Here is a 113,382-nt window from a genome sequence, read left to right on the forward strand (position 1 = left end):
ATCGAGATGGCGGTGATCGGATCGGCCAGCAGGCTGCCGGGGAACATCAGCTTGGCGCCGTTCTTGTGCACTTCCATGGCCTTGTTGACCAGGGTTTCATAGGAGAAACCGAACTTGCTCATGGCCAGCAGCATCACCAGGGTGCCGCCCGCAAGCAGCATGCAGGCCTTGATGATCTGCACCCAGGTGGTGGCGATCATGCCGCCGACGGTGACGTAGACCATCATCAGGGCCCCCACCACCAGCACGGCGGTGGTGTATTCCAGGCCGAACAGCAGCTTGATCAGCTGGCCGGCGCCCACCATCTGGGCGATCAGGTAGAAGCACACCACGATCAGGGACGACACGGCGGCCATGGTGCGCACCTTGCCCTGGTCGAGCCGGTACGAGGTGATGTCGGCGAAGGTGAAGCGGCCCAGGTTGCGCAGGCGCTCTGCCATCAGGAACAGGATCAGGGGCCAGCCGACGAAGAAGGCGGTCATGTACACGTAGCCGTCGAAGCCCTGGGCGTAGACCATGGCGGTCAGACCGAGCAGGGTGGCTGCGGACATGTAGTCACCGGCGATCGCCAGGCCGTTCTGGAAGCCGGTGATGCCGCCGCCGGCAGTGTAGAAGTCGGCCGCCGACTTGGTGCGGTTGGCCGCCCAGTAGGTGATGCCCAGGGTCATCAGCACGAAGACGAAGAACATGCCGATGGCGTGAAGATTGAGCGGCTGCTTCTCGGTCACCGCCTCGACGGCGGGACCGGCCACGGCCAGGCCGCTGGCGATACAGGAGCCGAGCAGCAGGGAGAGGCGGGAGAAAAGTCGGGTCATGGTCACTGCTCCTGGGCCTTGCGGACGATGTCCGAGGTCATCTCGTCGAATTCGCCGTTGGCGCGCTTCACGTAGATCGCGGTCAGCACCCAGAACAGCACGAAGATGGCAAAGCCCCCGGCCATGCCCACGGTCACCACCGAATCGGCGGACAGCCGCGCGCCGAGCAATTCCGGCGTGAAGGCCACCAGCATGATGAAGCCGTAGAAAAGGACAAAAACCACTGCCGACAGCAGCCAGGCAAAACGGCTGCGGCTGGCGACCAGCTGATGGAACTGCGGATTGTTGCGGATACGTTCGTAGACCTGCGTGGTCATGACGTCACCTCCCCTGTTATTGCGTCTGATAAATGCGATGCTGCACCGCACTTATAACATATACAAGAGTTGCCGTGCACACATAATTATTGATTTCGTAATCAATGTCGCAAAAACACAACGGCCGCTATTCCAGCTGTAGGGAACGAATCCTGTAGTTACAGGGCGCAAATAAATCAAAAAGTAATTTGTTTTACCTATCGTAAATTTTATGCACCGCAGCGATTCCGGAGGTTCGGCACCCCGGCAGGGCTCCTGTTCCGTCACGGCGACAGCGGTGGCCAAGCCTTACCACCCGTCCCCGCGCCATGGCCCGTCCGATCCGCCCCGCGGCGGTCCGCCACGTCCCTCAGCTGGTGGCGCCCTGCGCCCTTCCCCCCCGTGACGGAAAGCGGCCCAGCCGTGCGCGAGGCAGGACTGGGCCACAAGATGCCCGGAGGCGGGCAGACAAAAAGAAACGTCCTGGGCAGCAGGGCAGCCAAGGACGTCCGGAGGAGCATAAAAGCCCCCAGCGGGGGCCGTTTTTCAGGCGCTGGGCCGCCAGGGCACCCTTGCCCTGGGTCTTCCGCCGCTGCTTCTTCATCGGCATGAGCGCCCATCTGGCCTGGCGCGGCTGATCATGGCCGGTGGACGGAGCGACGGCTCCCAGGATGCCCTGGAGTGCGCCGCCGCCCTCCTCGATGAGGTGCAGCCCCGCCTGATCGCCCTGGAGGCCCTGGCCGCCCTGATAGCGGACGCCGGCAACGCGGAGGAGGTCCGATCCCCGCCTCTTACTCTGCTTTACGTCAGCCGCGGGCTGGCCGAAAAAGCCGACGCCGCCCGGGCGCTGATCGGCACGCGGGCGGCGTCGCAGGAGTAGCAGCCGGACGCGCCGGCGGGGCTCAACTCGTCAGCAGGCTGTGCAGCATCTTGGTGGCGAGCAGGGCGAGGAAGCCACCGAAGGCGCGCTTCAACTGCTTCACCGGCAGCTTGTGGGCCAGCTTGGCCCCCAGGGGTGCCACCAGCACACTCATGGCGACGATGCCGATCAGGGCCGGCAGGTAGATGTAGCCGAGATGGCCCGCCGGCAGGTTGTGGTCGTCGGCACCGGCAACGATGTAGCCGATCATACCGGCCAGGGCGATGGGAAAGCCCAGGGCCGACGAGGTGCCCACCGCCTGGTGGATGGCCACGTTGCAGAAGAGCATGAAGGGAATCGACAGGAAGCCGCCGCCGGCCGCCACCAGGCTGGAGACGATGCCGATGCCGGTGCCCACCAGGAACAGGCCGACGCGGCCGGGCAGCTGGCGGTGGGGCTTCGGCTTGAAGTCCAGCATCATCTGGGCCGAGGCGTAATAAACGATCACGGTGAACGCCATGACCAGGGGCCGGGTCGGCACCAGGCCGGACAACAGGGAGCCGCCGAAGGTGCCGAGCACCAGGCCCGGGGCCAGGGTGGTGACGATGTCCCAGCGCACCGCGCCGTGCTTGTGGTGGGCGCGCATGCTGGAAATGGAGGTGAACACGATGGTAGCCATGGAGGTGCCCAGGGCCAGGTGCATGACGTGCTCCGCCGGGAAGCCCTGGGCCTGGAACAGCATGAACAGGATCGGCACCAGGGTCAGGCCGCCGCCGACGCCGAACAGGCCGGCGATGAAGCCGGCAAAAATGCCGAGGAGGGGATAGCTCAACAGCCACCAGTCCATGACGGGTCCTTTGGTATTGGGGATACGTTAGTCGTTGGTTTTATGCGTATGGAGCCGGGCGCTGGGCTCCCTGGCCGCTCCTTCGAGGCATCGATAGCGGCGCGGGCAGGGCCAGAAAAGGAAACGGCGCGGTGAAATCGCCTTGCAGCGATCCAGCGCGCCGTGCCCAGTCTTACAGGCCCCCGCAGATGTCGTTTCGGCCGGCATCTCGAACCCGGAGGTTCAGAGTGGTCGCTTACCGACCGGCGTCTGGTACGTCGCAAGGACGCGCACTTTGCCGGCACTGGATGGGCAACCTAAGCCCATACTTGGTTCAGAGAATGTATGGCCGTCGCGGGCACCGCAGGGGACACCCGGCGGAGGTTAGAACAGGGAGTCGGACCGAGGGGCTGTCGCTTCGCTGGAAGCGTCTGCCTTGCCCCGGAGCGCCTCATCCAGTTTGGCCTCCATGGCGCCGATTCTACGCTGAAAGTCAGGGGTGTCAAAACCCTCTTGAGCCTCTGCCGCCGGGGCATCTCCCGCCTGGGGGGCGGAGGCGGAACGACGTAGGGCGAGCAGGTCGTGGGCCAGGTTGAGGGCCGCCATCACCGCCACCCGCTCGGCACCGCCGGAACGGGTGCGGGCGGTGATTTGCTTGACCTGCTCATCCACCAGGGCGACCGCCGCCAGCAGTGCCTCGCGCTCCTCGGGAGGACAGGCGACCCGGTATTCCCGGCCGAGGAGTTGCACGTCGAGAAAATTGGACTCGGCGCTCATGGTCGTAGACCTTTGCAGGAAAGTTCGAAGGGAGGGAGAAAAAAAGAAGGGCCGGGCAGGGCGGCGGGGCCGTTACTTGTCTTCGGGCACCCGGGCGAGCAGCGTCTCCACCCTGCTCCGGGCGGCCGCCATGCGGGCCGTCAAATCGGCGTTGCGCGCTTCCGCCGCCGCCAGCTGGGCCTTGAGGGCGGCGTTTTCGCCGCGCAGGGCCTGACACAGGCCGACCACTTGGTCGACCTTGCTTTCGAGGGTGGCGAGCTGGTTCTCCATGGCGCGCACTATAGAGGCGCAAACTCTTCCCGGTCAAGGAGTAAGCGCCGGATTTGAAGGTGTTTTGTGGATTATCGCCTCCCGTTCCCGCCTTGCCCCTACGGCCGTCACCGGGGTATCCTCCGCCCCTCGCCGTTGCCCGGTTCCAGGTCGCTCACCGACCCCTGCCGGCGCATTCGGCCCCTTGCCAGGTGCTGCGCGCGACCCCATCGCCGCGGTTAAACGGGAAACAGGTGCGCACGACTCCCCGAGTCCGCCAGGCCTGTGCTGCCCCCGCAACGGTAAGCGAGTAGGTGCCCCCTCATGCCACTGGGCTTATGCCTGGGAAGGCGGGACGCCACCCCGGAGATTCCTCCGGTCTCGCAAGCCCGGATACCGGCCTGTCAGGGACACAAGCGGAAGTGCTGCGGGAGGCGGCATGGCGTGTGGACTCCCCGGCGCCGCCGCCTTGTCCCCGCCTGACATCTCCCCGGTACTGCATCAGAACCGGCCACAGCCTGCGGGGACGCTCGCGGTGGCACAAGGGAGTCCCTCCATGTCCAGCACCATCCTGCGGGCCGCCGTTTGCGCCCTGCCCGCCTGTTTGCTCCTGCCTGCATCCCATCTCCGCGCCGAAGAAGTCATGGCGCCGGTGGTCGTCACCGCCACCCGCTTCGCCGACCCGGATCCGCGCATTCCGGCCAACATCAGCGTCATCACCCGGGACGACATCCGCACCACGCCGGCCCTCAACCTGCCCGATTTGCTGGCCACCCGGGCCGGCGTCAACGTCAGCCCCATGTATGGCCCCCTGGGCATCGATGCGACGGTGGATATCGGTGGTTTCGGCGTCACAGCCACCAGCAACACCCTGATCCTGGTCGACGGCCAACGTCTCAATCCCATCGACTCAGCCAACCTGATCTGGGCCGCACTCCCGCTAGAAAGTATCGAGCGCATCGAAATCATGCGCGGCTCCGGCACCGTGCTGTACGGTGACCGGGCAACCAGCGGGGTGATCAACATCATCACCGACAAGTCGGGGAAACCCCGCGCTTCCGCAACCGCCACCGTCGGCAGCTACGGCTATCGGGGACTGGATGCCAGCGTTGCCACCGGCAACGAGCACGCCTACTTCAACCTGTTCGCCCGCTACGCCGACAGCGACGGCTACCGGCGCAACAACTGGCAGAACCAGCAGGCCGCCAGCGGCCGGGCCGGCCTCAAGCTGGAGCGGGGCGAAGTCTTCACTGACTACGCCGTCTACAAGGAAGCCTCCGGCCTGCCAGGAGCCTTGACCCAGCCTCAGTTCCAGGCCAATCCGCGCAACGCATCGACGCTCTTCGACAACCAGTGGAAAGAAGGCTATCGCCTACGCCCGGGCATAACCTATGCCCTCACTGACACCGTGACTGTCGAGGGCGAAATTGCCAGTGAGCACCAGGATGTAAAAAGTACGTTCGTGGACTACGGTGGCGCCAGCAATCGGGTGCGCGACACCCTAGCCTTCACCCCCCGGCTGCGCTGGAGCCACGGCCTGGGCTCCCTGGCCAGTGTGACGGTGGCCGGCCTGGATCACTACGACGGCACCGTATCTGCGACCAACCGGGGATCGGCCAACCAGTGGGCGCACCAGACCAGTACCGCCTACTACCTGCAAAACGTCACGAACCTGACCCAGCAGCTGAGCCTGACCATGGGAGGACGTAGCCAGAGCATGAGCCAATCGGCCAATCAGGCTGAATTTGGGCTCCAATCTGCCATGGCGGGCCGGTCCAATCGCACCCGCAACGCTTACGACATCGGCCTGGCCTACGCTCAGGACGCCTGGCGGGTGTACGGCAAGACCGGTACCACGTTCCGCTTTGCCAACATCGACGAATTGTTCGGCAACCCCTTTGGCACCACTCCGTTCTTCGCCGGCAACATCCACCCCCAGCACGGCACCATCCAGGAGGTGGGCGGCAGCCTGAAACTAGGCGCCTGGAGCACCAAGCTGTCCTTCTCCCGCCTCGATCTGACCGATGAAATCGGCTACGACCCGAGCAACTACACCAACACCAACTTCAAGCCTACCCGGCGTGACAGCGCCAACTTTGAACTCGAGTGGAAAGCCAGCGACCGCTGGAACAACCGCTTCACCTACACCTACCTGGACGCCACTTTCCGCAGCGGCGCCAACGCCGGCAAGACCGTGCCCCTGGCCCCCCGGGACCAGGCGACGCTGCAGAGCACCTGGAAGGGGGGAGCCTGGGGCACCTATTCGCTGGCGGCGCGCTACGTCGGCAACCGTCGTCTGGACGGCGACTTTGCCAACCAGCAAAGCTGGCTGGCCGGGTACTTCACCGCCGACTTGCAGGGGTCCTGGACGGTGCAGAAGGTGACACTGACCGCCAAGCTGCTCAACGCCCTGGACAAGAAGTACTCGCCCTACGCTTACTTTCAAGCCTACGACAGCACCATTAACTACTACCCCGCCGACGGCCGTACCGCCTACGTCTCGGCCCGCTACGACTTCTAAGACCGCTTCATGAGCCGCCCCACCCCAACCTCCCTGGCCGCCCTCTCCTCCCTTGGCCTGGCGGCCGGATGCGCCATCGGCCCGATCGCCCCGGTCTGGGCCGATGAAGCCGAGCTGGCTCCGGTCACCGTCACCGCCTCCCGGGCGCCGGTGCGCCTCGACCATGCCACCGGGCAGATCGAAGTCGTCACCCGGGAAGAGATCGAGGCGCGCAACCCCGGCCGCCTGACCGACATCCTCAACCTGCTGCCCGGGGTGTTCACCTCTCCGGGCAAGGGGATGCTGCAACCGAGCCCGGGGTTCGCCCTGCGCGGCATGCCCGACGACCGTCGCACCCTGGTGCTGGTGGACGGCCTGCCCCTCAACGACGGCTATTCCGGCAGTTCCAGCCTGGGCGGCCTGTCGCCGGACCTGGTGGATCAGGCCGAGGTGCTCTACGGGCCGATGTCGTCCCTGTACGGCGGCAACGCCATGGGCGGGGTGATCAACTTCGTCACGCGCATGCCGACCAAGACCGAGTTCAAGCTGCGCGCCGGTTACGGCAACCCCTTCGAGGCCGGCAAGGCCCCGGAAGGCGTGCGGAAGGTTTTCGGCTCCGCCGGAACCCGGCTGGACAACGGGCTATCCCTGCTGATCACCGCCAACTGGGCCGCCACCGACGGCTACAAGAGCGACTGGGTGACCTCCACCGCCAACACCAACGGCGCCCGCTACATGACCGGCAAGGACGGCAAGCCCGGCTACCTCTACGGCAAGAAGGGCGACAACACCTGGGACGAGGACGGTGCCGCGATAAAGCTGGAGCAGCGCCTCTCCGACGGCAGCCGTTGGCGGCTGGGCTGGCAGCGCCAACGCTACGACTACGGCTACGACCGCAGCCCGGAAACCTATCTGCGTAAGCCGGGCGGCCTACCGGACTACGGTTCCACCCCATCCCTGTTTGCCGGCGGAAACGGTGGTTTTGAACGCAATCTCTTCCACGCAGGCTTCGACACCGACCTGGGCATCGGCCGCCTCAACGTGCTGGCGAGCTACAACAACGTGGTCAGCAACTACTACGTGACGCCCACGGGCAACGTCAGCGGCGGCGCGGGACGCATCTCAGACTCCCCCGCGCAGAGCGCCTCCCTGGACGCCTACTGGACGGCCCCCCTGGGCCGGCACGTCCTGACCACCGGCGTCGCCCTGCGCCGTGACGACGCCGACAACAAGGACTACAGCCTGTCCAACTGGACCAACCCGGGCAGCAAGACCAGCCTCTATGCCCAAGCCTCGGGGCGCACCACCCTGATCGCCGCCTACGCCCAGGACGAGTGGAGCATCACCGACCGGCTCACCGCCCAGCTCGGCGCCCGCTACGACTATTGGAAGAACGAGGACGGCAGCATCCGTACTCCGGGCTGGCCGGCGGCCAGCCAGATCAACGCGGATTACGCCAGCCGCTCCGCCTCGGCCCTGAGCCCCAAGGCCGGCCTGGCCTTCAAGGCCAGCGACAGCCTCAGCCTGCGCGCCTCGGCCGGTTCGGCCTTCCGCGCCCCGAGCATCTACGACCTGTACCGCACCACCCGGGTCACCTACAACATCATGGCCAACCCCGAGCTCAAACCGGAAAAGGTGCGCACCTGGGAAGTGGGCGCCGACTGGAAGCCCTGGCAAGGGGGCGAGGCCAAGCTGACCTACTTCGAGAACGACCTGCGCGACCTGGTCTACGTGCGCGGCTCCTCCGGCACGCGCTACCGGGACAACCTGGAGCGGGCCGAAAGCCGCGGCGTCACCGTCTCCCTGGCGCAGCGCTTCTCCGTCGCCGGCTTCGACAGCCGGGCCTTCGCCAGCGTCACCTACACCGACAGCGCGGTGAAGGAAAACAGCCACGCGCCGGCCTCGGTTGGCAAGCAGCTGACCTTCCTGCCCAAGAAGCAGGCCACGGTAGGCCTCGAAACCCGGCGCGGGGCCTGGACCCTGGCCACCTCGGGGCGCTACGCCAGCAAGCAGTACGCCACCGACGACAACAGCGATGTCGCCACCAACGTCTATGGCGTTTACGATGCGTACTTTGTCGTCGATGCCAAGGTCGCCTACCGCATCGACCGCAACGTGTCGGTGTCGCTGGCTATCGACAACCTGACCAACCGCGACTACTTCTCCCTCTACCCGGCAACCGGCCGCAGCTGGTTCGCCGCCGTGGCCCTGGATTATTGAGCCAGCGCCGCCCTCCCGCCGACCTGCCATGCCCACCCGCCGCCGCGCCCTGCTCGCCCTCGCCTGCCTGCTTCTACTCGCCCTCGCCAGCTTCGCCCTGGCCCTGGGCCTGGGCAGTGTGGCGGTGGATGGCCGGGACGTGCTGGCGGCACTGAGCGGCAGCGACTCCCCCGGGGCCGAGATCGTGCGCGCCCTGCGCCTGCCCCGGGCCATCGCCGGGTTTGCCTGCGGCGGGCTGCTCGCCCTGGCCGGAGCGCTGATGCAGGTACTGCTGCGCAACCCCCTGGCCGACCCTTACGTGCTGGGCATTTCCGGCGGTGCCGGGGTCGGGGCGCTGACCGCCATCCTGCTCGGCCTGTCGGTGCTCGGCCTGACCAGCTTTGCCTTCTGCGGCGCCATGGGCGCCATGCTGCTGGTCTTCGGCCTGGCCCGGGGTGACGGCAGCTGGACCCAGACCCGGCTGCTGCTCACCGGGGTGATCGTCGCCGCCGGCTGCGGCGCCCTCGTGGCCCTGATGCTCACCATCGCGCCCGAATCCAAGCTGCGCGGCATGCTCTTCTGGCTGATGGGCGATCTCTCCCAGGCCGCCCATCCCTGGCTGCCGGCCCTCGCCCTGGGCGTCTGCCTGGCGGCGGCCCTGCCCTTCGCCCGGGAGCTCAACCTGCTCGCCCGGGGCCTGCTCCAGGCCCAGGCCATGGGGGTGTCGGTGCCCGTGGTGCGGCGCCTGATCTACGCCGTGGCCTCCCTGGCCACCGCCGTGGCGGTGACCTCGGCCGGTTCCATCGGCTTCGTCGGCCTGGTGGTGCCCCACCTGGCCCGCCTCGCCCTGGGCAACGACCAGCGCCTGCTGCTGCCGGCCTCGGTACTGGCCGGCGGCAGCCTGCTGGTGCTGGCCGATACCGCCGCCCGCACCATGGTGGCGCCGCTGCAATTGCCGGTGGGGGTCCTCACCGCCCTGATTGGCGTGCCGGTCTTCCTCTTCCTGCTGACGAGGCAACCGAAATGAGCGCCCCCCTGCTGGAAACCCGGGGCCTGACGGTGACCGTGGGCGAGCACACCGTGACCCGGGATCTCGACCTGCGCCTGGCCCGCGGCGAACGGCTGGCCATTCTCGGCCGCAACGGTGCCGGCAAATCCACCCTGCTGGCCACCCTGGCCGGGCTGCGCCCCGCCGCCGGCGGCGAAGTCCGTCTCGACGACCGCCCCTACCCGGCCCTGAGCGCCCGGGAGGCCGCCCTGCGGCGTGGCTGGTTGGCCCAGACCGCCCCCGACCCGTTCGCCACCACCGTGCTGGAAACGGCCCTGACCGGCCGTCACCCCCACCTGGGCCGCTGGGAGTGGGAGTCCGCCGCCGATGCGACCCTGGCCCGGGCCGCCCTGGCCAAGGTCGGCCTGGGCGGTTTCGACCAGCGCCAGGTGGCGACCCTCTCCGGCGGCGAGCGCCAGCGCCTCGGCCTGGCCACCCTGCTCACCCAGGCGCCGTCCCTGTACCTGCTCGACGAACCCCTCGCCCACCTGGACCTCAACCACCAGATCGCCAGCCTGGAACTGCTCGCCCGCCAGGCCGAAGCGGGGGCCGGGGTGGTGATGGTGCTGCACGACCCGGGCCTGGCCGCGCGCTACTGCGACCGGGCCCTGCTGGTGTTCGGCGACGGCACCGTGACGCAAGGCCCCTGCGACCAGGTGCTGACCGCCCGCACCCTGTCCTGCCTGTACGGCTACCCGCTCAAGGAGCTGGCCGACGGCGGCCGACGCTGGTTCGTGCCGGCCTGACGCCCGTTCAACCACCACTCCAGAGCGGCACCAGCCGCCATCGCCTCCCCGAAGGACCCCCATGAGCGACACCCAGACGCCCCCCTCCGCCGATTCCATTGCTTCCATCGGTTCCATCGATTCCACCGACGCCGGCCGGGACGCCCGCCACATCGCCCGCATGCAGCGCAAGAAGGACGTGGTGGATGCCAAGATCGCCGCTGCCCAGGACGAGCGCGGCGTGCTGGTGGTCAACACCGGCAACGGCAAGGGCAAGTCCTCCGCCGCCTTCGGCGTGGTCGCCCGGGCCCTCGGCCACGACTTCTCGGTGGCAGTGGTGCAGTTCGTCAAGAGCCGTTCCGACACCGGCGAAGAGGGCTTCTACCGCAAGGTCGCCGACCTCTGCCCCGGCCAGCTCACCTGGCACGTGATGGGCGAGGGCTTCACCTGGGAAACCCAGGACCCGGCCCGGGACGCCAAGGCCGCCCAGGCCGCCTGGACCCTGGCGCGCCAGTACCTGCGCGACCCCGGCGTGGACCTGGTGGTGCTCGACGAACTGACCTACGCCTTCAAGTACGGCTGGCTGGCCCTGGACGAGGTGCTCGCCGACCTGGCCGCCCGCCCGGCCCTGCAGCACGTGGTGATCACCGGCCGGGCCGCGCCCGAAGGGCTGGTGGCCGCTGCCGACACGGTCACCGAGATGACCCTGGTCAAGCATGCCTTCAAGGCCGGGGTGAAGGCCATGCCCGGCGTGGAGTTCTGACCCGGCCGGGCCCCGGCGCGCGGCCCATGGCGCGGGATCGCCGGCCGTCCCGGCGCCCCGACGTGCGCTCCCCATGGCCGCATACGGATCACCCCCCATCGCCAAACCCTAGCAGGGACGGGCATCTTCACGATGCATGTCCGAATAACAAGGCCTGGCGCGGCTCTCCAGCCATGTCCTTTGTAGAGCCACTATCCATGCGGGTTTCCAGCCACCCACTTTCGCTTTCGCCATGACCGCCCCCCTTTCCGTCCCCGCCCTGTTGATCGCCGCCCCCGCCTCGGGCCAGGGCAAGACCACCATCACCGCCGCCCTGGCCCGGCTGCACGCCCGCCAGGGCCGCCGGGTGCGGGTGTTCAAGTGCGGCCCGGACTTCCTCGATCCCCAGATCCACCAGGTGGCCAGCGGCGCCCCCTGCGAGAACATCGACTTCCGCATGTGCGGCGAGGCCGACGCCCGCTGGCGCCTGGCCCGGGCCGCCCGGGAGGCGGACCTGATCCTGGTCGAAGGGGTGATGGGCCTGCACGACGGCGAGCCCTCCGCCGCCGAGCTGGCCCGGCGCCTCGGCCTGCCGGTGCTGCTGGTGCTGGACGCCGCCGCCATGGCCGGGTCCTTCGGCGCCGTGGCCTGGGGGCTCAAGCACTACCGGGCCGACCAGGGCGGCGGCGCGCCGATTTCCGCCGTGCTGGCCAACCGGGTCGGCAGCGCCTACCACGGCGAACTGTGCCGCAAGACCCTGCCCGAAGACATCGCCTGGGTCGGCGCCCTGCCCCGGGACGCCGAAATGGCCCTGCCGGAGCGCCACCTGGGCCTCTTGCCGGCCGCCGAGATCGCCGGGCTGGACACCTGCCTGGAACGCCTCGCCGACCTGCTCGCTGACACCCCGGCGGCCGACCTGCCGCCGCCGGTGGCCATTGCCGACGCCCCTCCGCCCGCGGTGCCGCCGCTGCTGGCCGGACGCACCATCGCGGTGGCCGCCGATGCCGCCTTCTGCTTCGCCTACCCGGCCAACCGGGAATGCCTGATGGCCCTGGGCGCCACCCTGGTGGACTTCTCCCCCCTGCACGACGCCGCCCTGCCCCCCTGCGACGCGGTGTGGCTGCCCGGCGGCTACCCGGAACTGCACGGCCCGGCGCTCACCACCAACCGGGCCATGGCCGCGGCGCTTTCCACCCACGTCGGCGCGGGCAAGCCGCTCCTGGCCGAATGCGGCGGGATGATGGCCTGCTTCGAGCAAATCGTGACGGTGGACGGCGAACGCCACCAAGGCTTCGCCCTGCTGCCCGGCGAGAGCGCCATGCAGCGCAAGCTCTCCGCCCTGGGCATGCAGCAGGCCGAGCTGCCGGAAGGCCGCCTCACCGGCCACACCTTCCACTACTCGCGCAGCACCACGCCCCTGACACCGCTCACCCAGGCCGAGCGCCCCGACGGGCGCCCGGGGGAGCCGGTGTACCGGGTCGGCAGCCTGACCGCCTCGTACGTGCACTGGTATTTCCCGGCCAACCCGGCGGCGGTGGCCCGGCTGCTCGGCGCCTGAGGCGAAATCGCCGACAGCCCCACCAGCAGCCCGCACGGCCAACCCCGGGCAATTCCATTGGCATCGACAGAAACCACAGGTTTGCCATTCCCGGGTGCGGCAAGTACCCTTTAGGGTTCGCTTGGACTCTTCGCCAACCAGAACACATTGGAGAACGTATGCGCTTCCTGCCCAAAACCCTTGCCCTCGTGAGCGCCCTGGCCTGTGCCGGGCTGGCCCAGGCCGCCGACATCAAGATCGGCGTGGCCGCCGCCCTGACCGGCGGTGCCGCCCAGTACGGCGTTTCGATCCGCAACGGCTTCCAGCTGGCCGCCGAGGAGATCAACGCCAAGGGTGGCATCAACGGCAACAAGATCCAGCTCGTCATCGAAGACGAGCAGGGCAAGAAGGAAGAAGGCATCAACGTCTTCAAGAAGCTGATTTTTCAGGACAAGGTGCTGATGGTCTTCGGCCCCACCCTGTCCAACTCCATGTTCGCCGCCGGCCCCGTGGCCAACGCCGCCAAGACCGTGGTGTTCGGCACCTCCGTCACCGCCAACGGCATCACCGACATCGGTCCCTACGTGTTCCGCAACTCGGTGATGGAATCCGACGTGCTGCCGGTGACGGTGGCCACCGCCACCAAGCACTACAAGCTGAAGAAAGTCGCCGTCATCTACGGTAACGACGACGCCTTCACCAAGAGCGGCTACGACGTCTTCAAGAAGGTGCTGGAAGACCAGAAGCTGCCGGTCACCACCACCGAGACCTACGTCAAGGGCGATGTGGACTTCAAGGCCCAGCTGACCAAGATCAAGGGCTCCAACCCGGATGCCGTGGTCTGCTCCTGCCTGGCCGAAGAAGCCGCCAACATCATGCTGCAGGCCCGGGGCCTGGGCATCAAGGTGCCGTTCATCGGCGGCAACGGCTTCAATTCGCCCAAGCTGTTCGAGATTTCCAAGCTGGCCGGTGAAGGCACCTTCGTCGGCAGCCCCTGGTCCAACACCAACCCGGCGCCCGCCAACAAGGCCTTCGTTGCTTCCTACGTGAAGAAGTACAACGCCGAGCCCAACCAGTTCGCCGCCCAGGCCTTCGACGCCCTGCACGTGGCCGCCGCCGCCCTGCAGGAAGTGAAGCTCTCCGGCGACGTTAACACCGACCGCGAGGCCCTCAAGAACGCCCTGCCCAAGGCCACCATCAACGGCGCCACCGGCCCCTTCAAGTTCCGCGCCGCCGTCACCAAGACCGGCAAGCCCGGCGGCTGGGATGCGGACCAGAAGCCTTTCATCTATGTGGTCAAGGGAGGCAAGTTCACCGCCTTCGACGGGAAGTAAGCGACTGTCCGCGTAAGCCCGTCTTACCCATCAATGCGGGGCCGATGAAAATCAGCCCCGCATTGCATTTGCAACTGGAATTTCCCCATGCTTGAACAACAACTCCTCAACGCCCTGACGCTCGGCAGCGTCTACGCGTTGTTCGCCCTGGGTTTCACCCTGGTGTTCGGCGTGCTGGCGGTGATCAACCTCTCCCACGGAGCGGTGTTCATGGTCGGCAGCTACGCCGCCCTGGCCATGGTCAGCCACCTCAACGCCCCCCTGTGGGCCGCCCTGCTCGGCGCCATGGTGGTCAGCGGCACCGTCGGCCTGCTGGTGGACGTGCTAGTACTCAAGCCCCTGCGCGCCCGCAACGCCCCCCACCTGATTCCCATGATCGCCACCATCGGCGTCGGCATCATGCTGACCAGTGCCGCCCAGGGCCTGTTCGGCGCCGAGGTGCTGCGCTTCCCCGAGGACGTCATGCCCGCCGGCGAATTCATGGTCGGCGACGTGCATGTGCGGGCCCTAGAAATCGCCATCGTCGCCATCGCCTTCCTGCTCATGGCGGTGCTGTTCACCATCCTCAAGCGCACCCAGCTGGGCCGCGCCCTGCGGGCCATCGCCGAATCGCCCAAGGCCGCCTACCTGCTGGGCATCAACGTGGAAGGCCTGTTCCACATCACCTCCTTCGTCGCCGCCGCCCTGGGCGGTATCGCCGGGGTGCTGATCGGCCTCAACTTCAACGCCATCACCCCCTTCATGGGTCAGCCCATGCTGCACAAGGGCATCGCCGTGATCATCCTCGGCGGTATGGGCGACATCCGCGGCGCCCTGATCGGCGGCCTGTTCCTCGGCTTTGCCGAGGTCATCAGCAAGGCCTACCTGTCCAGCCAGATGGGCGATGCCGTGGCCTTCGGCCTGCTCTTCCTGATCCTGCTGGTCCGCCCCTCCGGCCTCTTCGGTCGCAAATTGGAGAGAAAAGCCTGATGGAATGGTTTAACGACTTCTGGTCCACCTACAGCACCCTGGTGTTCTCGGTGGGCGTCCACGCCCTGTTGGCCCTGTCCATCTGGCTGACCCTGTCCTGCGGCCTGCTATCCCTGGCCAACGCCGCCTTCATGGGCGTCGGCGCCTACGTATCGGCCCTGCTCACCCTGCATCTGGACTGGTCCTTCCCCGCCGTACTGCTCGCCGGCGGCGTCGCCCCGACCCTGGTGGCCCTGATCATCGGCGCCCCGGTACTGCGCCTGTCCGGCGTGTATCTGGCCATGGCCACCCTGGCCTTCGGCGAGGTGGTGCGCATCACCGTGCTCAACCTGGAGATCACCGGCGGCCCCGAGGGCCTCAACGGCATTCCCCTGGCTACCGAAGGCTGGCATATCGCCCTGATCTTGGCGGTGACCGTCTACGGTCTGGCCCGGCTGCGCCGCTCCAAGGTGGGCCGCGCCTTCGAGTCGATCAAGGAAGACGAGGTGGCCGCCCGCCTGATGGGCATCAACGTGGACCGCTACAAGCTGTTGGCCTTCGCCCTCGGCGCCTTCATCGCCGGTGTGGCCGGGGCCCTCAACGCCCACTTCACCTTCTTCATCAGCCCCCGGGAATACGGCTTCGAGAACGCCGTGGACATCCTCACCATGGCGGTGCTGGGCGGCACTTCCAGCCTCATCGGCCCCATGCTGGGTTCCTCCATCCTCACCCTGTTGCCGGAACTGCTGCGCTCCCTGCAGGACTTCCGTTCCCTGGTGAACGGCGCCGTGTTGGTGCTGGTGGTGCTGTTCCTGCCCAAGGGTCTGTGGGAATCCCGCCGCATCAAGGCCTTCTTCAAGCGTCTCAAGGGAGGTGAGGCATGAACGCCCCCCAGCAACCCAATCTGCTGTCGATCCGCAACGTCGGCAAGCACTTCGGCGGCCTGCACGTGCTGCAGGACGTCAGCTTCGAAGTGCCCGCCGGCAGCATCTACGGCCTGATCGGCCCCAACGGCGCCGGCAAGACCACGGTGTTCAACCTCATCACCGGCCTGCTCACTCCCAGCGCCGGCCAGATCGACTTCCAGGGCCAGTCCCTGATCGGCCTGGAGCCCCACCGCATCACCCACCAGGGCATCGCCCGCACCTTCCAGAACATCCGCATCTTCAAGGAGATGGATCTGCTGGAAAACGTCATGGTGGGCATGCACGACCACCTGGACTACGGCGGTTTCGGTCTGTTCTTCAACAGCCCGGCCTGCCGCGCTGCCGAGAAGAAGGCCCGGGAACGGGCCCTGGAGCTGCTCTCCTGGGTGGGCCTGGACCACAAGGCCGACATGCTGGCCGACAACCTTTCCTACGGCGACCAGCGCAAGCTGGAATTCGCCCGGGCCCTGGCCACCGAGCCCAAGCTGCTGCTGCTCGACGAGCCGGTGGCGGGGATGAACCCCTCGGAAAAGACCATCCTGATGGAAGAGATCAACAACATCCGCAACCGGGGCTACGGCGTCTTCATGATCGAGCACGACATGCGCTTCGTCATGGGCCTGTGCGACCGCATCGCCGTGCTCAACTTCGGCCGCATCATCGCCGAAGGCACGCCGGACGAGGTGCGCAACAACCCGGACGTGATCGAGGCCTACCTGGGCAAGGAGGACGAGTAATGAGTGTGCTCCTGCGCGTACACGACCTGGCCGTGGCCTACGGCCACATCGAGGCCGTCAAGGGCCTGGACTTCCACCTCAACGAGGGCGAGATCACCGCCCTGGTGGGCGCCAATGGCGCCGGCAAGAGCACCACCCTGCTGGCCCTCTCCGGCCTCATCAAGGCCTCCCGGGGCAAGATCGAGTTCCAGGGCGAAGACATCTCCCGCCTGCCCGCCCACCAGATCGTCGAGCGGGGCCTGGTGCAGGTGGCCGAAGGCCGGGCCATCCTCACCACCCTGACGGTGGAAGAAAACCTGCAGCTGGGCGCCTACACCCGGCAGGACAAGGAGGGCATCCCCGCCTCCATGGAAGAGGTGTACCAGCTCTTCCCCCGCCTCAAGGAACGCGCCCAGCAGTTCGCCGGCAACCTTTCCGGCGGCGAGCAGCAGATGCTGGCCATCGGCCGGGCCCTCATGGCCAAGCCCAAGCTGCTCTTGCTGGACGAACCCTCAATGGGCCTGGCCCCCATCGTGGTGCAGGAAATCTTCCGCATCCTGGTGGAAATCAACCGCCGCGGCCTGACCATCCTGCTGGTGGAGCAGAACGTGCGCCAGGCCCTGAAGATCGCCAAGCACGGCTACGTCATCGAAACCGGCAAGATCGTGCTGGCTGATTCCGGCGCCAACCTGCTGGCCAATCCCAAGGTGGAAGAAGCCTACCTGGGCGGCTGATCGCCCGATCCCGCCACGCCTCCAGTCTGTCCGCCGCACCAGCCACTGCAGCCCGGCGCAGCGGACAGACACCGGCAAGCGCCCAAAACGAAAACCCCCGCCAAGACCCAGGTCTGGCGGGGGTTTTCATTTACCCTGCCCCAAGATCAAGGCAGGATGCGGCTCTTCAGGCGCCCTACCAGGAGAACAACGCGGGGCGCGGCGCTCCAGGCACCCTGCCCGGAGAACAAGGCAGGACGCGGGGTTTCAGGCAGGACTCAATCGGCCAGGCCGGCGAACACCTGCCCGGCGGCAGCCACCGTGGCGGCAATGTCGGCCTCGCTGTGGGCGGCCGAGACGAAGCCGGCCTCGAAGGCCGAGGGGGCGAAGTAGTGGCCTTCCGGTGCCACCTCCAGCATGGCGTGGAAGAAGCGGTTGAAGGTGTCCTTGTCGCAGGTCATCACTTCGGCAAAGGAGGTGGGCGGCTCGGCGCGGAAGTACAGGCCGAACATGCCCCCCACGGACTGGGCCGAGAAGGTGACGCCGGCCTTGGCGGCGGCGGCGGAGAGGCCGTCCACCAGCTGGCCGGTGCGCGCCGCCAGGGTCTCGTAGAAGCCCGGCGCCCGGGTCAGCTGCAAGGTGGCCATGCCGGCGGCCACCGCCACCGGGTTGCCCGACAGGGTGCCGGCCTGGTAGACCGGGCCCAGGGGGGCGATCTTTTCCATGATCTCGCGCTTGCCGCCAAAGGCCGCCACCGGCAGGCCGCCACCGATGACCTTGCCCAGGGTGGTCAGGTCCGGGTCGATGCCGTAGAGGCCCTGGGCGCCCTGGGGGCCGACGCGGAAGCCGGTCATCACCTCGTCGGCGATCAGCACCGCGCCGTGCTTGGCGGTGAGGTCGCGCATGGCTTTGAGGAACTCGGGGCGAGGCGCCACCAGGTTCATGTTGCCAGCCACCGGCTCGAAGATCACCGCGGCGATCTTGTCGCCGTGACGGGCGAAGGCGTCGGCCAGCTGTTCGACGTTGTTGTAGTCGAGCACCAGGGTGTGCTGGGCCAGGTCCGCCGGCACGCCGCCGGAGGAGGGATTGCCGAAGGTGAGCAGGCCCGAGCCGGCCTTGACCAGCAGGGAATCGGCGTGGCCGTGGTAGCAGCCCTCGAACTTGATGATGGCGTCGCGGCCGGTGTAGCCCCGGGCGAGGCGGATGGCGCTCATGGTGGCCTCGGTGCCGGAGGACACCAGGCGCACCATCTCCAGGGAGGGCAGCAGTTCGCACAGGTAGTCGGCCATGGCCACCTCGGCTTCGGTGGGCGCACCGAAGGACAGGCCGTTGGCCATGGCCCGGCTCACCGCCTCCAGCACCGCAGGATGGGCGTGGCCGGCGATCAGCGGCCCCCAGGACCCCACGTAGTCCAGGTAGCCCTTGCCATCGGCGTCAAAGGCGCGGGCGCCCTGGCCGCGCTGGAAGAACAGGGGCGTGCCCCCGACCGAGCCGAAGGCGCGGACCGGGGAATTCACCCCACCGGGAATGTGGCGGCGAGCGGCGGCGAACAGGGTGTCGTTACGGGACGTCATGGTCAGGGTTCTCCCGGAAAGCAGGTCTAGAGCGAGGGTTCAGCAGAGGCCCCGGCCGCGGCGAAGAGGCAGCCGTAAGCGGCCGCCCGGTCGGCGATGTCGGGGGCGGAAAACAGGTCGGTGATCACCGCCAGCCAGTCGGCCCCGGCGGCGATCACCTGGGGTGCATTGGCCAGGGTGATGCCGCCGATGGCGCACACCGGCAGGCCGTGGGCGGCTTTGGCGGCCGCGAGCAACGTCAGCGGCGCGGCGGCGGCGCCAGGCTTGACCGACGAGGGGAAGACGGCGCCGAAGGCCAGGTAATCCACGTGGGGCGCGGCGGCGGCGGCCCGGGCCGGGTCGGCGTAACAGGAGGCGCCGATCAGCAGATCCGGACCGAGGCGGCGGCGGGCGGCGCCCAGGTCGCCGTCGTCCTTGCCCAGGTGCACCCCGGCGGCGCCGACGGCCTGGGCCAATGCGGCATCGTCGTTGATCAGCAGGGCCGCGCCGTGGCGGGCGCAGGCTGCCGCCAGGGCCTCGGCCACCGGACGACGCGCGGCCGGCTCGGCCAGTTTGTCGCGGTACTGCAGCAGCTTGGCGCCGCCGGCCAGGGCTGCCTCGGCCCGGGCGAGCAGCTCGGCAGCCGGCAGGCCGTCCGGGGTGATGGCGTAGAGGCCCCGCGGGGCGGGGAAGCGGCGGGCGGTGGAAGGCGAGCGGAGCGGAAGCATGGCGGTCGGGCGGAGAAACGCAGCAGCGTGCGCCGGATCAGGACGGGCGGCCGTCGCCGGCCAGGCCCCGGGCCCAGAAGAAGCGGTCGGGCACGCGCCGCCCCATCCCGGCGCGGAATCCGGCGGCCAGGGCGTGCCAGCAGTAGTCCTGGGCCTCGCGCACCGCATCCTGGATGGTCAGGCCGTTGGCCAGGTTGGCGGCGATGGCGGCCGACAGGGTCGCCCCCGCGCCGTTGAAGGGGCCGGCCAGGCGCTTCCAGCGGTAGGTGTGGACCAGGCCGGTTTCGTCGTAAAGGCGGTTGACCACGTCCGGCGAAGGGGTGTGCACCCCGGTGAACAGGACATGGGAGCAGCCCCGCTCGATCAGGGTCCGGGCCAATTCGGCAGCCGGGGCGGCATCATCGTCCGCCGGGTCCGCCGCTACGCTGTCATCGCCTTCCACGTCGTCGCCGGCATCGTCCTGGTCCTCGCCGCCACGCGCCGGCAGGTCGCCAGCCAGCAGGCGGGCTTCCAGCCGGTTGGGGGTGACCACCGTCGCCTGGGGCAGCAGCAACTCGGCCACGGCGGCGGCCAGGGCCCGGTCCGATTCCAGTTCGCCGTCCCACTGGGCTTCCCAGCTGTCGCCCCAGGCTTCGGAGAGGTCGTCGGCCAGACGCGGCCCATCGCCGCTGCCGACCGGGGCCGGTGCCAGGGCCACCGGGTCGAGCACCACCGGAATGTCCGGATAGTCGGCGAGGATTTCCGCCACCAGGGCGGCATTCTCGACGCTGCCCAGGCGGCCGACCTTGAAGGCACCGACGCTCATGTCCTCGAGCAGGGTGCGCGCCTGGTCATCGATCCATTCCGGCGACACCGGCTGCAGCGCGTCCAGGGCGGCGGAATCCTGCACCGCCACGGCGGTCAGCACCGACAGGGGATGGCAGCCCAGGCTGGCCAGGGTGAGCAGATCGGCCTGGAGCCCGCCGGCACCGGTGGGGTCGCTGGCGGCAAAGGTCAGAACGATGGGGGGAGAGGCATGGCGCGGAGCGCCACCCCGGGGACTGGCAAGGGGGGAACTGGGGTGAGACATGGAGCAATCGGTAGGGCCTGGAACGCGGCGGGAGGCCGCCCGTCAGGGCCGCTTGGCGGCGCCGGAGGCGATTCGGTAAGATCGGCTCATTCTAAACGATTCCGCCGGGGCCGGCCGGCCAGCCCCGGCCCACTGCCGTATTCCCCGTCCCTGCCCATGACCGATTCCACCACTGCTCCCCGCCCCTACCGCACCTGGATGTGCCTGATCTGCGGCTGGATCTACGACGAGGCCGCCGGTTCGCCCGAGGACGGCATCCCGCCGGGCACCCGCTGGGAAGACGTGCCGATGAACTGGGTCTGCCCGGAATGCGGCGCGCGCAAGGAAGATTTCGAGCTGACCGAGATCTGATCCGTTACGGCGGTATGACATGCCCTAGGCAGTCACAGGTCCGTGTAATACCATTGGCAAACCATATAAAAACACACGCCCATCGGCTCAGGAGGAATTCGTGTCGGACCCGCAAGCCCTGCACGGCATCAAGGTGATGGTGATCGACGACTCCAACACCATCCGCCGCAGCGCCGAGATATTCCTCACCCAGGCCGGCTGTCAGGTGTTGCTCGCCGAAGACGGCTTCGACGCCCTGGCCAAGATCGCCGATCACCAGCCGGACCTGATCTTCTGCGACATCATGATGCCGCGGCTGGATGGCTATCAGACCTGCGCCCTGATCAAGAAGAACCCCAAGTTCTCTGCAACCCCGGTGATCATGCTGTCCTCCAAGGACGGCCTGTTCGACCGGGCCCGGGGGCGTATGGTCGGCTCGGATCACTACCTGACCAAGCCGTTCACCAAGGACACCCTGCTTCAGGCGGTCACCGACCACCGCGGCCGCAACGCCGCCTGACCCGCCCCCGCTCGTCCGCCGCTCCACCGTATTTGCCCGTCACCGATCTTTCCATTCCCCCATTCATCCCGCCAAGGTTGCCGTCATGCCTGTGAAGAAAATTCTCGTTGTGGACGATTCCCCCACCGAACGCGCTTTCCTGACCGAAATCCTGACCAAAGCCGGCTATCAGATCGTCACCGCCGAAAACGGCGAAGAAGGCATCACCAAGGCCAAGAGCGAACATCCGGACTTGGTGCTGATGGACGTGGTGATGCCCGGCCTGAACGGCTACCAGGCCACCCGTACCCTGACCCGTGACGAGGACACCAAGAACATCCCGGTGATCGTGTGCACCTCCAAGGGCCAGGAAACCGACAAGATCTGGGGCCTGCGCCAGGGCGCCCTCGACTACCTGGTGAAGCCGGTCAAGGCCGACGAACTGCTCGCCAAGATCGCCGCCCTGTAAGTCGGCCGTCCGTGCCCATGGCCACCGCGCCCCACCGTCACCTGGTTGCATGAGGATTTCGCTCGATGGCGAAAAAAATCAGCCTGCGCGAATTTCAGGAACACCTGGCCAGCCGCCTCGCCGGCGCTGCCCGGGGCGAGGCCGAGCCGGCCCTGCTCGGGGTCCAGGCCGGCGGTGAGAACTGGCTGCTCGAACTGTTCGACTCCGGCGAGATCGTGCCCCTGCCGCCGATCACCGGCGTGCCGCTGACCCGTCCCTGGTACGTAGGACTGGCCAACATCCGCGGCACCCTGTTTTCGGTGAGCGACTTTTCCGCCTTTCTCGGTTGCGATCCCACCCCGCACAATGCCAATGCCCGGCTGGTGCTGGTGGGAGCCCGCCACGGCAGCAACGCCGCCCTGCTGGCGGCGCGCCTGCTCGGCCTCAAGCGCCGCGAGGGGCTGACCCCGCTCCCCCCCCTGGAGTCTGGCCCGGAATGGGCCCGGGAACGGGTCGAGGACAGCGAGGGGCGCCGCTGGCGCAAGCTGTCGGTGAAAGGCCTCTTGGCCGATCCCGATTTCATGCACATCGGTGCCTAGGGACGGCCCCAGGCACCGCCAATACTCACAGACATCCGCCGCGGCGACGTACCGCGGCAGGTTGCAACCAACGCCGGGCGGCAATGGCGCCGCCCGTGGGGAATCACTCAGGGAGTCCTCCTCCATGGCTTTCAATTTCAAGCTGCCGCAGTTCAGTCTGTCCCGCAAGAAACGCCCCGATCCCGCCTCGGACCCCACGGTTTCCGCCCCGGCCCGCCCACAGCGCGAAGCCGTCGCACCGCGCCCCTCCGGCGCCACCGCCAAGCCGGCCAAGTCCTCCCTGCGCAAGCTGGCCGCCCCCGGCTTCCTCGCCGCCTATCCGGTCGCCAAGCAACTGCAGATCCTCGGCGGCACCCTGGTCGTGGTGCTGATCATCGACGGCGCCCTGGTCTGGCGCGACAACCGGGATGCCGCCAACGGCACCACCTACGTTTCCGCCGCCGGTGAAATGCGCATGCTCTCGCAGCGCATCTCCAAGGCCGCTTCCCTGGCCATCCAGGGCAACCAGACGGCTTTTACCCAGCTCAAGGACTCCCGCGGCAAGTTCGCCGACCTGCTGCAGAAGCTGGCCAAGGGCGGCGAGATCAACGGGGTGAACGTGCCCGCCTCGCCGGATGCGGTGACCTCCGAGCTGGGCACCCTGGAAGCCGAATGGGGCAAGACGGAAAAGAACGCCGACAAGCTGCTGGAGATGGAGAAGAACCTGATCTCCCTGGGCAAGGACGTGGCCACCATCAACAACAAGAACCCTCAGTTGCTGGAGTTGGCCGAACAGACCGCCTCGCTCAAGCTGCAGGGCGGCGGCGGTACCCGGGAAATCGTGGCCGCCAACCAGCTGGTGATGCTGACCCAACGGATCGCCAAGAACGCCTCGGCCCTGCTCGGCGGCGACGCCATCGATCCGGAAGTGGCCTTCCTGCTGGGCAAGGACACCAACAACTTCCGCGACATCCTGAACGGCTTGCTGCGCGGCAGCGAAAACCTCAAGGCGGTCAGCGAGGGTGACACCCGGGCCAAGCTCGGCGAACTGGAAGTCGCCTTCAAGGAATACCAGGCCGCCGTGGGCGGCATCCTCGGCAGCATGCAGCGCCTGGTGGTGGCCAAGCAGTCCGGCGCCGCCATCTTCCGCGATTCGGAAAAGCTGCTGGAGCAGACCTCCAAGCTGCAGGACGCCTACCAATCCGCCTTCGTCACCCGGGCCACCAACACCGTCCTGCTGACCGTGCTGTCCCTGCTCGCCCTGGCCATCCTCGGCCTGATGGGCAAACTGTACCTGGATGACTCGCGCCGCCGCGCCGAAGAGGCCGAAAGCCAGCGCCAGGAATCGGAACTGTCCAACCGCGCCAACCAGGACGCCATCCTGCGCCTGATGAACGAACTGGGCGACCTGGCCGACGGCGACCTGACCGTCACCGCCACGGTGACCGAGGACATCACCGGCGCCATCGCCGACTCGATCAACTACACCATCGAAGAACTGCGCGTGCTGGTCGGCCGCATCAACGACGCCGCCAACCGGGTGACCGCCGCCACCGAGATCGCCAAGCTCAACTCGTCCGAACTGCTCGCCGCCGCCGAGAAGCAGGCCGACGAGATTCAGGCCGCCGGCCGTTCGGTGCTCGACATGGCCCGCTCGATGAACCAGGTGTCGGGCAACGCCAACCGCTCCGCCGAGGTGGCCCAGCAGTCCCTGTCCGCCGCCGAAAAGGGCACCCAGGCGGTGCAGGACTCGATCCGCGGCATGAACGAGATCCGCGAGCAGATCCAGGAAACCTCGAAGCGCATCAAGCGCCTGGGTGAATCCTCCCAGGAGATCGGTGAAATCGTGGAACTGATCTCGGACATTACCGAGCAGACCAACGTGCTGGCCCTCAACGCGGCCATCCAGGCGGCCTCCGCCGGCGAAGCCGGGCGCGGTTTCACCGTGGTGGCCGAGGAAGTGCAGCGCCTGGCCGAACGTTCCGCCGAGGCGACCAAGCAGATCGCCGCCATCGTCAAGACCATTCAGACCGACACCCAGGACGCCGTGGCGGCCATGGAAGAATCCACCCAGGGCGTGGTGGACGGCGCGCGCAAGTCCGATGCCGCCGGCCAGGCCCTGGCCGAGATCGGCGACGTGTCGCGCCAGCTCGCCACCCTGATCGAAAACATCTCCTCCGCCACCCAGGGTCAGGCCCAGTCGGCGACCCAGGTGGCCAACACCATGTCCGGCATCCTGCGCATCACCGAGCAGACCACCGCCGGTACCCAGCGTACCGCCGAAGCGGTCGGCGAACTGGCCGGTCTGGCCTCCGAACTGAAGGGTTCGGTCGCCGGCTTCAAGGTGAACTGAGCGCCGCCGCCCCGCCCCCACGTCCCAGACCGAGACCATTACGAGCACAGCGCTGATGCCCAACGAGTTCGAGGTGTTTGATATCGGCCCCCTCACCTGGGTGAAGGGTGAAATCGACCAGGCCCTGGACCGGGCCAAGGCGGCCCTGGAAACCGCCGCCAGTGCGGCGGACGCCACCCAGGTCAAGTTCGCCCGCACCCACCTGCACCAGGTGCAGGGAGCCCTGGCCATCGTCGGCCTGGACGGGGTGACCCGTTTCGCCGAAGCCGCCGAAGCCTACTTCGCCGTGCTCGAAGGCGGCGAAGGCGCGCCCGGCGGCGAACACCTCGACCTGGCCCTGAAGGCCATCGAGGCCATCCGCCACTACCTGGACGGCCTGCTCGACGGCGCCCCGGACCAGCCCCTCAAGCTGTTGCCCCTCTACCAAGCCCTGGCCGCCGCCCGCGGCGTGCCGGCCGCGGCCACCGAACTGTTCTTCCCCGACCTGACGAAGCGCCCGCCCAAACGCGCCTCGGCCCTGGTTCCGCCGGACCCCGGTGCCGCCCTGCGCGCCGCCCGTGCCCGCTACCAGCGCGGCCTGCTCGGCTGGATCCGCGGCCAGGGCATGGCCCAGAACGTCGGTGCCGCCGACATGCGCGACGCGGTGCGGGCCATCGAGGCGATGCAGGACACCCCGGTCACCCGCACCTTCTGGTGGGTGGCCCTGGGCTTTCTCGCCGCCCTGGCCGAGGGTGACCTGCCCAAGGACGCCGAAACCAACGGTCTGCTGACGCGCATCGACCAGCAGATCAAGCGCCTCATCGAAGGGTCGCGCACCGTGGCCGAGCGCCTCCAGCGCGACGTGCTGTATGCCCTCACCCGAGCCAGCGACAAGGCCCCGGAAGCCAAGGCGGCCCGCGCCCTGTACAACCTGGACGACGCCTCGCTGCGCGACATCGACACTCCGGCCCCGGAGACCGGCACCCTGCGCCGGGCCAAGGAAGCCGTGGCCGAAGCCGAGGAGGCCTGGGGCAAGTTCTGCGCCGGGCACAGCGCCGCCCTGGCCGTGTTCCGCGACAAGGCCAGCCTGTTCGCCCAGACGGTCGAAGGCCTGGCCCAGACCGACTACCGCCGCCTCGCCCAGGCCATCCAGGCCGGCGCCCGCTGGCTGGTCGACGAGCCCGCCCGGCACAGCGAGCCCCTGGCCATGGAAATGGCCACCGCCCTGCTGCTCGCCGACGTGGCCCAGGAAAACTATGCCCGCCTGGGCAGCGACTTCGCCCACCAGGTAGACGTCACCGTCGCCCGCCTGCATGCCTGCATGGCCGGCACGCCCCCCGCCGAAGGGGCCGAAGTCCCCGAGCTGGACGAGATGTCCCGGCTGGCCCAGGAAAAACTGCTGCTCTCCCAGGTTGCCCGGGAAATGCAGAGCAACCTGCTGCAGATCGAGCAGACCCTCGACACCTTCTTCCGCGACCCCGGCCATCGCGCCGACCTGCCCGGCGTCCAGCCCCTGATCAAGCAGGTGGCCGGCGCCCTGGCCATGCTCGGCCAGCTGTCGGCGGTGCGGGCGATCAACGAATGCGGCACCACCGTGGCCGGTTTCGCCGCCAGCGAGGCCCCCCCCGACCCGGCCACCTGCGAGCAGGTCGCCGGAACCCTGTCGGCCCTGGGTTTCTTCATCGACACCCTGCCCCGGGAGCTGGCCCGCCAGGACAGCGGCAGCAAGAAACGCAAGGGCGGCCCCGATTTCGACACCTTCGTCCAGGGCCTCGGCCCCCGACAGGCAATGCCGGCCGACGCCGAACCGGCCACGGTGGAAGAAGAGATCGCCCTGCAGACCAAGGAAACCCAGGCCCTGCTGGATGCGGTCAAGGCCCAGCCGGAAGACGAATCCCTGCGCCAGGAGCTCAAGCAGAACCTCAAGTCCCTGCAAAAGGACGCCGACCTGGTGGCCGACGTGGCCCTGGGCCAGCAGGCCCAGGCCGTGCTCACCGCTCTGGACGGACTGACTCCGCCGCCGGCGGAAAACACTCCCAGCGACGACAGCGCCGGGGTCACCTGGGACCCGACGGTTTCCCTGATTTCCCTGGAAGCGGCCAACTTCGCCCCGGCCCCGGCGGCCCCTTCGGCGGCTACCCTCAAGCTGCTCTCCGCCAGCGACGAGGAGATCGACGCCGAGCTGCTGGACATCTTCCTCGAAGAGGCCAAGGAAGTCCTGGCCACCTACCGGGAACAGCTCGACACCCTGCACCGCGAACCGGGCAACGTCGAGGTGCTCACCGTCATCCGCCGCAACGTCCATACCCTCAAGGGCAGCGGCCGCATGGTCGGCCTCAAGGACTTCGGCGAAACCGCCTGGTCAATCGAGCAGGTGCTCAACCTCTGGCTGCGCCAGGAGCACCCGGTCGGGGCCACCCTGTTCGACCTGCTCGAACAGGCCCACACCCTGTTCGCCGAATGGGTGCGCCATCTGGACGCCCACGACCACATGGCGCCGGACCCGGCCGACCTGATGGCCTTCGCCGAAGCCATGCGCCAGCAGGGCCCGGCCTGTACCGGCGCGCCGCTGGCGGCCGCGCCCGAAGAAGCACCCGCGGCCCCGGTGGCGGACAGCGCCGACACCAGCCCCCTGGAGACCACCGCCCCCGCGCCGGAGATGACCATCGAGCTCCCCGAGCTCGACATGGCCATGGACGCGGCCGAACCGCCGGCAACGGCAGCGGCCAGCGATACCCCCGCAGCGGCGGAAGGCGGCGCCTACGGCCCGCCGCCCACCCAGACCCTGACCATCTCGCCGACCCTCTACCAGATCTTCCTCGAGGAGGCCCAGTCCCACCTGCAGGTGTTGCGCCAGGGCATGGACCATCTGCTCGCCCATCCGGCCGACGGCCTGCCCGGCGGCATCGAGCGGGCCGCCCACACCCTGGGCGGCATCGCCGGCACCCTCGGGCTGACCTCGATCAACCGCCTCGGCATCGCCCTGGAGCACGCCCTGCTGCGCCGCTCCCATGCCGCCCAGCCGGACGACCCGACCGCCCTGGCCACCCTGGCCGGCGCCGTCGCCGCCCTGGAAGAGATGGTCGCCCGGGTGGCCGACCACACGCCGCCGCCGGCCCGCCCCGAGCTGGAAATGGCAGTGGACGAGCTGTACTCCCTGTCGGCCAGCCGGGTTGGCCCCGTCAGCCTGGAAGGCTATGCCGCCCTGGACAGCGACGTCGCCGATTTCCGCAGCGAAGTGGCTGGCCCGAGCAGCGCGGCAGCCCCCGTCGATCCCTTCGACCAGCCGGAACTGGAAGTGGACGCCGGCCTGGAGCTGGATCTGGACATGGATCTGGGCGACCTCGGCGCCGACCTGCCGCCCCTGGCGGCCGCAGGGGAACCCAGTACCGAGCCCGACCCAGCGGCCGGCGAAGCGCCTGCAGCGGATGAAACGTCCGCGACGCCGGACTCCGGCGAACCCGCCGCCACCGTGCAGCCCCTGGAGTGCCCGCCCCGCGTCGCCGCTCTGGACGGCATCGACGAAACCACCGAAATCACCCGTCCCGGCGGCGCCCCCAGCGGCCGCATCAGCGCCGCGCCCGTCCCGGCGGCGCCCCCAGCGGCCGAGGTGGCCGCCGCCCTGCTGCCGCCGGACACGCCGGATCAGGACCTGCTGCCGATCTTCCTTGAGGAAGCCCAGGAACTGGTTGCCGCCATCGCCACCGAGCTGCGCCACTGGCGCCAGTCCCCGGCCGATCCCGAACGGCAGAACGCCCTGTTCCGTCTGCTGCACACCCTCAAGGGCAGCGCCCGCATGGCCGGCGCCTTCTCCCTGGGCGAACTGACCCACGGCCTCGAATCCCGGGTCGAACTGGCCGCCGGCATCACCCCCGTCGCCCCGGCTTACCTGGACGAACTGGAAGGGGCCTTCGACCTGATCGCCCAACAGGTCGAACGGATTGCCAGCGGCGCCCCCGGCGAAACGGTGGCCCCGCCGGTCTATCGCCAACCGCCCCAGGGCGCCGCCGTCGCCCCCGCGGCGCCGGCCACCCCGTCGGCCAGCGCTGACGCGATGCCGATCGAGGCGCTCCCGGCCACGCCGGCCGAAGCCGCACCCGCCGCCGCCACCACGCCGACTCCGGGCGCACCGGGCACCGACGGCGCGGCGGTGGACGAAAGCGAAGAGCGGCGCCGCGAGCCGCGCGCCCCCGCCAAGGCCGGCGAGGCCGACACCGACGCTGCCGGCCGCTCGACCCTGCGGGTGCGCGCCGACCTGGTGGACCGCCTGGTCAACGAGGCCGGCGAAATCGCCATCGCCCGCTCCCGGATCGAAGGCGAGATGCGCGCCCTGAAAGGCTCGCTGCTCGACCTGACCGAAAACGTCATCCGCCTGCGCCGCCAGCTGCGCGAGATCGAGATTCAGGCCGAAACCCAGATCCAGGCCAACCAAGTGGTCAGCGACGCCAGCAAGCCCGACTTCGACCCCCTGGAACTGGACCGCTTCACCCGCTTCCAGGAACTGACGCGGATGATGGCCGAATCGGTCAACGACGTGGCCACGGTGCAGCAAAGCCTGCTGAAGAACCTGGACGACGCCAACTCGGCCCTCAACGCCCAGTCGCGCCTCACCCGGGAACTGCAGCAGGCCCTGCTCACGGTGCGCATGGTGCCCTTCGGCAGCCAGGCCGACCGGCTTTACCGCCTGGTGCGCCAGACCGCCCGGGAGCTGGACAAGAAGGCCGCCCTGGACATCCAGGGCGCCCAGGTGGAACTCGACCGGGGCGTGCTCGAACGCATGCTCGCCCCCCTCGAACACATGCTGCGCAATGCCGTCGCCCACGGTCTGGAAACCCCGGCCGAGCGCATCGCCCTGGGCAAGCCGGAAACCGGCCAGCTGACCCTCAAGGTCACCCAGGAAGGCAACGAGATCCACATCACCCTGAGCGACGACGGTCCCGGCATCAACCTCGCCCGGGTGCGCGAAAAAGCCCTGGCTGCCGGCCTGATCGCCCCGGCCGAGGCCGACGACCCGCAGCGCCTGGTGGCCTGCATCTTCGAGCCCGGCTTCTCCACCGCCAGCGAAGTGTCCCGGGTGGCCGGGCGCGGCGTCGGCATGGACGTGGTCAAGACCGAGGTGGAAACCCTGGGCGGCCGGGTCGAGGTGGCCAGCGAGGCCGGCCGCGGCTCCCGCTTCAACATCTACCTGCCCCTCACCCTGGCGGTCACCCAGGCCCTGCTGGTGCGTGTCGGCACCCGCCGCTACGCCATCCCCTCGGCCATGATCGAACAGGTCCAGGAGCTCAAGGCCGAGGTGTTCGCCCGCATCCGCGAGGCCGGCCACACCAGCTGGCTGGACAACGATTACCCCTACCACTTCCTGCCCCACCTGCTCGGCGAACGCGAGGCCCTCCCCGAACCGCACCGGCTCAACTGGCTGCTGCTGCTGAAGAGCGGCGCCCAGCGCATTGCCCTGCAAGTCGATGAACTGGCCGGCAACCAGGAAATCGTGGTCAAGAACGTCGGGCCCCAACTGGCCCGGGTGGTGGGCATCGACGGCGCCACGGTGCTCGGCGACGGCGAGATCGTGCTGATCCTCAACCCGGTGGCCCTGGCCCTCCAGGCGGCCAACCGCCCCCTGGCGGCCGCCGCACCCGCCGTAGCCGTAGCCGGCGAGGCGCCAGCGACCGTGGCGGCCCCGGCGGCGGCCAGCTCCGCTACCCTGCCGACGGTGATGGTGGTGGACGACTCGATGACGGTGCGCAAGATCACCGGCCGCTTGATGGCCCGGGAGGGTTACCACGTGCTCACCGCCAAGGACGGCGTGGATGCCCTGGAGCAGATGCTCGACGTGATCCCCGACGTGCTGCTGGTGGACATCGAGATGCCGCGCATGGACGGCTTCGACCTGACCCGCAACGTGCGCGCCGACGAGCGCCTGCGCGACATCCCGATCATCATGATCACCTCGCGCACCGCCGACAAGCACCGCAACCACGCCTTCGAGCTGGGGGTGAACCACTACCTGGGCAAGCCCTACCAGGAAGAGGAACTGACCCGGCTGGTGGCCGAGAGCGTCGCCCAGCACCGCCGCTGAACGCTCCTCCCCCCGCGCCCCGCCGCCTGGATTTTTTCTGGCGGCGGGCCAAACCCCGCGCCAGTAGCCATTCTTCAGCCATACCCTGCGGAAAGGCACGACTGGCGCGGCGTTTCAGACCTACCCCACGAAACGCCCCGCCCAGCCTAGTGTTCGGCGGGGCGTTGTTTTGGCGGCCGTCGCCACGGCGGGCAAAACCGGGTCCGACCCGACGTGCCCGGCGGTGCGGAAACGGAGCGGCAGAAGCCACGCCGTCCGCTGTCGGCGGCTGCGGCAATCCCCGCGCCTGTAATTCCCGCGCCCATTGTTCCGTTCATCCCGAGTATTCACTGCGGCAGCCACGCCAAGCCCCGGGACGGCCGTGGCCCAACCCGGCCATCGGCCCGGGAGCGGAATCCCCGCCGGGCACCACGCCTCAAGCGAGCAGCGCCACCGCCTTGATCTGCACCCACACCGGCTTGCCCGGAGCCAGGCCGAGCTGGTCCCGGGAGCGCCGGGTGATGCGCGCCAGCAGGGGCGTACCGCCGGCATCGAGGCGCACCAGGACGTGGGCCGAAGTGTCAGTGTCGGCGTCGGCCACGGCGGTGACCGTGGCGAGCAGGCGGTTGAGGATCGACGAATCCCGCTCCGCCGACAGGCTCAGGCTCACGTCCCGAGCCCGCACCTGGAAGCGCAGGCGGCGTCCGACGGGCACCTCGCGGTGGGCGACGTGGACGCTGCCGCCGGGGAAGGTGAGGCGCAGCAGGTGGTAGGCGGCGTCGAATTCCGCCGCCGTGCCTTCGATCACCACCCCGGCGTCGTCGGCGAAGGCGGTGGGCAGGTCGAGGCGTGCCAGGGTGTCGCGCAACGGGCCGCTGGCGGCCACCTGGCCGTCCTGGAGCAGCACCAGGTGGTCGGCCAGGCGCGCCACCTCGTCCGGGGAATGGCTGACGTAGAGCACCGGAATCTCCAGTTCGTCGTGCAGCCGCTCCAGGTAGGGCAGGATTTCGGCCTTGCGCTGGAAGTCCAGGGCCGCCAGGGGCTCGTCCATGAGCAGCAGGCGCGGCCGGGTGAGCAGGGCCCGGGCGATGGCGGCTCGCTGCCTCTCGCCGCCGGACAGCCGGTCGGGCAGACGGTCGAGCAGGGGGGCGATGCCGAGCAGGTCGGCGGTCTGCTCCAGGTCGGCGCGCCGCGCCGCCGCCCCCACCCCGGCCAAGGCGCGCTTCTGGCCGAATTCCAGGTTGCGCCGCACGGTCAGGTGGGGGAACAGGCTGGCCTCCTGAAAGACGTAACCCAGGGGCCGCCGGTGGGCGGGCAGGAAGCGGTCGCCGTCCTGCCAGACCTCGCCGTTCACCGCCAGGTAGGCGCCGGGGTGGCGCTCCAGGCCGGCGATGGCGCGCAATAGGGTGGTCTTGCCCGAGCCGGAGCGGCCGAACAGGGCGGTGACGCCGCGGCCGGGCAGGGTCAGGTCGGCCGCCAGGGCGAAGCCCGGGTAGGCGATGGCGAAACGAGCGCGGATCACCTCCCCGAGCAGGCGGGAATCGGCAGGGGCAAAAGGTACGGTCATCGCGTCAACCGACATAGGAGCGGCGCGCCTTGCTGGCGTAGAGGGCGAGCAGCACCAGGAAGCTGAAGACCACCATGCCGCCGGCCAGCCAGTGGGCCTGGGCGTATTCCAGGGCCTCGACGTGGTCGTAGATCTGCACCGACACCACCCGGGTCTTTTCCGGGATGTTGCCGCCGATCATCAGCACCACGCCGAACTCGCCGACAGTGTGGGCAAAACCGAGGATGGTGGCGGTGACGAAGCCCGGCCGGGCCAGGGGCAGCACCACGGCGAAGAAGGTGTCCCAGGGACCGGCGCGCAGGGTGGCGGCCACTTCCAGGGGGCGCGTGCCGATGGCCTCGAAGGCCTGTTGCAGGGGCTGGACGACGAAGGGGGTCGAATACAGCACCGAGGCCACCACCAGGCCGGGGAAGGAAAAGGGCAGCAGCCCGAGGCCCAGGGCCTGGGTGAGCTGGCCGCCGACGCCGTTGGGGCCGAGCAGCACCAGCAGATAGAAGCCGAGCACCGTGGGCGGCAGCACCAGGGGCAGGGACACCACGGCGCCGACCACGGCTTTCAGCCGCGACGGGGTGCGGGCCAGCCACCAGGCCACCGGGGTGCCGAGCAGGAGCAGCACGGCGGTGGTGGTGGCGGCCAGTTCCAGGGTGAGGCGGATCGCCGCCCAGTCGTCGGGGCTGAAGGTCATGGCGGGTCGGGGCGCTGCGCGATTGGGTTCCGGGCGCCTTACAGGGCGTAGCCGTAGCCGCGGATCACGGCCCGGGCCTTGTCGCCCTGCAGGTACTTCACCAGGGCCGCGGCGGCGGCCTTGCCCTGGCCCTTGGCCAGGACCACCGCGTCCTGGCGGATTGGCGTGTACAGGGCGGGCGGCACCACCCACATCGAGCCGCCCTTGAGCTTGCCGGTCTCGTCCACCACCTGGGCCAGGGCGACGAAGCCGAGCAGGGCATTGCCGCTGGCGACGAACTGGTAGGCCTGGCCGATGTTCTCGGCCTGGACCAGCCGGGGCGACAGGGCATCGTAGGCGCCCAGGGCCTTCATCGTCTCGACGGCGGCGGCGCCGTAGGGGGCGAGCTTGGGGTTGGCAATCGACAGGTGGTCGAAGCCGCCCTGCTTCAGCACCTCGCCCTGGCCGTCCACGATGGCCGGCTTGGCGCTCCACAGCACCAGCTTGCCGATGGCGTAGGTGAAACGGCTGCCGGCGACGATGCCGCCCTCCTTCTCCAGCCGCGCCGGTGTCTCGTCGTCGGCGGCGAGGAAGACCTCGAAGGGGGCGCCGTTCTTGATCTGGGCGTAGAACTTGCCGGTGGCACCGAAGGACAGCAGCGCTTTATGGCCGGTGTCCTTCTCGAACTGGGCGGCGATCTTCTGCATCGGCGCAGTAAAGTTGGCGGCCACCGCCACACTCACCTCGTCGGCCCGGGCGGCGCTGCTGGCCACCAGCGGACCGAAGCCGGCGGCAGCGAGGGAAAGGACCAGGGACAGGCGGCGGAACGGCCAGCGGGCGGACAGTCGGACGCTCATGGAGACTCCTTGCGGTTGCAGGCGGGCAGATGGAAAAGTCGGGCGAAAAAGGCAGGCTAAAAGGGCGAGCGGTAACGTCAGGCCAAAAGTGCGGGGGACGTCAGGCGTACACCGCCAGGATCACCGCCGAGGCCTTGAACACGGCGCAGGCCCGGGAGCCGAGGCTCAGGCCCAGGTTGGCCACGCTGTCCCGGGTGACCACGGCGGTGACGGTCTTGCCGCCGGGCAGGGTCAGGCCCACCTCGGCGTTCACCGGACCGTCGTGGATGTGGCTGACCTCGCCCCACAACTGGTTGCGCGCCGTGGTGCGCACGTTGGGGTCGGTGAGCAGCAGCAGGGACGACGACTTGACGAAGGCGAACACCTCCTTGCCGATGGCCAGCTCCAGGTTTTCCGCCGACTCCCGGGTGATCACCGCCACCAGCTCGTTGGTCTCGTCGAGGCGCAGGCGCACCTCGAAATCCACCTCGCCCTCGCGCAGGCCGGTGATCTTGCCGACGAACTGGTTGCGCGCGCTGGTCTTCATCGACATGCGCTTGAGCAGGGTCTGGAACTTGCGCACGTCGCCGGCCTCCACCTCGCCCATGCGCGCGGCCAGCCGGTCCAGGGCATCCTGGTACTCCTGCTCCACCGCCCGGTACATGGCGACGATCTTGCGCCCGTAGTCGGTGAGCTGGGTGCCGCCGCCGTGGCGGCCGCCGGTGGTGCGGGTGACCAGGGCCTCGTCGGCCAGGTTGTTCATGGCATCCACCGCATCCCAGGCAGCCTTGTACGACAGGGGCACGGCCTTGGCCGCCTGGGAGATCGAGCCGTGGCGCTCGATGGCTTCGAGCAGGCGGATGCGGGTGTCGCCCAGGAAGGGGCCGACCTCGGTTTCCAGGGCCAGCTTGCCGACCAGCCGGTGGTGGAGTTGGGACATCCGCGCTTCCTCGTTTCTTTGCTATATACGAAACTATATAACAAACCCCCGGTAACGAGCTTCCCCGGCACATTTTCCTCGCCCGGCACCCGGCGTTCGCAGTCCAGCAGGGTTGCGTTCACACAATGTTGCTCTCTAGACTGCCGGGCATCGGGCGGACGCTTCGTCATCTAGACGGCTGTATAGCGAACCACCTACCTTCTTGATCGCCTTGCCCGGGGAATGCCATGCAAGCCAGTGCCCGCAACCGTTTTGCCGGAACCATCAGCGCCGTGCGCGAAGGCGCCATCAACAGCGAGATCGAACTCACCACCCCCGGCGGCGATGTCATCGTCGCCGTGGTCACCCAGACCAGCGCCCAGCGTCTCGGGCTGGCCGTAGGCAAGGAGGCCATCGCCCTGATCAAGGCCCCCTGGGTGATGGTGCTGACCGACGAAGGCGGCATCAAGCTGTCGGCGCGCAACCGCATGGCCGGCACGGTCAGCCGGCTGATCAAGGGCGCGGTCAACAGCGACGTGGTGATCGCCCTGCCCGGTGGCAGCGCGGTGCATGCGGTGGTGACCAACGACGCCGTGGCCGAACTGGGCCTCAAGGAAGGGGTGGCCGCCACTGCCCTATTCAAGGCCAGCCACGTCATCCTCGGCGTGTCGGCGTAAGGCGGCAAAATATGGCGACAAAGAAAAGGAAGCCGCCCTGCAGGCGGTGTTTTACGGCAGGTTGCTAGTGCAGCACCGCCAGCACCAGGGAGGCAATGAAGAAGCCCCGGCCCAGGTAGCGGAAGCAATCGGCCCAGCGCCTGTAGGCGATTTCGTTGTTGCGCCGGTCGTAGTGATCCGCCACAACCGAAAGCATGACCAGGCAAGCGCAGATGAAGGCGCCGTACATCACCCAGGCAGGCACGTCGTGCAGATGTAGGCCACGGCGTTTGCCCGGGATATAGAGGTCATTCACCCACAAGCCGTAGCCGCCATAAGCCAGCAACAACAGCGAAAAGCAGATATTGGCGATCCGTTCCACCGCGGGAATGTGATTAGACGTGTACAAAGACGGCATGCCGACCCCCTGGCATTGACATTGGCATTTTAGGGGAGAGGCCGGACCATCGGCTACAATCCGCCTCCCATTCGAAGGAGACTGCCATGTCCCACCCCCTGCCCTGCCCCCAATGCACCCTGGAAAACACCTACCCGGACGGCGACAACTTCGTCTGCGCCGACTGCGGGTTTGAATGGCCCCAGGCTGGCGCGGCGGCGGAGGAAGAGGCCGACGCGGTGATCAAGGACGCCAATGGCACCGTGCTCAACGACGGCGACGCGGTGGTGCTGATCAAGGACCTGAAGGTGAAGGGCTCCTCCATCGTCCTCAAGCAGGGCTCCAAGGTGAAGAGCATCCGCCTGGTGAGCGGCGGCGACCACGAGGTGGACTGCAAGCTCGACCAGGGCAATTTCATGCTCAAGGCCTGCTTCCTGAAGAAGGTCTGAGCCGGCGGGGGCGCCCCCTGCCTCCCGCGCACGTCCCTGCAACGCCCTCTCCGGAGGGCGTTTTTCATGCCCCGGCGGCGGAGTACGATTTTCGTAAACAGTGTCGTGAAACAATGGGGCGCTGCCGGAAGTCTCCTCCAGGCCGCCTTCGGTCGCCTGCCGCCGCACTTCGTGCATTTCGTCATGCCCCATTCCGGGCGGCACTGTCATAGTAAGACCAGCGCCGCGCGACACCACAAAACACAACGGCGCCTCACCCCCACGGAGCACATGCCCGCGCAGCCCACCCCTGCGACGGCACAGCACGACATGCCGACGATCCACCGCGACACCCACCAGCCTCACCCCGCCACGGCCTGGCGCCTGCCGGTGGCGCGGCCACACGCGACCCTGTTCGCCTTCGTCCTGATCGCCAATCTGTTCGTCTATGCCGTCCTCGGCGTGGTCGCCCATCTCTCCTACCTGCAGGTCAAGGAAAAGGCCGCCGCCAAGTCGCGCAGCCTCAACGCCCTGCTGGCCGAGAACGTCACCGCCGAGCTGGAGCGCATCAAGCTCGGCCTGGTCGCCTGCGCCGCCGAAGTGTTCCGGCAGCGGCGCGAAGGCGCAGGACCGGAGGCCACCGCTCCGGACTTTCTCCACCTGGTGCGCCGCCAGCTGCCGATGGCGGCCAACCTGATCGTGATCGACCGGGCCGGCACCGTCATCTTCAGTACCGACTTCCCCCCCACCAAGCGTTCGGCCTCGGAACGGGCCTACTTCCAGCGCTTCGCCGCCGACCCGTCCCTGACCTTCCAGATTTCCGAGCCCCTGCTCGGCTGGATGGTGGAAAAGCCGGTGCTCCACCTGGTGGCCCGCATCCCCACCCGGGATGGCGCCTTCGACGGGCTGGTGGTCGCGGCGGTCACGGTGGACTGGTTCATCGCCAAGTTCCAGGCCATGGATATCGGCGAGCAGGGCGCGGTGGTGCTGCGCGGCGACGCCAGCCGCAACTTCGACCTGCTCGCCCGCTTCCGCCCCACCGGCAAGATCGGCGAGACCATCGTTTCCGACACCTTCCGCGCCACCATCGCCGCCCACCCGGCGCAGGGCACCTACGAGGCCAACGCCGGCAACGACGGCATCCACCGCACCTTCTCCTACCAGAAGCTGGAAGGCCTTCCCCTGATCACCCTGGTGGGGCTGGCCAGCGAGGACTACCTGGTGGAATGGCAGCACAGGGCCCTCTCCCTGCTCGCCGTAGCTCTCGGCTTCAGCCTGATGACCGGCGCCGCCAGCGCCTTCGTCGTGCGCGCCTGGCGCCGCCAGGCCGAATCGGCGGAACAGATCCGCCTGCTGCTCAACTACACCGCCTCGGGCATCATCGGCCTGGACCGGCAAGGCCACTGCACCTTCTGCAACCCGGCGGCGGTGCGCATGCTCGGCGCCCGCAGCGAGCAGGATCTGGTGGGGCAGGACATCCACGCCATCATCCACGGCCGGGCCGAAGCCCACCCCTGCCGCCCGGCGGCCTGCCCGATGCTCACCGAGGTCGCCGCCGCCGACCTGGGCATCCACCGCGACGTGTTCTGGCAGCTCGACGGGCGCGGCTTCCCGGTCGAATACTGGGCCCACCCGCAGCGGCGCAAGGGCGAGTTCATCGGCACCGTGGTCACCTTCATCGACCTGCGCGACCGGGTGCTGGCCAACACCGACGCCCTCACCGAACTGGCCAACCGGCACCGCTTCGACGAAACCCTGGCCGCCGAATGGTCGCGCCGCCTGCGCGCCGAGGACGACTTCGCCCTGCTGCTGATCGATGTGGACCACTTCAAGGCCTACAACGACACCCACGGCCACGTCGCCGGCGACGACTGCCTGCGCCAGGTGGCTCGCGCCATCCAGCGCGCCCTGGAGCGGGAAACCGACCTGGCGGCCCGCTACGGCGGGGAAGAATTCGCCTGCATCCTGCCCGGCACCAACGAGGCGGGAGCCTGGCGGGTGGCCGAGCGCATCCGCGCCGAACTGGCCAGCCTCGCCCTGCCCCACGCCGGCTCGCCGGTCGGCCCCTGCGTCACCGTCAGCATCGGCATCGTCGCCGTGCCTCCCGGCTGCCCGGCCGAGGTCAAGGACGTGCTGCGCGCCGCCGACGCCCAGCTCTACAAGGCCAAGTCCGCCGGCCGCGACCGGATCTGCGCCCAGACCCTGGACGCAGCGGCGGCAACGGCGGCGGAACAAGCCCCGGCCCAAAACGGGGCCTGAACCGGCACATAGACCGCACCGGGGCACCGCCGCAGCCGGATCACGGCGCCGGGCGGGGTCCGACACCGCCGCGGCTTCTGCCAACGCCTCCCCGTGGCCTGCCGGCCAACCACTCCGGCTAAACAACTGGGCTGCTCCGCCCGCCCCGGCCGTTCACGGCACCACGCCCCGGCAAGCCCGCGTTCGACACTGGGGCTGCGCCAAGCCCAACCCGTAAGCACGACCCCGCCCCTACCCGGCGACGGCGCCTGGCTTGTCCCCTACTTGCGCGCCCCCCGGCGCAGGGGATCGAGCAGGGGCTTCAGGCCGTTGTGGTCCATCTCCTGCATCAGCGCCAGCAGGCGGCCGATCTCGCCCTTGGGAAAGCCCTCCCGGGCGAACCAGTTCAGGTAGTTGCCCGGCAGGTCGGCGATCAGGGTGCCCTTGTGCTTGCCGAAGGGCATCGCCACCGTCACCAGCTTGTTCAGGTCGTCGGGATTCACGCCCGGCCCCCTTTCACCCTGCCCCGCATTGCCGCCATCGCCATCACTGCCACGGCGCTCAGCCCTGGCCGTCGGCCGAGCGCTTCAACAGGTGCATGACGATGAAGGAAAGCACCGCTTCGCCGCGCTGGTTCACCGCCACGTACTTGAGGCGGGCAATGCCCCGGTCCGGCTTGGACGACGACGGCTTGACCTCCAGCACCTCGATCTCGCCATGCAACGTATCCCCCGGCCGCACTGGCGCCAGCCAGCGCAGCTCGTCGATGCCCGGCGAGCCGATGCTCGACTCGGCGAACACCCCGGACTGGATGAACAGCCGGAAGCACAGCGCCAGGGTCTGGAAGCCGCTGGCGATCAACCCCCCATAGGGCGACTCGGCGGCCGCATTCACGTCCAGGTGGAACGGCTGGGGATCGTAGCGCCAGGCGAAGTCGATGATCTCGGCTTCGGTCAGGGTGACGCCCGGGGTGGTGAAGCGTTGGGCGGGGGTGAGGGAGTCAAGGAAGAGAGGGGACATGATGAGATGACTCAAAACGCCAAGAACATAAAACAATATTAACCTAAGAAAGGTTGGAGCACCTTCCACATGACATTTTCACGAGCAGAACATATTATGCGTAAATCAGTTCAACAAAAAAAATACGTGCTACTCACAGAATTAGCACAAGGAAATTCTAAAAATATGGATTTATAACCCCCATAAAGATCATGATATAGAAATAGCAGACTCTTACAAGAGCAACGCCGTTTATTTAATAAACAAAAGCATGCTTTACAAACGCAGCACATGCCTGAATAAGACCCGCTTGCAGCATATATAACACAACAATTTAGTAGATCACAAACATTTCTCAAATTGAGCGACGATCCTATTTGGAGAAAAAAATGAATCGCACCTCACTAATTTTAATTACATCCATCTTGCTCTATGGATGCACAGACTATGCAGAAGAAACAAAATCGGTAAAAGCCTATTGCAAATCTATCCCAAACAAAAACTGCCTAGGCACAGCCGACATTTACGCTATGAATCTCGCTGTCAATCATTTCGGTATTGCTGCCATGATGAGCAGTAAAACAAAGCACTGCGGAAGCATGAGAGGGATTGATGCTCTCGCTTGCAACAAAGAAGCCTTTGGCGACAATACAAACCTAGGTTTACTTGCATTAATAAAAAAAGAATATTCAAATTCCAACAAAAATAACAACACCACCATTCCGCAACCCAAGCCTTCTCTTTCATCTGAAAATCAAAATGGCAATCTCTTGACAGAGCTTGAGGGAAGAGATTTTTCCTACACCATCACAAAACTCGAGCCAAAAGATGCTGCAAATACTTTTACTTTAATGGCAACAACCCCATCCCACACAAATCGCCACCCTATAAACGACAATCCTATCTATCGCGATGCAAAAATCATTAGTGAACCTGGCAATGAAACGATATACCCTAGAACAACAGTTCTCGTTGGCTCAACAAAAATCCTGTCAACTTCCGAAGACCAAGAAGGCTACCAAATTACTAATTTAATCTCGTTAGATGATCAACCAGAGCTATTATTAGTGGACATATTTAAAGGCGGAAATTCCTGCAATAGCTCCCAGCATGTCCTAGTGGTCCGTAGCACCAATGGCTTTAACGCTAGCAAACCCTTTGGGCGTTGTGCCGCATCTTGGTGGCATGAAAAGCAAAGCAATACTACTTACTTAACCTACCCTGCCACTGAATATGAGCCAATGGAAATTATCGCCATAAAAAAAACCCCTCGGTAGAACAATCAATACAACTCATCCAAAACGGACAAAAGATCAACAATGAAAATTGAAAATTGGGTTGGCTGGACTAACGAGTGGGAAAAATTATTACCCGCACACTTAAATGCACCACCGAAACCAGGCGTATACATAATTATCGCTGACAAACCACTACAGCGAGCCGTCGGCACCGACAATCATGGAATTCTCGACGTTGGCGAATCCTCTAATCTACGAAACAGACTTTCAGCGTTTGTTGGATGTGCACAAGGAACGCGTAACAAAGGACATAGTGCTGGATGGAGATTTTTTGCCATGGGCGTATCAAAGCACTTCCCCCTCGATTCACTCTGGGTAAGCTGGTGTGTGACTAAAAATAAAAAATCAGCATACGAAAAAGAAGGGGAGATCCTATCGGAATACTATTCTCAACATTGCGACCTTCCACCTTTGAACTTTAAATTCAACTGGTCGTAGACAGAACCATCCTCTTAGACCCCTATACCCCCTAAAACCAAGTCAACCAAACTCTTTTAGCCATTAACATAAGGAAAACACCTTATCCAGCCACACTGGAAACAACGTAACTCAGAAAGGCTCAAGTTTGCGGCTCTCATTGTTCATAAGGAAAAATCCTTGTTTTTCAAAACCCCAAACTCTCCAAAAACCCATCCACTTCCGCCTGGGAGCCAAACGCCTGTTTCTGCTGCTTATCCGAGTCCATCGCCGGACCATTGAGCAGGCCGGTGTCTTGGGCCTCGGGTTTCTTGGCAGGCACGGCGCCGGCCGGGGCGGTGCGGGCGAGCAGGGTGAGGAGTTGGGTTTCCATGTCCTGGGCCAGGTCCACGATCTTCTTGATGACCTGGCCGGTGAGGTCCTGGAATTCCTGGGCGAGCATGATTTCGGTGAGTTGGGCCTTGGTGGCGGTAGCGGTGGCGTCGGCCTGGGCCAGGTAGGCCCGGGTGCGGGCCAGGGTGGCCTGGTAGTCGGCGCTGTCGCGGCGCTTGTCGGCGACCCGGTCCCAGTCGGCGAGGAGTTGCCGGGCGTCCTGCTGCAATTGGTCCTGGCCGGGGGTGACGGCGTCCACCGCGTTGAGCACCCGGGAGACGGCCTGCTCGGTCATGGAGAGGACGTAGTTGAGCCGTTCCCGGGCGTCGGGAATGGCATCGGCGGTGCGTTCGAGGGCCTGGAACTGGTGTTCGCGGCCGAGTACCCGCAGGGTTTCGTGCAGGTCCCGGGTCATCTTGCCCAGTTGTTCGAAGACGTGGTGCTGGTCGGGGGTGCCGGTGGTCATGGCGTTGGCTGGAGAGAGGTGGCGAAGTCCATAACCATAACGCATAGCCCGCCGCCGCCCCAGCCTGGAGCGGACGGACGGCGCAGGTGGCATGCCCGAACGCAAGGCGGGGCGCTGTTCTCCAGGCACCCATCGCGCAACGCAAGGCAGGGCGCGGCGTTCGGAGGGCACCCCTTGGAAGTCCGCGCCAGTCGCGGACTTCCAAGGGGTGCCTGGCGGGGCGGGCGCGGCGGCGGATTTGGTGCTAAGGTGCGCCGTTTTTCGCGCCGCCCCCGGCGACCCGGGCCGCCCGGCCCGCAATCGACGGGTTGCGCCGGCTGCGCCAGTGGCCCCGATGGCCACGGCCTCCCCGCCGGCCGCCGCGTCTCCCCTTTCTTTCGCTCCGTCCGCCTGTTCGCCGTGTCCACACCCGCCGCCCCCCTCGCCCCCCCGCTACGCGTCGCCGACCTGCGCCAGCGCCTGCGCGCCCTGGGCGCCAAGCCCTGCCACGAGGACCGGGTGCTGCGTTCCTGGTTGCAGGCGGCGCCCCTGGACAGCGGCGCCAAGCGCCGCCGCGCCGAGGATTACCTGCCCCTGGCGGTACGCGCTGACCTGCCGGCCCTGCAGGCGGACCTGGACGGCCTGGCCACGGTGCAATCCGAACACCCCGGCGAAGATGGCTCGGCCCGGCTGCTGGTGGCCCTGGCCGACGGCCAGACGGTGGAAAGCGTGCTGCTGCCCCGGGACGGGCTGTGCGTGTCGACCCAGGTGGGTTGCGCGGTGGGCTGCGTGTTCTGCATGACCGGCCGGGAGGGGCTGCTGCGCCAGGTGGGCAGCGCCGAGATCGTCGCCCAGGTGGCCCTGGCCCGGGCGCGGCGGCCGGTGAAGAAGGTGGTGTTCATGGGCATGGGCGAGCCGGCCCACAACCTGGACAACGTGCTGGAGGCGATCGACCTGCTCGGCACGGTGGGGGGCATCGGCCACAAGAACCTGGTGTTCTCCACCGTCGGCGACCGCCGCGTGTTCGAACGCCTGCCCCACCAGGCGGTCAAGCCGGCCCTGGCCCTGTCGCTGCACACCAGCCGGGCCGACCTGCGCGCCGAGCTGCTGCCCAAGGCGCCGCGCATCGACCCGGAAGAGCTGGTGGAACTGGGCGAGGCCTACGCCCGGGCCACCGGCTACCCGATCCAGTACCAATGGACCCTGATCGACGGGGTGAACGACAGCGCGGCGGAAATGGACGGCATCGTGCGCCTGCTCACGGGCAAGTACGCGATCATGAACCTGATCCCCTACAACACGGTGAGCGAACTGGGCTTCAAGCGCCCGGCCTGGGAAAAGGCCACCGAACTGGCCCGGGGGCTGCACCGCCGCCACATCCTGACCAAGCTGCGCAATTCCGCCGGCCAGGACATCGACGGCGGCTGCGGCCAGTTGCGCGCCCGCAGCCTGGCCGATCCGAGCCAGCCCCTGCGCCGCATGGCGCGGCCCTAAGGCGCCGGGGGGCCGGGGGGCCGGGGGGCCGAGCAATAGCGTCGTCCGCCGCCCGCCCGGCGGAGCGCACCACCGGCCCGAGCCGAGGGCGCCGGCACCGCGCGCGATATTCCTCCCACCCCGTGAAACCCCGCGCCAGTCGCGGGGTTTGCCGTGATGGCGGCGGGCGACCGGGACAGCCGCCGCGCCCTTACAGCACGAAGGGGATGAACATCTTGGTGCGCTGCTTATAGGCCAGGTATTCGTCGCCGAAGTAGGCGGCGCACTCCTTCTCGTCGGCCTTGGCGGTGAGGGCGAGAAAGAACGAGGCGAGCAGGGCGATGGCGGCGCCGAGCAGACTCGGCTTCTGGCAGAAGGCGCCCCAGGTGAGGGCCAGCAGGGAGGCGTACATGGGGTGGCGGATGTACTTGAAGATCCCGGTGGTCACCAGGGCAGTGGTCTTTTCGAAGTCGTACAGGCCCTCGTGCTCTTCCCGCTGCTGGCTGGGGGCGCCCTGGCGGCGCAGCAGGCGAATGCCCTGCACCACCAGGTAGATGCTGAGCAGCATCAGCACCCAGGAGGTCATCTGGTGCGGCGAAAAGGGCTGGCGGCCCCAGGTGTCCCGGTTGAGCACGAGCAGGCCGAGGATGCCTTCCCAGGCGAAGAAGCGGTAGAAGCCGTGGCCGCCGGGGTTGCGCAGGGGCTTGCGCGACAGCCAGAGCAGGATCGCCGTGCCGGCGACGAGGAAAAGGGCGTCGATCATGGTGAGGTGTCCGTCCGGGAACGGCCGCCGACGGGGCGGCCACGCAGGCGCCCATGCTTTCGGGTTTGCCCGGGCAAGTCAATCGCCGCCCGCGCAGCCCCTTCGCCCCCCCCTCATGACGGTCAGCCCGGGCGCGGGCAACTGCCGGTCAGGGCATGGCGTGGCCAGCAGGGCGGGGCGGGGCGGGATTCAGCGCCGGATCAGAGGTTCCAGGCCAACCCCAGCCAGCCCAGGTTGGCCTGGCGGGTGGCGACGATCGGGCTGCGGGCGATGCCGCCGTTGAGGCGCGCCGCCTGGAGGCCGAACACCAGGGAATAGTCCCGGCTGAGCTTGTAGGCGCCATCCAGGCCCAGGGTGGCGTTGGTGCTGGCGCCGGGGCGGTAGGCCGGCCGGGCCGCCGTGGCCTCGTCCGCCGCCACGCCGAAGAAGTAGTTGGCGGTGCGGCTGCCCAGCCGGTCGGCGCCGACAAAGCCGTTCAGCTTCCAGCGCCCGTCCTTGAGGAATTCCCGGTAGACGTACAGCCGCTGCGAGAGGCCCCGGCTGGAGTTGGTCAGGTCGGTGAACAGGGACAGGTCGATGGCGACCACGCCCAGGTCCCAGTCGAAGGCCGGCCCCACTTCCAGGCTGTTGCGCCGCGTCGCCATGCCGGCAAGGCGGGCGCCGTCGCGGGCCTGGAAGCCGAAGCGCGGCTCCACGGCCAGACCCAGGGCCATCTTGCGGTCGTCGCTGCCCCACAGGTAGGCCCCGGCGCGCAGGGGTTCGATGTAGGCGGTGTCGCCGTAGCTGGCCGAAATCAGGGGCACCAGCCAGGTGCGCATGCCATTGCCGCCGGTGTATTTGGGAAAGACCATGGGCCCCAGGCCCACGGTGCCGCTCCAGGCGGATTTGGCCGAGGGCGCGGCGGCCGTCGGCGTGGCCGGCATGCTCGGCGTGGCCGCTGCCACGGAAATGGCGGGAGTAGCCGAGGTTGCCGCCGGTTCTGCCGTCGGTTCGGCGCGCAGCGGGCCGGCCGCCAGGGCCAGCAGCGCGGCCAGGCAGGCCGCCGGACGTACCGTGGTAGAGAGGGTGTTGCTGGCCCGCAGGGGCGCCGGGTTCGACATGGGAAGTAACCGCAAAACCGGAAAGAGGCGGCCACGGTAGCACGGCCACCTGCCAGGGGCCTGAACGCGGGTAGTGCGTGGGCCCCCGGGGCCGTCGCGTCCCGGCACAGCGTTCAGGGGCGCGGCTTGCGGTTGGCGCGCAGGGGGATGAGGCCGAGCAGGATGCCGCCGATGGCGATCAGGGCGGTGGGGGTATCGAAGCGCCGCACCGCCAGCACGGCGGCAATCCACAGGGCCGTCGCGCTCAGGCCCGGCCAGATCACCATCAGCACCAGGTCGGCCAGGGAACGGCCGGCCCGGCGGCGGAAGTTCCAGGCACAGGCGAAGCCGGCCAGGCCGTAGTAGTAGGCGACCTGGACGCCGATCACGTTGATTGAGGCCTTGAGCACTTCCCCGACCCCCTGGAACAGCAGGGAGAGCACCAGCAGCAGGCAGCCCAGGCCGGCGATCAGCAGGGTGGCGCCGTAGGGGCTGCGCCATTGGCTGTGCAGCCGCGCCCAGCGGCGGTGCAGGGCACCGTCGCGGGACTTGGCGAACATGGTGCGGGTGAACTGCAGGATCGAGGTTTCCAGGGTGCCGATGGTGGACAGCATCAGGGCCAGCACCGCCAGGTAGCTCCAGGGGCGGGGGAACAGCTTGTCGGCCACGGTGAAGATGACGTTGGTGCTGGCCTGGCGGATCTCGTCGTCGCCCAGGGCGAGCAGCACGATGGCGGCGAAGGCGGTGAACGCGGCGGTGATGATGATCATCGCCACCGCCGCCCCCAGGCCGGGCAGCCGCGCCGAATCCCGGGTCTCCTCGTTGAGGTTGAGGGCCACGTCCCAGCCCCAGAAGAAGTACAGGGCGATGATCGCGCCGCTGGCGAAGGACCCGGGGTCGAAGGCGGTCGGCGCCAGATCGGCCCAGGTCAGCCGGTGCAGCGCCGCCGGGGCGAACTTGAGCGCCGCCACCACCGTGAGCAGCAGCAGGATGGCCAGCTCGACCGCCGTCATCACCGTCTGCACGGTGCCGGTCAGGGAAATACCGCGGATCACCACCAGGCTCACGGCGGCCAACCAGCCCATGGACACCAGGGTCACCGCCAGCTGGTCGTTGACCAGGCGGGGCCAGAACAGCAGCAGGGTGGCGTTGCCGGCGGGGATGGTGGCCGAAACCATGAACAGGGTGGAGGCCACCAGCAGGGTCCAGCCGGCGAAAAAGCCCAGGGTGCGGTTGAAGATGCGGCTGACCCAGGCGTAGGAGGCGCCGGCATTGGCTTCCAGCCGGTTGAGGTGCAGGTAGGCGAAGGTGATGCCGAACATGATCAGCCCGCAGTAGAGCAGGCTGGCCGGGGCAAGCACGCCGACGGCGCCGATCAGGGTGACCATGGTCGCCGCGATGCTGAAGGTGGGCGCGGTGCCCGCCACCCCCATCACCACCGAGTGGGCCAGGTTGAGCGCGTCCTTCTGCAAATCGTTGGCCATGGCCTCGCTCCCGCTGCCGGCCGGAGCGCTCGGAACACCGAGCCCGGGGCCGTTGCATTGGCTGTGACCGCGGACGCGCCGATCCGCTCCCCGGATTTCACCTTTTCTTACAACCTCCCCGCACCGATGGGCGGTGGCTGGACTAAGGTGAAAGCATGGCGATTTCCAGCCATTTCCTGCGGGAGAGGGACACGATGAAACCCCAACTGCGCATCCTCCTGGCGGCCGGCCTGCTCGCCGCCGCCAGCGGCGCCGCGTTCGCCAAGGGCGGCGGCGGTCCCGGCGGCATGGGCGGTCCCGGCGGCTTTGGCGGGGGCCCCCTGAACGGCGGTAACTCGGCTGCCCACCTCAGTGCTCAGGGTATCCGGAACAACAACGGCCCCAATGCCATCGACCGGGATCGGGGCCGTGCCCGGGCCGCCGACCGGCGCAGCGCCGAAGGCATGGCGCACTTCAAGGCCGGCCAGCCCCACTCCCGGCACCACGCCCACAACGGCGTCCGGCCCCGGACCGGGGACGTGGGGCGGAACCGGGACAGCCTCCGCCCGCCCCTGCCCCCCGGCGCGCCGGCGCCGTTGGCAGCGCCGAGGCCACGCCTGCCGGCCTCGCCGCCTTCACCCCCCGCACCGCCCACGCCCCCCCTGGCTCCCCGGCCGTAACAGGCCACGGCAGCCCGGCCCGCCGGCCCTGACGAGGGCAGGGGCTGCCGTGCTGCCGTAAGCCGGCGGTCATCCTGCCGTCCCCCCGGCCGCTCTGGGGCCGGGCCCTGCCCTACCCCTGCAACTCGCCTCGCCCGCGGAACTCCTCCAACGCCTCCGGGTTGGCCAGGGCCTCCACGTTCTTCACGGCCTCCCCATGCACCACGTTGCGCACCGCCAGTTCCACGATCTTGCCGCTCTTGGTGCGCGGGATGTCCTGGACCTGCACCACCCGGGCCGGCACGTGGCGTGGGGTGGTGTTCTTGCGGATCTGGTCCTTGATGCGCTGGATCAGGGCGTCGTCCAGGGTGGTGCCTTCCTTGAGGCGCACGAACAGCACGACGCGCACGTCGCCCGAGCCTTTCGGCCAGTCCTGGCCGATCACCAGGGCTTCGAGCACTTCGGGCAGCTGTTCGACCTGGCGGTAGATTTCGGCGGTGCCGATGCGCACGCCGCCGGGGTTGAGGGTGGCGTCCGAGCGGCCGTAGATGATGAGGCCGCCGTGAGCGGTGATCTCGGCGAAGTCGCCGTGGCACCAGGTGTTGGGGAAGCGTTCGAAGTAGGCGGCCCGGTACTTGGCGCCGTCCGGGTCGTTCCAGAAGCCGACGGGCATGGCCGGGAAGGGTTTGAGGCAGACGAGTTCGCCCTTTTGCTCCCGGATCGGGGCGCCGGTGTCGTCGAGGACGTCCACCGCCATGCCGAGGCCCCGGCATTGGATTTCGCCGCGCCACACCGGGCCGATGGGATTGCCGAGGACGAAGCAGGAGAGGATGTCGGTGCCGCCGGAAATAGAAGCGAGCTGGATGTCTTCCTTGACGTCCCGGTACACGTAGTCGAAGCCTTCGGCCACCAGGGGGCTGCCGGTGGACATCATGGCCTTGAGGGTGTCGAGCGTGTGAGTTGCCCGGGGCTTCAAGCCGGCCTTGGCGATGGCGTCGATGAACTTGGCCGAGGTGCCGAAGTGGGTCATGGCCTCGGCTTCGGCGTAGTCGAACAGGAGGGTGCCGGCTACGCCGTCCTTGCCCGGGGCGAAGGGGCTGCCGTCGAAGAGCAGCAGGGTGGCGCCGGAGGCGAGGCCCGAGACCAGCCAGTTCCACATCATCCAGCCGCAAGTGGTGAAGTAGAACACCCGGTCATTGGGCTGCACGTCGTTGTGCAGCTGGTGTTCCTTGAGGTGCTGGACCAGGGCGCCGCCGTGGCAGTGGACGATGCACTTGGGCACGCCGGTGGTGCCCGAGGAGAACATGATGAAGAGCGGATGATCGAAACCGACCCGGTGGTAGGTGGGCGTGGTCACCCCGGCGTGGGGGGCGGTGAAGTCGGCCAGGGTGGCGCCGTTGGCGATGGCGGCCACGTCCCCGGCCCCGAGGGCCGGGTTGAGGTAGGGCACGACCACGGTTTTCACCACGGTGGGCAGTTTGGCGGCCACCTCGGCGTTCTTGGCCAGGCAGTCCACGGCCTTGCCGTTGTACCAGTAGCCGTCGACGCAGACGAAGACCTTGGGTTCGATCTGGCCGAAGCGGTCGAGGACGCCCTGGACGCCGAAGTCCGGGGAGGCGGAGGACCAGATGGCGCCGAGGGCCGTGGTGGCGAGCATGGCCACCAGGGTTTCGGGCAGGTTGGGCAAAAAGCCCGCCACCCGGTCGCCGGGGCCGACACCGGCGGCGATCAGGCCGGCCTGGAAGGCGGCGACCTGGCGCACCAGCTCCATCCGGCTGACCCGGCGCTTGACCTGGGATTCGCCCCAGAAGACGAGGGCGTCATCGGCGTTGGCGGGCAGGCCGGCGAAGTTGAGTAGATTCTCGGCGTAATTGAGCTTGGCCGTGGGGAACCAGCGGGCCCCGGGCATGCGCTCGCCGTTTTCCAGGACCGGGCCGGTGCCCTTGTCGCCCACCACGCCGAGTTCATCCCACACCAGGTTCCAGAAGGCGGCGGGGTCGTCCACCGACCATTGCCACAGGGCGTCGTAGTCGGCGAGCGGCCGGCCGGCCCGGGTGCTCGCCGGGGTGAGGAAGCGGTGCAGCAGGGTCCCCGCCATGCGGGCGGGGGATGGGGTCCACAGGGGCAGGTCGGCAGTGGTCATGGCAGGTCTCGGCAAAGACGGAAATAAACGGGAAGCGGGATCGGGCCGGCGGCCGCCTCACTCGGCGTCGGGCTGGGCCCCCGGCGCGGCGGCGCGGAAGGCGTCCAGGGTGTCGCAGTGGGCGGCGATGCGGCTCAGGGTGGGGAAACCGCTCAGGTCGCAGTCGAAACGCAGGGCGTTGAACACCTGGGGCACCAGGCAGCAGTCGGCCAGGGTCGGGGTGTCGCCGTGGCAGAAGGCGCCGGTGCGCGGGTCGGCCAGCAGGGCTTCCACCGCCGCCAGCCCGTCCATCACCCAGTGGCGGTACCACGCGGTCTTCTGCTCCGGGGTGATGCCCAGGGTGTGTACCAGGTAGCGCAGCACGCGCAGGTTATTGATCGGATGGATGTCGCAGGCGATGGTCTGGGCAATGGCCCGCACCCGGGCGCGGCCGCCCGGGTCGGCGGGCAGCAGGGCCGGCGCCGGGTGGGTCTCGTCCAGGTATTCGAGGATGGCCAGGGACTGGGTCAGCACCCCGTGGTCGCACTCCAGGGTCGGCACCGTGCCCAGGGGACTCTTGGCCCGGTAGGCGGGCTGGTTCTGCTCGCCGCCGTCCTTGAGCAGATGCACCGGCACCGGCGTGTAGGCCAGCCCTTTCAGGTTGAGGGCGATGCGCACCCGGTAGGCGGCGGAGCTGCGGAAGTAGGTGTAGAGCGTGAGCATGGGAAGACTCCGGGAAAGCGGGCGGGGGTCAGGCCGGGGCGTGGGCCGGTCGGACCAGGGCCAGGTAACACAGGGGAACCAGCACGCCGCAGGCGGCGATGGCTGCCGGCAGCAGGGTCAGGGCGCCTTGGCCGCCGTCCTCCAGGCCGTGGCCGACGACGATGCCGATCAGGGCGGCGATGGACATCTGGGCAAAGCCGATCAGGGACGAGGCGGCTCCGGCCATCTGGGGATAGGGGGCCAGGGCCCGGCCGGTGGCGTTGGGCATGACCAGGCCCAGGGCCACGGTGACGAACACCATGGGGCCGAGCAGGGCCGCCACCGAGGCCAGGGGGCTGGCGGCCAGGGCCCACATGGCCAGGCCGGCGCCGGCGCCGACGAGGCCCCCGGCGAACAGCAGGCGGTCGCTGCCGAAGCGCCCCACCAGCCGGCCGGACAGGGCCGAGCCGGCCATGTAGCCGGTGACCACCACGCCGAAGCACAGGCCGTAGGTGGCCGGGGCCAGGCCGAAGTGGCCGATCAGGACGAAGGCCGAGCCGGAGATGAAGGCGAACAGGGCGCTGTAAGCAAAGGACTGGCAGAGCAGGTAGCCCAGGTAGGCCCGATCGGCGAGCAGGCGCCGGTAGTTGGCGGCGATGCGGGCCAGTTGGGTGGCGGTGGGGTCCGGGTGGGGATTGCTCTCGGCCAGCCAGCGCCAGGTGGCGGCGATCTGCAAAGCGGAGAACAGGGCCAGGGCGGCGAAGTTGGCCTGCCAGCCGAAGAACACGGTGAGCAGCCCACCCAGGAAGGGCCCGATCAGGGGGGCCAGGGCCATGGCACCGCTGACGTAGGCCAGCACCCGGGCGGCGTCTGCCGGCCCCCACACGTCGCGCACGATGGTGCGGCCTAGCACCGGGCCGACGCAGGCCCCCAGGGCCTGGACCAGGCGGGCCAGGATCAGGGCCTCGATGCTCGGCGCGGCGCAGCAGGCCAGGCTGGCGAGCAGGTACACGATCAGTCCGCCGAGCACCACCGGGCGCCGGCCGAAGCGGTCGGCCAGGGGCCCCACCACCAGCTGGGCCACGGCGAAGCCGGCCAGGTACACCGACAGGGTGAGCTGGGTGTGGGCGCCGTCGGTGGCGAAGGCGGCGGTGATGGCCGGCAGGGAGGGCAGGTAGAAGTCGGTGGACAGGGGACCCAGGGCCACCAGGGTGGTCAGCAGCACCGCCAGGATCGGCGTCGGTCGGCTCATGGCGTCCTCAGGTGCGCGCGGCCGCCCCGGCCCCGCCGGTCAGCACCTCGGGGGGAAAGGCGGTGCGCAGGGCGCCCCAGTGGCGGCCGTCCACCAGGATCGGCATGGCCAACTCGGAGAGCACCTCGCCGGTGTCGCGCAGCAGGGTCTGGAGCAGGAAGCGCTCCCGGTTGCGCGCACTGCGCAGGCCCACCGGGTCGTTGTAGATACGCTTGTGGCGGCTGAACACCTGGTTGTGCTTGGCGTCGCCGTTGAGGGGTTCGGAGAACTTGCGGTGGTGGGCCGGCATGTAGCCTTGGTTGTCGCAGGCGCACACCAGTAGGGCGCCGGGCAGATCGCCAATGCCGATGTCGTAGATGCGCTGCAGTTCGGCTTCCACCGCCTGGTCGTAGCGGGTGGTGAACTTGGCCGGCTCGGTGCCCGGCACCGGCTGGTAGTGCTGGTCGAACACGTCCACGCCCTGGCGCAGGTGCTGGCTTAGGCAGTCGCCCACCTGGGCGGCGAGGCGCTGGGCGGTGGCGAGGATGCGGTCGAAGGCGCTGTCGGCGATCGAGAAGCGGGCGCCCAGGGCGTACAGGCGCTCGGTCTGGGCCTGCAGCGAGGCAGCGGCCCGGGTGGATTCGTCCATGCTGGTGCTGGCCTGGTCGGACAGGGCCTTGATCTCTTCCACCTGGGCGTGGATCTGGGTGTTGGCTGACTGGATGTGGTGCAGGGAATCGGCCACTACGCCGAGGCCGGCCCCGGCCCGGCCGAGGTCCTCCACCACCCTGTCGAAATCGCCGACGGTGCGCGCCACGGCCTGGGCGGCGTGGCCCGAATCGTCGCGGATGCTGGCCATCTGCACCTCGGTCTCCTCCACCAGGCGCTGCATGGTGACGGTGCTGGCGGAAATCACCCCGGTGGCGGTCTTGACCCGCTCGGCCAGTTTGCGCACCTCGTCGGCGACCACGGCGAAGCCGCGCCCCGCCTCACCGGCCCGGGCCGCCTCGATGGCGGCGTTGAGGGCGAGCAGGTTGGTCTGGTCGGAGATGTCGTTGATCAGCATGCCGATGTCGCGGATCTCGCGGGAGCGGCGCGACAATTCGGCGACCCGCTCGGTGGAGCCGGCGGTATCGGCGGAGATGCGCAGGATGCGCTCGCGCACGTCCTGCAGGTCCCGGTGGGCGCCGCGCACCGCCACCAGGTTGGTTTCGGTGCTGGTGCGGATCTCGTCGGCGTGCTGGCTGGCGGTATCGGTGGCCGACCGGGTCGCCCCGGTGGCGGCGAAGATGGCGCCGGCCAGGTCGCGCTGCTGGTCGGCCAGCCGGGTCGTTTCCTGCACCCGGCGCGACAGCACGGCGCTATCCACCGCTGCGGCGGTGCCGATGCGGCGCGCCTCCTCGACGAACTCGCGGACCCGCACGCGCAACTGCTCGCCGAAGCCGGTGGTGGCGGCACCGTCGCCGACTTCGGCGCGCCCCTCGGCGGCGGCGGCAGGGACGCCCCCATCACCGGACCGGGCGGGAGCACCGCGCCACCGCGCCAGCAGCGGCACCGCCACGGCCAGCAGGGCGAGCACGCTCTGCCCGAGCAGCACGTCCAGGGGCGCCGCCGGCGCGACCCACAGCCAGGCGACCAGCCCGCCCGCCGCCAGGATGCCGACCCAGGCGCCACGGCCAATGGCGCCCCGTTCTTCTGTGTATTGCCCGTCACGTTGCCGATCCGTCACTGTCTTCCTCCTCGTTATGGGGCGTTGCTCTCGGGCGTTTTCTTGGCGACGCCGTTCTAATTCGTCGTGGCCGGCGCTCACCCCGCCAGGGAGGCGGCGCCGTGTTTTTCCCGCACCAATCCGTCGAGCGCGGCAGCCAGGGCCTCGCTCGCCCGTTCCGCCGCGGCGAAGCTGGCGAAGATGCGCTCCTGGCGGGCCGGGTCGCGCTCCCAGCCGGCCGCCAGGTCGTCCCGGGCGGCGAGCAGCTGCTGGCGGAACTCGGCCAGGGTGGCCGGAATCCGGGCGAAGCCGGGCAAGTGGCCGAATTCGTCCTCGCCCCGGACCGTCGCCGCAACATCGGCGGGCACGTTGGCGCCGGAGGCATCCGCCTCCTGGCCGACGGCGATGTAGGCGTTCTGCTTGGCAAACAGCAGGTCCACCTTGGCCAGGGTGGCCACGCTCACGTCGTGCACCTGGCCGATGCTGGCCAGGGCCGAGCGGGCCGATTCGGCCAGGTGGCCAAAGCCGGCGGCGAAACCGGCGATCGCCGCCTGGGACTCCGCCACCCGGGTGCGCATCACCGCCGTATCCGCCGACATCTGCGCCATGTCGCCCCCCACCGCGTGCATCACCGCGGCGATGGCGCCGGAGGCCTGCTTGCTGTGTTCGGCCAGCTTGCGCACCTCGTCGGCCACCACGGCGAAACCGCGCCCCGCTTCGCCGGCCCGGGCCGCCTCGATGGCGGCGTTGAGGGCGAGCAGGTTGGTCTGGTCGGCGATCTGGGCGATCAGGGTTACCGAACGGCCGATCTCGGCGCTGTGGGCGTTCATCGCCGCCACCGCCGCCCCAGCTTCCTCGACCCCGGCGGCAATGCGCTGCAGCGACTCGACCACCTGGCCGACCTGGATGCGGCTGTCCTCGGCGGCGTCCACATTGCTGCGCGACAGGGCTTCGAGGGTCTTGCTGGCGGCGGCGATGTGCACCATGTCGTCGCGGCTGGTGCCCAGGTTGCCGAGCAATTTGCCGAAGTTGAGCTGGCCGAGGCGCGACAGCAGGGCGTTGCGCTGCTCCCAGCGGTGGTTGCGCTCCATCACCGCCAGGGAGGCGTTGGCCCGTTCCAGGGCGGCGCGGAATTCGCCATGCAGGCCCTCGGGCTGGGGACGGCGGAAATAGCGGCCGGCACTGGCGCACTCCAGGGCCGTGCGTTGTTCGCGGAAACAGCTTTCGAGCTGGTCGAGCATGTCGTTGAGCGACCAGCAGATGTCGGCGGCGAAGGCCCCCGGCGCCAGGCCGGTAAAGCGCCGCTCCAGGCGCCCCTCGGCCACTTCCCGAGCCACCGCGCCGATCTCGCCCAGGCGCCGGTCGAGGCGGCCGGCGGCGTGGATCAGCCAGCTGCCGAGGCCCAGGCCGACGAGCAGCGGCACCAGGGCCAGGGCCGGCGGAGCACCGAGCAGGGGCAGCGCCAGGGCCGCCGCCAGCAGCAGGTTGCCGCCCAGGGCGATGGCCGCCAGCCTAGAGCGAAAGAATGAAGCGTTCATAGTCGGTTTCTTTGCTGGCCAGGGCCGCGCCCAGCCAGGCCAGGGAGGCGTCCATGGCGTCGCGGGGCCCGGCGCGCTGCTCTTCGGCGAGCATGGCGCGATAGACCTCGTCCATCACCTGCAGGGCGGCCGGCTTGGGCTTGCGCCGTACCGAGAAGTAGCCGATCACCTGGCCGGCTTCGTCCCGGGACGGGGTGACGTTGGCGAACACCCAGTAGAAGCTGCCGTCCTTGGCCAGGTTCTTGACGTAGGCGAAGCACTCGCGCCCTTCGGCCAGGGTGTCCCAGAGGTATTTGAAGACGCCCCGGGGCATGTCCGGGTGGCGGATGATGTTGTGCGGCTTGCCCAGCAGTTCGGCCTCGGAGTAGCCCGAGTATTCGATGAAGGTGCGGTTGCCGTAGGTGATGCGGCCCTTCAGGTCGGTCTTCGAGACGATGAAATCGTGCTCGCGCATGACCTTTTCCCGGTCCGTGGGAACAACCTTGTATTTCATGCGGCGATCTCGTCGGAGCCCCTGGGAACGTACCCGGTCGACAAAAAGAACGGCGGCCGCGCGGGCCGCCGCGCCACCCGCCCACGGCGCCGGGGCACCGTGGGAACGGGAACGGAAGGGGCCGCCTGGCGGCGGCCCGGTGGGTCGTCGCGGCGTCAGCGTGCCAGGGGCGTCACCTGCTGGTCGATAGCGCCAAAGATCGAGGCGCCGGCGGCGTCCGTCATCTCGATGCGCACCCGGTCGCCGAAACGCATGAACGGCGTCTGAGGCTTGCCGCTCTCGATGGTCTCGTACATGCGCACCTCGGCCAGGCAGCAGTAGCCGACGCCGCCGTGCTCGATGCTGGAGCCGTGCAGGCCGCCCTGCTTGTTGGAGACGGTGCCGGAACCGATGATCGAGCCGGCTTCCAGCTCCCGGGTCTTGGCCACGTGGGCGATCAGCTGGGCGAAGCTGAAGGTCATGTCCACCCCGGCGTTGGGCCGGCCGAAAGGCTTGCCGTTGAGCTCGACGTTGAGCGGCAGGTGCACCTTGCCGTCGCGCCAGGCGTCGCCCAGCTCGTCCGGGGTCACCGCCACCGGGGAGAAGGCCGAAGCCGGCTTGGACTGGAAGAAGCCGAAGCCCTTGGCCAGCTCGGCCGGGATCAGGTTGCGCAGGGAGACGTCGTTGACCAGCATCAGCAGGCGGATCTTGCCGGCGCACTGGGCCGGGGTGGCGGCCATCGGCACGTCGCCGGTGATCACCGCCACCTCGGCCTCGAAGTCGATGCCCCAGTCCTCGCTCACCGCCACCACCGGGTCCCGGGGGCCGACGAAGCTGTCGGAGCCGCCCTGGTACATCAGGGGGTCGGTCCAGAACTCGGGGGGCAGTTCGGCGCCCCGGGCGCGGCGCACCAGCTCGACGTGGTTCACGTAGGCCGAGCCGTCGGCCCATTGGTAGGCCCGCGGCAGGGGCGAATGGCAGGCGGCCGGGTCGAAGGGCTGCGGGTCGGGCAGGGCGCCGCTGTTGAGGGCTTCGTAGACCTGGCGCAGCTGGGGCTCGACGGCCTCCCAGTCGTCCAGGGCGGCCTGCAGGGTGCGGGCGATGGCCGGCACCGGGCGGCAGTAGGTCAGGGCGCGGTTGACGACGACCAGGGTGCCGTCGCGGCCGCCTTTCTTGAGGGTGGCGAGCTTCATTGTGCGTGTTCCTTGCTGGGGAAGATGCGCCCGGCGGGGCCGCGCCGGGGCAGGTCGTTCTGGGCGGTCACCTCGTCGGCGCGTGGCCGGGACGACGGGTGGCAGCACCCGCCGTCCCGGCCACGGCTCAGGAGGCGCTACCGTCGTGCATCCAGGCGGCGTGGCGCGGTGCCTTCTTGGTGCGGGACCACTCTTCGAGCATTTCCCACTTCACGTCGTCGAGCATCTTGGCCATCTTCGGCGTGCCGGTATTGGCCGCCAGCTCCAGGCGGTGGCCGCTCGGGTCGAAGAAGTAGATCGACTTGAAGATGGTGTGGTCGGTGGGGCCGACCACCTTGATGCCGTCGGCTTCGAGCTTGGCCTTGGTGGCGAGCAGCTCGTCCATCGAGTCGACTTCGAGGGCCAGGTGCTGGGTCCATTCCGGGGTGTTGGGGTCCCGGCCCATGGGCGGCTTGGTGGGCAGCTCGAAGAAGGCCAGGACGTTGCCGCCGCCGGCGTCGAGGAAGATGTGCATGTAGGGATCCGGCTCCTTGGTGGAGGGCACCTCGTTCTCGGCGATGGCCAGGATGAAGCGCATGTTAAGGTACTTGCCGTACCACTCCACGGTTTCCTTGGCGTCCTTGCAGCGGTAGGCCACGTGGTGGATCTTCTTGATCATGGTGATGTTCTCCGGGTTGCGCGGCAGGGACTCAGACGCCGTCGCGGGCCAGCTTCATGGCCTCGCGCAGCACCGACAGGTCGCCGATGTGGTTGGACAACAGGAGGATCAGGCGGGCGTTGAGCAGAGCGCTCTGTTCGTCGGTCAGGTCCCGGTGGGTGTCGATCAGCAGCTCGTAGAAGTCGTCCCCCGGGGAGAAGGCGCGGAAGTAGCGCTGGCCGGGTTCATTGAAGTTGGGCTTGAGGTTGAGTTGGGTCATGGCTGCCTCCCTCGGTCAGGCGTTGCAGGTGGCGCGGGCGACGGCGGCGCGCACGCGGGCGGAGTCGAAGGCGCGCCAGCGCCCGGCGACGTGCTGGTCGGGACGGATCAGGTAGACCGTGCCGGGCTGGGCGTCGAAGCGCTCGGCGAAACGGCCGGCGTAGTCCTCCACCAGGCGCAGGCCGGCCGGGGCGTTGCCGGCCTTGGGCGAGACCAGCACGGCTTCCACCGGGATCGGCGCATCGGCCAGGGCGCGCAAGGCGTCGGCGGTGGCGGTGTCCACCGCCGCCGGGTCGGCCACGTAGGCCAGGGCAACGAAGCGGCCGCCGACGGCGTCGAGCAGCCAGCCGTTCTTGCCGGCCTCGCGCAGCGGGGCGTCATCCATGGGGGCGCCGGGCACCATGTCGCCGCTGAAGTCGCCGCTGTCCGGGGTGTTGAGACGGGACGCGGTAAGGTAGGCGGGCACCGACAGGCGGCCCGAGTTCACCAGGGCGCGGGCAAAGGCGTGGTCCCGGGCCAGGGTCAGCACGGCGTTGCGGAAGGTCAGGGAGGTCTTGCTCTTGGGGGTGATGAAGTCGGTGGAGCGGGTCGAATTCATGATGTTCTCGTCCGCTGCCGCCACCCGCTCCTCGCTGTAGGTGTCGAGCAGGCTCTCGGGGGCCTTGCCGTCGAGGACCAGCTTGAGCTTCCACACCAGGTTGTCGGTGTCCTGGATGCCGGAGTTGGCGCCCCGGGCGCCGAAGGGCGAAACCTGGTGGGCGGCGTCGCCGACGAACAGCACCCGGCCATGGCGGAAGTCGTTCATGCGCCGGCACTGGAAGGTGTACACGCTGACCCACTCCAGCTCGAACTCGCGCTCGTCACCGAGCATGGCCTTGATGCGCGGGATGACCTTCTCGGGCTTCTTCTCTTCCTCCGGGTCGGCCTGCCAGCCGAGCTGGAAGTCGATGCGCCAGACGTTGTCGGCCTGGCGGTGCAGCAGTACCGACTGGCCCGGGTGGAACGGGGGATCGAACCAGAACCAGCGCTCGGCGGGGAAGTCGGCCTTCATCACCACGTCGGCGATGAGGAAGCGGTCCATGAAGATCTTGCCTTCGATCTCCAGGTTCATCATGCGCCGGATCGGGCTGCGGGCGCCGTCGGCGACCACCAGCCAGTCGGTGTCCAGGGAGTAGATGCCGTCCGGGGTTTCCACCTGGAGGGAGGCGCCGTCGCCCGCAGGGGACACGGACACCACCTTGTTGCGGAAGCGCAGGTCCAGGTTGGGCAGCTCCTTGGCCCGGTTCACCAGGAATTCTTCCAGGTAGTACTGCTGCAGGTTGATCATGCCCGGGCGCTTGTGGTCGGGCTGGGGCAGCAGGTTGAAGTTGTAGACTTCCTCGTCGCGGAAGAAGGTGCGGCCCACGTTCCAGCTCACGCCCTTGTCCACACAGGCCTCGCCGACGCCGATGCGGTCGAGCACTTCCAGGGCGCGCTTGGCGTAGCAGACGCCGCGGGAGCCGATCGAGACGGTGTCGTCGTCGTCGAGCACCACCACCGGCACACCACTCTGGGCCAGTTCGATGGCCCCGGCCAGGCCGACGGGGCCGGCGCCGACCACCACCACCGGGTAGCGGGCCGGCGCAGCGCCGCGCTGCTCGGGGGGCGTGACGTATTCGTACTTCGGATACTGATAGGTTGATAGCACTTCCGGTCTCCTCGTTCTTTACCCCGCCGCCTTGTCGTCGTTATGGTCGGCGGGGAACCTCCTTCAGGTGTTGCTTCCTAGCTGGGGTCGCAGCGCTCAGCCCGCCTGTTGCAAGGCGTGCCACATTTCCTTGTCCCGTTCCGCCGTCCAGATGCGCGGGTGCTTGATGCCGCTGGCCTCGTCCACCGCCCGGGTCACGTCGAAGGGCAGGCAGTGCTCGTAGATGAAGACCTGGGCGAACTTGGGGTCCATGGCCTTGCGGATGTGGGCCATGGCCTGGTTGAGGTTGAGACCCTGGGCCACCGCTTCCTTGGCGCCGCCGTACAGGGTGCTGACGAAGTCCCGGGTGTAGGCCAGGCCTTCGGCCACCTTGGCCGGGGTTTCCAGGGCCGGACCGCGACCGGGGATGAGCTTTTCCGCACCCAGGGCGGCGATGGCGTCCAGGGTGGCGGGCCATTCCTCGAGCTGGGCGTCGCCGGTGTAGCAGGCTGCCTCGCACTCCACCAGGTCGCCGGAGAAGAGCACCTTCTCGGCGGGCACCCAGACCACGGTGTCGCCCTTGGTGTGGCCGGGGCCCAGGTGCATCACCTTGATCTCGACGCCGCCCATGAACAGGGTCATCTCGTCCTTGAACACCAGGGTCGGCCAGGTCAGGCCGGGGATGCTCTCAAAGGCCTGGAACAGGCGAGGGAAGCGCTCGTACTCGGACTGCATGTCCTGGGCACCGCGCTCGACGATCAGTTCGTAGGTGCCCTGGCTGGCGATGATCTGCTCCAGGCCTTCGGGCTTGTAGCCGGCGGCGCCGAGCACGCGTACGGCGTGGTAGTGGGACAGCACCACGTACTTGATCGGCTTGTCGGTGACCTTGCGGACCTCGGCGATCAGGCGCTGGGCCATCACCGGCGTGGCCAAGGCGTCCACGATCAGAACGCCTTCGTCGGTGATGATCACGCCGGCGTTGGGGTCGCCCTCGGCGGTGTAGCCCCAGCAGTGGGTCGACAGCTGGGTGAAGGTGGTCTTCTTTTCTTCCAGGTCGGCGACCGAGGCGAATTGCTTGCTCATAAAGGACTCCTAGGGGGGATTACATGCCGAGGTAGGCGGCACGAACCTGTTCGTTGTTGAGCAACTCCTGGCCGGAGCCGCTCAGGGTGGTGTTGCCGGTTTCGAGCACGTAGGCCCGGTCGGCGATGGCAAGGGCGGCGAAGGCGTTCTGTTCGACGAGGAAGATGGTCATGCCCTGGGACTTGAGGGTCTTGACCACGTTGAACACCTCCTCGACCAGGAGCGGCGCCAGGCCCATGGATGGCTCGTCGAGCAGCAGCAGCTTGGGCCGGGCCATCAGGGCGCGGCCGATGGCGAGCATCTGCTGCTGGCCGCCGGACAGGGTGCCGGCGGGCAGGTGGCGCTTTTCCTTGAGGATCGGGAACATGCTGTAGACCCGCTCCATGTCCTCGGCCAGGTTGGCCGGGGGCTGGGTGTAGGCGCCCAGGCGCAGGTTGTCCTCGATGGACAGGGGGCCGAACACCTGGCGGCCTTCCGGTACCTGGCTGATGCCGCGGCGCACGCGCAGGTCGGCGCGCAGCCCGGTGATGTCCTCGCCGTCGAAGCGGATGCGGCCGGCGGTGAGGGGTTGGACGCCGGAAATGGCACGCAGCAGGGTGGTCTTGCCGGCACCGTTGGCCCCCACCAGGGCCACCAACTCGCCGCGGCGGATCTCCAGGTCGATGCCCTTCAGGGCCTGGATTCGGCCGTAGGCGCTCTGCACGCCCTGCACGGCCATCAGCACGTCGCCCTGGGTGGCGCCCTCGCCGGCGCTCAGCACCCCGGCCTCGTGGCCGCCCAGGCCGACGGATTCCGGCGCCAGGCTGACCACCCGGTGGTACAGCTCGCGGAATTCGCCCTGGACCTTCTCGCCGAACAGGGGGTCGCTATTGTCGAGGAAGGCCCGGTCGATGTCATGCCAGTCGTCGCCGGTGAGCACCTGGCGGGCCAGGGGCAGGATTTCCTTTTCCTCGGTGCGGATGTGGCTCTTCAGTCCGGCGGTGTAGGCGCGCAGGGTGGTGGCGAAGGCCTTGTTGCCCAACTCGCCGCTGGCGGTGGCGGCCAGGGCAGCGCGCAGGGTGGCCAGGTTGCCCGGCCCCTGGCGGTGCTCGGCCTCCAGCTGGTCGAGCAGGGGGCCGGCCTCGTCGCTGCGCTGGCGCAGACGACGGAAGAGGAAGTCATCCTCCTTGGGGTGGTGGGCCCGGTCGATGAAGTGTTCCAGGTAGTCGAACACCGAACCGAAGAAGGCCGCGTCCACTTCTTTCGCCGCGGCGCCGTCGTCGAGTTCGTCGGCCAGCTGGTCCACGGTGATGGCGATACGCCACAGGTTGCGATGCTCTTCGCTGATGATGCGCAGGGCTTCCATCTTGTTTTCTCCCGTTGCCTAGGCGTGGGCGCCCAGGTAGGCGGCGATCACGTCCGGGTTGCGCCGCACTTCCTCGCCGGTGCCTTCGGCCAGCTTCTTGCCGTAGTCGAGCACCAGGATGCGGTCGGACAGGTTCATCACCATCTTCATGTCGTGCTCCACCAGCACCACGGTGACGCCGGAATCGGCCACCTTGCGCACCAGTTCGTCCACCTCCAGGGTTTCCTTGGGGTTGAGGCCGGCGGCAGGCTCGTCGAGGAACAGCAGGCGCGGCTTCATGGCCAGGGCCCGGGCGATTTCCAGACGCTTCAGGGCGCCGTAGGGCATGCAGTCGGCCCGGGCACCGACGTACTTCTCCAGGCCGACGAAATCCATCAGCTCGGCGGCCTCGGCGCGCAACTGGCGGTCCCGGCCGACCAGGCCGGGGAAGCGCAGGGCGGCCTTGATCAGGTTGCGGTCGAGGCGCAGGTGGGCGCCGACCATGACGTTCTCCAGGGCGCTCATGTTCATGCACACCTGGAGGTTCTGGAACGTCCGGGCAACACCGCGCCGGGCCAGTTCGTTGGGCGACTTGCCGGCCAGGTTCTCGCCGTCGAGGACGATCTCGCCCTCACTCGGCGTGTAGACCCCGGTGATCAGGTTGAACAGGGTGGTCTTGCCCGCCCCGTTGGGGCCGATCACCGAATAGACGATGCCGGCGTCGATGGAGAAGCTGACGTTCTGCACGGCCTTGACGCCGCCGAACACCTTGGACAATTGACGGACTTCGAGCAGGGGCATCATTCGCTCCTTCCCAGTTTGGCGGCCAGGGTGGGCACCAGGCCCTTGGGCAGGAAGATCATGCTGAGCATGAGGATGGCGCCGAAGGCCACCGTCTCCCAGCCTTCGAAGGTGGCGAGGGCCTGGGGCAGCGCGGTGAGCAGCACGGCCCCGACCACGGAGCCGTACACCGAGGCCATGCCACCGATCACCACCATGGTGACCAGCTCGATGGAGTGGAAGAAATCGGCCACGTTGGGGGTGACGAAGCCGACGTAGTGGGCGGTGACGCTGCCCATGATCGAGGCGAACACGGCCGACAGGACGAAGATGGCGACCTTGTAGCGGACCACATCCACCCCCACCACCTGGGAGGCCACTTCCGAGCCGTGCAGGGCGCGCAGGGCGCGGCCGAAGGGCGAGTCGATCAGGTTGAGGGAGGCCCACACGCTGATCGACAGCACCAGGGCCATCACCCAGTACCAGGCCTTCTCGCCGGCGATTTCCCAGCCGGCCACGGTCATCGGCACCACCGGCATGCCGTCCGGACCGCCGGTGTAGGCGCCCTCGTTCTTCATGGCGATGGCCAGGATGAAGCCCAGGCCCAGGGTGGCCATGGCCAGGTAGTGGCCCTTCAGCTTGAAGATCGGCCGGGCCACCAGGGCGGCGAGCAGGCCCGCCGCCGCCGCGCCGGCAGCCATGGCCGCCAGGGGATGCCAGTTGAAGTGGCTGGTGAGGATGGCCGAGGCGTAGGCGCCGATGCCGATGAAGCCGGCGTGGCCCAGGCTGATCTGGCCGGCGAAGCCGATCAGCAGGTTGAGGCCGAGCACGATCACGGCGTTGATCGCCATGCGGATGACCAGGTCGTAGTGGAAGCCGTTCTGCAGGAACTGGGGCAGTACCAGCAGCACGGCGACGATCACCGCCAGGCCGAAATAACGCGATTTGGTCATGGTCACACCCGATCCGTCACTTTGGCGCCGAACAGGCCGCGGGGCATGAAGAAGAGGATCAGCAGGATCAGCACGAAGGGCACCGCATCCTTGTAGGCCGAGGAGATGTAGCCGGCGGCCATGGCCTCCACCACCCCCACCAGCAGGCCGCCGAGCACGGCACCCAGGCCGTTGCCCAGACCGCCCACCACCGCGGCGACGAAGCCCTTGAGGCCGAGCATGATCCCCACGTCGTAGGAGGTCAGGGTGATCGGCGTCACCAGGATACCGCCCAGGGCGCCCAGGGCCGCCGACATGGCAAAGCTGACGAACAGCACCCAGTTGGTGTTGATGCCGACCAGCTCGGAGGCCAGGCGGTTGTACGAGGTGGCCAGCATGGCCTTGCCGTACAGGGTGCGGTTGAAGAAGTACCAGAGGCCCGTCACCACCAGGGCGGTGACGCCCAGTACCCACAGGCTCTGAGGCAACAGGGTGGCACCGAGGATCTCGATCGGGTCGTTGCCCGAGAAGGCCGGCAGGGAGTAGGTGCCCTTGCCCAGCCAGACCTGGATCAGGCCGCGGATCACCAGGGAGGCGCCGATGGTGATGATGATCAGGGTGACCGTCTCGGCGCCCTTGACCGGCTCGATGGCCAGCTTTTCCACCAGCACGCCGACCACGGCGGGAACCAGGATGGCCAGGGCCAGGGCCGCCGGCATGGGCAGGCCCATCTGGGCGAAGAACACCGCGAGCATGCCGCCGAGCATGATGAATTCGCCCTGGGCGAAGTTGATCACGTTGCTGGCGTTGTAGATCAGGGTGAAGCCCAGGGCTGCCAGGGCGTAAGTGGCGCCGACGGTGACGCCGGAGAAGAGGAACTGCAGGAACTGGGCAAGCATCACGCCCCCTCCTTTGCCAGGGTTGGCGCCGCCGTACAGCGGACCAGGGTTGTCTCCATCATGTGGCCTCCTTTTTTATGGGGGGGAGGTCACCGGCTTACGCTTGCGCCTCCCGAAAGTCATTCTGGAATACGTAACTAATTCTGTCAATCGAAAATGATACAAAAAAATGGCCGCTTTGAAACAGACGTATCAATGCGGCCAACGTATTGTTTTTAAAATATTTTTACAAAATCATCGACACTTCCGAGCCCGTATAGCCGAGCCGTTGCGACAAATTGACCGCTGCCGCGCGCAGGGCACGGACCACTTCGCCGTCAGGCGCCATGTCGAACATGCCCTGCACGCCGACCACCAGCATGGCGATGGTGATCTCGCCCTTGAAGTTGAACACCGGCGCCGCCAACGCCTCGACCCCGGGCACCAGGTAATAGCCGGAAACCGCGGCATAGCCGTCGTGGCGCACCTTATCGAGCATGGCTTCCACCTGGGGCCAGCTGCGCAGGTCCTCGGGCAGTTCCGGGTTGGCCATTTCGCGCTCGATCAGGGGGCGCACCGTGTCCCGCGCCATGTAGGCGGCGAAGACCCGGCCGCTGGCCGAGGTCAGCATGTCCAGGGCGGTGCCGGTAATGACGTTGACCGTGATCGGCCGGCGCGGCCGCTCCCAACGCACGATCACCGGACCGTGCTCGCTCCAGACGGCCAGGGCGGTGGTTTCATTGATCGTGTCGCGCAGATCGGCGATGGCCGCCAGACCGAGACGGATGCGGTCGAGGCGGTCGATCGACACCAGCCCGACGTTGAGGGCGAAGGAGCCCAGGTCGTAGCGCGAGGTGTGGGGGTCCTGCTCGACCAGGCCGGAACGGATCAGACTGACCAGGTAGCGGTGCACCTTGGAGGCGGGCATGCCCGCTGCCGCGGCGATGTCCTTGAGTGCCATGGAACGCTGGCCGTTCACCATGACGCGGAAGATGTCCATGCCGATCTCCAGAGACTGGACGCCGTGTTTGCCGTCGGACTCGTCACTCATGTGCATTCCTTGATATTCTGAATTTCGAAATCAGTTCTACTAGATAGAATTATGCCACCCCGCAGGAGACCCACACCATGCCCCCGTCCTCCCTTCGTGTCTTTGCCATCGACGGCCTCGTTCCCGTGGTCGATCCGAGCGCCTTTGTCCATCCCAGCGCGGTGCTGATCGGCGACGTGATTGTCGGCCCCGGCTGCTACGTCGGCCCCGGGGCCTGCCTGCGCGGCGACTTCGGCCGGCTGATCCTGGAAGCCGGCGCCAACCTGCAGGACACCTGCGTGATGCACGGTTTCCCCGGCACCGACACGGTAGTCGAGGAGGATGGTCACATCGGCCACGGCGCCGTGCTGCACGGCTGCCGCATCGGGCGCAACGCCCTGATCGGCATGAACGCAGTGATCATGGACAACGCCGTGGTGGGCGAGGCGGCCATCGTCGCCGCCTGCGCCTTCGTCAAGGCCGGCGCGGCGATTCCCGCGCGCCATCTGGCCGCCGGCGTGCCGGCCAAGGTAGTGCGCGAACTGAGCGAGGAGGAAATCGCCTGGAAGGTGGCGGGCACCCGCACCTACCAGGATCTGACCAAGCGCTGCCTGGCCACCCTGGTGGAAACGGCGCCGCTCACGGCGGTGGAACCCGACCGGCCACGCATCCACATCCCCGGGGTGGTGCCCCTGGTGGAAGCGAAGCAGGCCAAGGGCTGAAGCCCAGGCTGCCGAGGTTGAGCCCCCTTACAGGGCGATCGCCACCAGGGGGTCGTCGTCGGGGAAACGTTCGGCGAAGGACGGGTCGAGGGGCGGAAAGGCGCCATCGGCCAGACGCAGGTGCTGCTCCAGATGACGCTCGGAGGGGCCCACCAGGCGCCGGTAGAGGTCGCGACAGAGCAGCCGGGCACGCTGGCCGGGCCAGTCCGCCGGCAGCAGCACGTCGGGCAGTTCCGGGTCGCGCAGCAGCATGCGCCGGTAGTCGTGGATGAGCAGGATGCGCAGCAAGAAGGCCTCTTCGTCGTCCACCTCGGCGTGCCGGTCGCGGCGCAAGTCGGCCAGGATCGGCAGGTAGGTGGTGACGAACTCGCCGTAGTCGGCGGCCAGGTCCTCCAGATCCCAGGCACGGCGCACCAGGTCGGCGTCATTGGCAGACAGGCCAGACAGGGAGTCGGCCGCCAGCAGCGGCATCAGCCGGCCGAGAAAGTCGGCCATGCCCTCGGTCACCAGGGCGTCCAGGGCCGCCGTCAGGTCGGCGCTGGGGTGCACGAAGCAATCGCCGCCCAGGGCGCCAAAACCCTGCCAGAACAGGGCGTTACGCAGGCGCTCCCGCTCCCGGGGGTCGAACTCGCCCACCGCCAGGATGAGGCGCCAGCGCCGGTCCCACTGGGGGGCGTGGGAAGAATAAATATGCCGCGACGCTTCCTCGAAGCGGCGGTGCCCGGCCGGAGTGAGCTGGTAGTCGGCGCGGCGGCCCTTGGCCTCGGCGCGCAGCCATTCGTCCTTGGCCAGGCGGAACACCGAGGTGCGCACCAGCCGCTCGGACAATTCCAGGGGTTCGAGCAGGCGGATCAGGCTGCCCAGCCAGATGCGGCCGCCATGGGGCAGGACCGCGTCACCGAATACTGAGGTGATCAGCGACCCCGCCTGGACGCGGCGCTGCTGGCGGAAGGCATCGAGGCGGCGGCGGATGGATTCGGTCACGGCGTATTCTTGATTGAGCGGGAGCGGGCAATGTTAACGGGGCGCCTCCGGCATAGCCAGCGCGCCCCGCAAATCCAGCAAAAAATCAGGCCGACAGGAGTTGACCGTCGTCGCCGGCTTCGAGCTGCTGCTGGGAGAAGAAGCCTTCGGTATGCAGCATTTCGTCGCGCACCCCCAGGGCCTTGGCCGCAGCAACGCAGGCGTCGGTGAATTCCGGGCTGCCGGCAACGAACACGGTGTGCTTGGACAGGTCCGGGTAGAGCTTGGGCAGCAGCGCATCGAGGCGACCGTGCAGGAAGCCCTCGGCCTCTTCCCGGGTCAGGGTCACCTTGTAGTCGAAGTTGCGGTGCTTGGTGCGCCACCAGGCCATCATGCCCTGGCTGTAGACGTCGTCCCGGGTGCGTGCCGAGAAGAGCAGGTTCACCGGCTTGCGGTAGCCGCGGCGCAGGGCCGCCTCGGCCAGGGCGAGGATCGGCGCCAGGCCGGTGCCCGCGGCCAGGCACAGCACCGGCGCGTCCACCGAGGGGTCGCCGATGAAGGTGCCGTAAGGGCCGGAAATCTTGATGTTGTCGCCCACCTTCAGATCGTCGTGGATCCAGGCACTGGTCAGGCCGCCGTCGGCGCGGGCCACCTGCAGCACCAACTCGCCGTCGGGGCGGGGAGCGTTGGAAATCGAATAGGCGCGGGCCGGGATATTGGCGCCGGGGTTGCCGACGGTGACGTACTGGCCGGGCCAGTAGCGCAGCGGCGGGCCCACCGGGCGCAGACGCAACTCCATCACCCGGTTGGCGATGGCGCGCTTGTCGGTGACCACGAACAGGGCGTTTTCTTTGGGCGGGAAGAGCTTGGGCCGGGCATCTTCGGTACCCCACTCGATCACCAGCTCATCGGAGATCGGCTTGGCCATGCACATCAGGCCGTAGCCCTGGCGGCGCTCGTCGGCGGACAAGGCCATGTCGAGGACCACGCCCTGGTCGAACTGGCCGGACAGGACCTTGACCTTGCACTCGCCGCACGCACCGGCGCGGCAGTTGTTGGGCAAGGCATAACCCGCATTTTCCAGGGCCATCAGGACGGTGTCGCCGGAGCGGCAATCGACCGCGCGGCCGGAAGGTTGCATGACGATACGGGCCATGGAACGTCTCTCCTCGTTTCTTTTATCGGTTTCTCTGGGGGGTGAAAGGGCCGGCCACCCGGCCGGCCCTTTCGGTACAACGTGCTGCCATCAGGGCGGCGGATCAGAACACCGGGATGATGTCGTCCATCTCGACGTCGCTGATTTCCTTACCGGTGATGCCCACTTCCGGGATCGCCGGGAAGTCGATGCCGTAGCGGTCGAGCACACCCTTCAGGTTGAGCATGGCGTTGCGCCAGTTTTCCAGCTTCATCTCGTAGGTGGGGATGCCAAAGCCGGCCATGCGCGCCACTTCCTCGGCTTCGCGCTGGGTGGCGATGAAGTCGGAGGGCAGGTCCCAGAACTCCATCGGCGGCTCGAACAGCACGGCGGAGAGGAACAGGTAGCCGGCGCGGATCTGCTTGGTCACCACGTCCTTGTTGGCCTGGTTGAGCTTGGGATAGTCGCGCTCCATGACCGCCATGCAGATGGCCATGTGGCGGCCTTCGTCCCGGCCGATGTTGCGGAAACCTTCCTTGAAGACCGCTTCCCGGGAGTTGTCGTACATCTGCTTAAAGATGGTGGCGGCAGCGATCTCGCCCATCAGGAAGGAGCTGAACAGCACGGCCAGGTCGTACTTGGGCACGGCCTGCTTGTAGCCGGTCCAGTAGCGGCCGCCGTTGAAGTACAGCCACTTGGCGTTCTTCTGCAGGCGACGGCCCAGGTCGGTTTTGGGCTCGTAGGTGATGGGGTCGGGGTGGCCGAGCAGCTTGGTGATGGCCAGGCCGCACATGATTTCGTGGTTCTGCTCGTCGCGGGTCACGGAGAAGAAGCACTTGCGCACCGGATCTTCTTCATGGACCTCGTAGGTCTTGATCAGGGCTTCGGCGAAGACCGGGGGGGCGGAGGCGTCGAACACCGACAGCAGGGTCCACCAGTAAGCGATCGCTTCGCGCTCTTCCCAGGTGTAGCTGTCCACGTCCAGGGTGTCCCAGGGCAGCTTTTCGGGGTCCCAGTTCTCGCGCAGGGCGGCTTCCCAGACTTCCTGCAGCTTCTTGGTGTGGGAATGCCAGGACAGCGGATAGACGTTCGGCTGGGGAGTCTCCGGCGGGAGCTCCATCGAATCGGAAAAACGTTCCTTCAGGTTTGCCATATCTCCTCCAATTGTGTGGGTTCCAAGTGCCCGGCCAGGCGTTTTCACCCGTACCGTCCAATTCATCATGTTACCTATAGAAACGATTGTCAACGTTTTTTGTATCGTATTTTTTCCCCAGCCTGACCCAATCGGTTTCTGGGTCGGCGTTTTCTGGCCGGCGCCAATACCCTGAAAATTCACTGAAATAGCGGCGCAAAGCACCGTTGCGGCGTTATTCCGCTGGGGCCGGACAGGGTCTTGCATCACCCGCAGCAAGTGCGGAACCAGACATCGATATGATACAAAGCATTGACACTACAGAACTCGTTTTGTAATGTGTAATTCACGCCCTCCCCCATCGGGGTCCGGGGCACGGATCGATAACCAGGCCCTCGCGCCCACCCAACCGAGACACGGAGACAACGATGGTTCACCCCCTGTTCGAAAAACATCAGGCCACCCTGGACGGCGCCGTCGCCGCCATCCATAGCCGCGGCTACTGGTCGGCCTACGCCGAAATGCCCAGCCCCAAGGTCTATGGCGAAACCGCCATGGACGACGGCAAGCGCGCCTTCGACGCCCACCTGGGCAAGCGTTTCGAACTGGACCAGCCCGGGGTGACCGGCTGGGGCGGCGACGAAGCCTCTCCCTACGGCCTGCCGCTGCGCGTCTCCTACCCCCAATGCGATCCCCAGGCCCTGATCGACGCCGGCCTGACGGCCATGGTCGGCTGGCAGAAGATCGGCGCCGCCGGCCGTACCGGGGTCTGCCTGGAAATCCTCGACCGCCTCAACAAGCAGAGCTTCGAACTGGCCCACGCGGTGATGATGACCACCGGCCAGGGCTGGATGATGGCCTTCCAGGCCGGCGCCCCCCACGCCCAGGACCGGGGTCTGGAGGCGGTGGCCTACGCCTGGCGCGAGCAGAGCTTCGTTCCCGGCGAGGCCCGCTGGGAAAAGCCCCAGGGCAAGAACCCGCCCCTGGTGATGCAGAAGCACTTCGAGATCGTCGGCCGGGGCGTGGCCCTGGTGATCGGCTGTGGCACCTTCCCCACCTGGAACACCTACCCGGGCCTGTTCGCCGCCCTGGCCACCGGCAACCCGGTGATCGTCAAGCCGCACAGCAACGCCATCCTGCCGGCGGCCATCACCGTGCGCACCATCCGCGCCGTGCTGGCGGAAAACGGCATCGACCCCAACCTGGTGACCCTGGCGGTGATTCCCCAGCGCGCCGCCACCCAGCAACTGGCCGCCCACCCGGCGGTGAAGTCGATCGACTTCACTGGCAGCAACGTCTTTGGCCAGTGGCTGATCGACAACTGCCGTCAGGCACAGGTCTATGCCGAGCTGGCCGGGGTGAACAACATCGTGGTCGATTCCACCGACGCCTACCGGGCCATGCTGAAGAACCTGGCGTTCACCCTGTCCCTCTACTCGGGCCAGATGTGCACCACCTCCCAGGCCCTGTTCGTCCCCGCCGGCGGCATCGACACCGATGAGGGCCACAAGAGCTTCGACGAGGTGTGCGCCGATCTGGCCGCCGCCGTCGACGCCTTCCTGGCCAAGCCGGAAGTGGCCACCGCCGTACTCGGCGCGATCCAGTCCACCGACACCCTGAATCGCCTCGCCGCCGCCCCGGCCTTGGGCAAGGTGGTGCTCGCATCGAAGAAGATCGCCCACCCCGAGTTCCCCCTGGCCGAAGTGCGCACCCCGCTGCTGCTGGCCTGCGACGCCACGGACGAAGCCGCCTATATGGAAGAGCGCTTCGGCCCGATCAGCTTCATCGTCAAGGTCGCCGACACCGCCGCCGGCATCGCCCTGTCGGAGCGGGTGGTGAGCCAGCACGGCGCCCTCACCGTGGGCCTCTACTCGACCCGCTCCGCAGTGATCGACGCCATGACTGAAGCCACCTGGCGCAGCAAGGTGGCCCTGTCGATCAACCTCACTGGCGCCGTCTTCGTGAACCAGTCGGCGGCCTTCTCCGACTACCACGGCACCGGCGGCAACCCGGCGGCCAACGCCTCCTACGCCGACTCGGCCTTCGTCGCCAACCGCTTCCGCGTCGTGCAACGGCGCTACCACGTGTAAGGAGGGGGCCATGAGCTTCGAAACCATCGCCTTCACCGTCGAGGCCGGCATCGCCCGCCTCACCCTAAACCGGCCCGACCGGCTCAACAGCTTCACCGACCGGATGCATGAGGAAGTACGTGAAGCCCTGACCCGGGTCGAGACCGACCCGGCGATCCGCGTCCTGGTGCTCACCGGGGCCGGCCGGGGCTTCTGCGCCGGCCAGGACCTGAACGACCGCTCGGTGTCCGCCGGCGACGCCGCCCCGGACCTGGGCGCCTCGGTGGAAAAGAACTACAAGCCCCTGGTGCTGCGCCTGCAGAACCTGCGCGTGCCCACCGTCTGCGCCGTCAACGGCGTGGCCGCCGGGGCCGGCGCCAGCCTGGCCCTGGCCTGCGACGTGGTGGTGGCGGGCCGCTCGGCCAGCTTCCTCCAGGCCTTCTCCAAGATCGGCCTGATTCCGGACACCGGCGGCACCTGGTTCCTGCCCCAGCGCGTCGGCATGGCCCGGGCCATGGGCCTGGCCCTGCTGGCGGAAAAGCTGCCGGCGGGAAAGGCCGCCGAGTGGGGCCTGATCTGGCAGTGCGTCGATGACGCCGAGTTGGCCGCTACGGTAGACGCCCTGGCCACCCAGTTCGCCACTGCCCCGACCCGAGCCCTGGTGCGCACCCGCCAGCTGATGCGCGCCTCCATGAGCCAGGACCTGGCCGCCCAGCTCGATGCCGAGCGCGACGCCATGCGCGAGCTGGGCCAGTCGCCGGACTACCGGGAAGGCGTGGCCGCCTTCATGGAAAAGCGCGTGCCGCGCTTTACGGGGCAATGATGAGCGCCGCCCCCGCTGCTGCCCCCCTGCCCGCCTCCGCCCCGGTGGCGGTGGTCGGCGCCGGCGCCATGGGCGCCGGCATCGCCCAGGTGGCGGCCCTGGCCGGCCATCCGGTGCGCCTGCTCGACAACCGTCCCGGCGCCGCCGCCAAGGCGGTGGACGAGCTGCGCGCCACCCTGGCCAAACTCGCCGCCAAGGGCAAGCTCGACGCCGCCCAGGCCGATGCCGCCGCATCGCGCCTCACCGCCGTCGCGTCCCTCGATGCCCTGGCCGACGCCGCCCTGGTGGTGGAAGCCATCGTCGAGAACCTGGAAGCCAAGCGCGCCCTGTTCCGCGACCTGGAAGCCCGGGTCGGCGAGCATTGCCTGTTCGGCACCAACACCTCGTCGATCTCGGTCACCGCCATCGCCGCCGGCCTGGCCCGGCCGGAGCGCCTGGCCGGGCTGCACTTCTTCAACCCGGCGCCGCTGATGGCCCTGGTGGAGATCGTCAGCGGCCTGGCCACCGACCCGGCCGTGGCCGCCACCCTGTTCGCCACCGCCGCCGCCTGGGGCAAGACCCCGGTCCACGCCCGCTCCACCCCCGGCTTCATCGTCAACCGGGTGGCCCGCCCCTACTACGCCGAGGCCCTGCGCCTAGTGAGCGAGGGCGCCGCCGACACCGCCACCCTAGACGCCCTGTACCGGGAGGCCGGCGGTTTCCGCATGGGGCCCTTCGAACTGATGGATCTGATCGGCCACGACGTGAACTTCGCCGTCACCTCGTCGGTGTGGAAGGCCTACTACCACGACCCGCGCTTCACCCCCTCCCTGGTCCAGGAAGAACTGGTCAACGCCGGCTACCTGGGACGCAAGAGCGGGCGCGGCTTCTACGCCTACGGCGAAGGCGCAACCCCAGCGGCACCGGCCAGCGCCGCTCCGGCCCCCTGCCCGGCCACGATCACCCTGTTCGGCGCCAGCTCGGCGGCCAACGCCCTGGCCCAGCGCCTGGGCGCCGCCGGGGTGGCCCACGGCCGCAGTCCGGCCGCCGACGACGGCCGCCTGGCCGAGGCCGACGGGGCGGTGCTGTACGTCACCGACGGGCGTACCGCTACCCGTCGGGCGGCGGAAAGTGGCGTGGCGGCGACCGTGCTGATCGATCTGGCCCTGGACTACGCCAGCGCCCCGCGCCTGGCCCTGGCCGGCGCTCTGCAATGCCCCGAGGCAGCGCGCACGGCGGCGATCGGCCTGCTCCAGGCCGCCGGATTCGCGGTGGCGGAACTGGCCGACGTGCCGGGCCTGGCGCTGATGCGCACCGTGGCCATGCTCGCCAACGAAGCTGCCGACGCGGTAAACCAGGGCGTCTGCTCCCCGGATGCGGTGGATGCGGCGATGCGCCTGGGCACAAACTACCCCTGCGGCCCCCTGGCCTGGGCCGAACGCATCGGCCCAGCCGCCGTGGTGGCCGTGCTGGGCCACCTGGCCGCCACCTACGGCGAGGACCGCTACCGGATTTCGCCCTTCCTGCAACAACGAGTTCACGCCGGAAAGGATTTGCACTGATGAGCCACTCCCACGCTCCCCACGACCCCCAGGCAGCCCAGCAGCTGGCCGAGGCGGTCGCCGACGCCATGTGGTCCCGGGACCAGGCCACCCGCATGCTCGGCATGCGCTTGGTCAGCGTTGGCCCGGGCCGGGCCACCCTGGCCATGACGGTGCGCCCGGACATGACCAACGGCCACGCCATGTGCCACGGCGGGCTGATTTTCACCCTGGCCGACAGCGCCTTCGCCTATGCGTGCAATAGTTACAACCTGAACACGGTGGCCTCGGCCTGCCACATCGACTTCCTCGCCCCGGCCAAGGTCGGCGACGTACTGGAAGCCGAGGCGGTGGAGCGCTCCGCGTCGGGCCGCACCGGGGTCTACGACATCACCGTGCGCAACCCGCACGGCAAGACCGTCGCCCTGTTCCGGGGCAAGTCGTACCGCATCAGCGGCGAGGTGATCGCCGGTCTGGCGGGCGCCGCCGAGACCACCACGAGCCGCCAGTCCTAAGAGCGGCATCACACTACTAAAACACTGGAGACAAACCCATGCCTGTGAAGCAGCCTCAACCCGGCGACCTGGAGCCGATCGAAAAAGCCAGCCGCGACGAGATCGCCGCCGTGCAACTCGAACGGCTCAAGGCCACCCTGCGCAACGCCTACGAGAACGTCCCCCACTACCGCAAGAAGTTCGACGAGGCAGGGGTCCATCCCGAGGATCTGCAGACCCTGGCCGACCTGGCCAAGTTTCCCTTCACCACCAAGCACGACCTGCGCGACAACTACCCCTTCGGCATGTTCGCCGTGCCGCGGGAAAAGATCGCCCGGGTGCACGCTTCGTCCGGCACCACCGGCAAACCGACGGTGGTGGGCTACACCCTGAAGGACATCGACACCTGGGCCAACCTGGTGGCGCGCTCGATCCGCGCCGCCGGCGGCCGCCCCGGCGACATGGTGCACGTGGCCTACGGCTACGGCCTGTTCACCGGCGGCCTGGGCGCCCACTACGGCGCCGAGCGGGCCGGCTGCACCGTGGTGCCCATGTCCGGTGGCCAGACCGAAAAGCAGATCCAGCTCATCCAGGACTTCAAGCCGGACATCATCATGGTCACCCCGTCCTACGCCCTGGTGATTGCCGAGGAGTTCATCAAGCAGGGCCTGGACCCGGCCGCCTGTTCCCTCAAGGTCGGCATCTTCGGCGCCGAGCCCTGGGGCGAGGGGATGCGCGCCGAGATCGAGCGCAAGCTCGGCATCGACGCCATGGACATCTACGGCCTGTCCGAAGTGATGGGCCCCGGCGTGGCCAGCGAGTGCATCGAATCCAAGGACGGCCCGGTGATCTGGGAAGACCATTTCTATCCCGAGATCATCGATCCCTCCACCGGCGAGGTGCTGCCCGACGGTAGCGAGGGCGAGCTGGTGTTCACCTCCCTGTCCAAGGAGGCGATGCCGATCATCCGCTACCGCACCCGGGACCTGACCCGCCTGCTGGCCCCCACCTCGCGCAGCTTCCGGCGCATGGGCAAAATCACCGGCCGCTCCGACGACATGCTGATCATCCGCGGCGTGAACGTCTTCCCCACCCAGATCGAGGAGCAGATCCTGCGCGAACCGCGCCTTTCCGGGAACTACCAGCTGGTGGTGACCCGCTCCGGCCTGCTCGACGAGCTGGAGGTGCGCTGCGAGCTGCAACTGCCCCAGTCCGGCATCCTCTCTCCCGGCGAGATCCAGGGCATCGCCAAGACCCTGCAGCACCAGATCAAGACCCTCATCGGCGTGTCCTCCAAGGTCACGGTGCTGGAGTTCGGCCAGATCCCGCGTACTCAGGTGGGCAAGGCCAAGCGCGTCATCGACGAACGCCAGCAGCGGGGATAAGTCATGAATCATTCTGCAAGCCAGGCCTACATCTGCGACGCCATTCGCACCCCCATCGGCCGCTACGGCGGCGCCCTTTCCGGCGTACGCGCCGACGACCTGGGCGCCCTGCCGATGAAAGCGCTGATGGAGCGCAACCCCAGGGTGGACTGGGCAGCGGTGGACGACGTGATCTACGGCTGCGCCAACCAGGCCGGCGAAGACAACCGCAACGTGGCGCGCATGTCCGCGCTGCTGGCCGGCCTGCCGGTGGAGGTGCCGGGCACCACGGTCAACCGCCTGTGCGGCTCGGGCATGGACGCGGTCGGCCTGGCCGCCCGCTCGATCAAGGCCGGCGAAGCCGGGCTGATGATCGCCGGCGGGGTGGAAAGCATGTCCCGCGCGCCCTTCGTCATGGGCAAGGCCGACAGCGCCTTCTCCCGCCAGGCGGCGATCTACGACACCACCATCGGCTGGCGCTTCGTTAACCCGCAGATGAAGAAGCTCTTCGAAACCCACTCCATGCCGCAGACCGCGGACAACGTGGCCGAGGAATTCAATATCTCCCGGGCCGATCAGGACGCCTTCGCCCTGCGCTCCCAGCAACGCTGGGCCGCCGCCCACGCTGCCGGCCGCTTTGCCGACGAGATCGTGCCGGTGGTGCTGCCCCAGAAGAAGGGCGATCCCAAGGTGGTGGATACGGACGAGCATCCCCGTCCCGACACCACCCTGGAGAGCCTGACCAAGCTGAAGGGGGTCAACGGCCCGGAACTGAGCGTCACCGCCGGCAATGCCTCCGGGGTGAACGACGGGGCCTGCGCCCTGCTGATCGCCTCGGCGGCCGCCGCGGACCGCTACGGTCTTACCCCCCGGGCCCGGGTGGTGGGCATGGCCACCGCCGGTGTCGCACCGCGCATCATGGGTTTCGGCCCGGCCCCGGCAGTGCGCAAGGTGCTCGCCCAGACCGGCCTGACCCTGGAGCAGATGGACGTGATCGAGCTCAACGAAGCGTTTGCCGCCCAGGCCCTGGCGGTGCTGCGCGACCTGGGCCTGCGCGACGATGCCGCCCACGTGAACCCCAACGGCGGCGCCATCGCCCTGGGCCACCCCCTGGGCATGAGCGGCGCGCGCCTGGTCACCACCGCCCTGTACGAGCTGCAGCGGCGCGGCGGACGCTACGCCCTGTGCACCATGTGCATCGGTGTCGGCCAGGGAATAGCCCTGATCATCGAACGGGTATAGCCAAAACTATTTTTTTATATAGAATCACTTCTACAATACGTAACGCCACTTGAGTGGAGGAGACACCCATGAAGAAGTCCTGGAAAACCCTGCTGGCTGGTAGCGCGCTCTTGCTGGGCGCCGTATCCGGCGCCTTTGCCGCCGATCCGATCAAGGTCGGCTCGGTGCTATCGGTCACCGGCCCCGCTGCCTTCCTCGGCGACCCGGAGCTGAAGACCCTGCAGATGTACGTGGATGACATCAACAAGCAGGGGGGCGTCCTCGGCCGTCCCCTGCAACTGGTGCACTACGACGACGGCAGCGACGCCAACAAGGCCAACAGCTTCGCCAAGCGCCTGATCGACGACGACAAGGTGGACGTCATCGTCGGCGGCACCACCACCGGCGCCACCATGTCGATGGCCCCCCTGGTCGAGCGCGCCGGTGTGCCCTTCATCTCCCTGGCCGGCGCGGTGGTGATCGTCGAACCGGTCAAGAAGTGGGTGTTCAAGACCCCCCATACCGACCGCATGGCCGCCGAGAAGGTTTTCGAGGACATGAAGAAGCGCGGCCTGACCAAGGTGGCCCTGCTCGCTGAGACCAGCGGCTTCGGCCAGTCGGGCAAGAAGGAAACCGAGGCGGTGGCCGGCAAGTACGGCATCACCCTGGTGGCCAACGAGACCTACGGCCCCAAGGACACCGACGTCAGTCCGCAGCTGACCAAGATCAAGAACGCGCCAGGGGTTCAGGCGGTGTTCGTGTTCGGCCTCGGCCAGGGTCCGGCGATCGTCACCAAGAACTACAAGCAGCTGGGCATCACCCTGCCCCTCTACCAGTCCCACGGGGTCGCCTCGGAAGAGTTCATCAAGCTCGCCGGTCCCGCCGCCGAGGGCGTGCGCCTGCCTGCTGCCGCTCTGCTGGTGGCCGACAAGCTGCCTGCCAACGACCCGCAGAAACCGGTGGTGGTGGCTTACACCAAGGCCTTCAACGAGAAGTGGAAGACCGACGTGTCCACCTTCGGCGGCCACGCCTACGACGGCCTGATGCTGGCGGTGGATGCCATCAAGCGCGCCGGCAGTACCGACAAGGCCAAGGTCCGCGACGCCATCGAAGCCACCAAGGGCTACATCGGCACCGGCGGCAAGGTGAACATGTCGCCCACCGACCACATGGGCCTCGACCTGTCTGCCTTCCGCCTGCTGGAAATCAAGAACGGCGACTGGACCCTGGTGCAGTAAGCCGTACCCACTCTCCCCTTGGGCCGCCTTCGGGCGGCCTTTCTTTTGCCCGAGAACGCAACCATGACCGCCTTTTCCATCTACACAACGCTCCGCATCACCCGGGAGGGCCCGGTGGGCACTCTCACCCTCGATCGCCCCGAACGGCACAACGCCTTCGACGACGTCCTCGTGCGCGAACTCGCTGCCGCCCTGGGCGAACTGGACGCCCACCCCCAGGTCCGGGTGGTGGTGCTCGCCTCCACCGGCAAGAGCTTTTGCGCCGGCGCCGACCTGAACTGGATGAAGCGGGCCGCCGCCTATACCAGCGACGAAAACCTGGCTGACTCGCGCCGCCTGGCGGCCATGCTGCATACCCTGCACAGCCTGAGCAAGCCGACCATCGCCCGGGTCCAGGGCGCGGCCTACGGCGGCGGCGTCGGCCTGATCGCCGCCTGCGACATGGCGGTGGCGGTGGCCGGCCAGCCCCTGGCCCTGACCGAGGTCAAGCTGGGCATCCTGCCGGCGGTGATCAGCCCCTACGTGATCGCCAGCCTGGGGGAGCGCCAGGCCCGCCGCTACATGCTCACCGCCGAGCGCTTCGATACCACCACCGCCCATCGCCTCGGCCTGGTGCACGAACTGGTGGACGACGAGGCCGCCCTCGACGCCCGGGTCCAGGCCCTGGTGAGCGCCCTAGTCGCCAACAGCCCCCAGGCGGTACGGGCCTGCAAGGATCTGATCGGTGCGGTCGCCGGCCAACCGATCGGCCCGGCCGTGATGGAAGACACCGCCCAGCGCATCACCCGCATCCGCGCCAGCGCCGAGGGCAAGGAAGGCATCGGCGCCTTCCTGGAAAAACGCCCAGCGGCCTGGACCCTGGGGACCACCGGCTGAGCGACCGGCCATGAAAAAGGCCCGCCGGGTGCACGCCTGGCGGGCCTTGGTAGCGCGCTAGCGCCGATCAGCCTGCTGCGGCGATACGCTGCTTGATATGGGCCAGGGCTTCTTCCACCTGGTCGATCAGGATCAGGCACAGGTCGCCCTCGCCCAGTCGCTCCAGGGCCGAGTCGATGGCCAGGAACTCGCCGCGGATCTCGTCCACCACCTGGGTGCGCTTGGCGTTGGCCAGGCCCTGGCGCAGCAGGCCGAGCACCTCGCCGTCGGCACGGCCACGCTGGCAGGCATCCTGGTAGAGGATCACGTCGTCGAAGGCGTCGCCGAGGATTTCTGTCTGGCGGCGGATGTCTTCGTCGCGCCGGTCGCCGGCACCGCTGATCACCACCGTCCGGCGCTTGGCCGGCAGGGCTTCCACGGCACTGACCAGGGCCTGGATGGCGTCCGGATTGTGACCGTAGTCGGCGATCAGGGTCGCCCCCTTGTAATCGAACAGGTTGAAGCGCCCCGGGGCGGTGCTGTCATCGCTGACGAAGGTGGCCAGGCCGCGGCGGATCACCTCCCAATCCAGGCCCAAGGCCCAGGCGGCGCCCACGGCAGCCATCACGTTCTCGACCTGGAACAGTATCGCCCCGTTGCGGGTAAGGGGGATGTTGGCCAGGGGCAGGCGTACTTCCGTGCTGCCCTCGGAGGCGACGATGACATCCTCCTCCCGGTACAACACCCGCTTGCCCTGGGCACGGTGGGTGGCCATCACCGGATGGTTGCGGTCCAGGGCGAAGAAGGTCACCGACCCCGGGCAGGAATCGGCCATGGTCGCCACGTGGGGGTCGGCGGCGTTGAGTACGCCGACGCCGTCGGGGGCCACGTTCTGCACGATGACGCGCTTGACCACCGCCAGGTCTTCCACGGTGTTGATGTAGGACAGGCCCAGGTGGTCGCCGATGCCGATGTTGGTCACCACCGCCACGTTGCAGCGGTCGAAGGCCAGGCCTTCGCGCAGCACGCCGCCCCGGGCGGTTTCCAGTACGGCGGCGTCCACGTCCGGGTGGAGCAGCACGTTGCGCGCGCTCTTCGGACCGGAGCAGTCGCCGGTGTCGATGCGCCGGCCGGCAATGTAGACACCGTCGGTGCCGGTCATGCCGACGCGCAGGCCGGAGACGGTCTGCAGATGGGCGATCAGGCGCACCGTGGTGGTCTTGCCGTTGGTACCGGCCACCGCCACCACCGGGATACGACCGTTGTCGCCGTCCTTGTACATATTAGCGACGATCGCCTCGCCCACCGGGCGGCCCTTGCCATAGGAAGGCTGCAGGTGCATGCGCAGACCAGGGGCGGCATTCACTTCGACGATGCCGCCACCCTGCTCTTCGAGGGGCTTCAGCACGGTCTCGCAGACCACGTCCACGCCGGCAATGTCCAGGCCCACCATCTTGGCCGCGGCCACGGCCCGGGCGGCCAGCTCGGGATGCACGTCGTCGGTGACGTCGGTGGCGGTGCCACCGGTGGACAGGTTGGCGTTGTTGCGCAGGATCACCCGGGCGCCCTTGGGCGGCACCGAATTGGCGTCATAGCCCTGCTCGGCCAGGCGGGCCAGGGCGATGTCGTCGAAGCGGATCTTGGTCAGGGAAGTGGCATGGCCCTCGCCGCGGCGCGGGTCGCTGTTCACCAGGTCCACCAGTTCGCGCACGGTGTGGCTGCCGTCGCCGATGACGTGGGGCGGTTCGCGCCGGGCGGCGGCCACCACCTTGTTGCCCACCACCAGCACCCGGTAATCCTGGCCGGGCAGGAAGCGCTCGACCATGATGTCATCGCGGAACTCGACGGCGGCGGCATAGGCGGCCAGCACCTGCTCCCGGGTCTGGATGTTCACGGTGATGCCCTTGCCCTGGTTGCCGTCCTGAGGCTTGACCACCACCGGCCCGCCGATTTCCTGGGCGGCGGCCCAGGCGTCCTCGGCATCCTTCACCGGCCGGCCGGTGGGCACAGGGACCCCGGCGGCATGCAGCAACTTCTTGGTCAGTTCCTTGTCCTGGGCAATGGATTCGGCAATCGCACTGGACAGGTCGGTTTCGGCGGCCTGGATGCGACGCTGCTTGCTGCCCCAGCCGAACTGCACCAGGCTGCCCGAGGTCAGGCGGCGGAAGGGAATGCCCCGGGCCACGGCGGCGGCGACGATGGAACCGGTGGAGGGCCCGAGACGCTCATCCTCATCGACCTCGCGCAATTGGGCCAGGGCACCGGCCAGGTCGAACGGGGTGTCGTCGAGGGCGGCACGGCACAGGCTTTCCGCCAGATCGAAGGCCAGCCGGCCCACCGCTTCCTCGGTGTATTCGACCACCACCTGGAACACGCCAGCCTCCAGGGTGGCGGCGGTGCGGCTGAAGGTCACCGGGCACCCGGCCTCGGCTTGCAGCCCCAGAGCCGCCGCTTCCAGAGCGTGGGCCAAGGAAAGCTGCTCGGCGTGGCTGGTGGATTGCAGGGAGCCAATTTCGGGAAAGCGGGCACGCAGCCGGGCCTCGAATTCACCCAGACCGGCCAGGGAACACTCGGCCTCGCTGCAGGTGACGATGGCCTCGATCGCCGTGTGCCGGCTCCACAGATTGGGACCGCGCAGGGCGCGGATTCGCGATACTTCCATGAACACGTTTTCCTGTTGTACCTGGCTGGCGCGCCTCGGCAGTCAGCTCGGGTGAAATGGGGAGTGTGGGTAGCGGCAGTCTTGTCCGGGAAGAGGGGCGGGCTCAGGCCCGCTTGGCGGCATCGGCGGGGAGCACGTCGAAGGTCTCGACCCCGGCGCGAATCAGTTCCGGCGCGATACCCAGGGCCCAGGCCGCACCAATGGCTGCCAGCAGGTTTTCCACCTGGAGATCGTCCACCCCGGCGCCACCGGCGCTGACCAGGGGTACGGCGCTCACCGCGGTGAGCGGTACCTCGTCGCTGCCCGTGGCCAGGACCAGTCGGCCGTCGCGCACGAACACGGCACGGCCGCCGGCAGCACGGTGCTCGGCCAGGGCCGGCAGGTCGGCGGAAAGGCCGAAGAAGATCACCTCGCCGTCGCACAGGGGGGCCATTTCCACCACCTGGGGATCCCGGGCGTTGAGCACGGCCACACCACTGGGCAGGATCACGTCCACCTGGGTGCGCAGGGCCTTGTACACCTGGTCGGGCTCGAACACATCCAGGTCGGCCAGTCCCTCGGCACCGTTGAGATTGGTCACCACGCCCACCTGGCAGCGGTCGTAGGCGAGGCCCTCGGAGAAGATGGCACGGGCGCTATTCTCGAACACGGCGGCCTCGACCGAGCGGTTGAGCAGCACCCGGCGGGCCGCCGCCCAGTTGGCGCTGTCGGCCTTTTCCACCTGGCGCCGGTCGAGGAACAGGCCGTCGCTGCAGGCCAAGCCGGTGTGCTTGCCGCTCAGGCTGAGCAGGCGGGCCACCACGCGGGCGACCACGGTCTTGCCGTGGGTGCCGGTGACGCCGACGATGGGGATGCGGCCGTCTTCGCCTTCGGGGAACAGGTGGTCGACGATGGCCCGGCCCACCGGGCGGGGCTGGCCTTCGGCAGGCTTGAGGTGCATCAGCAGGCCGGGGCCGGCATTGACCTCGACGATGGCGCCGCGCTGCTCTTCCAGGGGACGGGAGATGTCCTCGGCCACCAGGTCGACGCCGGCGATGTCCAGGCCCACCACCCGGGCGGCCAGGGACACGGCGGCAGCCACGTCCGGATGGACCTCGTCGGTGACGTCGATGGCCACGTTGCCGCTGCGCTGGACCAGCACGGTACGACCTTCGGCGGGCACCGCATCGCCGGTCAGCCCCTGGCGCGACAGCTCCAGGCGGGCAGCGGAATCGAGACGGATGAAGTTGAGGGGGTGATCCTCGCTGCGGCCGCGGCGCGGGTCGGAGTTGATCTGGCTCTCGATCAGTTCGAGCACGGTGGAACGGCCGTCGCCGACCACGCAGGCCATGTCGCCCCGGGCGGCGGCGACCATCTTGCCGCCCACCACCAGCAGGCGGTGCTCGTTGCCGGGAATGAAGCGCTCGACGATGACGCCGCTGCCTTCATCGACGGCCACCGCGTAGGCGGCCTCGACCTCCTCGCGGGTGGTCAGGTTGGTGAACACACCCCGGCCGTGGTTGCCGTCGTAGGGTTTGACCACCACCGGCAGGCCGATGTCCTCGGCGGCATCCCAGGCGTCGTCCACGTCGTCCACCAGGCGGCCCTCGGGCACCGGCACGCCGCAGGACGAGAGCAGGGTCTTGGTCAGATCCTTGTCCCGGGAGATGCCCTCGGCGATGGCGCTGGTGCGATCGGTCTCGGCAGTCCAGATACGCCGCTGGGCGGCACCGTAGCCGAGTTGCACCAGGTTGGCCTCGGACAGGCGGGTATGGGGGATGTCCCGGTCGTCGGCACCGTCGACGATGCAGGCGGTGCTCGGCCCCAGGCACAGGGAATCGGTCAGGTCGCGCAGATGCTCGACCGTCGCCGCGACGTCGAAGGGCCGGTCCTCGATGGCGGCCATCACCAGGTCACGGGCGGCGTACAGGGCGGCGCGGGTGACTTCCTCGTGCCAGGCGCGGACGATCACCTTGTAGACGCCGCGGGTGGACATTTCCCGGGCCTTGCCGAAGCCGCCAGGCAGGCCGGCCAGATTCTGCAATTCGAGGGTGACGTGTTCGAGGATGTGGCCGGGCCAGGTGCCTTCCTGCACCCGGCGCAGGAAGCCGCCCCGTTCGCCGTAGCTGCAGCGATGCTCGATCAAGGAAGGCAGCCAGGAGGAGAGGCGCTCGTAAAACCCGGGAATGGTGTTGGAAGGGCACTCCTCCAACTCACCGATATCGACCCAGGCTTCAAGAACCGGCCGGTAGGTCCAAATGTTCGGCCCGCGCAGCGACACGATGCGCAGAAACTCAATGTCTTTCTTTTTCATAAATCGAATGATGTGGCCGGGCGAACTGGCATGAAGGCTTGGAAGGCGCGAAATGGCCGCCTGAGAACGCATTAACGTTGCAGAAGGCCGTTGGTTTACCTGCGGGGCCCATACCCGTGTAACTTGCTGTAACGAGGATCATACAGGGGGCGCCCCTCCTTCGTCGCGCCCGATCCCGGCCGCAGGCTTTTTTTCCGCCCGCAGCAACGGAAATGGGGGCCGCCCCCTTCGGTATACTGTGATCTTTCCGCCTCGTCGGCGCTTCTTTTGCTGCATTGCCGCAAAAACGGGTGCAGCCGTGCCGCGAGGCTTGCCTTGCCGGGCCCGTCCCGGACCGATTTTCCAGGCTTTCCGGCCCTTCGTTCCGGAAAGGTGCTACCCGATGACCACCGCCACCTCCCTTCCTGTTGCCACCGGCCCCGCTCCCGTTGTCCTTCCCGGGCCCTGGACCGGCGATGCCGCCCCCCCGCTCACCGCCGACGAAACCCTGGTGTCCTGGGTGGAAACCGACCTCGACGCCCAGCTGCGCTTCGTCCCAGGGCTGGTGGCCGTCACCACCCGTCGACTGCTCGCCCGGGCCCCCGGTGAAACGGCCTGGCAGGCCTGGCCCCTGCGTGCCGGACTGGCCCTGCAGCACTTCGACCATGCCGGGGTGGGCAACCTGGAACTGGTGGATACGACGGACCAGGCCACCGCCGGCCCCCGCCGGCTCGCCTGCTGGCGCTACACCCTGGGCCAGAACCCGGCGGCGCTGCGCCTGGTGGACCGTTTCGAGGGCCTGCGCGACAGCCTGGTGAGCGGCACCCCGGAAGTGCTGGCCGACGAAGGCCTCTGCCCCCAGTGCAAGACGCCCCTGCCCGCCGGCCAGGACGAATGTCCGCTGTGCACCAAGGAAACGCCGACGCCCCCGTCCACCTGGACCCTGTTCCGCCTGTGGCGTTTCGCCAAGCCCTACAACGGCCAGCTGCTTGCCGGCTTCCTGCTCACCCTGGCCTCCACCGCCGCCACCCTGGTGCCCCCTTACCTGACCATGCCGCTGATGGACAAGGTGCTGATCCCCTACCAGAACGGCGCCCCCATCGACGCCGGCCTGGTCGGGCTGTATCTCGGCGGCCTGCTCGGCGCGGCATTGGTGGCCTGGGGCCTGGGCTGGGCCAAAACCTACATCCTGGCCCTGGTCTCGGAGCGGATCGGCGCCGACCTGCGCACCACCACCTATGAACACCTGCTCAAGCTCTCCCAGGAGTACTTCGGCGGCAAGCGCACCGGCGACTTGATGGCACGCATCGGCTCGGAAACCGACCGCATCTGCATCTTCCTCTCGCTGCACCTGCTCGACTTCGCCACCGACGTGCTGATGATCGTCATGACCGCGGCGATCCTGATCTCGATCAACCCCTGGCTGGCCCTGGTCACCTTGCTGCCCCTGCCCTTCATCGCCTGGATGATCCACGTGGTGCGCGACAAGCTGCGCCACGGCTTCGAGAAGGTGGATCGCATCTGGTCGGAAGTGACCAACGTGCTGGCCGACACCATCCCCGGCATCCGCGTGGTCAAGGCCTTCGCCCAGGAAAAGCGCGAGGCGGCCCGCTTCCGCGACGCCAACATGCACAATCTGGCGGTGAACGACCGGGTGAACAAGGTGTGGTCCCTGTTCACCCCCACCGTCACCCTGCTCACCGAGGTGGGCCTGCTGGTGGTGTGGGCCTTCGGCGTATGGCAGATATCCCGCGACCAGATCACCGTCGGCGTGCTCACCGCCTTCCTCGCCTACATCGGCCGCTTCTACACCCGGCTCGACTCGATGAGCCGCATCGTCTCGGTGACCCAGAAGGCTGCCGCCGGCGCCAAGCGCATCTTCGACATCCTCGACCACGTCTCCAGCGTGCCCGAGGCTGCCAACCCGGTGCGCCTGACCGAGGTACGGGGTCGCATCGACATCCGCGACATCGGCTTCCGCTATGGCAACCGTGCCGTGATCCGGGGCATGAACCTGTCCATCGCCCCGGGCGAAATGATCGGCCTGGTGGGCCACAGCGGCTCGGGCAAGAGCACCATGGTCAACCTCATCTGCCGCTTCTACGACGTGGCCGAGGGGGCGATCCTGATCGACGGGGTGGACATCCGCTCCCTGGCCATCGCCGACTACCGGCGCAACATCGGCCTGGTGCTGCAGGAGCCCTTCCTGTTCTTCGGCACCATCGCCGAGAACATCGCCTACGGCAAACCCGACGCCAGCCGCGAGGAGATCATCGCCGCCGCCCGGGCCGCCCACGCCCACGACTTCATCCTGCGCCTGCCCCACGGCTACGATTCCCTGGTGGGCGAGCGCGGCCAGGCCCTGTCCGGCGGCGAGCGCCAGCGCATCTCGATCGCCCGGGCCCTGCTGATCAACCCTCGCCTGCTGATCCTGGACGAGGCCACCTCGTCGGTGGATACCACCACCGAGAAGGAAATCCAGAAGGCCCTCGACAACCTGGTGCAAGGGCGCACCACCATCGCCATCGCCCACCGCCTGTCCACCCTGCGCAAGGCCGACCGGCTAGTGGTGATGGACCGGGGCCAGATCGTCGAAGTGGGCAACCACGATGAGCTGATGGCCCTGGAAGGCCACTACTACCGCCTCTACCAGGCCCAGGCGCGCAACGCCGACAGCGAGGGCAACGACACCGGCGCCGCCAACAGCGGCAGCAACGATTGACCAGGGCGAAGGAGACTCCAATGACCGCCATGACCCTGCCCCCCTTCACCCTGCACCGCGCCGCCAACGGCCGCCTGGTGCTGACCAACGCCGCCGGCGAGACCTTCGAGGCCGTGGTGCCGGTGCGCGCCTTCCCCATCTCCGCCCCCGACGGCGGCTTGTCCCTGGTGTCCGCCGACGGCCACGAGCTGGTCTGGATCGAGCGTCTCGACGACCTGCCCGAAGGCACCCGCCAGCTGGTCGCCGAGGAGCTGGCCAGCCGCGAGTTCATGCCCCTGATCCAGCGTATCCGTGCCGTCTCCAGTTTCGTCACGCCGAGCACCTGGGAGGTGGACACCGACCGGGGCGCCACCGCCTTCGTCCTCAAGGGCGAGGAAGACATCCGCCGCCTTGCCCAAGGCCGGCTGCTGATCGCCGACAGCCACGGCATCCACTACCTGATCCGCGACCCGGCCAGCCTGGACAAGACCAGCCGCAAGATCCTCGACCGCTTCCTCTGATCCGCTAGACCCGGGGCTCAGGCCCCGGCCTGTCCCTCGCTTCGGGTGCCGGAAGCGGCCAGGGTGGCGACGACCTCGCTGTCTTCCACCTGGGGAAACTCCCGGTAGAACTGGCCGACGGCCTCGAATCCCTCGGGCACGAGCAGGCAGACCACCTCGTCGCAATAGGGACGCACCTTGTGCAGCGCCTCGTGGGACGCCACCGGCACGGCGCAGATCAGCCGTTGCGGCTGCCGCCCACGCACTGCACGTAGTGCAGCAATCATGGTGGCCCCCGTGGCCAGGCCGTCGTCCACCACGATCACGACCCGCCCGGCCGGGTCGATGGGCGGACGCACCGGGGTGTACTGGGCGCGGCGGCAGCGCATCACCGCCAGCTGGGCATCCCGCTCCCGCGCCACGTAGGCCGCGTCGCCCCCGACCAAGGGCGCATAGTCGGCCAGGTAGACGCCACCGGCCTCATCCACCGCGCCGATGGCGAATTCCGGCTGCCCCGGCGCCCCCAGCTTGCGCACCAGCACCACGTCCAGTTCACCGTCCAGGGCCGCGGCGACGATGCCTCCCATCGGCACCCCGCCGCGGGGAACGGCCAGCACCAGCGGGTGCTGCCCCCGCCACGGCTGCAACTCCCTGGCGAGCAGGCCGGCCGCCTGGGCCCGATCCTTGAACAGCATGACCATTCCTCCCGTGATTTCGGCACCCGCCCTGGACCAGCCCTGATGCCGCGCTTCCACCCCTAACCCTCCGGCGGCCGCTCCAGCTGCAACAGTTCGATCTTGAATTCGGGTTCGTAGGGCGGCACGTTGCACTCGATGATGTCCGGCGGCGCCACGTCGAGCCGCACCCCCACCGCATCGGCATGGAGCGGCAGGCGCGCCACGCCCCGGTCAACCAGCGTCACCACGCGGATCTCGGCCGGACGCTTGGCGCCCAGGTAGCCCACCGCGCGCAGCAGAGAATGGCCGGTATAGAGCACGTCGTCCACCACCACCAGGGTGTAGCCGGCCAAGTCCAAGTCAGCGTGGCCCGCTTGTTCGGTCAGGCGGGTCTCGGGGTAGAGCAGGGTCAGGTCGTCGGCGTAGCGCTTGATCGCCAGGTCGAGGCGCAACGGCGGGGCCGCCAGCCGTCCCGCCAGGGCCGCCGTCAGCCGCTCCGCCAGGGGAGCGCCGCGGCGCAGGATGCCGATGATGGCGAGGCGGGAACGCCCCGTCATCAGCCCGGCCACCCGGCCGGCCAGGTCATTCATGACCACGGCCAGTTGCGCGCTGGTGTACAGACAGGTTCGCTTTCCGGCAGGGCGCTCCATGCGGACCTCCAGCGGGGCCGGGGTGGAAGGGGGGAGAAAGAAGGCTACGAACTGATTACAGCACACCAACGGCCGCCGTCCAGAAAATTGGCCTTTTCCTCGCGGCGCCGGCATATATAGTGAAGGGGGAGTTAGAACAGGCTACCGCTCGCCTTGCCTCTTGCCCACCAGCAACAGAGGTGTGGGGGCGTGCATATCATCGACGCCAGGAGACTCCCATGAAGACCCACCACGTCCCCAACAAAGGTTTCAGCCCGATCGGCCGGGATCACCACCTGTGGCTGGAAAGGGTGCACGACACCTACAAGCTGCAGAGCAAGCTCAAGGAACCCACGGTCTGCGCCGAATGCGGCGCCGTCTACCATCAGGGACGCTGGGTCTGGCAACCCCGCCCCGAGGGCGCCAGCGAAACGGTCTGCCCGGCCTGCCAGCGGCAGCGCGACCATTTTCCGGCGGGCTACCTGACCCTGCGCGGCGAACGCCTCAACACCCTGCACGATGAATTGCTGCGCCTGGTCCGCCACGAGGAATCCCGGGAGCGGAGCGAGCACGCCCTGGAGCGCATCATGGCCATTGAGGAGGGTGAACAGGAATGGCTGGTGACCACCACCGACATCCATCTCGCCCGGCGCATCGGCGAAGCCCTGCACCGGGCCTATCAAGGCGCCCTGGAATTCCACTACAACCCCGAGGAAAACCTGCTGCGCGTCACCTGGGTCGCCTGAGGCCGCCACCGTGCCCTGGAACAGCAGCCACTATCCGACGGCGATGCGCCACCTGGCACCGGTGGTCCGGGCCAAGGCGATCGACATTGCCAACGCCCTCCTGGAGGATGGCATGGAAGAAGGCATGGTGATCCGCATCGCCATCGCCAAGGCCAAGATCTGGGCCGTGCACCGGCGCATTCCCCTGCACGAGTCGTGAAAGGCCCGCCGTGCCGCCCTCATCGGCCCTCCCGGCCAGCGCTGCCCCCGCTCCGACCCTGCCGTGCCTGCCCGGCGACGGGGACGCCCTGGTGGTGGTGGACGTACAGAACGACTTCTTGCCCGGCGGCCCCCTGGCCGTGGCCGATGGCGACCGGGTGGTCGCGCCGCTCAACCGCTACATCCACCTGTTCCAGCAGCGTGGCCTGCCCCTGGTGTTCACCCGGGACTGGCACCCGGCCAACCACTGCTCCTTCCACGCCCAGGGCGGCCCCTGGCCGCCCCACTGCGTGGCCGGCAGCCCCGGCGCCGGCTTTGCCCCGGGACTACACGTCCCGGCCAACGCCACCTTGATCTCCAAGGGGGCACACGCCGGAATCGACGCCTATTCCGCTTTCCAGGGCACCGGCCTGGGGGCCTACCTGCAACGGTTGGGCTGTCGACGCATCTTCGTCGGCGGCCTGGCCACCGACTACTGCGTCCTGGCCACGGTGCGCGACGCCCGGCAACAGGGGCTGGCAGTGGTCGTGCTGCGCGACGCGATCCGCGCCGTGGCGGTGCAACCGGAGGACGGCCGCCGCGCCGAAGACGAAATGCTGCGCCTCGGCGCACACCCCCTCACCTGGGACGAGGTCGCGCCATGAACGACGGTTACACCCCCATGCTCACCGACCTGTACGAGCTGACCATGCTCCAGGCCTACCTGGACGAGGGCATGGCCGATACGGCGGTGTTCGAATTCTTCGTCCGGGCCTTGCCGCCCCAGCGCAATTTCCTCATGGTGGCCGGCATCGAACAGGTCGTGGACTACCTGGCCACCCTGCGTTTCCGCGACGACGACCTGCGCTGGCTCGGCCAGACCGGGCGTTTTCACCCGGTGTTTCTCGACTGGCTGCGCGACTTCCGCTTCAGTGGCGACGTCTACGCCATGCGCGAGGGCACCGTGTTCTTCCCCAATGAGCCGATCCTGCGCGTCGTCGCCCCCCTGGCCCAGGCCCAGTTCGTCGAAAGCCGGGTGATCAACCTGCTCAATTTTTCCTGCCTGATCGCCAGCAAGGCGGCCCGCTGCGTGCTCGCCGCCCCGGGTAAGCAACTGGTGGATTTCGGCCTGCGCCGTGCCCACGGCGCCGAGGCCGGGCTGCTCGCCGCCCGGGCCAGCTACCTGGCCGGCTTTGCCGGCACGGCCACGGTGCTGGCCGGCAAGCACTACGGCATTCCCTTGTTCGGCACCATGGCCCATTCCTACATCGAGGCCCACGAGCGGGAAGCCCAGGCCTTCAGCCACTTCGCCGCCTCCCAGCCGAACAACGTCACCCTGTTGATCGACACCTACGACACCGAAGCCGCCGCCGCCAAGGTGGTGGCCCTGGCCCCGGAGCTGCGCCGCCGCGGCGTCAGCCTCGGCGCCCTGCGCCTCGACAGCGGCGACCTGGCCGATCATGCCCGCCGGGTGCGGGCCCTGCTCGACCAGGGCGGCTTGCCCGAGGTGCGCATTTTCGCCAGCGGCAGCCTGGACGAGACGCGCATCGCCGCGCTGCTGGCCAACGGCGCGCCGATCGACGGCTTTGGCGTCGGCACCCATCTGACCACCTCCGCCGACGCCCCCTTCCTCGATTCCGCATACAAGCTGCAAGCCTACGCCGGCAAGTCGCGGCGCAAGCTGTCCGAGGGCAAGGCCACCTGGCCGGGGGAAAAACAGGTCTATCGGGTCCGGGAGGAAAACGGCCTGTTCCGCCACGACGTGGTGGCTCTCAGTTGCGAACCCCCACCGTCCGGACACAGCATGGCCCTGCTTCAGCCGGTGATGCACCAAGGGCGCCGCGAACCGCCCCTCGACCCCCTGAACACGCTGCGCCAGCATGCCGCCACCGAACTGGCCCAGCTCCCCCCGGAATTACGCCAGCTGACCCCGGCGGCTACGCCCTACCCGGTGCAGATCACCTCGCCGCTGCGCGCCCTGGCCCACAAGCTCGATCAGCAGGCGCACTAGGCCGGCTCCAGCCGGCGCAGGGCGCCGCTCACGATCCAGCGCGGTCGGCAGCGGCCTGTTCCAGGGTCGCCAGCCGTTCGCGCAGCGCCTTGTCCTGGCGGTAGCGCTCGGTCGCTTCCCGGGCAATGGCCAGGGAGCCGAGGGCCCCACCGTGGGAATCGCAGATCACGGCGAAGCTCATGTCCACGTAGATCGTCTCCCCTGTCCCGGTCAGGGCCCGGGTGATGGCCGAGCGGCGGCCGTGCTGGGTGGCCCCCCGGGCAATGGCCCGGTGGTAGCCCTGCCAGTGGGCCGGGCGCAGGCGCTCCGGAATGATCAGGTCGAGGCTGCGCCCGAGGGCCTCTTCCCGGCTAAAGCCAAAAATCGCCACGGCCGAATCGTTCCACAGCCGGATCACTCCGTCCCGGTCGGCGAAGATCGCCGCCTCGCTCAACTGGGCGACGAGCAACGCCTCCAGCCCGGAAGGCGCACCGCTGCCTGTTGTTGGTTCGCTGCCCTGCATGGCTCACGCCCTCCTCACATGCCGCCTTTTCGCCCCGCCCCCCGGGGGCGCACAATGGACCGTCGGCATCCCCCTCGGCATCCCCATCTCCCACTCCTGGCACGGCACTACGGCGGCGATGAACAACCTGCAATTGAACAAAACCTACCTGATCGAACTGTGCAGCGGCGAGCAACGCCACTGGCAGTACCTCGGTCCCGACCCCCGCGGCGCCGTATGGTGGCGCGACCGGGACGACGACCGGGAATTTTGCGAGGCCAGCCTGATGTACGCCTGGTCGATCCTGGGCGAAGCCGGCGACGCCTCGGAACAGGTATAGCGGAGCGGCGCCGGGAGCGACAGTGTCAGCATGGCTGAGCCGCCCCGGCCCGCCTCACTCGGTAGTGCTCGGACTCCAGAAGGCCTGGCTGACCAGGGGCGAAGCGGCCAGGCGGGCCACCAGGGCATCCAGGTGTCCACCCTCCACCGCAGTAGCCGCCAGGGTGGCCTCGATTTCCACCGCATCGCTGCCAAAGGCGTGGATCTCCAGGTCCTGCACCGGGTAGCCGCTCCCTTCCAGGGCCGCTTCGAGCATGGCCAGCACCTCTTTCTGGCGGCCCCGCTCGACGATCACATAGACCGTATTGGTCACTTCCACGGCGGCCACGTCGAGGGGCTGGCGGTTGACCGCGTTGACGATCGGCCGTAGCAGCGTATTGGCGGCCAGCACGAACAGGGTGCCGACGATGGCTTCCAGGATCAGGTCGGCGCCGGCGCAGGCACCGATGGCCGCCGAACCCCACAGGGTGGCGGCAGTGTTGAGGCCGCGCACATTGCCTTCCTCGCGCATGATCACCCCGGCGCCAAGGAAGCCGATGCCCGACACCACGTAGGCCACCACGTGCACCGCCCCGTCGTGGCCGTGCAGTCGGTTGGCCATGTCCACGAAGATCGCCGCCCCCACGGCGACCAGGACGTTGGTGCGCAACCCGGCGGTGCGCTGCCGATACTGGCGCTCGAAGCCGACCAGCCCGCCGAGGACGAAGGCCGTGGTCAGGCTGATCAGGGAATCGAGCAGGGAGGCGAGGTTGATGTTTTGCAGGGCTTCCATGGAGTTTCCTTGCTGCCGGGTCAGGGCAGGAACAACGGGGCGGACAGGGTGGGTAGCGCAGGCATTATCCCGGCGCCGGGTTACATCCCGGCGTGGGATGGCGGATGGCAGTCGGCCCTTACCCAGCGCCACAACAGAAGGGCGGCGAGCAAGGCGCAGCCCGCCGAGAACGAGAACGCCACGCGGGGCGAGGCCGTCTGGTAGAGCCAGCCGAAGACCAGGGAGGCGGGCAGCAGGCAGGCGCCGCTGGTCAGGTTGAACCAACCAAAGGCGGTACCGCGTCGCGCCGCCGGGGCCAGATCGGCCACCAGGGCTTTTTCCACCCCTTCGGTGGCGGCCAGGAACAGGCCGTAAAAGGCGAACAGGGCGAACAACCAGGCGCCGTCGTGGGCGAGCCAGCCCATGCCGAGGTAGAACAGGCCGTAGGCCAGGTAACCCATCGTCAGCAGGGGCACCCGGCCGAAGCGGTCCGACAGGGCCGACAGGGGGGTGGAAAAGAGCATCGCCACCGCCGACACCGCTGCCCAGAGCAGGGGGATGGCGGCCTCGGCGACCCCCAGTTCCCGGGCGCGCAGCAGCAGGAACATGTTGGACGAATTGCCCAGGGTGAACAGGGCCACCACCGCCAGGTAGCGGCGGAACGTGGCTGGCAGGTCACCCAGGCGCCAGTCGAAAGGACGCACCGCCTGGGCCTCCCGCCCCGCGCTGTCCGCCACGGGTTCGCGCAGGGCCAGGGCCAAGGCCAGGCACAGGCCGGCCGGCAACACCGACCAGAGGAAGATGTCGCGCAGGGGCATCCCGGTGCCGAGCAGCAGCGCGGCCAGCAAGGGACCGACCACCGCCCCGGCGTTGTCCATCGCCCGGTGCACACCGAAGGCCAGACCGCGCCGCTGCGGTGCCACGCTGGCGGCCAGCAGGGCATCCCGGGGCGAGGAGCGCAGGCCCTTGCCGACCCGGTCGGCAAAACGCAGGACCAGCAGCCACGGCCAACTGGCGACGAAGGCGATCAGCGGCCGGCCCAGCCCGGCCAGGCCGTAGCCGAAGACGATCCAGGGCTTGCTCCGGCGGGTGCGGTCCACCACCACCCCGGAAAACAGCTTGAGCAGGCTGGCGGTGGCTTCGGCGATACCCTCGATGATCCCCAGGGCCCGCGGCCCGGCCATCAGCACCGACGATAGGTAGAGCGGGATCAGCGGGTAGAGCATTTCGCTGGCGCTGTCGTTGACCAGGCTGATCAGGCCGATCAGCCAGACGGTGCGCGGCAGGGCGAACAGGGCGGAGAACATGGGCGGGGTGCCGTCGGTGGGGAAGGCGGGGGAGCGGGGCGCCCCCTCATTCCTCGTCGGCCACGGCGGGGCCGAAGGGCGCCAGGCCGCCGGCCAGTTGCCGGAACAGGCGACGGGCGATGGGATGGCCGCCATCGCCGCGCAGGTACAGGTGGTACGACACGTCCGGCAGGCGCGGCAGCCCCTCGGCCTCGCCGAGCACCCGCAGGGTCGGGTCGAGCAGCTCGACGCTGCGCGCCGTGACGCCCAGGCCGGCGCGCAGGGCGGCCTTGATGCCGATCAGGGTGGGCGATTCGTAGCTGATACGCCAGGGCACGGTGGCGTGCTCCAGGGTGTTGAGCGCCAGCTGGCGGAAGATGCTCGGCTCGTCGGCCAGAATCAGGGGCAGGGGATCGCCGCGCCGGTAGGGGAACTCCTCGGCGCACACCCACACCGTGGGCGAGGTCCGCAGCGTCAGGCCGGGCAGGGCATCGTCGCGGCGGGTGGACACGGTCATGTCCAGGTCGCCGCGGCGCAGGTCGTCCATGAGGAAGGGGCTGCGCCCGACGTGGATCTGCATTTGCACCTGAGGATAGGCCTGGGCGAAGCCAGCGAGCAGACCGGGCAGCAGGGTGTCGGCCACGTCGTGGGGCGAGCCGATGCGCAGGGTGGCGCCCTCGCCGTCCTGGCGCAGGGCGTGCAAGGTCTGGTCGTTGAGGGCGAGCAGGCGCCGGGCGTAGCCGAGCAGCTGCTCACCCCGGGGGGTGAGGCGCTTACCCCGGCCGACCTTGTCGAACAGGGCAAAGCCCAGGCTCGCTTCGAGGCGCTGCATCTGCTGGGTGACAGCCGACTGGGTCTTGTACAGGCGCCGCGCCGCCGCGGCAAAACTGCCGTGGTCCACCACCGCCAGCAGGGTACGCAACAGGTCCAGGTCCAGGGTCTTCATCTATTAGCGTTGCTTATGTTTTCGATCAGCATAATTCAATTGCCCCGCGACTGGCGCGGACTTTAAACTTTTCGCCGTCCGTTTCCATCAATTTTTTGCAAGGAATCCCCATGTCCCTCCAGGAAGAACGCCGCCAGGCCGTGACCCGCGCCATCGCCGCCATGCAGCAGCTGGCCGCCCGCCAGCCCTTCGACCGAGAGGCCCTGGCCGGCATCCTGGAACAGGTCAAAAGCCTGGCCGCCCACGGCGAGTGGTGGCGCGGCGCCGAGTTCGCCCCGCCCGAGGAGGGGGAACGCCAGGCCCGCTACTTCATCCACGAGGAGGCGGACCGCAGCTTCGCCCTCTACCTCAACGTGATGCGCCCGGGCAAACGCATCCCGCCCCACGACCACACCACCTGGGCTTGCGTGGCGGCGGTGGACGGCGAGGAGCACAACGACGTCTACGACCGCCTCGACGACGGCCGCACTCCGGGCCGGGCCACCCTGCGCCTGCGCGAGACGGTGGTGGTGGGCCCGGGCAGCGGCATCGCCCTGATGCCCGACGACATCCACGCCGTGGAAATCCGCGGCGACCAGGTGATCCGCCACCTGCACATGTACGGCCGCGCCCTGGAAACCCTGGCGGCACGCACTACCTTCGACGTGGACGCCGGCACCTGCCAGCCCATGGCCATCGGCGTCGCCACCCGGCGCTAAACCTGCCCATGGCCGCGCCCCCCACCCCGGCGGCCTCCGGCCACCCCGCCGCCCGCTCCGTCACGTTTCCCGCCCGCATCGCCCCGGCCACCCTCAAGGACTGGCTCCACGACGGCGCCGAGATCGCCCTGTGCGACGTGCGCGAAGCCGGCCAGTTCGGCGAAGCCCACCTGCTCTACGCCGTGCCCCTGCCCTACAGCCGGCTGGAGCTGGACGCCCCGCGCCTGCTGCCCAACCGCCAGGTGCGGCTGGTGCTGTGCGACGACGGCAACGGCAGTAGCGGAGGAACTGGCAGCGTGGCCGACCGGGCGGCGGAACGCCTGGCCGCCCTCGGCTACCGGCCCTACGTGCTCGACGGCGGCACCGCCGCCTGGGCTGCCGCCGGCTTCGCCCTGTTCGCCGGGGTGAACGTGCCCTCCAAGACCTTCGGCGAGCTGGTGGAGCACCGCTGCCACACGCCCCGCGTCACCCCGCAGCAGCTCGCCGCCTGGCGGGCCGAGGGCCGCGACCTGGTGGTGGTGGACGGCCGGCCCTTCGCCGAATACCGCAAGATGAACATCCCCGGGGCAGTGTGCTGCCCCAACGGCGAGCTGGCCCTGCGCATCGACGCCCTGACCCCCCGGCCGGACACCACCATCGTGGTGAACTGCGCCGGCCGCACCCGCAGCCTGATCGGCGCCCAGACCTTGATCGACCTGGGCCTGCCCAACCCGGTGTATGCCCTGGAGAACGGCACCCAGGGCTGGGTCCTGGCCGACCTGACACTGGAACACGGCAGCGCTCGGCGCTATCCGGACGACGCCCACCCCGCCGACCCGGAGGCGCGCCGCTACGCGGCCCGCCGCCTGGCACGGCGCTGGGGCGTGGGTAGCGCCAGTGCCGCCCGGGTCAGCGAATTCCTCGCCGATACGTCGCGCAGCACCTACCTGTGCGACGTACGCGCTCCGGAAGAATTCCAGGCCGGCAGCCTGCCCGGCGCCCAATCCACCCCGGGGGGGCAGCTGATCCAGGCCACCGACCAGTTCATCGCCGTGCGCCGCGCCCGCCTGGTGCTGGTGGACGACGACGGCATCCGTGCCCCAGTGGTGGGGTCCTGGCTGGCACGCCTGGGCTATGAGGTGTGGGTGTTGGCTGGGGGCCTGGCGGACCAGGAGAATCTGCACGCCTGCACTGGCCGTAGCAACGGCTACCCGCCCGGGGGAACGGTCGCGCTCCCCGCTGCCCCGCCCCCCATCGGCGCCGCCGAGCTGGCGGAACGCCTCGCCCGGGGCGACCTATGCGTCATCGACGTACGCCCGGGCATGACCTACCGCCAGGGCCACATCCCGGGTTCCACCTGGGCGCTCCGCCCGCGCCTGGCCGACCTGGCCCTGGCCGGCCAAAACGTAGTCCTGGTGGCCGACGACCCGGCCATCGCCGCCCTGGCCGGGGACGAGGCCCGGCGGCTCGGCGCGGCCACGGTAGCCCTGCTCGACGGCGGCCTGACCGCCTGGAAAGCGACGGGCGGCCGCGTTGAAACCACGCCGGACGATCCGGCAGACAGCGCGTGCATCGACTACCTGTTTTTCGTGCACGACCGCCACGACGGCAACCGGGAGGCAGCCCGCCGCTACCTGGCCTGGGAAACCGGGCTGGTGGCCCAGCTCGATGCCCGGGAGCGGGCCGAACTGGACAGCCTAGCGCCATCTTCCAATAGGGAATAAAACCGTCGTTCGTTCAGCGTGGCCTAGCCATTGTTACGAACGCCGCCTTTGGCGCGACGCACGGTGTCCATACAGGGCCGCTTCATGCCAAAACGGCGTGTCTCAGCATGACGGCGCGCCCTTCACGTGTCGCAGTGACGTGTAGAAATCCAGCGTGCGCGCAAAACAAAAAGGGCCGATTCCTTGCGGAATCAGCCCTTTCTTGAATCTTTGGCGCGCCCGGCGCGATTCGAACGCACGACCCTGCCTTCGGAGTGTTAAATATACTGTTGTTACTGACAGGTTCGATTTGCTCTCAATCGGGCTTAATTGCACAAATAAAATCCAACCATATGATTAAAATATGATTTCTTGTAAGTTGATCTGTGACACGTAACACCACACAACCCCCTTACGCTCACCAAACCGTCACAACACAAGAACAAAACGCAGCAAGCTCATCACTAGCGTTCACGACGCCTTCCAGCAGGTAGGCAGACCTTAAAATCATCACTCCACGCCAATGGCTTTTAAGACGGCGTCCATAGGATCTGAGTAGAAGCTAGTCTGCAACTTGGCGATTAGGTCACTGATTCCCATATCTCGCCCTTTACAGAGAAAAGTCACGCGCACTCTGACAAGAGCGACCGCTGGGACGCCCTCTTGTTTCCTCCGGTGGCAAGGTCGTCTCGAAAGCCGAGACGAAACCAACGACCTCCGCCCGAGGCCTCATGAGATACCTAATGGGCTGCAAGTCGGCCGAGGCTGACCTTCAGCTTTCCGAACTCTCAGGCGGTAATGAAAGGTTTACCTACCACTTTAGCGATGTGCCGCGATGGGGTCAGACGTTTTGATCGACAACTGGATAGACGGCGTCGCCCCACAGTGCGTTCGGATTGTCCATCATCAGCGCAATGATCACTGGAACCAGCTTGCCCAGCAGACGCGTGCAATCACGTAACTGGTCGCGATTGACCTTGCCATCCCACGTCGCACCACCGTGGATCAGTTGATTGCGCAGCGTGTAGAGGCGATTGAACATGACCGAGAGCAGCGCGGGCGTATTGCCGCTGGCCAGTGCGGACTGTGCCGATTTCTTCGCGCTGGCGAACCGATCCCTCCACTCGTCTTCACCGATCCGGCCACGCTGGAACTCCCAAAACAGGTGGAAAACATAGGGGTTGTCGAGTAGCGTGCGGATGCTGCCGGAGAATTCCTTCCAGATCAGGTCGGCGATGCGTTTGCTTGTGTCGAGATCGCAGAGCTTTTGGAGAAAGGCTGTGAAAGTAACCTTGTCGGCCGTGCGGTCACTGTCGTCGAGTTCCTGCGCGTAGGCAGCATTGAAGGCGATCCACAGAAAGATGAATTTGCCGTCCATATCCTCCGACTGCTCGGCGCGATGCAGCCAGCTCAAGGCCCTGTGGATGCGCAGCGTCAGGTTGGTCGGATGTCCGTCGCGCACCAGTCGATGGCGCTGCTTGAGGGCCGAGTGCTCTAGTGAACTTCCCGCCATGGGCTTGAGGGTAGACATGGATCAGGCTTTCGGTTGAGACGATTTCGGTGGTTCCGTTCGCGCGATCTGGCTCCAGCCTTTGTCGAACGTGAACGTCCGCGCGTGACCAACAGGGTTCTGAATCCTGAGAACCCGCGCTTTCTCTGCGTCGGTCGCATGCTCGACTACGTACAGCCAGTACGCATTGCCCTTCGCGTGGGCATGATCGAACTGCGTGCGGGAAAGACCCACGGGTCGATTCTCCAGACTGCCAGTCATCGACTTGACCTCGACCCATCGAACTGGCTGGCCATCGCCGTTGGCTTCGAATAGATCGAAACCTGGGTTGCCTTCCGGAGTGCGTTGCAACCTGGGTTCGAGCGAAATGATCAGGGTAAGAGCGTGATCCTCGATCATCATCCGCGTTGCCTGATCGAGGCTGTCTGGATCAGCTTCCTCGTCGTCGGGATGGGTGCCGAGGTAGGAAATGAACGGCCTTCCGCCAGCAGAACCTGGCGCCCGCTTTCCCTGTCCCCCGTTGCTGGTTCCGCCGCTTTTTCCGCCGCCACCGGGGTGGCCACCGGAGCCACCGTGTGGCCCGTCGTTGCCCTGGCCGCCGCTACGTGGCGTCCCAGTGCCAGTTCCTCCGTGACCGCCGCGCCCTGTGCCACTCGTTGCGCCGTCGCCGCCGTCCGGGGCGAGCGATCCTGGTGGAATGTCCGGCATCCCGTCGCCATACAGGTCTTTCGCGTCGTCGTAGACATCGTCGCCAGATGGCTTTGTGTCGTCCGCCTCCTCTTCGGTCGGAACTTCGTCAGACGGCGCGTCATCGGCTGGAGCCTCGTCATCTGAAGGTGCGCCAGTGATCCCAAGCCGGGAAGTCAGATCTGCCACGCTGGTAATGCCGAGCTTTCGCAGCAAGTCGAGGGCCGCAGGATCGATACCTGCTTCTTTGGCCAATTGGTCGATGATCGGCGGTTTGAAGTCGATTTTGGTCAGCAAGAAGGGGTTGGTCTTCCAGCCGAGGGGATCGAACAACACAAGGTTTGGCGGCAAAAGGTCGCCGTTGGCGTCGGGCACCCACGCTACCGTGTTGAGGCGGCGAACGAAGGCAGCCGGAAATGGCGGCGTCCTGCGCTCCCCGTAATGCGACCAACTGTAAGAACCATCGAAGATGCCACGCCCACGACGTTCCTCAAGGTCACCCAAGCTCTCCCAGATCAGGCGGGCGCGCTCAATGCGTTGTTCGGGGATGAGCTTGGGCAGCAAGTCAATCAAGGCGTCGAAGCCATTCAGCACCCAGTCAACGACTCGTTCTCTGGCACCCAACTCTACGTAGCCGGTCTTTCGACGTAGTTCTCTCTTCTCTTCCAATGAAAGCGCAGTCGGCGCTTCTAGGGGACGCGGATACCTCAATGCACCACACGCCTCCAGCAATTCGCGCATCTCCTCGCCGCGCAGGCAGTCGTACCTGTCGTCAACGATGAAGACACGCGGAACGCCGGCGAAGAGCTGTTTCAGGCGGTCAGTGGCGATGTAGATGTTGCCAGGCTTGGCGACGTAGCCTTTGGCGTCACCGGTGTCGACCACCATCACGAAGGGCGTTTCGCGTAGCGCTGTGAGGAGCTTTTCCCGTTGGGTTTTCGAATCGGTATTGAACGCGTTGCGGATGCGCTCAATGTCGGCTGCGTATTCCTCGTCGTCAATATCGACCGTCTCTTGCTGATATTTCGGCAGCAGGTTCAACACTACGTCATCGACTTGATCGGGTTCGGTGATGCCGAGTGCGATGAGAAAGCTGCGTGCATCAACTGACGCGCACACTGCAGAGCGTATCGTTGGGAAGCCGGTTTTGATAGCACTCGGCAGAAAGGCTTTCGCCGCCCCGTTCTCGCGCCCAACGACGTGGGTGCCGTCTTCGAGGCGGATCAAGGGAATCTTGTCGAGGCTGCGGCGCAGGGCAGCTTCTTGACCATTCAGGAACTCGTAGAGTCGCCTCACCCAATCGTCGGATTGGGCTTCGAGAAAAGGCCCTGTCAGACGCGGAACCAGCGTGGCTGGCGTCACCTCGGCAACGTTCAGCTCCTGCATCAGGTAAGAGCGAATCTCCGGCTGTCTGTCCGGGGTGATGACGCCTGTCAGCCACGCGGAGGCCTTGGAGCCGAACACCGCTTCGATCTGCTCCGGGCTGAGCAGATCTCGCAACTCCTGCGTACGCGCCAGCTTTGCTTGGGAGGCAGGGACAAAACCACCGTCGAATCGAGGCAGCAGCGGTTCACTCCACAGCGCCTGCCGGACGCTCTCGAAGATTGGCGCGAACATCGCTCCTGCGGGAAACTTCTCACGATCGAGCGGTAAGCAACGCAAGGCAGACGTGTCCAGCATCGCGTTGTCGCGCATCCAGCGCATCGCTTCCACCAGCAGGTTGGCCGTCTCTTTGACCAGATGCTGATTCCACGGCTCTCCGCGCGGGATATTGTCGCGGCTAGGTGTCGTGCGATACGGCCCCTGCACCAGAAAGCCGAGATTGGTCTGCACCACTGTCGGGAAGAACACCACCAGCGGCGATGAGGCCACGGGCTGAACCGACCAGCGGCCCGGCGCATCCTTGACCGCGACCAGCGAGAACGCGATCTCCACGCGACCGACGGCATCCTGCGTGTCAGAAAACATTTCACGGTGGAACACCAGCCAGTTCTGATCGACTTCCGCCTTTCCGCTCTCTTGACCGATCACCGTGATGCGACGGACGTTGCTCCCGAAGGCTTCAGGGCTGTTGCGCAAGTAGAACCCGGACGCGCCACCCTCGACACTCCAGTTGATCTCTTCGATGTGCCTCAAGAACAGCAGCGCGCCGGGGCCCAGATGCTGGAACCCCGCCGTGATCTCCTTCTGCGCGGTGTCGTCGCCATGCTTTAGCGGGAGGACGATCTGCGTTTCTCCCGCCTCGCGTTCCGTGCGCCCCGCCCGTTGTGGCTGCACGTAGTCCTTGATGGCGAAATCCTCGTCGCCGGAATGAATCTCAGGGCGGTCGGTAAAGGTGTAGACCGACTTGAAGCCAATACCGAACCGGCCAATCGAGAACTTGTCTTTGGTGCTCTCAGCAATGCCACACACGCCCCGGACATCCGCCTCATCGAACGGCCGCCCGAAGTGTGAGAGCGACAGCCGGGTCGGGGCCAGTTCGAACGTGACCTTGCGCGGCCCGGCCGAGTCGCCGCGCCGACCGAGTGCGTCCTCCGCGTTCTGAAGCAACTCAAAGATGAAGTGCGTCCGGTCGTCGTACCTGTCAGCAAGCAACATTGGACCGATCCGGCCGATGTCGGTGCCGTAGCGCCGCTGGTTTTCTTCGCAGATCGCTTCGTAGTTCGATGCCACCACCGCCCCCCTCTCGGTCAGGCATCTGTCTGATGCCAAGTTTGCCCAAGTCTGCCCAATTGCGAAACATTATGACAAGATATGGTGTTAAACCAAGCTCGGTGCAAATGACATAGGAAAGCCGATGAGCGACCAGCCCGACGAGATCCTCACGATTGATGAGGTTGCTGCCTTCCTGAAGGCAGGCAAACGCACGGTCTATCGTCTGGCCGCCAGCGGCAAGCTCCCCGCATTCAAGCTTGGGGGAACTTGGCGCTTCAGACGCAGCGATCTGGATCAGTGGATCGCCAGTCGCGTCGGCAAGGCAATGGTGGATGACGACGAGGGGGCGGAATGAGCCTCAGCGCGACCTCACTCCAGTCCAAGGCCAATCCTCAGCAGCTTGAAGCCATTCTGGCCACCGATGGCCCGGTGCTGATCATTGCAGGCCCGGGCTCCGGCAAGACCTTCACCCTGGTTGAACGGATCGTCTACCTCATCACCCACAAGGGAGTCGCCCCCGAGTCACTGCTGGTCGTCACCTTCACCGACAAGGCCGCGCGCGAGCTGACCACCCGCATCTCCAACCGGCTCGCCGAGCTGGACATCCAGTTCAATCTGAACGAAATGTACCTCGGTACCTTCCACTCCATCTGCCTGCGACTACTGGAGGACTACCGCGAGTTCACCCGGCTCAAGCGCAGCTTCACGCTGTTCGACCAGTTCGACCAGCAGTACTTCCTCTACCAGCACATCAAGGACTTCCGCACGCTACCAGACGCCGAGCTTGTCATGGGCGATGACCAGACGGGCCGCTGGGCGCAGTCGGAGAACTTGCTCAAGTGGCTCAACAAAGTCAGCGAGGAAGCGCTCGACGCAACCACGCTTGCAGCGGCCCCTGAACCAGAAGTCCGCGCGTTGGCCACCTGCTTCGCCAAGTACCAGGAGCTGCTGCACGAGCACAACTCGCTGGACTTCTCAGGCATCCAGTACGAGGCCTTGCAACTGCTGGAAAAGCGCCCCGAGGTGTTGGCACAACTGCGCGAAAAGCTCACCCACCTGATGGTGGACGAGTACCAGGACACCAACACCATTCAGGAACGCATCCTTCTGCTGCTGGCGGGCGAGCGCCGTAATCTGTGCGTGGTGGGCGACGACGACCAGGGCTTGTACCGCTTTCGCGGTGCCACCATCCGCAACATCCTGGAGTTCCCGGCGCTGTTCGATGAAGGCCAATGCAAGCAGATCAAGCTGACCGTCAACTACCGCTCGCACCCGGATATCATCCGCTTCTACAACGAATGGATGAAGGAGCAGGTATGGGACGACGGCACGCGCGTGTTTCGCTTCGCCAAACAGATCGTCCCGCGCGAGGATGACTTCCCCGACCTGCCGACGGCGGTGCGGCTGGCCGCCAGTGACGATAAGGACGACACCACCAACTGGCACGCGGAGGTCCTGGCCTTCCTCAATGGCCTGAAGGACTCGGGCCAGCTTGCGGACTGGAATCAGGTGGCCTTCTTGTTCCGCTCGGTCAAGAACGACAAGGTCGTGGCGCTGGCGCGCTTCCTCGAAGCGCAGGGCGTACCCGTGTTCTCGCCCCGCTCGAACATGTTCTTCGAGCGCGAGGAAATCCGCCTGATGATCGGCGCGCTGATCTTCCTCTTTCCGCAGTTCCCTAAGGTGCGTGCATGGGCAGAAGGTGTCACGCTGCCCATCTGGGACTACTACGACCAGCTTTGCTTCAAGCCCTTCACGGACGAGCTGCGAAAGCCGGAAAACAAGCCTCTGCTGGACTGGGCGCGCCCGCTGGCCAAGCGCCACGCCGTGCTGACGCAGAACACCGACTACGCCTTCTCCGGCCTGTTCTACCAGTTGCTGCAGTTTCCACTGTTCTCGCGCTTCCTCACCGAGGAGACAGTGCAAGGCGTGGATAAGGGACGCGCTGCGCGCAACCTTGGCATCTTCTCCAAGCTGCTCACCAAGTTCGAGTACCTGCACTTTGTCAGCGTGCTCAACCCGGAATGGCTGGAAAAGAACATTCGCGACCTGTTCAACCAGTTCCTGCGCTTCCTGCAGGATGGCGGCATCGGCGAGTACGAGGACGAGGCCGAGTACGCACCCAAGGGCTGCGTATCGTTTCTGACGATCCACCAATCCAAGGGACTGGAGTTTCCGGTGGTCGTGTGTGGCTCGCTGGAGGCTGTGCCGCGCAAGCAATACAGCGCGCTCGACGTGCTGCTGGAAGACGGCGGCTATCTCTCCAAGGAACGCTTCGAGCCGCTCGACCACATCAAGAACTTCGACTTCTGGCGGCTGTTCTACACCGCCTTCTCGCGCGCGCAGAACCTGCTGGTGCTGGCCGCGCAGGAGAAGCAGGGGCGCGGCAAGTCGCCGTCCAAATACTTCGAGCGGCTGTTCTATGAGCTGCCCAGTTGGCGTGACGTTGATCTGTCGGCGCTCACCTTCGAGGCCGTCAAGCAGATCAACCTCAAGCGCGAATACTCCTTCACGTCGCACATCACGGTGTTTGAGAACTGCGCCGAGCAGTACCGCTTCTTCAAGGAACTGGAGTTCACGCCCATCCGCGAGAGCCCGATGCTGTTCGGTACCTTGGTGCACCAGACCATCGAGGACATTCACAAGACGGTTCTGCGCGGCGAGGAAGGCTCCATCACCCTGGACGGCATCAAGGGCTGGTTCTCGACCAACTACGCGATGCTCTCCAAGAAGGAGCGCGTCTACCTCGCGCCCTCCTCGCAACAGGCGGCGCTGCTGCACGTGCTGCGCTACTACGAGCGCGAGAACGGCAACTGGGATCGCATCAAGGAGGCGGAGGTCGAGATCTCGCTCATCAAGCAGCAGTACATCTTGAAGGGCAGCGTCGACCTGATCCGAGGTGAGAACGACACGGTCGAGATCATCGACTTCAAGTCGGAAAAGAAGCCCGACATGGAGAAGGATCGGGATCGCCTGCGCCAGTACCAGCACCAGTTGGAGGTCTACGCCCATTTGGTGGAAGAACGTACAGGCCAGAAGGTCAGCCGGATGCACCTGTACTACACCGGCGAGGACGGCGGGAACCCCTACGTCTCCTTCACCAAGGATGACCGCGCCATCGGCAAGACCATCGCGCGCTTCGACGACATCGTGGCGCGCATCGAGCGGCAGGACTACCAGATCGCTGCACGCCCGGCCAAGCTGTGCCAGAGCTGCGACATGCGCGCCTACTGCGACAACAAGAATTGGAAATTCAGGAAAAACGACAAATGAGCAAAACCACACCTGCGCAGGACAGCCTGCAACTGGCCACGCCCGATGGCGTCACCACCAACGTCGAGAAGTTCGAGTTCGAGCCAATCAAGGGTTACCCGATGCTCAACTGGCGCGGCAAGCGCCCGTTCACCTCGACGCAGTACTACCCGGCGCAGTTGAAGGAGGTCCACGGCGAAGAAGTGGATGGCTGGCGCAACAAGATTTTCTGGGGTGACAACCTGCAGGTGATGAGCCATCTGCTGAGGCAGTTCAGGGGCAAAGTTGACCTGATCTACATTGACCCACCGTTTGACTCGAAGGCGGATTACAAGCTCAAAGTGCAGACGAAGGGCAAACAGGTGCTTGGCGACCAGAGCTCAATCGAGGAGAAACAGTACGGTGACATCTGGAGTAACGACGAGTACCTCCAGTTCATGTACGAGAGACTCGTTCTCCTGCGGGAACTGCTGGGGCCCACCGGGTCATTGTTTCTTCACTGCGACTGGCATCGCAATCACCACTTGCGCTGTCTGCTGGACGAAGTATTTGGCGCTAACAACTTTGTTAACGAAATTGTCTGGCGACGAAAAGGAGGGTCTGCGCTGGGTTCCATGTCTCGCCTGTCGACTGCCACGGATCGAATTCTTTGGTACGCGAAGTCCGACGCCTATCTGATCAACCCTGTGTTTGTCCCGGCAGATCAGGAGTACATCGATCAGCAGTTCCGATACACGGACCCCAACGGACGGCGATTCATGGTCAATGTGCTTCGCAGCCCTTCGCCACGGCCAAACCTGATGTATGACTATAAGGGCTACAAAACTCCGCCAAATGGGTGGGCAATCCCTTTAGAGACCATGCGGCAGTGGGATGCCGAGGGTCGCCTTTACTTTCCTGATTCGAAGACCAAGCAGATTTACAAGAAGATCTATCTCGATGAGTACAAAGGGCAGCAGATCAACGACCTCTGGGCTGACATTTCCACGCTGAAGGGGAATAACTCAGAGATCACGGGCTACCCGACCCAGAAGCCTGTAGAGCTCTTAGATCGCGTTCTCGAACTCGCGTCATCGGTTGGGGGGCTTGTTCTTGACACGTTCATCGGATCGGGAACTACCGCGGTCGCTGCCGTTAAGAAGGGACGTCGCGTGATAGGCGCGGACATCAATCTGGGCGCAATCCAAACGACAACCAGACGCCTCGTAGGAGCAGCTGCAGAACTAGGCCAGAAGTCGCTCGGCGACGAGATCAGACATTTCACGGGATTCGAGATCCACAACGTCAACCATTACGACATTTTCCGCAACCCCATCCAAGCCAAGGAACTGCTAATAGAAGCCTTGGAAGTTCAGAAGCTGGAGTTCAGCACGGTGTTCGACGGTGAGAAGGACGGGCGCATGGTCAAGATCATGCCCGTCAACCGCATCGCCACGCGCGCCGACCTGAACGAGCTGATCGCGGGTTTCGACTACAAGGCCTGGGAACGCAAGCAGAACGAAAGCTCGAACCGCCCGATCGAGAAGATCACGCTCGTCTGTATGGGGCACGAGCCTGACTTGGCCGCTCAACTGGAGTTGGCCGCCAAGCCCTTCAAGATCGACGTTGAGGTGGTGGACATCCTGCGAGACAAGGCCGATCTGGAATTCAAGCGCGACTCGCAGGCCAAGGTTGTCATCAAGAACGGCGAGCTGGTCATCGAAAAGTTCTACCCGATGAACCTGCTACAGAAGCTCTCGCTGCAGAAGGAGTCGGTCGATGACTGGAAGGAGCTGGTCGAGTCCGTACTGATCGACTGGAACTACGACGGCGCGGTGCTGCAACCGGCAGTGGTGGACATCCCTGACAAGGGCGAGATGGTCAAGGGCGCGTACAAGGTCCCAGGCGATGCGGGCACGATCCGCGTGAAGATCACCGATCTGCTGTCGGAATCCTGGGAAGGGAGCGTCAGCAATGGCGACTAAGCGCGCAGGCAAGGCGGTGAGCGCTTCGCTCGACTTCGCCTTCTTCCAGTTTCTCTGGCAGTTCTATCAGGCCAACCGAGGCACGATCCGCACGCACTATAAGGAACTGACACGCAAGTTCCTCGACTTCAACAACCCTGAGAGGAACCCGAAGTCCTTCCTGCGCCAACCTCAGTTCGAGGCACTGGAAACCTACGTCTTTCTCAAGGAGTTCCTCGGCAACGCGAAGGTCGAGGAAATCTTCCAGCAGTGGTTCGAGAAACAGGGGCGCTTCGCAGAGCGTGCCGAGGGTGGAGTGGTCTCCGGCAAAGCGGGGCAAGTGGGCCTGTTCGATGCTGTCACGCAGGATCAGTACAAGGCCGTGTTTGCGGCAATGCGCAAGAACTCGCGTGCCTACCCAAACTACATCTTCGCTCTGACGATGGGTACAGGCAAGACCATCCTGATGGCAACCTGCATCTTCTACGAGTTCCTGCTGGGCAACAAATTCGAGAAAGACGCGCGCTACTGCCACAACGCCTTGGTGTTCGCTCCTGACAAGACGGTGTTGCAGTCTCTGAAGGAAATCGAGTCCTTCGATATGACCCGTGTCGTACCGCCAGAGTACGTGAATTTCCTGACTATCCACCTGCGCTTCCACTACCTCGAAGAAGCAGGCACCTCGCTCGACACACTGGATCGTTCGCGCTTCAACATCATCGTCTCCAACACGCAGAAGATCATCCTCAAGCGCCAGCACAAGGAAAAGACTTCTGTCGACAAGCTGTTCGGCGCGACCGGCGAACCCCTCGCTGCCAATGGCGTCTATGCCGATGCCGCCGACCTCTACAACTTCGACCAGCCCGAGGAAGAAGGCGAGCTCACCACCAATCAGCGCTTCGAAAAGCTGCGCCGCCTGGAGCAATTGGGCATCTTCGTGGACGAGGCCCACCACGCCTTCGGCAAGGCGCTGGCCAAGGACATGGGCGTCGGGGCCAAGGAAACCGACACCAGCCTGCGCACGACCATCGACATCCTAGCCGCCAGCCTGAACGCGGCGGGCACGCGGGTGGTGGCCTGCTACAACTACACCGGCACGCCCTATGTGGGGCGCGAGGTGTTGCCGGAAGTGGTCTACGCCTACGGCCTCAAGGAGGCCATCGACAAGGGTTTCCTCAAGAAGGTGACGCTGCACGGCTACGCCAACACTCGCACCGACGAGTTCGTCGACATCGCCATCGAGAACTTCCTGAAGGAATCTGGCGAGTTGCGCCCGGAGGGGCTGCTGCCCAAGTTGGCTTTTTTTGCGGCCACCATCGACGAGCTGACGGGCGAACTGCGACCTGCGGTGGAACGTGCGCTGCTCAAGCACGGCATCCCGACATCGCGCATCCTGGTGAACGTGGGCGACGACAAGCTCACTACCAACGACGACATCCGCGAATTCAATCGACTGGACACCGAAGGGTCGGAAAAGCAGTTCATCCTGCTAGTCAATAAAGGCCGCGAAGGTTGGAACTGCCGCTCGCTGTTCGGCGTAGGCCTGTTCCGCGAGCCCAAGTCAAAGGTGTTCGTGCTGCAGGCCACGATGCGCTGTCTACGCGCCATCGGGCAGGCCCAGCACACCGGCCACGTATTCCTCTCGGACGACAACCTCAACACGCTGAACGACGAGCTGCAGCAGAACTTCCGCATCAGCGCGGACGAGCTGCAAAAAACCGGCAAGGACAAAGAGCGCGTTGAAGTGCGAGTGGTCGAGCCCCCGGTCAAGATCAAGCTAGTGCGCGTGCGCAAGCAGTACCAGATGCGCGAGAAGGCACTGGTTCCTGGCCAGAGGCTGGGAATCGACCGCGCCGACAAGGAAGTCTGGAACACGTTGGTGGAAAAGTACCGCTTGATCGAAACGCAGCAAGACGGGCTGACCGCTGCCGACGCAGCGCGCGCGTCCGGTAGTCGTACCTTCGATTTGACCTCGCGCCGGGAAAAGCGAGCCTTCTCACGGCTGTCACTGGTGGCCGAGGTGTCCCGCTATCTCAACCGAAGCCCGCTGGAGATCGAGGAGCTGCTCGACGCGACGAAGGAAGGCACCGACGAATTGGTGGCCATCACCAATGAGTTCAACGAACTGCTCTACGACGAGATCATCCCGCGCCTGTTCCGCCAGCTCTACGACCTGGACGAGTCGCAGCAAACCGAGGAGCACGAGGTCGATCTGATCAAGCTGCCCCCGAACGGCTACTACGAGGTATCGGCGGCGAAGGACAAGATCGTCCGGATGCACGACGGGCAGATCAAAGACGAGGAGCGCGCCAAGAGCTTCCACCTCGACACCTACTGCTTCGACTCGGGCTCAGAGAACTGGTTGTTCTGGGATCTGCTGCGCGAGCAGCGGGTGAAGAAGATCTACTTCACCGGGATGCTGACCCACGGTCAGTCCGACTTCTTCATCCAGTACATCGACCCAGACTCGCGCACCGTGCGCAGCTACTACCCCGACTTCATCTTTCAGCGTGAAGAGCCGGATGGCAGCCTGAAGTATGTGATCGTCGAAGTGAAGGCCGACAACCAGATCGAGGATGCTGTGGTGCAAGCCAAGAAGGACTTCGCCCAGCAGATCGCGGTGGCCAGCGGGATGGAGTACCGCATTCTCAAGTCGTCCGACGCTGATAAACGACACTTCAGAGTGTTGCTCTGAAAAGCTAGCGTCGACCATCTGAAAAGGTTGCCGTCCAGTGTGATTATTCGTTGAAGGGCTGCTTATCGACACACTGCTTATTGAGTCAGCGAAATGACCGAATAGCCGTTTTGGCCAAAGACCGGAAGGTCCAGAAACACAAAGCCCGGCATTCGCCGGGCTTTGATCATTTACTGTCTGAGGGGGTCAGTCGCCTTGATACTGCAATTACTGTGGAGCGCGCTTCAGGACATCAACAGTGTAGTGGGAGTCCTCTAGCCTCGGCTCCCCCAAACTGAAGTGAATCCACTTGAACTCATCCCGCCGCCGCCCTACACTATGCGCATCAGCTTATCGCTGACGGCCCCGCGGCTCCGAAATGCTGCGCTGATAAATTGATCGGTTTTTTGCCATCAAGCATGGTGTAACCACCATGATCCAAGCGCCACTCCCTCCGGCGCTCACAAAAGCCTCACGACTTCTCTCAGTCGTTGGCCTTCATCAATTGGCCTTCGCGCCAAGCCCAAGGCAGCTTATCGAGTTCCCCACTCGTATGCCGTCGCGCAATCCGCGCCACCCACCGCACCTCCCTTGATTCGATTCGCGAAGCCTCACTCTTCGCCACGTTCGCTCGCCCTGTAAAAATCGCTTAGGTTTTCCAGGCGGGCGGCTATTTTCTGTTTTCCACCCATTTCGCATTGCAGTATGGATACCCGTCCGCACACTTCCCCTGTGCAATCATCACAGGAAGTTTCGCCTCGTTTTCCTGCAGAAAAGGGAGCGCTGTCTGCTCAGCCCAGCCTGGATTTCGACGACGCTCTTCACCTCTGCATCGAGGTTTTTCGTCTTGGCGACGACCGACTAGGCTTGACCCCACTGCTCCAGCAACTGGTGATCGACGCCAGATGGTTGGTGCAGAACTATGCGCAGCCCAACTGGGTTCGGCAGCTTTCCGAATTGCTCAAGGAGGTCGCCCCAACTGAGGATGCCATTAGCCAGATTAACCTTGAGGCTGAGCGTGTGCGCACCTTTCGCGGCAGCCTCGCTAAAACCCTGCTTTCCGAGCCCAAAGGAAGTCATCCTCCATCAGTCCGTCTGGTTTATCGCCAGTGGCGAGGCTTGCTGTGCTTGACTGCGCTGGCCGAGCGTAGACCGATCTCGTCTACCTTGGCCACGGCACTGCGCCAAGCTGGCGGCAGCAAAGCGCCCCCTCTACCAGCCTTCCATAAGGAAGCTATCGACGCCCAACTTCTACAGCTCGATCCTGACTCACCCCAGGCAAGACTTTGGGCTTACTTCCGTGACGGCTGGGGTAGAGAGCTTCCCTCCCCATTCAGATCCATTGTTCCCCGCAGCCAGGCTCCTCAGACGACGGATGTCGCACTCTCGCCAACGACATCTCTCCTCCCTGACTCTCCAGCTACAGCTGTATCCCCTAGAGAATTCAAAGAGCGGGCGGATCTTCTCTCTGGCTACAAGGCGCAGGTTGGTTTGGCAGGCCTTCGGGTTTTCTCGGGGATTGGAGATTTGCCGCTTTGCCTGCTGCCGATGGAACTGGAGGCAATCCTGCCCAAAATCCTCGCCTGGCGATCAGGCGCCTATCGAGAAAGTTATCTATGCGTTCTGCTTACTCTGCTGACGCGCGTAATGCCCGGTCGTTACCACGACCTCCCTCTACAGAAGACGTTGTCCCCGGCCATCTGGCTGGATCTGGAGGGCGGTGGTTTTGAGTGGAATCTGAGTCAGGTCATTACCAGTCACAACGGTGAAGAGGGTTATCAGCCGCAGCCGGAGGACATCTACTTCCACGTCCCACTCCCCCTCTGTCTGATCGAGGATCTCCGGCAGCTCAGGCAGCCGGAGTATCAAAGCGTGGGGGACTTTTTTGGAGACCGAATCGATGATATTGCCCGTAACACCAAACGCCTATTGCGTGAGCTCGCAGGCACATCACATCGCCCGACGCTGACCCGTCTCAGCCATAGTTGGGGGCGCTATCTACTCCATCTGTGTCGGGATGAGGCCTATGCCTCAGCCCTCAGTCTGGATTTCACGCTCGGCACCACAGCCAATTTCAATTACACCCGCCTGCAAGGCAAGCGGGTTCTCCATATTCTGCAGTCTGTGTATGACCGCCTGGGGCTCGGGTCTCATGCTCGAAAAGGGGAGCTGCCGGATGTAGGGAGCCAACGCGCGACACGGGGTGAGCAGCACCGAGCCTTGCTTCTGAACTGCACACAGACCATCCATACCCACTACCAGCAGCTCAGCAAACGCGCTTCCTATAACGAACTCCTGGGCTGCCACAACCAGATCGCACTGCATACCTATGCACTGACCAAGTTTGTATTGGGGACTCGCGCACAACAGGAAGAGTGCCTCACTGCAGAGCGGGTCGACCTACCCCACGCGCTGATGCTGGTCAGTGACAAGCGCACCTCCCACTATCACCTGGAGCGCTTAATCGGGATTCCGCCGTGGCCACTGGGGTATCTCGTTTTTTATCAACAGTGGCTGGATGCGCTGGCCTACCGACTTGATCGCCACAACCGGCGCCTGGCGAAGGCGATCCGGCTGAGCGTGGTACAGGCATCGTCCAGTCCGTTGCCCTGGTTTTTTAGGCTGTCGTACCAGGGGCAACCGGAAGCACTCGGATCACCTGATCTAGCTGAACTGTTTACTCGCTTCGGATGTGCCAACAATGCCGGACGACACACGGTCGATGCCGTGTTGCGTGAAGCGGGCATCGATAGCGCCAGCATCATGGGTTGGGCCGGGCGAGGGAATCCAGGACAGGAACTTTTTGGTCCTTGGTCGTTAGCGATTCCGGAACCATGGGCAAAGACTTGTGCTGAGCAACTCAACCAGTGGCTCATTCGCCAGGGTCTTCCTTCGGCACCTACTCTCAAGGGGCGCCAACTTACTAGTACGCCCAATGCCCTGCAGCAGACGTATTGCCCAGAACGCTTGGCGCAGTTGCCACCGAGCTTGCTGACATCCGAAGTGACGACGCCTTGTCCCTTCCCGTCGACGATTCTCAGCGAACTGCGGCGCGATGAAGTCGTTCGCCGTCAGTGGCAAAAAGCAGGTGCCGCACTGCACTGGGGCAGCATTGCCTGCGCGCTGGTCATCGAGGATGGCGTTTGCCTGACCGAAGAACTCTCATTAATTCTGGAGGCCATCGACCAGGAGCAAATCCATCACGTCGGCATCCATAGCTTCGTGGATATCTCGATGCCCAGCCTCGGCATTCGTCGGGTTTGGTTATCCCGCATCACACGGGCGTTACTGCACCAGTTCATGCCCAGGCGGGAAGCACTCCCCACGGCGCAGGTCCTCGATAGTCAGATTGCCGCCTGTCTGCCGGGGTGCGGCATTTCGGGTATGCAAGCCTTGGTCGCCGCTGCCTTGGCATATCTCACCATTCACCTGCCCACGCTGTTGAGTCGCTGGTGCTGTGGTGAAGCCATTGCTAGAACCACGCGGCCGCAGAGTGTCGCCCGCCACTTTATAAATCGTT

At 67.0% G+C, this 113,382-nt stretch carries 96 protein-coding genes, 1 other RNA gene and 1 riboswitch (2 of these 98 cut by a window edge); of the genes, 48 read left to right on the plus strand and 49 right to left on the minus strand.

What is annotated here, in order from left to right; genetic code table 11:
* Positions 1-815: the beginning of a cation acetate symporter gene (locus tag OTERR_RS15130; protein WP_054621904.1), read on the minus strand. The gene continues 862 nt to the left of window position 1, outside the view; 815 of the gene's 1,677 nt are visible here — the first part of the coding sequence; its start codon is at positions 813-815; its stop codon lies beyond the left edge, outside the window.
* Between the two features lie 2 nt (positions 816-817).
* Positions 818-1,132, minus strand: coding sequence for a DUF485 domain-containing protein (locus tag OTERR_RS15135; protein ID WP_054621903.1), 315 nt, complete (start codon positions 1,130-1,132; stop codon positions 818-820).
* Positions 1,133-1,751: 619 nt separating this feature from the next.
* On the opposite strand from OTERR_RS15135, the gene OTERR_RS15140 reads away from it, so the two are divergent.
* Complete coding sequence (locus tag OTERR_RS15140) at positions 1,752-1,991, plus strand: hypothetical protein (RefSeq protein ID WP_149426276.1); 240 nt, start codon at positions 1,752-1,754, stop codon at positions 1,989-1,991.
* Positions 1,992-2,013: 22 nt separating this feature from the next.
* On the opposite strand, the gene OTERR_RS15145 is transcribed toward OTERR_RS15140, so the two are convergent.
* The 4 genes from OTERR_RS15145 to OTERR_RS15155 all read right to left on the minus strand — a co-directional run bounded on the left by OTERR_RS15145 (position 2,014) and on the right by OTERR_RS15155 (position 3,843).
* On the minus strand, positions 2,014-2,817 hold the full coding sequence (locus OTERR_RS15145) for a sulfite exporter TauE/SafE family protein (protein ID WP_054621901.1): 804 nt from the start codon (positions 2,815-2,817) through the stop codon (positions 2,014-2,016).
* Positions 2,818-2,992: 175 nt separating this feature from the next.
* A non-coding RNA gene (ssrS, locus tag OTERR_RS16765) (6S RNA) lies at positions 2,993-3,169 on the minus strand.
* An 11-nt stretch (positions 3,170-3,180) separates the two neighbouring features.
* Positions 3,181-3,573, minus strand: coding sequence for a cell division protein ZapA (locus OTERR_RS15150; RefSeq protein WP_054621900.1), 393 nt, complete (start codon positions 3,571-3,573; stop codon positions 3,181-3,183).
* Positions 3,574-3,645: 72 nt separating this feature from the next.
* Positions 3,646-3,843, minus strand: coding sequence for a cell division protein ZapB (locus OTERR_RS15155; RefSeq protein ID WP_149426277.1), 198 nt, complete (start codon positions 3,841-3,843; stop codon positions 3,646-3,648).
* Positions 3,844-4,015: 172 nt separating this feature from the next.
* Positions 4,016-4,241: riboswitch (cobalamin riboswitch) on the plus strand.
* A gap of 137 nt (positions 4,242-4,378) precedes the next feature.
* Here OTERR_RS15155 and OTERR_RS15160 point away from each other — a divergent pair.
* From OTERR_RS15160 to OTERR_RS15210, 11 genes are all read left to right on the plus strand, one after another.
* A complete protein-coding gene (locus OTERR_RS15160) occupies positions 4,379-6,343 on the plus strand; it encodes a TonB-dependent receptor family protein (protein WP_187775262.1) in 1,965 nt (654 codons plus the stop codon).
* A 9-nt stretch (positions 6,344-6,352) separates the two neighbouring features.
* Positions 6,353-8,542, plus strand: coding sequence for a TonB-dependent receptor (locus OTERR_RS15165; RefSeq protein WP_149426279.1), 2,190 nt, complete (start codon positions 6,353-6,355; stop codon positions 8,540-8,542).
* 28 nt (positions 8,543-8,570) lie between these two features.
* Complete coding sequence (locus tag OTERR_RS15170; RefSeq protein ID WP_149426280.1) at positions 8,571-9,548, plus strand: FecCD family ABC transporter permease; 978 nt, start codon at positions 8,571-8,573, stop codon at positions 9,546-9,548.
* Positions 9,545-10,315 (plus strand): ABC transporter ATP-binding protein, encoded by a 771-nt coding sequence (locus tag OTERR_RS15175; RefSeq protein ID WP_149426281.1) that lies wholly within the window; start codon positions 9,545-9,547, stop codon positions 10,313-10,315. The genes OTERR_RS15170 and OTERR_RS15175 overlap by 4 nt, the downstream gene beginning before the upstream one ends.
* Before the next feature lie 160 nt (positions 10,316-10,475).
* Positions 10,476-11,057: a cob(I)yrinic acid a,c-diamide adenosyltransferase gene (gene cobO / locus OTERR_RS15180; protein WP_246154523.1), complete on the plus strand. Its 582-nt coding sequence runs from the start codon at positions 10,476-10,478 to the stop codon at positions 11,055-11,057.
* A 232-nt stretch (positions 11,058-11,289) separates the two neighbouring features.
* Positions 11,290-12,594, plus strand: coding sequence for a cobyrinic acid a,c-diamide synthase CobB (locus OTERR_RS15185; RefSeq protein ID WP_187775263.1), 1,305 nt, complete (start codon positions 11,290-11,292; stop codon positions 12,592-12,594).
* 158 nt (positions 12,595-12,752) lie between these two features.
* The gene (locus OTERR_RS15190) at positions 12,753-13,907 is read left to right on the plus strand and encodes an ABC transporter substrate-binding protein (RefSeq protein ID WP_054621894.1); all 1,155 of its coding nucleotides are present in this window, start codon (positions 12,753-12,755) and stop codon (positions 13,905-13,907) included.
* 87 nt (positions 13,908-13,994) lie between these two features.
* Complete coding sequence (locus OTERR_RS15195; RefSeq protein ID WP_149426283.1) at positions 13,995-14,876, plus strand: branched-chain amino acid ABC transporter permease; 882 nt, start codon at positions 13,995-13,997, stop codon at positions 14,874-14,876.
* Positions 14,876-15,739 carry a branched-chain amino acid ABC transporter permease gene (locus tag OTERR_RS15200; RefSeq protein ID WP_149426284.1) on the plus strand — a complete coding sequence of 288 codons (864 nt, stop codon included), beginning with the start codon at positions 14,876-14,878 and terminating at the stop codon, positions 15,737-15,739. The genes OTERR_RS15195 and OTERR_RS15200 overlap by 1 nt, the downstream gene beginning before the upstream one ends.
* The gene (locus OTERR_RS15205; protein ID WP_054621891.1) at positions 15,736-16,518 is read left to right on the plus strand and encodes an ABC transporter ATP-binding protein; all 783 of its coding nucleotides are present in this window, start codon (positions 15,736-15,738) and stop codon (positions 16,516-16,518) included. Before OTERR_RS15200 ends, OTERR_RS15205 begins: the two co-directional genes overlap by 4 nt.
* Positions 16,518-17,231, plus strand: a complete 714-nt coding sequence (locus tag OTERR_RS15210; RefSeq protein WP_149426285.1) for an ABC transporter ATP-binding protein — start codon at positions 16,518-16,520, stop codon at positions 17,229-17,231. Before OTERR_RS15205 ends, OTERR_RS15210 begins: the two co-directional genes overlap by 1 nt.
* Positions 17,232-17,488: 257 nt before the next feature.
* On the opposite strand, the gene hemL is transcribed toward OTERR_RS15210, so the two are convergent.
* From hemL to thiD, 3 genes are read right to left on the minus strand one after another with little or no spacing between them, the layout of a single operon-like run.
* On the minus strand, positions 17,489-18,784 hold the full coding sequence (gene hemL, locus OTERR_RS15215) for a glutamate-1-semialdehyde 2,1-aminomutase (RefSeq protein ID WP_054621889.1): 1,296 nt from the start codon (positions 18,782-18,784) through the stop codon (positions 17,489-17,491).
* Positions 18,785-18,810: 26 nt separating this feature from the next.
* On the minus strand, positions 18,811-19,491 hold the full coding sequence (gene thiE / locus OTERR_RS15220) for a thiamine phosphate synthase (RefSeq protein ID WP_149426286.1): 681 nt from the start codon (positions 19,489-19,491) through the stop codon (positions 18,811-18,813).
* Between the two features lie 37 nt (positions 19,492-19,528).
* The gene (thiD, locus tag OTERR_RS15225) at positions 19,529-20,560 is read right to left on the minus strand and encodes a bifunctional hydroxymethylpyrimidine kinase/phosphomethylpyrimidine kinase (protein WP_149426287.1); all 1,032 of its coding nucleotides are present in this window, start codon (positions 20,558-20,560) and stop codon (positions 19,529-19,531) included.
* A gap of 198 nt (positions 20,561-20,758) precedes the next feature.
* Here thiD and OTERR_RS15230 point away from each other — a divergent pair, with 198 nt between their 5' ends.
* The 6 genes from OTERR_RS15230 to OTERR_RS15255 all read left to right on the plus strand — a co-directional run bounded on the left by OTERR_RS15230 (position 20,759) and on the right by OTERR_RS15255 (position 30,823).
* Positions 20,759-20,911 carry a rubredoxin gene (locus OTERR_RS15230; protein ID WP_223116072.1) on the plus strand — a complete coding sequence of 51 codons (153 nt, stop codon included), beginning with the start codon at positions 20,759-20,761 and terminating at the stop codon, positions 20,909-20,911.
* A 136-nt stretch (positions 20,912-21,047) separates the two neighbouring features.
* On the plus strand, positions 21,048-21,410 hold the full coding sequence (locus OTERR_RS15235; RefSeq protein WP_187775359.1) for a response regulator: 363 nt from the start codon (positions 21,048-21,050) through the stop codon (positions 21,408-21,410).
* Positions 21,411-21,495: 85 nt separating this feature from the next.
* Positions 21,496-21,858: a response regulator transcription factor gene (locus tag OTERR_RS15240; RefSeq protein ID WP_054621884.1), complete on the plus strand. Its 363-nt coding sequence runs from the start codon at positions 21,496-21,498 to the stop codon at positions 21,856-21,858.
* A 65-nt stretch (positions 21,859-21,923) separates the two neighbouring features.
* Entirely contained in the window at positions 21,924-22,436 is a 513-nt protein-coding gene (locus OTERR_RS15245; protein WP_054621883.1) for a chemotaxis protein CheW, read from the plus strand.
* 124 nt (positions 22,437-22,560) lie between these two features.
* The gene (locus OTERR_RS15250) at positions 22,561-24,768 is read left to right on the plus strand and encodes a methyl-accepting chemotaxis protein (RefSeq protein ID WP_149426288.1); all 2,208 of its coding nucleotides are present in this window, start codon (positions 22,561-22,563) and stop codon (positions 24,766-24,768) included.
* A gap of 55 nt (positions 24,769-24,823) precedes the next feature.
* Positions 24,824-30,823: a hybrid sensor histidine kinase/response regulator gene (locus tag OTERR_RS15255; RefSeq protein WP_149426289.1), complete on the plus strand. Its 6,000-nt coding sequence runs from the start codon at positions 24,824-24,826 to the stop codon at positions 30,821-30,823.
* 415 nt (positions 30,824-31,238) lie between these two features.
* Here OTERR_RS15255 and modC read toward each other — a convergent pair whose 3' ends face one another.
* The 4 genes from modC to OTERR_RS15275 all read right to left on the minus strand — a co-directional run bounded on the left by modC (position 31,239) and on the right by OTERR_RS15275 (position 34,809).
* Entirely contained in the window at positions 31,239-32,369 is a 1,131-nt protein-coding gene (gene modC, locus OTERR_RS15260; RefSeq protein WP_149426290.1) for a molybdenum ABC transporter ATP-binding protein, read from the minus strand.
* 4 nt (positions 32,370-32,373) lie between these two features.
* Positions 32,374-33,054 carry a molybdate ABC transporter permease subunit gene (gene modB, locus OTERR_RS15265; RefSeq protein ID WP_054621879.1) on the minus strand — a complete coding sequence of 227 codons (681 nt, stop codon included), beginning with the start codon at positions 33,052-33,054 and terminating at the stop codon, positions 32,374-32,376.
* Positions 33,055-33,092: 38 nt separating this feature from the next.
* Positions 33,093-33,890: a molybdate ABC transporter substrate-binding protein gene (gene modA, locus OTERR_RS15270; RefSeq protein ID WP_149426291.1), complete on the minus strand. Its 798-nt coding sequence runs from the start codon at positions 33,888-33,890 to the stop codon at positions 33,093-33,095.
* Positions 33,891-33,990: 100 nt separating this feature from the next.
* On the minus strand, positions 33,991-34,809 hold the full coding sequence (locus OTERR_RS15275; protein WP_054621877.1) for a TOBE domain-containing protein: 819 nt from the start codon (positions 34,807-34,809) through the stop codon (positions 33,991-33,993).
* Between the two features lie 227 nt (positions 34,810-35,036).
* Here OTERR_RS15275 and OTERR_RS15280 point away from each other — a divergent pair, with 227 nt between their 5' ends.
* Positions 35,037-35,465: a TOBE domain-containing protein gene (locus OTERR_RS15280; RefSeq protein ID WP_149426292.1), complete on the plus strand. Its 429-nt coding sequence runs from the start codon at positions 35,037-35,039 to the stop codon at positions 35,463-35,465.
* Between the two features lie 64 nt (positions 35,466-35,529).
* Here OTERR_RS15280 and OTERR_RS15285 read toward each other — a convergent pair whose 3' ends face one another.
* The gene (locus OTERR_RS15285) at positions 35,530-35,862 is read right to left on the minus strand and encodes a hypothetical protein (RefSeq protein WP_149426293.1); all 333 of its coding nucleotides are present in this window, start codon (positions 35,860-35,862) and stop codon (positions 35,530-35,532) included.
* An 86-nt stretch (positions 35,863-35,948) separates the two neighbouring features.
* Between OTERR_RS15285 and OTERR_RS15290 the strand changes: the two genes are divergently transcribed.
* Positions 35,949-36,290, plus strand: a complete 342-nt coding sequence (locus tag OTERR_RS15290; protein ID WP_054621874.1) for a zinc ribbon domain-containing protein YjdM — start codon at positions 35,949-35,951, stop codon at positions 36,288-36,290.
* Between the two features lie 270 nt (positions 36,291-36,560).
* Entirely contained in the window at positions 36,561-38,528 is a 1,968-nt protein-coding gene (locus OTERR_RS15295) for a diguanylate cyclase domain-containing protein (RefSeq protein ID WP_149426294.1), read from the plus strand.
* 260 nt (positions 38,529-38,788) lie between these two features.
* Here OTERR_RS15295 and OTERR_RS15300 read toward each other — a convergent pair whose 3' ends face one another.
* Both OTERR_RS15300 and OTERR_RS15305 read right to left on the minus strand, forming a co-directional pair.
* Complete coding sequence (locus OTERR_RS15300; protein WP_054621872.1) at positions 38,789-39,010, minus strand: DUF3820 family protein; 222 nt, start codon at positions 39,008-39,010, stop codon at positions 38,789-38,791.
* Positions 39,011-39,068: 58 nt separating this feature from the next.
* Positions 39,069-39,527 (minus strand): MaoC family dehydratase, encoded by a 459-nt coding sequence (locus tag OTERR_RS15305; protein WP_149426295.1) that lies wholly within the window; start codon positions 39,525-39,527, stop codon positions 39,069-39,071.
* A gap of 368 nt (positions 39,528-39,895) precedes the next feature.
* On the opposite strand from OTERR_RS15305, the gene OTERR_RS15310 reads away from it, so the two are divergent.
* Together OTERR_RS15310 and OTERR_RS15315 are read left to right on the plus strand one after the other, a co-directional pair.
* Positions 39,896-40,783 carry a hypothetical protein gene (locus OTERR_RS15310; protein WP_149426296.1) on the plus strand — a complete coding sequence of 296 codons (888 nt, stop codon included), beginning with the start codon at positions 39,896-39,898 and terminating at the stop codon, positions 40,781-40,783.
* A 42-nt stretch (positions 40,784-40,825) separates the two neighbouring features.
* Positions 40,826-41,242 carry a GIY-YIG nuclease family protein gene (locus OTERR_RS15315; RefSeq protein WP_149426297.1) on the plus strand — a complete coding sequence of 139 codons (417 nt, stop codon included), beginning with the start codon at positions 40,826-40,828 and terminating at the stop codon, positions 41,240-41,242.
* A gap of 166 nt (positions 41,243-41,408) precedes the next feature.
* Here OTERR_RS15315 and OTERR_RS15320 read toward each other — a convergent pair whose 3' ends face one another.
* Positions 41,409-42,059, minus strand: coding sequence for a protein phosphatase CheZ (locus OTERR_RS15320; protein WP_187775264.1), 651 nt, complete (start codon positions 42,057-42,059; stop codon positions 41,409-41,411).
* A 399-nt stretch (positions 42,060-42,458) separates the two neighbouring features.
* Here OTERR_RS15320 and OTERR_RS15325 point away from each other — a divergent pair, with 399 nt between their 5' ends.
* Complete coding sequence (locus tag OTERR_RS15325) at positions 42,459-43,532, plus strand: RNA methyltransferase (protein ID WP_149426299.1); 1,074 nt, start codon at positions 42,459-42,461, stop codon at positions 43,530-43,532.
* Between the two features lie 190 nt (positions 43,533-43,722).
* Here the strand turns inward: OTERR_RS15325 and OTERR_RS15330 are convergent, their stop codons facing one another.
* From OTERR_RS15330 to OTERR_RS15340, 3 genes are all read right to left on the minus strand, one after another.
* Complete coding sequence (locus OTERR_RS15330; RefSeq protein WP_149426300.1) at positions 43,723-44,274, minus strand: methyltransferase family protein; 552 nt, start codon at positions 44,272-44,274, stop codon at positions 43,723-43,725.
* Positions 44,275-44,474: 200 nt separating this feature from the next.
* Entirely contained in the window at positions 44,475-45,374 is a 900-nt protein-coding gene (locus tag OTERR_RS15335) for a MipA/OmpV family protein (RefSeq protein ID WP_149426301.1), read from the minus strand.
* Positions 45,375-45,487: 113 nt separating this feature from the next.
* Entirely contained in the window at positions 45,488-46,837 is a 1,350-nt protein-coding gene (locus OTERR_RS15340) for an APC family permease (protein WP_223115962.1), read from the minus strand.
* A gap of 194 nt (positions 46,838-47,031) precedes the next feature.
* On the opposite strand from OTERR_RS15340, the gene OTERR_RS15345 reads away from it, so the two are divergent.
* Positions 47,032-47,496 carry a hypothetical protein gene (locus OTERR_RS15345; RefSeq protein WP_149426302.1) on the plus strand — a complete coding sequence of 155 codons (465 nt, stop codon included), beginning with the start codon at positions 47,032-47,034 and terminating at the stop codon, positions 47,494-47,496.
* Positions 47,497-47,608: 112 nt separating this feature from the next.
* Here the strand turns inward: OTERR_RS15345 and OTERR_RS15350 are convergent, their stop codons facing one another.
* From OTERR_RS15350 to OTERR_RS15425, 16 genes are all read right to left on the minus strand, one after another.
* The gene (locus OTERR_RS15350; RefSeq protein WP_149426303.1) at positions 47,609-49,618 is read right to left on the minus strand and encodes an acetoacetate--CoA ligase; all 2,010 of its coding nucleotides are present in this window, start codon (positions 49,616-49,618) and stop codon (positions 47,609-47,611) included.
* A gap of 57 nt (positions 49,619-49,675) precedes the next feature.
* The gene (gene maiA / locus OTERR_RS15355) at positions 49,676-50,320 is read right to left on the minus strand and encodes a maleylacetoacetate isomerase (RefSeq protein ID WP_149426304.1); all 645 of its coding nucleotides are present in this window, start codon (positions 50,318-50,320) and stop codon (positions 49,676-49,678) included.
* Between the two features lie 28 nt (positions 50,321-50,348).
* Positions 50,349-51,551, minus strand: coding sequence for a multidrug effflux MFS transporter (locus tag OTERR_RS15360; RefSeq protein WP_149426305.1), 1,203 nt, complete (start codon positions 51,549-51,551; stop codon positions 50,349-50,351).
* A 7-nt stretch (positions 51,552-51,558) separates the two neighbouring features.
* A complete protein-coding gene (locus tag OTERR_RS16620; RefSeq protein WP_281290338.1) occupies positions 51,559-53,259 on the minus strand; it encodes a methyl-accepting chemotaxis protein in 1,701 nt (566 codons plus the stop codon).
* Between the two features lie 77 nt (positions 53,260-53,336).
* Positions 53,337-54,776: a methyl-accepting chemotaxis protein gene (locus OTERR_RS16625; protein ID WP_187775265.1), complete on the minus strand. Its 1,440-nt coding sequence runs from the start codon at positions 54,774-54,776 to the stop codon at positions 53,337-53,339.
* The gene (locus OTERR_RS15375) at positions 54,751-55,269 is read right to left on the minus strand and encodes a PAS domain-containing protein (RefSeq protein ID WP_149426306.1); all 519 of its coding nucleotides are present in this window, start codon (positions 55,267-55,269) and stop codon (positions 54,751-54,753) included. Before OTERR_RS15375 ends, OTERR_RS16625 begins: the two co-directional genes overlap by 26 nt.
* Before the next feature lie 155 nt (positions 55,270-55,424).
* The gene (locus OTERR_RS15380; RefSeq protein ID WP_149426307.1) at positions 55,425-56,441 is read right to left on the minus strand and encodes a fumarylacetoacetate hydrolase family protein; all 1,017 of its coding nucleotides are present in this window, start codon (positions 56,439-56,441) and stop codon (positions 55,425-55,427) included.
* A 127-nt stretch (positions 56,442-56,568) separates the two neighbouring features.
* Positions 56,569-57,099: a VOC family protein gene (locus OTERR_RS15385; protein WP_054621839.1), complete on the minus strand. Its 531-nt coding sequence runs from the start codon at positions 57,097-57,099 to the stop codon at positions 56,569-56,571.
* Positions 57,100-57,130: 31 nt separating this feature from the next.
* On the minus strand, positions 57,131-57,358 hold the full coding sequence (locus tag OTERR_RS15390) for a DUF2783 domain-containing protein (protein WP_054621838.1): 228 nt from the start codon (positions 57,356-57,358) through the stop codon (positions 57,131-57,133).
* A 15-nt stretch (positions 57,359-57,373) separates the two neighbouring features.
* On the minus strand, positions 57,374-59,044 hold the full coding sequence (locus OTERR_RS15395) for an FAD-dependent oxidoreductase (protein WP_054621837.1): 1,671 nt from the start codon (positions 59,042-59,044) through the stop codon (positions 57,374-57,376).
* A 96-nt stretch (positions 59,045-59,140) separates the two neighbouring features.
* Complete coding sequence (locus tag OTERR_RS15400; protein ID WP_149426308.1) at positions 59,141-60,106, minus strand: MBL fold metallo-hydrolase; 966 nt, start codon at positions 60,104-60,106, stop codon at positions 59,141-59,143.
* A 19-nt stretch (positions 60,107-60,125) separates the two neighbouring features.
* Entirely contained in the window at positions 60,126-61,451 is a 1,326-nt protein-coding gene (locus OTERR_RS16660) for an ATP-binding cassette domain-containing protein (RefSeq protein WP_149426309.1), read from the minus strand.
* Between the two features lie 18 nt (positions 61,452-61,469).
* On the minus strand, positions 61,470-62,231 hold the full coding sequence (locus tag OTERR_RS15410) for an ABC transporter ATP-binding protein (RefSeq protein ID WP_187775266.1): 762 nt from the start codon (positions 62,229-62,231) through the stop codon (positions 61,470-61,472).
* Positions 62,231-63,163: a branched-chain amino acid ABC transporter permease gene (locus OTERR_RS15415; protein ID WP_054621834.1), complete on the minus strand. Its 933-nt coding sequence runs from the start codon at positions 63,161-63,163 to the stop codon at positions 62,231-62,233. Before OTERR_RS15415 ends, OTERR_RS15410 begins: the two co-directional genes overlap by 1 nt.
* 2 nt (positions 63,164-63,165) lie before the next feature.
* Positions 63,166-64,041: a branched-chain amino acid ABC transporter permease gene (locus OTERR_RS15420; RefSeq protein WP_149426311.1), complete on the minus strand. Its 876-nt coding sequence runs from the start codon at positions 64,039-64,041 to the stop codon at positions 63,166-63,168.
* Between the two features lie 226 nt (positions 64,042-64,267).
* Entirely contained in the window at positions 64,268-65,071 is an 804-nt protein-coding gene (locus OTERR_RS15425) for an IclR family transcriptional regulator (RefSeq protein WP_149426312.1), read from the minus strand.
* 77 nt (positions 65,072-65,148) lie between these two features.
* Between OTERR_RS15425 and paaY the strand changes: the two genes are divergently transcribed.
* Positions 65,149-65,772 (plus strand): phenylacetic acid degradation protein PaaY, encoded by a 624-nt coding sequence (paaY, locus tag OTERR_RS15430; protein WP_054621831.1) that lies wholly within the window; start codon positions 65,149-65,151, stop codon positions 65,770-65,772.
* Between the two features lie 27 nt (positions 65,773-65,799).
* On the opposite strand, the gene paaX is transcribed toward paaY, so the two are convergent.
* The 3 genes from paaX to OTERR_RS15445 form a co-directional block, all read right to left on the minus strand.
* Positions 65,800-66,756 carry a phenylacetic acid degradation operon negative regulatory protein PaaX gene (gene paaX / locus OTERR_RS15435; protein ID WP_054621830.1) on the minus strand — a complete coding sequence of 319 codons (957 nt, stop codon included), beginning with the start codon at positions 66,754-66,756 and terminating at the stop codon, positions 65,800-65,802.
* 85 nt (positions 66,757-66,841) lie between these two features.
* Positions 66,842-67,891 carry a 2Fe-2S iron-sulfur cluster-binding protein gene (locus OTERR_RS15440; RefSeq protein ID WP_054621829.1) on the minus strand — a complete coding sequence of 350 codons (1,050 nt, stop codon included), beginning with the start codon at positions 67,889-67,891 and terminating at the stop codon, positions 66,842-66,844.
* A gap of 103 nt (positions 67,892-67,994) precedes the next feature.
* Complete coding sequence (locus tag OTERR_RS15445) at positions 67,995-69,023, minus strand: diiron oxygenase (RefSeq protein ID WP_054621828.1); 1,029 nt, start codon at positions 69,021-69,023, stop codon at positions 67,995-67,997.
* 407 nt (positions 69,024-69,430) lie between these two features.
* Between OTERR_RS15445 and paaN the strand changes: the two genes are divergently transcribed.
* The 8 genes from paaN to OTERR_RS15485 all read left to right on the plus strand — a co-directional run bounded on the left by paaN (position 69,431) and on the right by OTERR_RS15485 (position 78,607).
* The gene (gene paaN / locus OTERR_RS15450; protein WP_149426313.1) at positions 69,431-71,092 is read left to right on the plus strand and encodes a phenylacetic acid degradation protein PaaN; all 1,662 of its coding nucleotides are present in this window, start codon (positions 69,431-69,433) and stop codon (positions 71,090-71,092) included.
* A gap of 10 nt (positions 71,093-71,102) precedes the next feature.
* Positions 71,103-71,894: a 2-(1,2-epoxy-1,2-dihydrophenyl)acetyl-CoA isomerase PaaG gene (paaG, locus tag OTERR_RS15455; protein WP_149426314.1), complete on the plus strand. Its 792-nt coding sequence runs from the start codon at positions 71,103-71,105 to the stop codon at positions 71,892-71,894.
* Complete coding sequence (gene paaH / locus OTERR_RS15460; protein WP_223115963.1) at positions 71,894-73,435, plus strand: 3-hydroxyacyl-CoA dehydrogenase PaaH; 1,542 nt, start codon at positions 71,894-71,896, stop codon at positions 73,433-73,435. The genes paaG and paaH overlap by 1 nt, the downstream gene beginning before the upstream one ends.
* Positions 73,435-73,929, plus strand: a complete 495-nt coding sequence (gene paaI / locus OTERR_RS15465; RefSeq protein WP_054621824.1) for a hydroxyphenylacetyl-CoA thioesterase PaaI — start codon at positions 73,435-73,437, stop codon at positions 73,927-73,929. Before paaH ends, paaI begins: the two co-directional genes overlap by 1 nt.
* A gap of 38 nt (positions 73,930-73,967) precedes the next feature.
* Positions 73,968-75,293, plus strand: a complete 1,326-nt coding sequence (paaK, locus tag OTERR_RS15470) for a phenylacetate--CoA ligase PaaK (RefSeq protein ID WP_054621823.1) — start codon at positions 73,968-73,970, stop codon at positions 75,291-75,293.
* A 3-nt stretch (positions 75,294-75,296) separates the two neighbouring features.
* Positions 75,297-76,514: a 3-oxoadipyl-CoA thiolase gene (gene pcaF / locus OTERR_RS15475; protein WP_149426316.1), complete on the plus strand. Its 1,218-nt coding sequence runs from the start codon at positions 75,297-75,299 to the stop codon at positions 76,512-76,514.
* Positions 76,515-76,582: 68 nt separating this feature from the next.
* On the plus strand, positions 76,583-77,731 hold the full coding sequence (locus OTERR_RS15480; protein WP_149426317.1) for an ABC transporter substrate-binding protein: 1,149 nt from the start codon (positions 76,583-76,585) through the stop codon (positions 77,729-77,731).
* A 63-nt stretch (positions 77,732-77,794) separates the two neighbouring features.
* Positions 77,795-78,607: an enoyl-CoA hydratase/isomerase family protein gene (locus OTERR_RS15485; RefSeq protein ID WP_149426318.1), complete on the plus strand. Its 813-nt coding sequence runs from the start codon at positions 77,795-77,797 to the stop codon at positions 78,605-78,607.
* Between the two features lie 67 nt (positions 78,608-78,674).
* On the opposite strand, the gene cphA is transcribed toward OTERR_RS15485, so the two are convergent.
* Both cphA and OTERR_RS15495 read right to left on the minus strand, forming a co-directional pair.
* Complete coding sequence (cphA, locus tag OTERR_RS15490) at positions 78,675-81,248, minus strand: cyanophycin synthetase (RefSeq protein ID WP_054621819.1); 2,574 nt, start codon at positions 81,246-81,248, stop codon at positions 78,675-78,677.
* A 103-nt stretch (positions 81,249-81,351) separates the two neighbouring features.
* A complete protein-coding gene (locus OTERR_RS15495) occupies positions 81,352-83,541 on the minus strand; it encodes a cyanophycin synthetase (protein ID WP_082397145.1) in 2,190 nt (729 codons plus the stop codon).
* A 382-nt stretch (positions 83,542-83,923) separates the two neighbouring features.
* Between OTERR_RS15495 and OTERR_RS15500 the strand changes: the two genes are divergently transcribed.
* Positions 83,924-86,242 (plus strand): cyanophycin metabolism-associated ABC transporter, encoded by a 2,319-nt coding sequence (locus tag OTERR_RS15500; RefSeq protein ID WP_149426319.1) that lies wholly within the window; start codon positions 83,924-83,926, stop codon positions 86,240-86,242.
* Between the two features lie 20 nt (positions 86,243-86,262).
* Positions 86,263-86,742, plus strand: a complete 480-nt coding sequence (locus tag OTERR_RS15505) for a cyanophycin metabolism-associated DUF1854 family protein (RefSeq protein WP_246154215.1) — start codon at positions 86,263-86,265, stop codon at positions 86,740-86,742.
* Positions 86,743-86,759: 17 nt separating this feature from the next.
* Here OTERR_RS15505 and OTERR_RS15510 read toward each other — a convergent pair whose 3' ends face one another.
* Positions 86,760-87,416 carry a phosphoribosyltransferase gene (locus OTERR_RS15510; RefSeq protein WP_149426320.1) on the minus strand — a complete coding sequence of 219 codons (657 nt, stop codon included), beginning with the start codon at positions 87,414-87,416 and terminating at the stop codon, positions 86,760-86,762.
* Between the two features lie 62 nt (positions 87,417-87,478).
* Positions 87,479-88,048: a bifunctional pyr operon transcriptional regulator/uracil phosphoribosyltransferase PyrR gene (locus tag OTERR_RS15515; RefSeq protein WP_149426321.1), complete on the minus strand. Its 570-nt coding sequence runs from the start codon at positions 88,046-88,048 to the stop codon at positions 87,479-87,481.
* Between the two features lie 218 nt (positions 88,049-88,266).
* Between OTERR_RS15515 and OTERR_RS15520 the strand changes: the two genes are divergently transcribed.
* Genes OTERR_RS15520 through OTERR_RS15535 form a run of 4 tightly spaced genes read left to right on the plus strand, consistent with a single transcriptional unit; the run spans position 88,267 to position 90,961 of the window.
* Positions 88,267-88,773 carry a BCAM0308 family protein gene (locus OTERR_RS15520; protein ID WP_054621815.1) on the plus strand — a complete coding sequence of 169 codons (507 nt, stop codon included), beginning with the start codon at positions 88,267-88,269 and terminating at the stop codon, positions 88,771-88,773.
* Positions 88,774-88,783: 10 nt separating this feature from the next.
* Positions 88,784-88,972 carry a DUF2188 domain-containing protein gene (locus OTERR_RS15525; protein ID WP_054621814.1) on the plus strand — a complete coding sequence of 63 codons (189 nt, stop codon included), beginning with the start codon at positions 88,784-88,786 and terminating at the stop codon, positions 88,970-88,972.
* A gap of 10 nt (positions 88,973-88,982) precedes the next feature.
* Positions 88,983-89,615 (plus strand): isochorismatase family protein, encoded by a 633-nt coding sequence (locus OTERR_RS15530; protein ID WP_246154217.1) that lies wholly within the window; start codon positions 88,983-88,985, stop codon positions 89,613-89,615.
* A complete protein-coding gene (locus OTERR_RS15535; RefSeq protein ID WP_149426322.1) occupies positions 89,612-90,961 on the plus strand; it encodes a nicotinate phosphoribosyltransferase in 1,350 nt (449 codons plus the stop codon). The genes OTERR_RS15530 and OTERR_RS15535 overlap by 4 nt, the downstream gene beginning before the upstream one ends.
* Before the next feature lie 28 nt (positions 90,962-90,989).
* Here the strand turns inward: OTERR_RS15535 and OTERR_RS15540 are convergent, their stop codons facing one another.
* Positions 90,990-91,463, minus strand: a complete 474-nt coding sequence (locus OTERR_RS15540; RefSeq protein ID WP_054621812.1) for a PAS domain-containing protein — start codon at positions 91,461-91,463, stop codon at positions 90,990-90,992.
* Between OTERR_RS15540 and OTERR_RS16480 the strand changes: the two genes are divergently transcribed.
* On the plus strand, positions 91,462-91,782 hold the full coding sequence (locus tag OTERR_RS16480) for a hypothetical protein (RefSeq protein WP_246154219.1): 321 nt from the start codon (positions 91,462-91,464) through the stop codon (positions 91,780-91,782). The two genes, OTERR_RS15540 and OTERR_RS16480, sit on opposite strands and share 2 nt — an antisense overlap.
* A gap of 54 nt (positions 91,783-91,836) precedes the next feature.
* On the opposite strand, the gene OTERR_RS15550 is transcribed toward OTERR_RS16480, so the two are convergent.
* The 3 genes from OTERR_RS15550 to OTERR_RS15560 form a co-directional block, all read right to left on the minus strand.
* Entirely contained in the window at positions 91,837-92,553 is a 717-nt protein-coding gene (locus OTERR_RS15550) for an MgtC/SapB family protein (RefSeq protein WP_149426323.1), read from the minus strand.
* 80 nt (positions 92,554-92,633) lie between these two features.
* On the minus strand, positions 92,634-93,839 hold the full coding sequence (locus OTERR_RS15555) for an MFS transporter (RefSeq protein ID WP_149426324.1): 1,206 nt from the start codon (positions 93,837-93,839) through the stop codon (positions 92,634-92,636).
* A gap of 46 nt (positions 93,840-93,885) precedes the next feature.
* Positions 93,886-94,764 carry a LysR substrate-binding domain-containing protein gene (locus OTERR_RS15560; protein ID WP_149426325.1) on the minus strand — a complete coding sequence of 293 codons (879 nt, stop codon included), beginning with the start codon at positions 94,762-94,764 and terminating at the stop codon, positions 93,886-93,888.
* A 110-nt stretch (positions 94,765-94,874) separates the two neighbouring features.
* On the opposite strand from OTERR_RS15560, the gene OTERR_RS15565 reads away from it, so the two are divergent.
* Positions 94,875-95,462 (plus strand): cysteine dioxygenase family protein, encoded by a 588-nt coding sequence (locus OTERR_RS15565; RefSeq protein ID WP_149426326.1) that lies wholly within the window; start codon positions 94,875-94,877, stop codon positions 95,460-95,462.
* A gap of 8 nt (positions 95,463-95,470) precedes the next feature.
* Positions 95,471-97,165, plus strand: a complete 1,695-nt coding sequence (locus OTERR_RS15570) for a rhodanese-like domain-containing protein (protein WP_149426327.1) — start codon at positions 95,471-95,473, stop codon at positions 97,163-97,165.
* Positions 97,166-97,985: 820 nt separating this feature from the next.
* On the opposite strand, the gene OTERR_RS15575 is transcribed toward OTERR_RS15570, so the two are convergent.
* Together OTERR_RS15575 and OTERR_RS15580 are read right to left on the minus strand one after the other, a co-directional pair.
* Positions 97,986-98,675 (minus strand): HEPN domain-containing protein, encoded by a 690-nt coding sequence (locus OTERR_RS15575; protein WP_149426328.1) that lies wholly within the window; start codon positions 98,673-98,675, stop codon positions 97,986-97,988.
* A 3-nt stretch (positions 98,676-98,678) separates the two neighbouring features.
* A complete protein-coding gene (locus OTERR_RS15580) occupies positions 98,679-102,014 on the minus strand; it encodes a sacsin N-terminal ATP-binding-like domain-containing protein (RefSeq protein WP_223115964.1) in 3,336 nt (1,111 codons plus the stop codon).
* Between the two features lie 124 nt (positions 102,015-102,138).
* On the opposite strand from OTERR_RS15580, the gene mads1 reads away from it, so the two are divergent.
* The 5 genes from mads1 to OTERR_RS15605 form a co-directional block, all read left to right on the plus strand.
* On the plus strand, positions 102,139-102,351 hold the full coding sequence (gene mads1 / locus OTERR_RS15585; RefSeq protein WP_149426330.1) for a methylation-associated defense system helix-turn-helix domain-containing protein MAD1: 213 nt from the start codon (positions 102,139-102,141) through the stop codon (positions 102,349-102,351).
* The gene (locus OTERR_RS15590; protein WP_149426331.1) at positions 102,348-105,266 is read left to right on the plus strand and encodes an ATP-dependent helicase; all 2,919 of its coding nucleotides are present in this window, start codon (positions 102,348-102,350) and stop codon (positions 105,264-105,266) included. The genes mads1 and OTERR_RS15590 overlap by 4 nt, the downstream gene beginning before the upstream one ends.
* Complete coding sequence (locus OTERR_RS15595) at positions 105,263-107,209, plus strand: site-specific DNA-methyltransferase (RefSeq protein ID WP_187775267.1); 1,947 nt, start codon at positions 105,263-105,265, stop codon at positions 107,207-107,209. Before OTERR_RS15590 ends, OTERR_RS15595 begins: the two co-directional genes overlap by 4 nt.
* Positions 107,199-109,883 carry a TnsA endonuclease N-terminal domain-containing protein gene (locus OTERR_RS15600; protein ID WP_149426332.1) on the plus strand — a complete coding sequence of 895 codons (2,685 nt, stop codon included), beginning with the start codon at positions 107,199-107,201 and terminating at the stop codon, positions 109,881-109,883. Before OTERR_RS15595 ends, OTERR_RS15600 begins: the two co-directional genes overlap by 11 nt.
* 684 nt (positions 109,884-110,567) lie before the next feature.
* Positions 110,568-113,382 carry the 5' portion of a site-specific integrase gene (locus OTERR_RS15605; protein ID WP_149426333.1) on the plus strand. The gene runs 1,901 nt beyond the window's last position, so 2,815 of the gene's 4,716 nt are visible here — the first part of the coding sequence; its start codon is at positions 110,568-110,570; the stop codon falls past the right edge of the window.

The organism is Oryzomicrobium terrae (genome assembly GCF_008274805.1).
In the GTDB taxonomy this organism is placed as follows: domain Bacteria; phylum Pseudomonadota; class Gammaproteobacteria; order Burkholderiales; family Rhodocyclaceae; genus Oryzomicrobium; species Oryzomicrobium terrae.

What these genes read in the sequence shown, in the direction of transcription:
- OTERR_RS15135 (WP_054621903.1), bottom strand. Translation starts at nt 1,132, where the DNA reads ATGACCACGCAGGTCTACGAACGTATCCGCAACAATCCGCAGTTCCAT.
- OTERR_RS15140 (WP_149426276.1), top strand. Translation starts at nt 1,752, where the DNA reads ATGGCCGGTGGACGGAGCGACGGCTCCCAGGATGCCCTGGAGTGCGCC.
- OTERR_RS15145 (WP_054621901.1), bottom strand. Translation starts at nt 2,817, where the DNA reads ATGGACTGGTGGCTGTTGAGCTATCCCCTCCTCGGCATTTTTGCCGGC.
- OTERR_RS15150 (WP_054621900.1), bottom strand. Translation starts at nt 3,573, where the DNA reads ATGAGCGCCGAGTCCAATTTTCTCGACGTGCAACTCCTCGGCCGGGAA.
- OTERR_RS15155 (WP_149426277.1), bottom strand. Translation starts at nt 3,843, where the DNA reads ATGGAGAACCAGCTCGCCACCCTCGAAAGCAAGGTCGACCAAGTGGTC.
- OTERR_RS15160 (WP_187775262.1), top strand. Translation starts at nt 4,379, where the DNA reads ATGTCCAGCACCATCCTGCGGGCCGCCGTTTGCGCCCTGCCCGCCTGT.
- OTERR_RS15165 (WP_149426279.1), top strand. Translation starts at nt 6,353, where the DNA reads ATGAGCCGCCCCACCCCAACCTCCCTGGCCGCCCTCTCCTCCCTTGGC.
- OTERR_RS15170 (WP_149426280.1), top strand. Translation starts at nt 8,571, where the DNA reads ATGCCCACCCGCCGCCGCGCCCTGCTCGCCCTCGCCTGCCTGCTTCTA.
- OTERR_RS15175 (WP_149426281.1), top strand. Translation starts at nt 9,545, where the DNA reads ATGAGCGCCCCCCTGCTGGAAACCCGGGGCCTGACGGTGACCGTGGGC.
- cobO (WP_246154523.1), top strand. Translation starts at nt 10,476, where the DNA reads ATGCAGCGCAAGAAGGACGTGGTGGATGCCAAGATCGCCGCTGCCCAG.
- OTERR_RS15185 (WP_187775263.1), top strand. Translation starts at nt 11,290, where the DNA reads ATGACCGCCCCCCTTTCCGTCCCCGCCCTGTTGATCGCCGCCCCCGCC.
- OTERR_RS15190 (WP_054621894.1), top strand. Translation starts at nt 12,753, where the DNA reads ATGCGCTTCCTGCCCAAAACCCTTGCCCTCGTGAGCGCCCTGGCCTGT.
- OTERR_RS15195 (WP_149426283.1), top strand. Translation starts at nt 13,995, where the DNA reads ATGCTTGAACAACAACTCCTCAACGCCCTGACGCTCGGCAGCGTCTAC.
- OTERR_RS15200 (WP_149426284.1), top strand. Translation starts at nt 14,876, where the DNA reads ATGGAATGGTTTAACGACTTCTGGTCCACCTACAGCACCCTGGTGTTC.
- OTERR_RS15205 (WP_054621891.1), top strand. Translation starts at nt 15,736, where the DNA reads ATGAACGCCCCCCAGCAACCCAATCTGCTGTCGATCCGCAACGTCGGC.
- OTERR_RS15210 (WP_149426285.1), top strand. Translation starts at nt 16,518, where the DNA reads ATGAGTGTGCTCCTGCGCGTACACGACCTGGCCGTGGCCTACGGCCAC.
- hemL (WP_054621889.1), bottom strand. Translation starts at nt 18,784, where the DNA reads ATGACGTCCCGTAACGACACCCTGTTCGCCGCCGCTCGCCGCCACATT.
- thiE (WP_149426286.1), bottom strand. Translation starts at nt 19,491, where the DNA reads ATGCTTCCGCTCCGCTCGCCTTCCACCGCCCGCCGCTTCCCCGCCCCG.
- thiD (WP_149426287.1), bottom strand. Translation starts at nt 20,560, where the DNA reads ATGTCTCACCCCAGTTCCCCCCTTGCCAGTCCCCGGGGTGGCGCTCCG.
- OTERR_RS15230 (WP_223116072.1), top strand. Translation starts at nt 20,759, where the DNA reads ATGTGCCTGATCTGCGGCTGGATCTACGACGAGGCCGCCGGTTCGCCC.
- OTERR_RS15235 (WP_187775359.1), top strand. Translation starts at nt 21,048, where the DNA reads ATGGTGATCGACGACTCCAACACCATCCGCCGCAGCGCCGAGATATTC.
- OTERR_RS15240 (WP_054621884.1), top strand. Translation starts at nt 21,496, where the DNA reads ATGCCTGTGAAGAAAATTCTCGTTGTGGACGATTCCCCCACCGAACGC.
- OTERR_RS15245 (WP_054621883.1), top strand. Translation starts at nt 21,924, where the DNA reads ATGGCGAAAAAAATCAGCCTGCGCGAATTTCAGGAACACCTGGCCAGC.
- OTERR_RS15250 (WP_149426288.1), top strand. Translation starts at nt 22,561, where the DNA reads ATGGCTTTCAATTTCAAGCTGCCGCAGTTCAGTCTGTCCCGCAAGAAA.
- OTERR_RS15255 (WP_149426289.1), top strand. Translation starts at nt 24,824, where the DNA reads ATGCCCAACGAGTTCGAGGTGTTTGATATCGGCCCCCTCACCTGGGTG.
- modC (WP_149426290.1), bottom strand. Translation starts at nt 32,369, where the DNA reads ATGACCGTACCTTTTGCCCCTGCCGATTCCCGCCTGCTCGGGGAGGTG.
- modB (WP_054621879.1), bottom strand. Translation starts at nt 33,054, where the DNA reads ATGACCTTCAGCCCCGACGACTGGGCGGCGATCCGCCTCACCCTGGAA.
- modA (WP_149426291.1), bottom strand. Translation starts at nt 33,890, where the DNA reads ATGAGCGTCCGACTGTCCGCCCGCTGGCCGTTCCGCCGCCTGTCCCTG.
- OTERR_RS15275 (WP_054621877.1), bottom strand. Translation starts at nt 34,809, where the DNA reads ATGTCCCAACTCCACCACCGGCTGGTCGGCAAGCTGGCCCTGGAAACC.
- OTERR_RS15280 (WP_149426292.1), top strand. Translation starts at nt 35,037, where the DNA reads ATGCAAGCCAGTGCCCGCAACCGTTTTGCCGGAACCATCAGCGCCGTG.
- OTERR_RS15285 (WP_149426293.1), bottom strand. Translation starts at nt 35,862, where the DNA reads ATGCCGTCTTTGTACACGTCTAATCACATTCCCGCGGTGGAACGGATC.
- OTERR_RS15290 (WP_054621874.1), top strand. Translation starts at nt 35,949, where the DNA reads ATGTCCCACCCCCTGCCCTGCCCCCAATGCACCCTGGAAAACACCTAC.
- OTERR_RS15295 (WP_149426294.1), top strand. Translation starts at nt 36,561, where the DNA reads ATGCCCGCGCAGCCCACCCCTGCGACGGCACAGCACGACATGCCGACG.
- OTERR_RS15305 (WP_149426295.1), bottom strand. Translation starts at nt 39,527, where the DNA reads ATGTCCCCTCTCTTCCTTGACTCCCTCACCCCCGCCCAACGCTTCACC.
- OTERR_RS15310 (WP_149426296.1), top strand. Translation starts at nt 39,896, where the DNA reads ATGAATCGCACCTCACTAATTTTAATTACATCCATCTTGCTCTATGGA.
- OTERR_RS15315 (WP_149426297.1), top strand. Translation starts at nt 40,826, where the DNA reads ATGAAAATTGAAAATTGGGTTGGCTGGACTAACGAGTGGGAAAAATTA.
- OTERR_RS15320 (WP_187775264.1), bottom strand. Translation starts at nt 42,059, where the DNA reads ATGACCACCGGCACCCCCGACCAGCACCACGTCTTCGAACAACTGGGC.
- OTERR_RS15330 (WP_149426300.1), bottom strand. Translation starts at nt 44,274, where the DNA reads ATGATCGACGCCCTTTTCCTCGTCGCCGGCACGGCGATCCTGCTCTGG.
- OTERR_RS15335 (WP_149426301.1), bottom strand. Translation starts at nt 45,374, where the DNA reads ATGTCGAACCCGGCGCCCCTGCGGGCCAGCAACACCCTCTCTACCACG.
- OTERR_RS15340 (WP_223115962.1), bottom strand. Translation starts at nt 46,837, where the DNA reads ATGGCCAACGATTTGCAGAAGGACGCGCTCAACCTGGCCCACTCGGTG.
- OTERR_RS15345 (WP_149426302.1), top strand. Translation starts at nt 47,032, where the DNA reads ATGAAACCCCAACTGCGCATCCTCCTGGCGGCCGGCCTGCTCGCCGCC.
- OTERR_RS15350 (WP_149426303.1), bottom strand. Translation starts at nt 49,618, where the DNA reads ATGACCACTGCCGACCTGCCCCTGTGGACCCCATCCCCCGCCCGCATG.
- maiA (WP_149426304.1), bottom strand. Translation starts at nt 50,320, where the DNA reads ATGCTCACGCTCTACACCTACTTCCGCAGCTCCGCCGCCTACCGGGTG.
- OTERR_RS15360 (WP_149426305.1), bottom strand. Translation starts at nt 51,551, where the DNA reads ATGAGCCGACCGACGCCGATCCTGGCGGTGCTGCTGACCACCCTGGTG.
- OTERR_RS16625 (WP_187775265.1), bottom strand. Translation starts at nt 54,776, where the DNA reads ATGAACGCTTCATTCTTTCGCTCTAGGCTGGCGGCCATCGCCCTGGGC.
- OTERR_RS15375 (WP_149426306.1), bottom strand. Translation starts at nt 55,269, where the DNA reads ATGAAATACAAGGTTGTTCCCACGGACCGGGAAAAGGTCATGCGCGAG.
- OTERR_RS15380 (WP_149426307.1), bottom strand. Translation starts at nt 56,441, where the DNA reads ATGAAGCTCGCCACCCTCAAGAAAGGCGGCCGCGACGGCACCCTGGTC.
- OTERR_RS15385 (WP_054621839.1), bottom strand. Translation starts at nt 57,099, where the DNA reads ATGATCAAGAAGATCCACCACGTGGCCTACCGCTGCAAGGACGCCAAG.
- OTERR_RS15390 (WP_054621838.1), bottom strand. Translation starts at nt 57,358, where the DNA reads ATGACCCAACTCAACCTCAAGCCCAACTTCAATGAACCCGGCCAGCGC.
- OTERR_RS15400 (WP_149426308.1), bottom strand. Translation starts at nt 60,106, where the DNA reads ATGAGCAAGCAATTCGCCTCGGTCGCCGACCTGGAAGAAAAGAAGACC.
- OTERR_RS16660 (WP_149426309.1), bottom strand. Translation starts at nt 61,451, where the DNA reads ATGGAAGCCCTGCGCATCATCAGCGAAGAGCATCGCAACCTGTGGCGT.
- OTERR_RS15410 (WP_187775266.1), bottom strand. Translation starts at nt 62,231, where the DNA reads ATGCCCCTGCTCGAAGTCCGTCAATTGTCCAAGGTGTTCGGCGGCGTC.
- OTERR_RS15415 (WP_054621834.1), bottom strand. Translation starts at nt 63,163, where the DNA reads ATGACCAAATCGCGTTATTTCGGCCTGGCGGTGATCGTCGCCGTGCTG.
- OTERR_RS15420 (WP_149426311.1), bottom strand. Translation starts at nt 64,041, where the DNA reads ATGCTTGCCCAGTTCCTGCAGTTCCTCTTCTCCGGCGTCACCGTCGGC.
- OTERR_RS15425 (WP_149426312.1), bottom strand. Translation starts at nt 65,071, where the DNA reads ATGAGTGACGAGTCCGACGGCAAACACGGCGTCCAGTCTCTGGAGATC.
- paaY (WP_054621831.1), top strand. Translation starts at nt 65,149, where the DNA reads ATGCCCCCGTCCTCCCTTCGTGTCTTTGCCATCGACGGCCTCGTTCCC.
- OTERR_RS15440 (WP_054621829.1), bottom strand. Translation starts at nt 67,891, where the DNA reads ATGGCCCGTATCGTCATGCAACCTTCCGGCCGCGCGGTCGATTGCCGC.
- OTERR_RS15445 (WP_054621828.1), bottom strand. Translation starts at nt 69,023, where the DNA reads ATGGCAAACCTGAAGGAACGTTTTTCCGATTCGATGGAGCTCCCGCCG.
- paaN (WP_149426313.1), top strand. Translation starts at nt 69,431, where the DNA reads ATGGTTCACCCCCTGTTCGAAAAACATCAGGCCACCCTGGACGGCGCC.
- paaG (WP_149426314.1), top strand. Translation starts at nt 71,103, where the DNA reads ATGAGCTTCGAAACCATCGCCTTCACCGTCGAGGCCGGCATCGCCCGC.
- paaH (WP_223115963.1), top strand. Translation starts at nt 71,894, where the DNA reads ATGAGCGCCGCCCCCGCTGCTGCCCCCCTGCCCGCCTCCGCCCCGGTG.
- paaI (WP_054621824.1), top strand. Translation starts at nt 73,435, where the DNA reads ATGAGCCACTCCCACGCTCCCCACGACCCCCAGGCAGCCCAGCAGCTG.
- paaK (WP_054621823.1), top strand. Translation starts at nt 73,968, where the DNA reads ATGCCTGTGAAGCAGCCTCAACCCGGCGACCTGGAGCCGATCGAAAAA.
- pcaF (WP_149426316.1), top strand. Translation starts at nt 75,297, where the DNA reads ATGAATCATTCTGCAAGCCAGGCCTACATCTGCGACGCCATTCGCACC.
- OTERR_RS15480 (WP_149426317.1), top strand. Translation starts at nt 76,583, where the DNA reads ATGAAGAAGTCCTGGAAAACCCTGCTGGCTGGTAGCGCGCTCTTGCTG.
- OTERR_RS15485 (WP_149426318.1), top strand. Translation starts at nt 77,795, where the DNA reads ATGACCGCCTTTTCCATCTACACAACGCTCCGCATCACCCGGGAGGGC.
- cphA (WP_054621819.1), bottom strand. Translation starts at nt 81,248, where the DNA reads ATGGAAGTATCGCGAATCCGCGCCCTGCGCGGTCCCAATCTGTGGAGC.
- OTERR_RS15495 (WP_082397145.1), bottom strand. Translation starts at nt 83,541, where the DNA reads ATGAAAAAGAAAGACATTGAGTTTCTGCGCATCGTGTCGCTGCGCGGG.
- OTERR_RS15500 (WP_149426319.1), top strand. Translation starts at nt 83,924, where the DNA reads ATGACCACCGCCACCTCCCTTCCTGTTGCCACCGGCCCCGCTCCCGTT.
- OTERR_RS15505 (WP_246154215.1), top strand. Translation starts at nt 86,263, where the DNA reads ATGACCGCCATGACCCTGCCCCCCTTCACCCTGCACCGCGCCGCCAAC.
- OTERR_RS15510 (WP_149426320.1), bottom strand. Translation starts at nt 87,416, where the DNA reads ATGCTGTTCAAGGATCGGGCCCAGGCGGCCGGCCTGCTCGCCAGGGAG.
- OTERR_RS15515 (WP_149426321.1), bottom strand. Translation starts at nt 88,048, where the DNA reads ATGGAGCGCCCTGCCGGAAAGCGAACCTGTCTGTACACCAGCGCGCAA.
- OTERR_RS15520 (WP_054621815.1), top strand. Translation starts at nt 88,267, where the DNA reads ATGAAGACCCACCACGTCCCCAACAAAGGTTTCAGCCCGATCGGCCGG.
- OTERR_RS15535 (WP_149426322.1), top strand. Translation starts at nt 89,612, where the DNA reads ATGAACGACGGTTACACCCCCATGCTCACCGACCTGTACGAGCTGACC.
- OTERR_RS16480 (WP_246154219.1), top strand. Translation starts at nt 91,462, where the DNA reads ATGGCTCACGCCCTCCTCACATGCCGCCTTTTCGCCCCGCCCCCCGGG.
- OTERR_RS15540 (WP_054621812.1), bottom strand. Translation starts at nt 91,463, where the DNA reads ATGCAGGGCAGCGAACCAACAACAGGCAGCGGTGCGCCTTCCGGGCTG.
- OTERR_RS15550 (WP_149426323.1), bottom strand. Translation starts at nt 92,553, where the DNA reads ATGGAAGCCCTGCAAAACATCAACCTCGCCTCCCTGCTCGATTCCCTG.
- OTERR_RS15555 (WP_149426324.1), bottom strand. Translation starts at nt 93,839, where the DNA reads ATGTTCTCCGCCCTGTTCGCCCTGCCGCGCACCGTCTGGCTGATCGGC.
- OTERR_RS15560 (WP_149426325.1), bottom strand. Translation starts at nt 94,764, where the DNA reads ATGAAGACCCTGGACCTGGACCTGTTGCGTACCCTGCTGGCGGTGGTG.
- OTERR_RS15565 (WP_149426326.1), top strand. Translation starts at nt 94,875, where the DNA reads ATGTCCCTCCAGGAAGAACGCCGCCAGGCCGTGACCCGCGCCATCGCC.
- OTERR_RS15570 (WP_149426327.1), top strand. Translation starts at nt 95,471, where the DNA reads ATGGCCGCGCCCCCCACCCCGGCGGCCTCCGGCCACCCCGCCGCCCGC.
- OTERR_RS15575 (WP_149426328.1), bottom strand. Translation starts at nt 98,675, where the DNA reads ATGTCTACCCTCAAGCCCATGGCGGGAAGTTCACTAGAGCACTCGGCC.
- mads1 (WP_149426330.1), top strand. Translation starts at nt 102,139, where the DNA reads ATGAGCGACCAGCCCGACGAGATCCTCACGATTGATGAGGTTGCTGCC.
- OTERR_RS15590 (WP_149426331.1), top strand. Translation starts at nt 102,348, where the DNA reads ATGAGCCTCAGCGCGACCTCACTCCAGTCCAAGGCCAATCCTCAGCAG.
- OTERR_RS15595 (WP_187775267.1), top strand. Translation starts at nt 105,263, where the DNA reads ATGAGCAAAACCACACCTGCGCAGGACAGCCTGCAACTGGCCACGCCC.
- OTERR_RS15600 (WP_149426332.1), top strand. Translation starts at nt 107,199, where the DNA reads ATGGCGACTAAGCGCGCAGGCAAGGCGGTGAGCGCTTCGCTCGACTTC.